The sequence below is a fragment of the Georhizobium sp. MAB10 genome, assembly GCF_045012825.1.
Lineage (GTDB): Bacteria > Pseudomonadota > Alphaproteobacteria > Rhizobiales > Rhizobiaceae > Georhizobium > Georhizobium profundi.
Genome location: NZ_CP118314.1, coordinates 2,427,112 through 2,536,844, shown reverse-complemented (window position 1 = coordinate 2,536,844; position 109,733 = coordinate 2,427,112). Strand labels below are relative to the sequence as shown.

General features: G+C 61.5%; 120 protein-coding genes, 3 tRNA genes and 1 pseudogene (2 of these 124 only partly in view). 40 read left to right on the top strand and 84 right to left on the bottom strand.

Features of this window, described 5'->3' with window-relative positions; all coding sequences use genetic code 11:
- The 7 genes from PU133_RS12010 to PU133_RS11980 all read right to left on the bottom strand — a co-directional run.
- Positions 1 to 222, bottom strand: the beginning of a protein-coding gene (locus PU133_RS12010) for a TatD family hydrolase (protein WP_404861896.1). The gene continues 573 nt to the left of window position 1, outside the view; the window shows 222 of its 795 coding nt (coding positions 1-222); it begins with the start codon at positions 220 to 222; its stop codon lies beyond the left edge, outside the window.
- A gap of 36 nt (positions 223 to 258) precedes the next feature.
- Entirely contained in the window at positions 259 to 1,809 is a 1,551-nt protein-coding gene (metG, locus tag PU133_RS12005) for a methionine--tRNA ligase (protein ID WP_404864519.1), read from the bottom strand.
- A gap of 56 nt (positions 1,810 to 1,865) precedes the next feature.
- Positions 1,866 to 2,912: a DNA polymerase III subunit delta' gene (locus PU133_RS12000; protein ID WP_404861895.1), complete on the bottom strand. Its 1,047-nt coding sequence runs from the start codon at positions 2,910 to 2,912 to the stop codon at positions 1,866 to 1,868.
- A complete protein-coding gene (gene tmk / locus PU133_RS11995) occupies positions 2,909 to 3,583 on the bottom strand; it encodes a dTMP kinase (protein ID WP_404861894.1) in 675 nt (224 codons plus the stop codon). Before tmk ends, PU133_RS12000 begins: the two co-directional genes overlap by 4 nt.
- A 123-nt stretch (positions 3,584 to 3,706) precedes the next feature.
- Positions 3,707 to 4,873 carry a D-alanyl-D-alanine carboxypeptidase family protein gene (locus PU133_RS11990; protein WP_404861893.1) on the bottom strand — a complete coding sequence of 389 codons (1,167 nt, stop codon included), beginning with the start codon at positions 4,871 to 4,873 and terminating at the stop codon, positions 3,707 to 3,709.
- 120 nt (positions 4,874 to 4,993) lie between these two features.
- Complete coding sequence (locus PU133_RS11985) at positions 4,994 to 6,118, bottom strand: septal ring lytic transglycosylase RlpA family protein (RefSeq protein WP_404861892.1); 1,125 nt, start codon at positions 6,116 to 6,118, stop codon at positions 4,994 to 4,996.
- Between the two features lie 254 nt (positions 6,119 to 6,372).
- Positions 6,373 to 6,867 (bottom strand): hypothetical protein, encoded by a 495-nt coding sequence (locus PU133_RS11980; RefSeq protein ID WP_404861891.1) that lies wholly within the window; start codon positions 6,865 to 6,867, stop codon positions 6,373 to 6,375.
- Positions 6,868 to 7,330: 463 nt separating this feature from the next.
- Here PU133_RS11980 and PU133_RS11975 point away from each other — a divergent pair, with 463 nt between their 5' ends.
- The 7 genes from PU133_RS11975 to PU133_RS11945 all read left to right on the top strand — a co-directional run bounded on the left by PU133_RS11975 (position 7,331) and on the right by PU133_RS11945 (position 10,891).
- Entirely contained in the window at positions 7,331 to 7,612 is a 282-nt protein-coding gene (locus PU133_RS11975) for a hypothetical protein (protein WP_404861890.1), read from the top strand.
- Positions 7,613 to 7,636: 24 nt separating this feature from the next.
- Positions 7,637 to 8,134 (top strand): helix-turn-helix transcriptional regulator, encoded by a 498-nt coding sequence (locus PU133_RS11970; RefSeq protein ID WP_404861889.1) that lies wholly within the window; start codon positions 7,637 to 7,639, stop codon positions 8,132 to 8,134.
- A 56-nt stretch (positions 8,135 to 8,190) separates the two neighbouring features.
- Positions 8,191 to 8,424, top strand: coding sequence for a DNA-binding protein (locus PU133_RS11965; RefSeq protein WP_404861888.1), 234 nt, complete (start codon positions 8,191 to 8,193; stop codon positions 8,422 to 8,424).
- Between the two features lie 157 nt (positions 8,425 to 8,581).
- Entirely contained in the window at positions 8,582 to 9,223 is a 642-nt protein-coding gene (locus tag PU133_RS11960) for a hypothetical protein (RefSeq protein WP_404861887.1), read from the top strand.
- The gene (locus PU133_RS11955; RefSeq protein WP_404861886.1) at positions 9,220 to 9,594 is read left to right on the top strand and encodes a hypothetical protein; all 375 of its coding nucleotides are present in this window, start codon (positions 9,220 to 9,222) and stop codon (positions 9,592 to 9,594) included. The genes PU133_RS11960 and PU133_RS11955 overlap by 4 nt, the downstream gene beginning before the upstream one ends.
- A 379-nt stretch (positions 9,595 to 9,973) precedes the next feature.
- Positions 9,974 to 10,267, top strand: coding sequence for a hypothetical protein (locus tag PU133_RS11950; protein WP_404861885.1), 294 nt, complete (start codon positions 9,974 to 9,976; stop codon positions 10,265 to 10,267).
- Between the two features lie 303 nt (positions 10,268 to 10,570).
- Entirely contained in the window at positions 10,571 to 10,891 is a 321-nt protein-coding gene (locus tag PU133_RS11945; RefSeq protein WP_404861884.1) for a hypothetical protein, read from the top strand.
- Positions 10,892 to 10,894: 3 nt separating this feature from the next.
- On the opposite strand, the gene ligD is transcribed toward PU133_RS11945, so the two are convergent.
- Positions 10,895 to 11,962 carry a non-homologous end-joining DNA ligase gene (gene ligD / locus PU133_RS11940; RefSeq protein ID WP_404861883.1) on the bottom strand — a complete coding sequence of 356 codons (1,068 nt, stop codon included), beginning with the start codon at positions 11,960 to 11,962 and terminating at the stop codon, positions 10,895 to 10,897.
- Positions 11,963 to 12,064: 102 nt separating this feature from the next.
- On the opposite strand from ligD, the gene PU133_RS11935 reads away from it, so the two are divergent.
- The 4 genes from PU133_RS11935 to PU133_RS11920 all read left to right on the top strand — a co-directional run bounded on the left by PU133_RS11935 (position 12,065) and on the right by PU133_RS11920 (position 14,611).
- Positions 12,065 to 12,523: an MgtC/SapB family protein gene (locus PU133_RS11935; RefSeq protein WP_404861882.1), complete on the top strand. Its 459-nt coding sequence runs from the start codon at positions 12,065 to 12,067 to the stop codon at positions 12,521 to 12,523.
- Positions 12,524 to 12,543: 20 nt separating this feature from the next.
- Entirely contained in the window at positions 12,544 to 13,215 is a 672-nt protein-coding gene (locus PU133_RS11930) for an SOS response-associated peptidase (RefSeq protein WP_404861881.1), read from the top strand.
- Between the two features lie 85 nt (positions 13,216 to 13,300).
- Positions 13,301 to 14,002, top strand: a complete 702-nt coding sequence (locus tag PU133_RS11925; protein WP_404861880.1) for an outer membrane protein — start codon at positions 13,301 to 13,303, stop codon at positions 14,000 to 14,002.
- 147 nt (positions 14,003 to 14,149) lie between these two features.
- Positions 14,150 to 14,611, top strand: a complete 462-nt coding sequence (locus tag PU133_RS11920; RefSeq protein ID WP_404861879.1) for a thermonuclease family protein — start codon at positions 14,150 to 14,152, stop codon at positions 14,609 to 14,611.
- A 69-nt stretch (positions 14,612 to 14,680) separates the two neighbouring features.
- On the opposite strand, the gene PU133_RS11915 is transcribed toward PU133_RS11920, so the two are convergent.
- The 3 genes from PU133_RS11915 to PU133_RS11905 form a co-directional block, all read right to left on the bottom strand.
- Complete coding sequence (locus PU133_RS11915; RefSeq protein ID WP_404861878.1) at positions 14,681 to 15,040, bottom strand: hypothetical protein; 360 nt, start codon at positions 15,038 to 15,040, stop codon at positions 14,681 to 14,683.
- 1 nt (position 15,041) lies between these two features.
- Positions 15,042 to 15,509, bottom strand: a complete 468-nt coding sequence (locus PU133_RS11910; protein ID WP_404861877.1) for a hypothetical protein — start codon at positions 15,507 to 15,509, stop codon at positions 15,042 to 15,044.
- 85 nt (positions 15,510 to 15,594) lie between these two features.
- Entirely contained in the window at positions 15,595 to 16,482 is an 888-nt protein-coding gene (locus PU133_RS11905) for a glycoside hydrolase family protein (RefSeq protein ID WP_404864518.1), read from the bottom strand.
- A 130-nt stretch (positions 16,483 to 16,612) separates the two neighbouring features.
- Here PU133_RS11905 and PU133_RS11900 point away from each other — a divergent pair, with 130 nt between their 5' ends.
- Positions 16,613 to 16,858: a DUF6894 family protein gene (locus PU133_RS11900; protein WP_404861876.1), complete on the top strand. Its 246-nt coding sequence runs from the start codon at positions 16,613 to 16,615 to the stop codon at positions 16,856 to 16,858.
- A 415-nt stretch (positions 16,859 to 17,273) separates the two neighbouring features.
- Complete coding sequence (locus PU133_RS11895) at positions 17,274 to 17,576, top strand: hypothetical protein (RefSeq protein ID WP_404861875.1); 303 nt, start codon at positions 17,274 to 17,276, stop codon at positions 17,574 to 17,576.
- A 229-nt stretch (positions 17,577 to 17,805) separates the two neighbouring features.
- Here the strand turns inward: PU133_RS11895 and PU133_RS11890 are convergent, their stop codons facing one another.
- The 23 genes from PU133_RS11890 to PU133_RS11780 all read right to left on the bottom strand — a co-directional run bounded on the left by PU133_RS11890 (position 17,806) and on the right by PU133_RS11780 (position 37,104).
- Positions 17,806 to 19,239 carry a ubiquitin-activating E1 FCCH domain-containing protein gene (locus tag PU133_RS11890; protein WP_404861874.1) on the bottom strand — a complete coding sequence of 478 codons (1,434 nt, stop codon included), beginning with the start codon at positions 19,237 to 19,239 and terminating at the stop codon, positions 17,806 to 17,808.
- 9 nt (positions 19,240 to 19,248) lie between these two features.
- A complete protein-coding gene (locus PU133_RS11885) occupies positions 19,249 to 22,047 on the bottom strand; it encodes a hypothetical protein (RefSeq protein ID WP_404861873.1) in 2,799 nt (932 codons plus the stop codon).
- 25 nt (positions 22,048 to 22,072) lie between these two features.
- Positions 22,073 to 22,330 carry a hypothetical protein gene (locus PU133_RS11880; protein WP_404861872.1) on the bottom strand — a complete coding sequence of 86 codons (258 nt, stop codon included), beginning with the start codon at positions 22,328 to 22,330 and terminating at the stop codon, positions 22,073 to 22,075.
- Positions 22,331 to 22,342: 12 nt separating this feature from the next.
- On the bottom strand, positions 22,343 to 22,483 hold the full coding sequence (locus tag PU133_RS11875) for a hypothetical protein (RefSeq protein WP_404861871.1): 141 nt from the start codon (positions 22,481 to 22,483) through the stop codon (positions 22,343 to 22,345).
- An 8-nt stretch (positions 22,484 to 22,491) separates the two neighbouring features.
- A complete protein-coding gene (locus tag PU133_RS11870) occupies positions 22,492 to 24,663 on the bottom strand; it encodes a hypothetical protein (protein ID WP_404861870.1) in 2,172 nt (723 codons plus the stop codon).
- Positions 24,654 to 25,055: a DUF6950 family protein gene (locus tag PU133_RS11865; RefSeq protein WP_404861869.1), complete on the bottom strand. Its 402-nt coding sequence runs from the start codon at positions 25,053 to 25,055 to the stop codon at positions 24,654 to 24,656. Before PU133_RS11865 ends, PU133_RS11870 begins: the two co-directional genes overlap by 10 nt.
- Positions 25,056 to 25,061: 6 nt before the next feature.
- Entirely contained in the window at positions 25,062 to 25,706 is a 645-nt protein-coding gene (locus PU133_RS11860; protein ID WP_404861868.1) for a hypothetical protein, read from the bottom strand.
- A complete protein-coding gene (locus PU133_RS11855; RefSeq protein ID WP_404861867.1) occupies positions 25,690 to 26,388 on the bottom strand; it encodes a hypothetical protein in 699 nt (232 codons plus the stop codon). The genes PU133_RS11860 and PU133_RS11855 overlap by 17 nt, the downstream gene beginning before the upstream one ends.
- Positions 26,388 to 28,463 carry a hypothetical protein gene (locus PU133_RS11850; RefSeq protein ID WP_404861866.1) on the bottom strand — a complete coding sequence of 692 codons (2,076 nt, stop codon included), beginning with the start codon at positions 28,461 to 28,463 and terminating at the stop codon, positions 26,388 to 26,390. Before PU133_RS11850 ends, PU133_RS11855 begins: the two co-directional genes overlap by 1 nt.
- A 19-nt stretch (positions 28,464 to 28,482) precedes the next feature.
- Complete coding sequence (locus PU133_RS11845) at positions 28,483 to 28,686, bottom strand: hypothetical protein (protein WP_404861865.1); 204 nt, start codon at positions 28,684 to 28,686, stop codon at positions 28,483 to 28,485.
- 101 nt (positions 28,687 to 28,787) lie between these two features.
- The gene (locus PU133_RS11840) at positions 28,788 to 29,129 is read right to left on the bottom strand and encodes a hypothetical protein (RefSeq protein WP_404861864.1); all 342 of its coding nucleotides are present in this window, start codon (positions 29,127 to 29,129) and stop codon (positions 28,788 to 28,790) included.
- Positions 29,129 to 29,578 carry a hypothetical protein gene (locus tag PU133_RS11835; RefSeq protein ID WP_404861863.1) on the bottom strand — a complete coding sequence of 150 codons (450 nt, stop codon included), beginning with the start codon at positions 29,576 to 29,578 and terminating at the stop codon, positions 29,129 to 29,131. Before PU133_RS11835 ends, PU133_RS11840 begins: the two co-directional genes overlap by 1 nt.
- Positions 29,571 to 29,969: a DUF3168 domain-containing protein gene (locus PU133_RS11830; RefSeq protein ID WP_404861862.1), complete on the bottom strand. Its 399-nt coding sequence runs from the start codon at positions 29,967 to 29,969 to the stop codon at positions 29,571 to 29,573. The genes PU133_RS11835 and PU133_RS11830 overlap by 8 nt, the downstream gene beginning before the upstream one ends.
- Before the next feature lie 3 nt (positions 29,970 to 29,972).
- On the bottom strand, positions 29,973 to 30,428 hold the full coding sequence (locus tag PU133_RS11825) for an HK97-gp10 family putative phage morphogenesis protein (protein ID WP_404861861.1): 456 nt from the start codon (positions 30,426 to 30,428) through the stop codon (positions 29,973 to 29,975).
- Entirely contained in the window at positions 30,428 to 30,769 is a 342-nt protein-coding gene (locus PU133_RS11820) for a phage head closure protein (RefSeq protein WP_404861860.1), read from the bottom strand. The genes PU133_RS11825 and PU133_RS11820 overlap by 1 nt, the downstream gene beginning before the upstream one ends.
- Positions 30,769 to 31,335, bottom strand: coding sequence for a hypothetical protein (locus PU133_RS11815; protein ID WP_404861859.1), 567 nt, complete (start codon positions 31,333 to 31,335; stop codon positions 30,769 to 30,771). Before PU133_RS11815 ends, PU133_RS11820 begins: the two co-directional genes overlap by 1 nt.
- 2 nt (positions 31,336 to 31,337) lie before the next feature.
- Positions 31,338 to 31,517, bottom strand: coding sequence for a hypothetical protein (locus PU133_RS11810; protein ID WP_404861858.1), 180 nt, complete (start codon positions 31,515 to 31,517; stop codon positions 31,338 to 31,340).
- Positions 31,518 to 31,580: 63 nt separating this feature from the next.
- Positions 31,581 to 32,804: a phage major capsid protein gene (locus PU133_RS11805; protein ID WP_404861857.1), complete on the bottom strand. Its 1,224-nt coding sequence runs from the start codon at positions 32,802 to 32,804 to the stop codon at positions 31,581 to 31,583.
- A 28-nt stretch (positions 32,805 to 32,832) separates the two neighbouring features.
- Positions 32,833 to 33,495 carry an HK97 family phage prohead protease gene (locus PU133_RS11800; protein WP_404861856.1) on the bottom strand — a complete coding sequence of 221 codons (663 nt, stop codon included), beginning with the start codon at positions 33,493 to 33,495 and terminating at the stop codon, positions 32,833 to 32,835.
- A gap of 5 nt (positions 33,496 to 33,500) precedes the next feature.
- Complete coding sequence (locus PU133_RS11795) at positions 33,501 to 34,739, bottom strand: phage portal protein (RefSeq protein WP_404861855.1); 1,239 nt, start codon at positions 34,737 to 34,739, stop codon at positions 33,501 to 33,503.
- Complete coding sequence (locus PU133_RS11790; protein ID WP_404861854.1) at positions 34,736 to 36,325, bottom strand: terminase large subunit; 1,590 nt, start codon at positions 36,323 to 36,325, stop codon at positions 34,736 to 34,738. The genes PU133_RS11795 and PU133_RS11790 overlap by 4 nt, the downstream gene beginning before the upstream one ends.
- Positions 36,279 to 36,689: a hypothetical protein gene (locus tag PU133_RS11785; RefSeq protein ID WP_404861853.1), complete on the bottom strand. Its 411-nt coding sequence runs from the start codon at positions 36,687 to 36,689 to the stop codon at positions 36,279 to 36,281. Before PU133_RS11785 ends, PU133_RS11790 begins: the two co-directional genes overlap by 47 nt.
- A gap of 109 nt (positions 36,690 to 36,798) precedes the next feature.
- Positions 36,799 to 37,104, bottom strand: a complete 306-nt coding sequence (locus PU133_RS11780) for an HNH endonuclease (RefSeq protein WP_404861852.1) — start codon at positions 37,102 to 37,104, stop codon at positions 36,799 to 36,801.
- A gap of 213 nt (positions 37,105 to 37,317) precedes the next feature.
- Between PU133_RS11780 and PU133_RS11775 the strand changes: the two genes are divergently transcribed.
- A complete protein-coding gene (locus PU133_RS11775; RefSeq protein WP_404861851.1) occupies positions 37,318 to 37,587 on the top strand; it encodes a hypothetical protein in 270 nt (89 codons plus the stop codon).
- A 202-nt stretch (positions 37,588 to 37,789) separates the two neighbouring features.
- Positions 37,790 to 38,305, top strand: coding sequence for a ferritin-like domain-containing protein (locus PU133_RS11770; RefSeq protein WP_404861850.1), 516 nt, complete (start codon positions 37,790 to 37,792; stop codon positions 38,303 to 38,305).
- Positions 38,306 to 38,477: 172 nt separating this feature from the next.
- Here PU133_RS11770 and PU133_RS11765 read toward each other — a convergent pair whose 3' ends face one another.
- The 13 genes from PU133_RS11765 to PU133_RS11705 form a co-directional block, all read right to left on the bottom strand.
- Positions 38,478 to 39,407, bottom strand: coding sequence for a hypothetical protein (locus tag PU133_RS11765; RefSeq protein WP_404861849.1), 930 nt, complete (start codon positions 39,405 to 39,407; stop codon positions 38,478 to 38,480).
- 146 nt (positions 39,408 to 39,553) lie between these two features.
- Entirely contained in the window at positions 39,554 to 39,811 is a 258-nt protein-coding gene (locus PU133_RS11760) for a helix-turn-helix domain-containing protein (RefSeq protein ID WP_404861848.1), read from the bottom strand.
- The gene (locus PU133_RS11755; protein ID WP_404861847.1) at positions 39,808 to 40,410 is read right to left on the bottom strand and encodes a hypothetical protein; all 603 of its coding nucleotides are present in this window, start codon (positions 40,408 to 40,410) and stop codon (positions 39,808 to 39,810) included. Before PU133_RS11755 ends, PU133_RS11760 begins: the two co-directional genes overlap by 4 nt.
- Positions 40,382 to 40,807, bottom strand: a complete 426-nt coding sequence (locus tag PU133_RS11750; RefSeq protein ID WP_404861846.1) for a hypothetical protein — start codon at positions 40,805 to 40,807, stop codon at positions 40,382 to 40,384. Before PU133_RS11750 ends, PU133_RS11755 begins: the two co-directional genes overlap by 29 nt.
- Before the next feature lie 2 nt (positions 40,808 to 40,809).
- Positions 40,810 to 41,628, bottom strand: a complete 819-nt coding sequence (locus tag PU133_RS11745; protein ID WP_404861845.1) for a ribonuclease H — start codon at positions 41,626 to 41,628, stop codon at positions 40,810 to 40,812.
- On the bottom strand, positions 41,625 to 42,062 hold the full coding sequence (locus tag PU133_RS11740) for a hypothetical protein (RefSeq protein WP_404861844.1): 438 nt from the start codon (positions 42,060 to 42,062) through the stop codon (positions 41,625 to 41,627). The genes PU133_RS11745 and PU133_RS11740 overlap by 4 nt, the downstream gene beginning before the upstream one ends.
- Positions 42,059 to 42,592: a hypothetical protein gene (locus PU133_RS11735; RefSeq protein ID WP_404861843.1), complete on the bottom strand. Its 534-nt coding sequence runs from the start codon at positions 42,590 to 42,592 to the stop codon at positions 42,059 to 42,061. The genes PU133_RS11740 and PU133_RS11735 overlap by 4 nt, the downstream gene beginning before the upstream one ends.
- A 79-nt stretch (positions 42,593 to 42,671) precedes the next feature.
- Positions 42,672 to 42,938, bottom strand: a complete 267-nt coding sequence (locus tag PU133_RS11730) for a DUF6074 family protein (protein ID WP_404861842.1) — start codon at positions 42,936 to 42,938, stop codon at positions 42,672 to 42,674.
- Positions 42,935 to 43,759, bottom strand: a complete 825-nt coding sequence (locus PU133_RS11725) for a hypothetical protein (protein ID WP_404861841.1) — start codon at positions 43,757 to 43,759, stop codon at positions 42,935 to 42,937. The genes PU133_RS11730 and PU133_RS11725 overlap by 4 nt, the downstream gene beginning before the upstream one ends.
- A complete protein-coding gene (locus tag PU133_RS11720; RefSeq protein WP_404861840.1) occupies positions 43,756 to 44,031 on the bottom strand; it encodes a hypothetical protein in 276 nt (91 codons plus the stop codon). The genes PU133_RS11725 and PU133_RS11720 overlap by 4 nt, the downstream gene beginning before the upstream one ends.
- Entirely contained in the window at positions 44,024 to 44,677 is a 654-nt protein-coding gene (locus PU133_RS11715; RefSeq protein WP_404861839.1) for a hypothetical protein, read from the bottom strand. The genes PU133_RS11720 and PU133_RS11715 overlap by 8 nt, the downstream gene beginning before the upstream one ends.
- An 83-nt stretch (positions 44,678 to 44,760) precedes the next feature.
- Positions 44,761 to 45,510, bottom strand: coding sequence for an antA/AntB antirepressor family protein (locus PU133_RS11710; protein WP_404861838.1), 750 nt, complete (start codon positions 45,508 to 45,510; stop codon positions 44,761 to 44,763).
- On the bottom strand, positions 45,507 to 45,716 hold the full coding sequence (locus tag PU133_RS11705) for a DNA-binding protein (RefSeq protein ID WP_404861837.1): 210 nt from the start codon (positions 45,714 to 45,716) through the stop codon (positions 45,507 to 45,509). The genes PU133_RS11710 and PU133_RS11705 overlap by 4 nt, the downstream gene beginning before the upstream one ends.
- A gap of 119 nt (positions 45,717 to 45,835) precedes the next feature.
- On the opposite strand from PU133_RS11705, the gene PU133_RS11700 reads away from it, so the two are divergent.
- The 6 genes from PU133_RS11700 (at position 45,836) to PU133_RS11675 (ending at position 49,938) form a co-directional block, all read left to right on the top strand.
- Positions 45,836 to 46,327 (top strand): hypothetical protein, encoded by a 492-nt coding sequence (locus PU133_RS11700; RefSeq protein ID WP_404861836.1) that lies wholly within the window; start codon positions 45,836 to 45,838, stop codon positions 46,325 to 46,327.
- On the top strand, positions 46,324 to 47,478 hold the full coding sequence (xerC, locus tag PU133_RS11695) for a tyrosine recombinase XerC (RefSeq protein WP_404861835.1): 1,155 nt from the start codon (positions 46,324 to 46,326) through the stop codon (positions 47,476 to 47,478). The genes PU133_RS11700 and xerC overlap by 4 nt, the downstream gene beginning before the upstream one ends.
- Before the next feature lie 79 nt (positions 47,479 to 47,557).
- Positions 47,558 to 47,647 (top strand) — tRNA-Ser (locus PU133_RS11690).
- 133 nt (positions 47,648 to 47,780) lie between these two features.
- Positions 47,781 to 48,245 carry a hypothetical protein gene (locus tag PU133_RS11685; RefSeq protein WP_126010368.1) on the top strand — a complete coding sequence of 155 codons (465 nt, stop codon included), beginning with the start codon at positions 47,781 to 47,783 and terminating at the stop codon, positions 48,243 to 48,245.
- A 47-nt stretch (positions 48,246 to 48,292) separates the two neighbouring features.
- A complete protein-coding gene (locus PU133_RS11680; RefSeq protein WP_126010367.1) occupies positions 48,293 to 48,658 on the top strand; it encodes a YciI family protein in 366 nt (121 codons plus the stop codon).
- Positions 48,658 to 49,938: an RNA polymerase sigma factor gene (locus PU133_RS11675; protein WP_404861834.1), complete on the top strand. Its 1,281-nt coding sequence runs from the start codon at positions 48,658 to 48,660 to the stop codon at positions 49,936 to 49,938. Before PU133_RS11680 ends, PU133_RS11675 begins: the two co-directional genes overlap by 1 nt.
- 1 nt (position 49,939) lies before the next feature.
- Here PU133_RS11675 and PU133_RS11670 read toward each other — a convergent pair whose 3' ends face one another.
- The 13 genes from PU133_RS11670 to dusB form a co-directional block, all read right to left on the bottom strand.
- On the bottom strand, positions 49,940 to 50,467 hold the full coding sequence (locus tag PU133_RS11670) for a hypothetical protein (protein WP_404861833.1): 528 nt from the start codon (positions 50,465 to 50,467) through the stop codon (positions 49,940 to 49,942).
- 13 nt (positions 50,468 to 50,480) lie between these two features.
- Positions 50,481 to 51,680, bottom strand: coding sequence for an agmatinase family protein (locus PU133_RS11665; RefSeq protein ID WP_205665584.1), 1,200 nt, complete (start codon positions 51,678 to 51,680; stop codon positions 50,481 to 50,483).
- A 37-nt stretch (positions 51,681 to 51,717) separates the two neighbouring features.
- Entirely contained in the window at positions 51,718 to 52,527 is an 810-nt protein-coding gene (locus PU133_RS11660; protein ID WP_404861832.1) for an ABC transporter ATP-binding protein, read from the bottom strand.
- Positions 52,524 to 53,345: an ABC transporter permease gene (locus PU133_RS11655; RefSeq protein WP_404861831.1), complete on the bottom strand. Its 822-nt coding sequence runs from the start codon at positions 53,343 to 53,345 to the stop codon at positions 52,524 to 52,526. Before PU133_RS11655 ends, PU133_RS11660 begins: the two co-directional genes overlap by 4 nt.
- Positions 53,336 to 54,028: a hypothetical protein gene (locus tag PU133_RS11650; protein ID WP_404861830.1), complete on the bottom strand. Its 693-nt coding sequence runs from the start codon at positions 54,026 to 54,028 to the stop codon at positions 53,336 to 53,338. Before PU133_RS11650 ends, PU133_RS11655 begins: the two co-directional genes overlap by 10 nt.
- Positions 54,021 to 55,085 (bottom strand): isopenicillin N synthase family dioxygenase, encoded by a 1,065-nt coding sequence (locus PU133_RS11645; RefSeq protein WP_404861829.1) that lies wholly within the window; start codon positions 55,083 to 55,085, stop codon positions 54,021 to 54,023. The genes PU133_RS11650 and PU133_RS11645 overlap by 8 nt, the downstream gene beginning before the upstream one ends.
- 12 nt (positions 55,086 to 55,097) lie before the next feature.
- Entirely contained in the window at positions 55,098 to 56,171 is a 1,074-nt protein-coding gene (locus PU133_RS11640; RefSeq protein WP_404864517.1) for a putative urea ABC transporter substrate-binding protein, read from the bottom strand.
- 364 nt (positions 56,172 to 56,535) lie between these two features.
- A complete protein-coding gene (locus PU133_RS11635; protein ID WP_404861828.1) occupies positions 56,536 to 56,871 on the bottom strand; it encodes a hypothetical protein in 336 nt (111 codons plus the stop codon).
- A 128-nt stretch (positions 56,872 to 56,999) separates the two neighbouring features.
- Complete coding sequence (locus PU133_RS11630) at positions 57,000 to 58,364, bottom strand: sigma-54-dependent transcriptional regulator (RefSeq protein ID WP_404861827.1); 1,365 nt, start codon at positions 58,362 to 58,364, stop codon at positions 57,000 to 57,002.
- Positions 58,354 to 60,636 (bottom strand): ATP-binding protein, encoded by a 2,283-nt coding sequence (locus PU133_RS11625; RefSeq protein ID WP_404861826.1) that lies wholly within the window; start codon positions 60,634 to 60,636, stop codon positions 58,354 to 58,356. Before PU133_RS11625 ends, PU133_RS11630 begins: the two co-directional genes overlap by 11 nt.
- 96 nt (positions 60,637 to 60,732) lie before the next feature.
- Positions 60,733 to 62,184: a nitrogen regulation protein NR(I) gene (ntrC, locus tag PU133_RS11620; protein ID WP_404861825.1), complete on the bottom strand. Its 1,452-nt coding sequence runs from the start codon at positions 62,182 to 62,184 to the stop codon at positions 60,733 to 60,735.
- Positions 62,181 to 63,338: a nitrogen regulation protein NR(II) gene (locus PU133_RS11615; protein ID WP_404861824.1), complete on the bottom strand. Its 1,158-nt coding sequence runs from the start codon at positions 63,336 to 63,338 to the stop codon at positions 62,181 to 62,183. The genes ntrC and PU133_RS11615 overlap by 4 nt, the downstream gene beginning before the upstream one ends.
- A gap of 14 nt (positions 63,339 to 63,352) precedes the next feature.
- A complete protein-coding gene (gene dusB / locus PU133_RS11610; RefSeq protein WP_404861823.1) occupies positions 63,353 to 64,378 on the bottom strand; it encodes a tRNA dihydrouridine synthase DusB in 1,026 nt (341 codons plus the stop codon).
- A gap of 180 nt (positions 64,379 to 64,558) precedes the next feature.
- Between dusB and PU133_RS11605 the strand changes: the two genes are divergently transcribed.
- Both PU133_RS11605 and PU133_RS11600 read left to right on the top strand, forming a co-directional pair.
- Positions 64,559 to 65,773, top strand: coding sequence for a bifunctional 2-C-methyl-D-erythritol 4-phosphate cytidylyltransferase/2-C-methyl-D-erythritol 2,4-cyclodiphosphate synthase (locus PU133_RS11605; RefSeq protein ID WP_404864516.1), 1,215 nt, complete (start codon positions 64,559 to 64,561; stop codon positions 65,771 to 65,773).
- Positions 65,754 to 66,224, top strand: a pseudogene (locus PU133_RS11600) (CinA family protein); the annotation flags it as partial. The gene PU133_RS11605 and the pseudogene PU133_RS11600, both read left to right, overlap by 20 nt.
- Positions 66,225 to 66,246: 22 nt before the next feature.
- Here PU133_RS11600 and PU133_RS11595 read toward each other — a convergent pair.
- The 5 genes from PU133_RS11595 to PU133_RS11575 form a co-directional block, all read right to left on the bottom strand.
- Positions 66,247 to 66,597 (bottom strand): AzlD domain-containing protein, encoded by a 351-nt coding sequence (locus PU133_RS11595; RefSeq protein ID WP_404861822.1) that lies wholly within the window; start codon positions 66,595 to 66,597, stop codon positions 66,247 to 66,249.
- The gene (locus PU133_RS11590; RefSeq protein ID WP_404861821.1) at positions 66,594 to 67,244 is read right to left on the bottom strand and encodes an AzlC family ABC transporter permease; all 651 of its coding nucleotides are present in this window, start codon (positions 67,242 to 67,244) and stop codon (positions 66,594 to 66,596) included. Before PU133_RS11590 ends, PU133_RS11595 begins: the two co-directional genes overlap by 4 nt.
- A gap of 257 nt (positions 67,245 to 67,501) precedes the next feature.
- Positions 67,502 to 70,036, bottom strand: coding sequence for an ATP-dependent Clp protease ATP-binding subunit ClpA (gene clpA, locus PU133_RS11585; protein WP_404861820.1), 2,535 nt, complete (start codon positions 70,034 to 70,036; stop codon positions 67,502 to 67,504).
- A gap of 12 nt (positions 70,037 to 70,048) precedes the next feature.
- Positions 70,049 to 70,402 carry an ATP-dependent Clp protease adapter ClpS gene (clpS, locus tag PU133_RS11580; RefSeq protein WP_126010351.1) on the bottom strand — a complete coding sequence of 118 codons (354 nt, stop codon included), beginning with the start codon at positions 70,400 to 70,402 and terminating at the stop codon, positions 70,049 to 70,051.
- 257 nt (positions 70,403 to 70,659) lie between these two features.
- Positions 70,660 to 70,989 carry a phasin family protein gene (locus PU133_RS11575; RefSeq protein WP_126010350.1) on the bottom strand — a complete coding sequence of 110 codons (330 nt, stop codon included), beginning with the start codon at positions 70,987 to 70,989 and terminating at the stop codon, positions 70,660 to 70,662.
- 297 nt (positions 70,990 to 71,286) lie between these two features.
- On the opposite strand from PU133_RS11575, the gene PU133_RS11570 reads away from it, so the two are divergent.
- On the top strand, positions 71,287 to 72,753 hold the full coding sequence (locus PU133_RS11570; RefSeq protein WP_404861819.1) for a D-alanyl-D-alanine carboxypeptidase: 1,467 nt from the start codon (positions 71,287 to 71,289) through the stop codon (positions 72,751 to 72,753).
- Positions 72,754 to 72,847: 94 nt separating this feature from the next.
- On the opposite strand, the gene PU133_RS11565 is transcribed toward PU133_RS11570, so the two are convergent.
- From PU133_RS11565 to PU133_RS11550, 4 genes are all read right to left on the bottom strand, one after another.
- Positions 72,848 to 73,543 carry a DnaJ domain-containing protein gene (locus PU133_RS11565; protein ID WP_404861818.1) on the bottom strand — a complete coding sequence of 232 codons (696 nt, stop codon included), beginning with the start codon at positions 73,541 to 73,543 and terminating at the stop codon, positions 72,848 to 72,850.
- Position 73,544: 1 nt separating this feature from the next.
- Positions 73,545 to 74,291, bottom strand: coding sequence for a VWA domain-containing protein (locus PU133_RS11560; protein ID WP_404861817.1), 747 nt, complete (start codon positions 74,289 to 74,291; stop codon positions 73,545 to 73,547).
- Between the two features lie 78 nt (positions 74,292 to 74,369).
- Complete coding sequence (locus PU133_RS11555) at positions 74,370 to 74,807, bottom strand: DUF1489 family protein (protein ID WP_404861816.1); 438 nt, start codon at positions 74,805 to 74,807, stop codon at positions 74,370 to 74,372.
- 74 nt (positions 74,808 to 74,881) lie between these two features.
- Positions 74,882 to 76,282 (bottom strand): L-serine ammonia-lyase, encoded by a 1,401-nt coding sequence (locus PU133_RS11550; protein ID WP_404861815.1) that lies wholly within the window; start codon positions 76,280 to 76,282, stop codon positions 74,882 to 74,884.
- Between the two features lie 624 nt (positions 76,283 to 76,906).
- Here PU133_RS11550 and PU133_RS11545 point away from each other — a divergent pair.
- Positions 76,907 to 77,626: a DUF599 domain-containing protein gene (locus PU133_RS11545; RefSeq protein ID WP_404861814.1), complete on the top strand. Its 720-nt coding sequence runs from the start codon at positions 76,907 to 76,909 to the stop codon at positions 77,624 to 77,626.
- Here PU133_RS11545 and PU133_RS11540 read toward each other — a convergent pair.
- Positions 77,587 to 78,423, bottom strand: a complete 837-nt coding sequence (locus PU133_RS11540; protein ID WP_404861813.1) for an aldo/keto reductase — start codon at positions 78,421 to 78,423, stop codon at positions 77,587 to 77,589. The genes PU133_RS11545 and PU133_RS11540 overlap by 40 nt on opposite strands.
- Positions 78,424 to 78,536: 113 nt before the next feature.
- On the opposite strand from PU133_RS11540, the gene PU133_RS11535 reads away from it, so the two are divergent.
- Positions 78,537 to 79,520, top strand: coding sequence for a DUF1624 domain-containing protein (locus tag PU133_RS11535; protein ID WP_404861812.1), 984 nt, complete (start codon positions 78,537 to 78,539; stop codon positions 79,518 to 79,520).
- A gap of 16 nt (positions 79,521 to 79,536) precedes the next feature.
- Here PU133_RS11535 and PU133_RS11530 read toward each other — a convergent pair whose 3' ends face one another.
- The 4 genes from PU133_RS11530 to PU133_RS11515 form a co-directional block, all read right to left on the bottom strand.
- A complete protein-coding gene (locus tag PU133_RS11530; protein ID WP_126010344.1) occupies positions 79,537 to 79,923 on the bottom strand; it encodes a MerR family DNA-binding transcriptional regulator in 387 nt (128 codons plus the stop codon).
- Positions 79,924 to 79,988: 65 nt separating this feature from the next.
- On the bottom strand, positions 79,989 to 81,416 hold the full coding sequence (gene mgtE, locus PU133_RS11525) for a magnesium transporter (protein ID WP_126010343.1): 1,428 nt from the start codon (positions 81,414 to 81,416) through the stop codon (positions 79,989 to 79,991).
- 183 nt (positions 81,417 to 81,599) lie between these two features.
- Entirely contained in the window at positions 81,600 to 82,397 is a 798-nt protein-coding gene (locus tag PU133_RS11520; protein ID WP_404861811.1) for a DUF1003 domain-containing protein, read from the bottom strand.
- A gap of 124 nt (positions 82,398 to 82,521) precedes the next feature.
- Positions 82,522 to 82,606 (bottom strand) — tRNA-Leu (locus tag PU133_RS11515).
- A 146-nt stretch (positions 82,607 to 82,752) separates the two neighbouring features.
- On the opposite strand from PU133_RS11515, the gene lipB reads away from it, so the two are divergent.
- Positions 82,753 to 83,502, top strand: a complete 750-nt coding sequence (gene lipB, locus PU133_RS11510) for a lipoyl(octanoyl) transferase LipB (protein ID WP_404861810.1) — start codon at positions 82,753 to 82,755, stop codon at positions 83,500 to 83,502.
- Between the two features lie 4 nt (positions 83,503 to 83,506).
- On the opposite strand, the gene PU133_RS11505 is transcribed toward lipB, so the two are convergent.
- Positions 83,507 to 85,519 carry an acetyl-CoA carboxylase biotin carboxylase subunit gene (locus tag PU133_RS11505; RefSeq protein ID WP_404861809.1) on the bottom strand — a complete coding sequence of 671 codons (2,013 nt, stop codon included), beginning with the start codon at positions 85,517 to 85,519 and terminating at the stop codon, positions 83,507 to 83,509.
- Positions 85,520 to 85,595: 76 nt separating this feature from the next.
- The gene (locus PU133_RS11500) at positions 85,596 to 86,534 is read right to left on the bottom strand and encodes a DMT family transporter (protein ID WP_404861808.1); all 939 of its coding nucleotides are present in this window, start codon (positions 86,532 to 86,534) and stop codon (positions 85,596 to 85,598) included.
- 71 nt (positions 86,535 to 86,605) lie between these two features.
- Here PU133_RS11500 and PU133_RS11495 point away from each other — a divergent pair, with 71 nt between their 5' ends.
- From PU133_RS11495 to gph, 3 genes are all read left to right on the top strand, one after another.
- Positions 86,606 to 87,001: a helix-turn-helix domain-containing protein gene (locus PU133_RS11495; protein WP_404861807.1), complete on the top strand. Its 396-nt coding sequence runs from the start codon at positions 86,606 to 86,608 to the stop codon at positions 86,999 to 87,001.
- Between the two features lie 105 nt (positions 87,002 to 87,106).
- Positions 87,107 to 88,234: an S-(hydroxymethyl)glutathione dehydrogenase/class III alcohol dehydrogenase gene (locus PU133_RS11490; RefSeq protein ID WP_404861806.1), complete on the top strand. Its 1,128-nt coding sequence runs from the start codon at positions 87,107 to 87,109 to the stop codon at positions 88,232 to 88,234.
- Positions 88,235 to 88,238: 4 nt separating this feature from the next.
- Positions 88,239 to 88,928 (top strand): phosphoglycolate phosphatase, encoded by a 690-nt coding sequence (gene gph, locus PU133_RS11485; protein ID WP_404861805.1) that lies wholly within the window; start codon positions 88,239 to 88,241, stop codon positions 88,926 to 88,928.
- 70 nt (positions 88,929 to 88,998) lie between these two features.
- Here the strand turns inward: gph and PU133_RS11480 are convergent, their stop codons facing one another.
- On the bottom strand, positions 88,999 to 91,008 hold the full coding sequence (locus PU133_RS11480) for a murein L,D-transpeptidase (protein ID WP_404861804.1): 2,010 nt from the start codon (positions 91,006 to 91,008) through the stop codon (positions 88,999 to 89,001).
- Positions 91,009 to 91,303: 295 nt separating this feature from the next.
- On the opposite strand from PU133_RS11480, the gene PU133_RS11475 reads away from it, so the two are divergent.
- Both PU133_RS11475 and PU133_RS11470 read left to right on the top strand, forming a co-directional pair.
- Positions 91,304 to 92,911, top strand: a complete 1,608-nt coding sequence (locus PU133_RS11475; protein WP_404861803.1) for a fumarate hydratase — start codon at positions 91,304 to 91,306, stop codon at positions 92,909 to 92,911.
- A 135-nt stretch (positions 92,912 to 93,046) separates the two neighbouring features.
- Complete coding sequence (locus tag PU133_RS11470; protein ID WP_404861802.1) at positions 93,047 to 94,123, top strand: GGDEF domain-containing protein; 1,077 nt, start codon at positions 93,047 to 93,049, stop codon at positions 94,121 to 94,123.
- A gap of 25 nt (positions 94,124 to 94,148) precedes the next feature.
- Here the strand turns inward: PU133_RS11470 and PU133_RS11465 are convergent, their stop codons facing one another.
- Complete coding sequence (locus PU133_RS11465; protein ID WP_404861801.1) at positions 94,149 to 94,544, bottom strand: gamma-butyrobetaine hydroxylase-like domain-containing protein; 396 nt, start codon at positions 94,542 to 94,544, stop codon at positions 94,149 to 94,151.
- A gap of 205 nt (positions 94,545 to 94,749) precedes the next feature.
- On the opposite strand from PU133_RS11465, the gene moaA reads away from it, so the two are divergent.
- A complete protein-coding gene (gene moaA, locus PU133_RS11460; protein ID WP_404864515.1) occupies positions 94,750 to 95,739 on the top strand; it encodes a GTP 3',8-cyclase MoaA in 990 nt (329 codons plus the stop codon).
- A gap of 47 nt (positions 95,740 to 95,786) precedes the next feature.
- Complete coding sequence (locus tag PU133_RS11455; RefSeq protein ID WP_404861800.1) at positions 95,787 to 96,794, top strand: alpha/beta hydrolase; 1,008 nt, start codon at positions 95,787 to 95,789, stop codon at positions 96,792 to 96,794.
- Here PU133_RS11455 and PU133_RS11450 read toward each other — a convergent pair.
- Together PU133_RS11450 and PU133_RS11445 are read right to left on the bottom strand one after the other, a co-directional pair.
- Positions 96,734 to 97,948 carry an MFS transporter gene (locus tag PU133_RS11450; RefSeq protein ID WP_404861799.1) on the bottom strand — a complete coding sequence of 405 codons (1,215 nt, stop codon included), beginning with the start codon at positions 97,946 to 97,948 and terminating at the stop codon, positions 96,734 to 96,736. The two genes, PU133_RS11455 and PU133_RS11450, sit on opposite strands and share 61 nt — an antisense overlap.
- Positions 97,949 to 98,095: 147 nt before the next feature.
- A tRNA-Leu gene (locus PU133_RS11445) sits at positions 98,096 to 98,180 on the bottom strand.
- Positions 98,181 to 98,335: 155 nt separating this feature from the next.
- Here PU133_RS11445 and PU133_RS11440 point away from each other — a divergent pair.
- A complete protein-coding gene (locus PU133_RS11440; protein ID WP_404861798.1) occupies positions 98,336 to 99,484 on the top strand; it encodes a vWA domain-containing protein in 1,149 nt (382 codons plus the stop codon).
- A 67-nt stretch (positions 99,485 to 99,551) separates the two neighbouring features.
- Here PU133_RS11440 and wrbA read toward each other — a convergent pair whose 3' ends face one another.
- Positions 99,552 to 100,148 (bottom strand): NAD(P)H:quinone oxidoreductase, encoded by a 597-nt coding sequence (gene wrbA / locus PU133_RS11435; RefSeq protein WP_151985880.1) that lies wholly within the window; start codon positions 100,146 to 100,148, stop codon positions 99,552 to 99,554.
- Between the two features lie 198 nt (positions 100,149 to 100,346).
- Between wrbA and PU133_RS11430 the strand changes: the two genes are divergently transcribed.
- Positions 100,347 to 101,114: a competence/damage-inducible protein A gene (locus tag PU133_RS11430; RefSeq protein WP_404861797.1), complete on the top strand. Its 768-nt coding sequence runs from the start codon at positions 100,347 to 100,349 to the stop codon at positions 101,112 to 101,114.
- Between the two features lie 73 nt (positions 101,115 to 101,187).
- The gene (gpt, locus tag PU133_RS11425) at positions 101,188 to 101,685 is read left to right on the top strand and encodes a xanthine phosphoribosyltransferase (protein WP_404861796.1); all 498 of its coding nucleotides are present in this window, start codon (positions 101,188 to 101,190) and stop codon (positions 101,683 to 101,685) included.
- A gap of 30 nt (positions 101,686 to 101,715) precedes the next feature.
- On the opposite strand, the gene PU133_RS11420 is transcribed toward gpt, so the two are convergent.
- On the bottom strand, positions 101,716 to 102,660 hold the full coding sequence (locus tag PU133_RS11420; protein ID WP_404861795.1) for an AraC family transcriptional regulator N-terminal domain-containing protein: 945 nt from the start codon (positions 102,658 to 102,660) through the stop codon (positions 101,716 to 101,718).
- A 101-nt stretch (positions 102,661 to 102,761) separates the two neighbouring features.
- Here PU133_RS11420 and PU133_RS11415 point away from each other — a divergent pair, with 101 nt between their 5' ends.
- Complete coding sequence (locus PU133_RS11415; RefSeq protein ID WP_404861794.1) at positions 102,762 to 103,526, top strand: SDR family NAD(P)-dependent oxidoreductase; 765 nt, start codon at positions 102,762 to 102,764, stop codon at positions 103,524 to 103,526.
- 75 nt (positions 103,527 to 103,601) lie between these two features.
- On the opposite strand, the gene PU133_RS11410 is transcribed toward PU133_RS11415, so the two are convergent.
- On the bottom strand, positions 103,602 to 105,803 hold the full coding sequence (locus PU133_RS11410) for an esterase-like activity of phytase family protein (protein WP_404861793.1): 2,202 nt from the start codon (positions 105,801 to 105,803) through the stop codon (positions 103,602 to 103,604).
- A 221-nt stretch (positions 105,804 to 106,024) separates the two neighbouring features.
- On the opposite strand from PU133_RS11410, the gene PU133_RS11405 reads away from it, so the two are divergent.
- Complete coding sequence (locus tag PU133_RS11405; protein ID WP_404861792.1) at positions 106,025 to 107,530, top strand: inorganic phosphate transporter; 1,506 nt, start codon at positions 106,025 to 106,027, stop codon at positions 107,528 to 107,530.
- 16 nt (positions 107,531 to 107,546) lie between these two features.
- On the opposite strand, the gene PU133_RS11400 is transcribed toward PU133_RS11405, so the two are convergent.
- A complete protein-coding gene (locus PU133_RS11400; protein WP_404861791.1) occupies positions 107,547 to 108,008 on the bottom strand; it encodes an NUDIX hydrolase in 462 nt (153 codons plus the stop codon).
- Positions 108,009 to 108,589: 581 nt separating this feature from the next.
- Between PU133_RS11400 and PU133_RS11395 the strand changes: the two genes are divergently transcribed.
- A protein-coding gene (locus PU133_RS11395) for a vitamin B12-dependent ribonucleotide reductase (RefSeq protein WP_404861790.1) crosses the window boundary here: on the top strand, positions 108,590 to 109,733 show its 5' portion. Its footprint extends 2,690 nt past the window's final position; only the first 1,144 of its 3,834 coding nucleotides appear in the window; its start codon is at positions 108,590 to 108,592; its stop codon lies beyond the right edge, outside the window.

Genomic DNA, 109,733 nt, shown 5'->3' with positions numbered 1-109,733 from the left:
CGTGACATCCTGTTCTTCGGCCGCATTGTGCGGGTGGGTGCCGACAGAACAAAACACGGTGTCATAGGCTTCCGCCAGCGCGAGGATGCCGTCGAAGCGCCGCACACGCGTCGAGATCGTGACGAGCCGACCGACGCCGGCCGCCCGTGCACGCTCCACGATCGCGTCGCGCTCCTCGGCGAAATCGGGAAAGTCGAGATGGCAATGGCTATCGATGAGCATTCCCACGCCTCATGCTGATTTCGAACGATCCGGCGCTCAGACGCCTTCGGGCGCGACGTAACGCGGGAAGACACCCGATGGCGCTGGCAAGGCCGTGCCGCTCACCAGACGTCCGGCATCGCCGAGCTGCGCGAAATCCCGCGAATCTTCGCCCACCGCCAGGAGATCCAGAAGCTTCGCGGCCGATTGCGGCATGAACGGCTGGCAGAGGATCGCCACCTGCCGGATGACTTCGATCGTCACATACAGCACCGTTTCCATGCGTGCCGGATCGGTCTTGCGCAGTGCCCAGGGTTCTTCACCTGCAAAATAGCGGTTGGCATCTGAAACGACCGTGAATACGCGGCCGAGCGCCTTGTGGATGGCCTGGGTGTTCATGTCCTCGCGCACCGGCTCCAGAAGCCCATCGGCAGCCGAAAGGATCTCGCGGTCGTTGGCCGAGAGTTCGCCGCATACCGGCACCCTGCCCTCGCAGTTCTTGGCGATCATCGACAGCGACCGCTGGGCCAGATTGCCGAGATCGTTGGCGAGATCGGCATTGGTGCGCGTCGCGATCGCCTCTTCGCTATAATTGCCGTCCTGCCCGAACGGCACCTCGCGCAGCAGGAAATATCGGACCTGATCCAACCCGAAATGCGTGACGAGATCGACCGGATCGACGACATTGCCGACCGATTTCGACATCTTCTCCCCGCGATTGAAGACGAAGCCGTGCGCATAGACGCGCTTCGGCAAAGGCAGACCTGCCGACATCAGGAAGGCCGGCCAATAGACGGCGTGGAAGCGGATGATGTCCTTGCCGATGATGTGGAGGTCGGCTGGCCAGAAGCCCGCTCTCTCACTGTTTTCATCCGGATAGCCGGTTGCAGTGAGGTAGTTTGTGAGGGCGTCGACCCACACATACATGACGTGCCGCTCGTCGCCGGGAACCTTGATCCCCCAGTCGAACGTCGTGCGCGACATGGAGAGGTCCTTGAGGCCTCCCTTCACGAAGGAGATCACTTCGTTGCGGCGCTCGGCCGGGCCGATGAAGTCTGGGTTCTGCTCATAGTGCTGCAGCAACGGTTCGGCGAAGGCCGAAAGCTTGAAGAAATAGCTCTCCTCCTCGACCCACTCGACGATCGTCCCCTGCGGTCCGTAGCGCTGGCCGTCGGCGCGCAACTCGGTTTCGCTTTCCTGGTAGTAGGCTTCGTCGCGGACGGAATACCAGCCGGAATAGACGTCCTTGTAGAGGTGGCCCGCAGCCTCCATCCGTTTCCAGATGTCCCTGCAAGCGGCGTGGTGACGCTCTTCGCTCGTGCGGATGAAGTCATCATTCGACGCATTGAGAAGTGCGCCCATCTTCTTGAATTCAGAAGAATTCCGGTCTGCGAGCTCCTGCACGTCCATGTCCAGCTTGCGCGCGGTCTGCAGCATCTTCTGGCCATGCTCATCCGTGCCGGTAAGGAACAGAACGTCCTTTCCGTCATGGCGCTGGAACCGCGCCAGCGCATCGGTTGCGATCAGCTCGTAGGCATGGCCGATATGCGGCTTCGCATTCGGATAGGAAATGGCGGTCGTGATGTAGAAGCGATTGTTCTTGTTCATGGCGTCGGGATCGAGCGGTTCCATTGCGTTTGTGGCGTCTTAGGGCAAAAGCCCCGTCATGGCCATGGCTGAGCGGCCTCGATCAGCACGCCCAGCAGTGAAAGCATCGTTTGCTTCCGGTCGAGATTGTAGGCCTGCGCCGTCTGCAAGTCGCGCGAGGCCCGCTCCGCCGCCTCTGCCTGCCTGGCCGCACGCGCCGTCATGCCCTGAACACCGGACTGGCGCGCCATGTCACCAAGACGTGCGAGTGCATAGTCGCAGAAGAAACCGTAGGCCTCCTCGCGCTCCTTTGCGGCCAGCGTGTCTGCAAGCACGTGCATCTCGCGACGTGATGCATCCTTGCCCGCTTGCAGAAGCTTCTCGAGGGCGTCGATCAGATCCAGCCCTCCATAGTTCAGCATCATGATCGCGCGGCGCAGACTGCCTTCGGACCGCAGGGCGACCTTTTCGAGCTTCCCAGGGTCGAGACTGGCGCCGACAGGTAGCCGACGCAGTCCTGCCACGACGTCCTCTGGAGACAGCTGTGTCAGGCGAAGCGTCAGGCATCGGGAACGGATGGTCGGCAGAAGTCTGCCGGGTGCATGAGACACAACGAGAAACATCGCCCGTGCCGGCGGCTCCTCCAGCATCTTCAAGATGGCGTTCGCCGCTGACCGATGCAGGTCGTCGGCCGGATCGACGATCACGATGCGCCATCCGCCGGTTCCGGATGTCTGCTGAAGAAAGCGCCCTGCCCGACGAACCTCGTTGACAGTGATCGCGCTTTTCACACGCCCTGTCTTTTCGTCCACCGGACGTGTGAGATGCATCAGATCGTGTGAGGCGCCCGCCGCCACCTGGCGAAAGACTGCAGATACGGGATCCGGCACGGCAAGCCGCTCGGGAGCTTTCGCCGCATCGGGATAGGTGAGCACATGCTGCGCGAAGTGAAAGGCAAGCGTTGCCTTGCCGATCCCCTCGGGACCTTCGATCAGCACCGCATGATGGATGCGGCCGCTGCGATAGGCCTGCGCAAGAAACGCCGCTGCATCATGATGCCCGACGAGATGGGTATTTTCACGCGGGCTGATCCCGCCATCAAGCTCGTCAGCGTCCGAACTCAAGATCGGGCGCTCCCCAGGAAGCGGTCCATCTGATCCAATCGCAGATCGACCAGCGCGAGGATGTCTGCCGTCACCTCGACAAGTGGCCGCGTTCCATCGACGATCTTGCAGCGGTCCGGTTCTGCGCGCGCGATATCGAGGAAAGCCTGACGCCGCATCTCATGCGTCGCGACCGTCTCCTTCTCAAAGCGGTCCGGTGCGGCCTCGCCCCCTGCTCTCAGCGCCGCACGTTCGAGGCCGGTCGCTGCGGGAACGTCTATGACGATGGTGAGGTCAGGGATCATGCCGTTGACCGCGATCCGCTCGAGCGCCTTGACGAACTGCGGCTCGAGATTGCCTGTCACGCCCTGGTAGACCCGCGTCGAATCCATGAAGCGATCGCAAAGGACGATCATCCCCTTTGTGACAGCCGGCCGGATGATCTCCTCGACATGGTCGCTGCGGGCCGCGGCGAAGAGTGTCGCCTCCATGCGTATGCCGAATTCCTCGGCGGCGCCGGACAGGAGCACATGCCGAACGGCTTCTGCCCCGGGAGACCCGCCCGGTTCCCGCGTTGCGAGCACGTCATAGCCGCGCTCAGTCAACGTTTCCTTCAAAGCTCGGACTTGTGTCGACTTGCCGGTGCCCTCGCCGCCTTCGAACGTGATGAATATGCCGCGGCGTTCGGACAAGATGGGCGTTACCTGCAGAAGTTCATGTGGCAAACCCGGAAGACCGAGCCGATGCCGGGTGTCTTAAAGGAATTCCACGCGTCGGTGAACCGCCTTTAGACACGCCTCGTCGCGTTGATGTTGCTACATCCAGCCGAGCAGCAATTCCTGCAGCGCGTCGAGAGCCTGCCGGTGAATGGGCCCCTTACCGACCGCAGCGGCCGCATAGAGCGGCGTTTCCTGGCTCAGTGTCCCGCCGATCCAGACGCGGAGGTGACCGACCTGCGCGCCCTCTTCCAGCGGCGCTTGAAGCGGCCAGTCATAGACGATCCGCGCAGAGAGCCGGTCAGCATTGGCCGCAGGCACGAAGATGTCGATCGGCCCCTTGGCTTTCAGCGGCACGGAACCGCCATCTCCACCATAGACACTCGCCCAGCCGACGACTTCGTCGGCTGCAAAGACCGGGCGGCGCTCAAAGGCCCGCATCCCCCATTCGAGGATCTTGCGCGCTTCTTCGGCCCGCTCGCGCTCGGTCGCCATGCCGCTCATCGCGAGAAACAGCCGCCGGCCATCGCGGTCGATGGAGGAGACGATCGCGTAACCCGATTCTTCCGTATACCCGGTCTTCAGGCCGTCGACGCCGATATTGGCGTTGAGCAGCGGATTGCGGTTCGACTGGCGAATGTTGTTCCAGGTGAAATCGGGCTGCGAATAGAAGCGGTAATATTCCGGATAAGCCGCCTGAATGTGGCGCGCCAGAATGACGAGCTCGCGCATCGTCACGCGTGCATCGGGATGGGGCAGACCGGTCGAGTTGCCGAAGACCGATGTTTCCATCCCCAATTGCCGGGCACGCTCGGTCATCAGCCCCGCAAAATTCGGCTCCGAACCCGCCATACCTTCGGCAATCACGATGCACGCATCGTTGCCGGACTGGACGATTACGCCCTGGATGAGGTCTTCCAGCCGGATGGAGGAGCCGAGTTCCGCAAACATCGTCGATGTGCCGGAAATGGCCCCACCCGTCCGCCAGGCGTTTTCGGAGACGACGAATTCGTCGTTCATCGTGAGCCGGCCTGACTTGATGGCGCTGAAGACCAGTTCCATGGTCATGAGCTTGGCGAGGGATGCGGGTGGAACGGCTTCGTTTTCGTTTTTGGCGTAGAGAACCGTGCCCGTTTCCGCCTCGACCAGATAGGCCTGCTTTGCGCGCGTTTCGAAAAGCTGCGCATGCGCAAAGCCCATGCATGCCACCAGCAAGATGACGCTGAAACCGATCAAACGTGCGAAATCATTGGTCGAACGAACCATGCCGCCACCCCAGTCCAAAGGCATCCCTACCGAGGAAGAGCGTAGCAAGCGCAACGACCCCGATCAATGAATCCTCGGGATACGTTTCCGATTTGTGGGTAACAACTGGACCAGCGAGCCTCAGCGGCCGCTGGTCACCCGGTTTTTCCAGGCGCCGATGATCGTTTCCACGGAAAGCACTGCGTCATCGTCCACCAGAACCGTCTCGAAGGCACCGGAAGCAGCCTGCAGGCGATTCTCCGCATAGGCCGATACCGAGACGCGCTCCGTCTTCGCAGTTTCGAAGGAAGGACGCTCGGGCAGAACCGGTCCGATCTCGGGCAACGACAGGACGACAGCTATCGCTTCGCTGCCGACGGGTGCCGCGGCAGGCGCAGCCGTTGCTTCGGGAGCTTGCGCCGGCGCGAGAGCCGCAGCGGCGACGACCGTCTCTTCGGCCTGCTGCGCGACAGGCGCTGCAGTCATGGCGTCAGATGCGGCAGGTACCGGGACGGGCTGAAGAAGCTGCTGCTGCGCCATCTGGGCGTCGCTCATGACGCCGGGCACGCCGCTCGCAGCGCCGCTGTTCATCGCCAGCATGACGCCAGAAGCGATCTGGCCTTCCGGAGCAACCGTCGGGCCACTCTCGCCTGGACGGCGATAGGAGGCCATCAGGAATGGCATGTCGTGACCATCGAGCTCCGCAGGCCCCACATACTCGACATTGACGTTGGCGACGCCGTCATTCTTGAAACCAAGAAGATCGGCAGCCTTGCTGGAGACGTCGATGATCCGGCCGCGCGTGAAAGGACCACGATCGTTGACACGAACCATGACGGAGTGGCCGTTTTTCTCGTTCGTCACGCGGGCGTAGCTCGGCAGAGGAAACGTCGGATGTGCAGCCGACAGGTGGTATTGATCGTAGATCTCGCCATTCGCCGTGCGGCGACCATGGAAATTCGGGCCGTACCAGGAAGCGAGGCCGGAGCGATTGTAATCGGGATCTTCGGCTGGCGTGTACCACTTACCGGCGATCTGGTAGGGCTTGCCGATCAACTCCCGACCGCCGCCTTTGGGAACAGCGAGCGCCGTGGTCACCCGCGTGCTGGCGGGCACACCATACTCAGCTTCGGTGAATGGCGGCGCCGTATCGATTTCGGCCTGCTGGACGACCGGCTGTGTTGTGGCTGTGGTGTCACCCGTGGTGGTGCACGCCGCCGTGGAAAGGCCGAGGAAGCAGAGGGTGACGACGCGGCTCGCGCCCAACGAACGAAACGGTGCTGCTTGCGCGCTACCGTTGCTGTCCCGATGCGCCCCCGCACCAGCTGGTCTTTTTGAATAGGTCAAGCCGCCTCTCGTCCCGCAATCTCTGCCGCCGCGCGCCGTAAGATACAGCCACGGCCAGACAACACAACGTCCCCACGTCCTCGGGCGCCTAAATCCTGGCAAATCATGGCAGAAATGAGAAAGGCGCGGCCACATTCGCGACCGCGCCCTTCGGGAAATCCACTGTGATATGTTCAGCCTTCTATGCGGGCACTACCGCTTTGTCCGTCATCGCGAACCCAGGTGATGGTCGTGTCGCCCGTCTTTTCGATGGTGAAACAGGAGACCTCCCCGCGATACCATGTCGGAAATTGCTGGCAGAGATTGGCGCCCTCCACCCACCATTTGCCGGTCTCGCGCGGAGCAAAGAACCGGGCGAGACCAAGCTCCGTTCCATCACCGGTTACAGTGCCATCCGCATTGTAAATCAACGGAAATTCGCCTCCGTACGGCGTCGACAGGTAGACCCGCTTGCCGGAAATTAATGCCTCGAGACCACTGCCTTCGACCGCTTCCTGGGCCGAAGCGCCGCTCATGAGCACGACGCTCGATAGGGCCGCAAAGGCGGCCAGCTTGTTCAACGTGTTCATCATCGTCTCCAGATCAGGTTGAGCTGTCTGATCTTCAAAACGCAGTCTCAAGGCAAACGGTTCAGTGTGAGCGACATCGTTGCAGGCCAGACGGGTCACTTTTTCTTGCCTTTTGACATAAAGGCGATTTTAGGGATCACAAACCGGCTTCAAGCGCAGCACAGCAGCCATTGACGCAGCCATTGGCCCCGCGCTAGAAGCGCCGATGCTCGGACTGCGCAGGCGATCGTTCCACGTTCGCTAGCGACGCAGATGCAACCATCGCATCCCTCGGAGGGGTGGCCGAGCGGTTTAAGGCACCGGTCTTGAAATTCGGTTAGAGGCGTATTGGCCTATACCGTATGATGCCACGAAAGCCCTAAAAATCAGGCAGTCCCCTGCCCCGTTGTCCGCTTCGTCCCTCTCTGTATCGGCCTGTGCTACCGAGTTCGGTAGCAAAATGGTAGCAGGCTGTTCTTTTGATGTTCCTCTACTGAGTGAACGTCAGCTTTGCCATCGGGTCTCCATATTGACCCCCACCCGGTTGTGCGTTCTCTTGCGCTTTACGAATGCTGGAGGATCCATGTCGCAGATCGGTACAATTCGTGGGTCTGGCACGTTCATCATTGATGGGCATGAGGGCGGCGCAGTTCGATACGAGATCACATCCCGCATGAGTGGCCACATGGTCGCCGCTGATGGGACTGTGACAGCGGAACCTGAAGCGCTTCTCGACGCGTTCGACGCTCGTAAAGTCGGGATCAAGCGTGATGACAATGCGTTCGAGATAAGGGTCATTATCGAGCGGTTGAGCCCAGGCGATAGCTCTGCAGACATCGTCGTGTCTGGTCCGGTCGAGCCGTAACCGTCTAGAACCGATGAACTAGAAATGCAGAAGTCCAAATTCCTCAGCGTTCAGCGCCTTGCCTTTAGTCGCAGCGAACTGGCCCTCTCAATCGGCGTCAGTGTTAGCAGCATTGATGCGATGGTGGCCGAGGGAGTGCTGCCGCAGCCGCGTCGCTGGCACACGCGAAAGCTATGGCTCGTTTCCGAAGTAGAGGCGTATCTGAACGAATGGCCGACGGAAGGTTCTACCGAGGTCAAGTCGATCGATTCATTAGCTTGGCTCAACGAAATTAATAAAGATCGATCGACGCTACCCCCTGATCCCAACCAGCGAGAGCGTAGAGCGCTATCAGAGCTGCTCGCTTACGAAGAGGGTGTTTGGGTCCATCATTCTAAGATCCATTGCGGGATCGATACCGAACAGCGACTTCAAGAACGCGGCTTCATTAAAATCAAAAATCAAGTCAAATTTCCCGATCGGGTCGACAGCTATATGTTGACCCTGGAGGGCCGAAAAGCAGCCCGCGAGCTGGGCGGGTGAGGCCACTTCTCACCCCTAAGGTAGCCGCGGAACTTCTGGCTATCTCCGATCGGCAATTGCGCGATCTGGCGAACCAGGGGCACATCTCCTTCGTCAATGTCGGCTGCGGCAACCGCCCCACCAGGCGTTACGATCCCACGGACATTGAAGCGTTCATGCTCGCAAGGAAGAGCGTTGCAAACTCGCGGATTGTGGCAGGCGGCCGGTCGACCACCCAGTCGCAGACGATCGATGCGAGCGATTTCCAGGCGCGGCTGGATGCTCGTGCGAAGGCGCGCTCACAAGTCTGATCCTCCATACTCATCTGGACATCCGTACAGGCGCCAAGCCTTCAAACCCGCTTGCGCGATCTCTGGCACTGCGCCACTCTGGCCAACGCAACCGGGGGTATAGGGGATGTGGAAGCAACGGGCATGCTCAATAGCAGCTATGGTGGGTTTGCCACTCATGCTCACGGGTTGCTTTGAATTCGAGCAGCATTTCGAATTCGAAGCGGACGGAAACGCAGCAGCAACCGGCAAAATTGTCATGGATGCAGCAGTCGTCGCGATGACCGAACGTGACGGAAAGCCGTTCTGTGATGAAGAGGTCGTCGCTACCGGTGAGGTTGAAAAGACGGTCACCAAGAGCACGGTCGAAGCGGACCTGGTCTGTACCATCGAGATGACTGGCGAGATGCAGCAGGTTATCCAAGCAGTCGCCGAGGCGGCGACAACGACGGCTGAAGACCCGCCAACTGCTATGCTCTCTGACGACAACGGTCGCTTTACCCTGACGATCCACCTGCCTTCGTTGAAAGAAGACGAACCTCCTTCCGAACAGGACGAGGAAATGGCCGAGATGATGCAGCAGATGTTTCTGGCCAGGTTGTCTGGGCGCGTCTTGCGCTTTTCAGTCACCGCTCCGGAGATTATCGAGACGAACGGCACGATCTCCGACGATGGCACCGTGGCGACTTTGACCCGTCCGATGGCCGACGCCTTTACAAGCGATGAACCAACCATCTTCCGGACAGTTTTTGAACTCGGAGATAGTGGTGCGCTAGAGCGAGTGCGCGGGCTTTTTAGGTCGGATGAGGAAGTCGAATGAATGATTCCGTACCATGGTTGAGCCTCAAGTGGCGCCGATCATATCCAGGCAGCGATCAATTCTTTCGCGCGCTGGACCCGGAGACCTTCGGCGAAGCGCCGGTCTTGAACATCATCCGGAACAATGACAGCACCGGAGTGCCGACTGACTGGCACTGGATCCTGTTGGCTCCGGGTGTGGTCGGACTCTATCCGGGGCTTTGCCAAGGTGACGCACCGACGACGCGCGAGGCGGCTGCGGCGGGTGAAGCGGCCTACCGGGCATTCCGGGCATGGATCACGCCGGAAGCGCTTGAGCGGGCAAACAGGCAGGCGCAAGCTGTTCTGGCCGGGCACCGGCAGTGGGCTCGGCTGAATGGGCGGGCCGCCTGAAGGGAAAACCCTAGGACGCTTTCCTTGTGCTCCGCGGCTAGTCCAACGTAGAGTTGCGGGCTCAACCTGAGGGGGATCGATCAATGACTGAGACCAGCAAAGCTGCGCTTGCCGAGTGGGAATCCAAACTTTCGTTCGATCTCTTGCTTGGTCTGTTGATCAAGAATGGCTCGATCTCTTCGTCTGACGCCGCGAAGCTTTGCAGCGAAATGGTGGGATACATCGAAGAGGCTGGGTCTCAGAAGCCAGAGTTCAGCGCAGCGGCTCAGCCGAGCTTGACGTTCTGGGAGCAACTCGCAACCCGCCATCGGGGCACCCCACACTCAAGAGGCATCCAACGAAGAACGAACGCCCTCTGCCGGACTGGGCACAGGGCCTCGTGCCGGTCGGGATGGATGATGCGGCGATCCTGCTCGGCGTGTCTCGACGGTTTCTCGTCGACACGCTGAAGCGGCACCCGCATTATGAGCGCCGCGGCACGAAGAAGGTGTTCTACCCGGAACACATCGCGCTGTTGCGGAAGGCGCTCACGAGCCAAAACCCGAGCCCGGCAGCCGCAACGGGATCCACCACACCCCTGGCGCGATCGGCAGACAGCGCATACGAAAGAGCCATGGCGCTGGCGACCGGCAAGTCGGCAAAATTTCCTGAAGCTGAGCGTTACGGCAAATGAAGGTGGCGGCGGCAGCAGTCGATAAGCGCACGCAGGATGGTGAGGAGAATTCCGTGGCGATCGTGATCCGACATCGGCGAAATGCTTGATGCCATGGTCATGCCAACAAGGGCGGCGGAAGTCACAGCAGCGACGCCCAACAGGGTCGCGCGGTACAATCCTCGAAAGGTCGTCCAGCTTATTGCTGTCATGTCGTAGGGCCGTCCTCTGGTCCCAGTTACGACCAGAACCAATGGTACACGGCACTGTTCCGATAAACGCGACACTTTCAACGGCAGGGTTAAGATTGTCTGTGACTTGTGAATGTTCCACGCGCAGTTGCCGAACCATGTGGCTATGGCGTCTGCGCCGGCATCGCCTTTAGCATATCAGGAGTTTGAACCGATCACTGGCGGCAACATGGCTAATCCGGAACGGCGATCCACTGCTCTGAAGGTCCGCACTGTACAGATGACCTATGATCCGGCCGCCCGGGAAGGCGACAGTCGCGATGAGATCACGTTCGCCGATCTGGAATATGTTGCCACCAACGACAACGGCGGCATATCGACGAAGAAAGCTGCAGTGGTTGCTTTTGCCTCGACCGCACTGGCCATTGCGGGCCTCTACTGGCTACTAAGCTGAACTTCAGGCTTTCTCGACGTCATCGATGCTGAACACCTCGATGTGATCCTCCGGATCGCGCATCCCTTTGAATGACGCGTGCCGCAACTTCCCGTCGCCGGTCCAGGCACGGAACTCGATCTCAGCAGCCAGCTTCGGCGGGACGAAGACCGCGCCCTTCCGCTTCAGTGAAATGCTCGGAGCGGCTACCCTCATCGAATCGAGAAGCTTCTTGAACGACACGGCCTGCTCGTAGGAGAAGCCAGTGCCGACTGAACCAACGTAAACCGGTTGCCCATCCTTGAGCGCGGCAAGCAGCAGATTAGCAATCGCGCCACGCACCTTTGTTGACGGCTCATAACCGACCACGAGGAAGGTCTCACGCTGGACGCATTTGATCTTAAGCCAATCGCCTTTACGACCTGACCGATAAGGTCGATCGCGCTGCTTGGCGATGATGCCCTCCAAGCCCATTTGACACGCGACCTGGAGAAAGGCGGCCCCATCAGCCTCAACCTCTTCAGAAAGCCGGATCGCGCCGCTCCCGTCACCCAAGATGCCTTTGAGTCGGTGGCGTCGCTCCTCCAGAGACAATTGGGTCATGTCGTGCCCATCGAAGTAGAGCAGGTCGAACGCGTAGAAGATCACCTCGCCACCCGCGACGCGCTTGCCGCCACGGCCGCCCAGCGAACGCTGGAGAGCGTTGAAGTCTGACCTTCCGTGCTCATCCAAAACCACCGCCTCTCCGTCGAGCACGATGGAATTGACGTCTATATCTCGCAGCGCCTGAACTAGCACAGGAAAGCGGTGGCTCCAGTCGTGGCCGCCGCGCGTCAAAATACTGACCTGGTCGCCGTTTCGATGCAGGGCTAGCCGATAGCCATCCCATTTCACCTCAAAAACCCAGCCAGGGCCGTCGGGAGGTGAGGCAGCGAGCAACGCGAGGCACGGCTCGATCCGCTCCGGAAATGGATCAAACGGCAGCTGCGGCTGCAATGGATCGCGTGGCCGCCGCGGCTTGCTGCGCGCAACAAGGCCCGGATCAGCGTCTAATCCGACAGAGCGTGGTGGTTTCGTGGTTCGGCGTGCCATCTGTCGATTAGGCGGCAACAAGATTAAGAATTAGCCTGCCACGATGAACCATGCGGTGCCTGCCGAGTTCTGCTCGCCACGCATAGGAGGAGATGACAAGGCATGGACGCGATCTGGTCTGAAATCGTAGCAAGAGGTGAAGAGTTCGACATACTCCCTCACCTGTTCGCGCTCGGCATAGCCTACATTCTGGCGCTGCCTATCGGCTGGGATCGCGAGAGGACTGAGCGCAGCGCTGGGCTTCGGACATTCCCGCTCGTTGCAATCGCTGCCTGTGGTTTCCTTCAGGCGGCTGAGACAGTCACACAAGGAAGTCCCGAGGCGACGGCGCGGGTTGTGGAAGGCATCATAACCGGCATCGGGTTTATCGGAGGCGGTGCAATCTTGGTCGTCAAAGCCTCAGTAAGGGGAACAGCAACAGCCGCGAGCCTTTGGGCGACCGGCGCTATTGGCGTTGCTGTTGGCCTCGGCACCTATGACATCGCACTTGTCATTTCGATCGTGACGTTCTTTACGCTTCGCGCGCTGACGTCGCTGAAGCCTACTCCTAAAACCGACTGAAGCAGGGCATCATCGCCTTCATGTGCAATCTCTACTCACTCACCAAGGGCCAAGCCGCGATCATCGAACTTGCCCGTGCAATGCGCGATCAGACGGGCAACCTCCCGCCCCTGCCCGGCATCTTTCCAGACTATCCGGCGCCGATCGTACGTAACGGAGCTGACGGCGCGCGTGAGCTTGTCATGGCGCGATGGGGCATGCCGTCGCCGCAATTTGTGCTGAAGGGCAAGAAGGTCGACAGCGGTGTGACGAACATCCGCAACGTGAAGAGCCCGCATTGGCGCCGCTGGCTCGGTCCTGCGAACCGCTGCCTTGTGCCATTCACCAGCTTCTCGGAATACGACACGATCGACGGCAAGAAGGTGCCCGTCTGGTTTGCAGCCGATGAGAGCCGGCCGCTGATGATGTTCGCTGGGATCTGGACGAACTGGACCAGCACCAGGAAGGTCAAGGAAGGCGAGATCAATGCCGACCTTTACGGCTTCCTGACCTGCGAACCGAACGCAGTCGTCGGTGCGGTCCACCCCAAAGCCATGCCGGTCATCTTGACGACTGCCGAAGAGGCGGACGTATGGCTGCGGGCGGAGTGGAGCGAGGCGGCGGGGCTTCAAAGGCCCCTGCCCGATGATGCGCTGCGTGTTGTCGCTCGGGGTGAGCGGAAGGACGGCTCGGACGTGCATGCTTCAAGTTAAAGCAACTCAGTGTTGCATGGAAGTTACAGCAGAATCGCGTTGAAAGTCTTAGCTGACCCCATCGACAATCCTTCGGGGGCTTACCATGAAGACTTTTATCGCTGCTGCGGCAGCATTTCTCGCACTTGGCACCAGCGCATTTGCCGCTGACGCAATCATGTCCGTTCCTTCTGCACCGGCAGCTGCACCAGTCGCTTCGGCCTACAATTGGTCCGGCTTCTATGTCGGCGCCTTCGGTGGCGTGACCACCGGCGACTACGATTTCAGCGGAACGGACGGCGTCGACACGCTCGATCTCTCCGTTTCGGGCAGCGGCTTCCTTGGCGGCGCCCAGATCGGCTACGATCAGCAGTTCGGCCAGTTCGTCTTCGGTGCAGTCGCTGACATTGCGGCAACCAACCACGAAGCTGAAATCTCAGCGTCCGTACCAGGTTTCGGTGCAGTTGAGGCCGAATCCACTCTGAAGTACCTTGGCACCGTCCGTGCACGCGCCGGCTTCGCAATGGACGATCTTCTGATCTACGCCCACGGCGGCTATGCCTATGGCGAAACTGAGCAGACGCTCTCTGCAGTCGGTATCGGTAGCGTTTCGACCGACAACGATGTCAAGCACGGCTTCGCAGTCGGCGCTGGCGTGGAATATGCCATCACGGACACCATTTCGTTCCAGACGGAGTATTCGTACACCGACCTCGGCGACGACGAGATTTTCAACGCCGGCGGCGTCTCGATTGCGGAAGACCTGAGCTTCCATGCCGTCAAGGTTGGCGTGAACTTCCGCTTCTGATCCTTGTTTCAGGGACCTCGACAAGCGAAAGCCCGGCCTCGTGCCGGGCTTTTTTTGTGCAGATGCAGAACTATCAAGCCCACCATCTCCGATGAGATAGAGGGCTCCAGATTTCTTCAGACTTACTCAATGCAACCGATGGCTCACATGGCTGACCTTCTCGATGATCCGATCGAGCTGACTGCGGTCTACCTGCCATCGGATCCAGCACAGGAAAACTCCATGTTCGAAGCCCTACTGATCACCATGGCGATGACGCTGCCCGACTGCACCGGGCCGAATCGTGCCGAGCGCGGGCTGACCTGCCTCGTCGACGGTGACACCGGGTGGGAGGGCGGCCGCAACTGGAGATACGAGGGCATCGACACACCGGAGATCAGCCGGCCGGAATGCGAGCAAGAGAGAGCGCTCGGCCACCTGGCCACTGATCGACTGCGGGAGTTGATGGCCGGGGGCTATGAGATCCAGTGGCTGGATCGATCCGGGCGCTATGGGCGCGAGCTCGCCACGATTCGCCTGGCTGATGGTCGGGATGCCGGCGAGGTGCTGATCGCCGATGGCCTTGCGCAGCGCTGGCCCAATGATGGCAACATCTGGTGTGGCCGGTAAACGCAAAAAGAGCCCGCCGCCTCCGGAGAGACAGCGGGCTCGTTGATTTTCTCGATTGATCTGTAGGCGCTACGGCGGCCGGCGTGTCAGGGAATCGCCGAGCCGCCTGATCTCGTCTTTCGCATCCTCGATCTCTTTCGTCATGGCCAGAAGGCCGCGCTCGATCGCTCTGGCATTGTCCTTTTCGGACGTGGCGATATCCTTCTGCTGCATGCGATGCGCTATCATCTCGAGCGTCTGAGCCTCGATCGCAGCGGCCACCTTGAGCAAGGCAGAGTTGTCGACGATGGCGCCGGCGATCTCTGCGGTCTGCTCCGGCCGGCCTTTACCCTTGCCGCGGTTCCATCCCAGCCACGACAGGATGCCGAGGATGATGATGAGCAGGCCGTTCGCTACATTTTCGACCTGCGTGATATTCGACCAATCCATCTCACGGCCTTTGCCTCTCGTGTTTGGACCATGTGGCGCCGATGTCGGTCCACGAGCGATAAAGGTTGGCCAGTTCAGCGAGGCAGAACGTGGTGTAGGCGATGACGGCTGAGAGCGCGGCCGTGCCGAGGAATGCGGCGATGATGAAGCCGAGGGCGAATTGCGACCAGAAAGCGATGCCGACCAGAGACGCGATCAAGCGCATGTGTGGCGAGTACGGGAAGCTCGCAAAGGTGCCGTTGACTGTGAGTGCCAAGAGGCGCGTGATCCCGCAGGCAAGCACCAGATAGGCCCATTCCATTTCGTTCGCCCATGAGGCCAGGACGTTGAATGATGGCGACACTTGGAACATGTTGGGCTGAAGCTGAAGCGCGATCCACATGCCAATGGCGGGGTAGATCATCAGCCATTCGGACAGTCGCATCGTGAAGTGGCTTTTGATGCCACCCGCGATTCTCAAGATGATCATTGGAATATCCTTTCCGGCAGCCCCCGCCCCGGTGACAGGCATTCCCTCGTGACGATGATGGTTCATGGCGCCCCCGCCCCTCTTGTCAGCTTGGCTCTGCATTCCTTGGCGCCCGGTAGGCACCGATCGCCGCAGCCACCGCAGCAATGAGCCCGTTGACGGCGGTCGTGAATTCCGCCGACGCGAAGGCATCAGGCAGGACATCGGCGCTCACGATCACCAGCCAGATTGCAGAGGCCACGCCCACCCATTTGGCGGCCCCTACAGCCTTGTTGACTTGTTCGACGGGCGATGGCGTAGGCGCGGGCATGGTGGGCTCCTGTGGCGCTGGAGATGGTGCTGGAGTGTGATCGGGTTCGGTGACGACGATATCGTCTGTGGCAGGCGTGAGGGTCGGTGCTGGAGGTACGGCATCGGGCTGCGGAGCCTGATCCACAACAACCTGCGGAGTGCTGGCAAAAGCGAGCCGAAGCTCGTCTTCGACATTGATGCGCTTGCCGCTCGACCAATCCGGCGTCATCTGCGACGTGACGCGAGTGAATTCGGTCATAGTCCCGTTGTTCGACCATCTTCCATCGAAGAAAAGGTCGCGCTCTTTGCCGCGTCGGGCTGCAATCGACGATGGCGTGACCCAGTTCATAAAGGCTTCACGCGCTCGCTCGACATCGCCTCGTAGCCAGTATTTGACCCACGTCGCCCGCTTGATTGCGCCGGTGTTCCAGTGGAAAGACAACGCCGCGGCGAACTGCGCCTGTGTCAGAGGCCGGTCCTTGAAGACCTCCCTCACCTGCTCCGCATAGTTCGTCAGCGCCCATGCATAGATGTTCATGCAGTGCTGCAGCGTCTGCGGCTTGCCGATATAGCGCTCGACCCGATGGCCGGTCGCATTGGTCATGCCGACACACCAGGTCAGCACGCCCTCGCTATCCTTGTAGGCTTGGCGCACGAGCGCCTCATGCGCAGCGACTTCCATCGCCACGGCGTAATCAACGCGCATGGGAGTTCTCCATGTTGGGAACATTCAAGCGAGGGTCGGATTGGGACTGTCGTTGGGAAAAATTGGATGAGAGCAACGGGAGCCCCGGTGCTTAAGGAGGTGCCGGATGGCCAGATACTTCTTCGACCTCGTCGACGGAGGAAAGACCGACAAAGATGACGTTGGACTCGAATTTGAGCACTTAGCGGATGCTCGCGCCGCAGCAGCGGACGCGCTTGGAGATGTCACTCGCGAAGTCTTGCCCAATGGCGCGCGAAGGCATCTCGTCATGAAGGTCCGCGACATAGCCGGAAACTACGTTCACGAGTGCAGCGTCGACTTCAACGCCAGTGATGCTCGCGGTCCTGAATGACCAAATCTGCATCTGTGCGCAGGACTGATTGACCCGCTCTCAGCTTTCGATAAATAGGGCGCGCTTCACCATCGGTGAGCCTGGGTCGCGGTCTCACACAGGCTCCCCAGCCCCGACACCGCGACCCTTTCTGCAGCTTTATAAAACGAACAGGTTCCGTGATAGACATGGCTGGTCGACCGATGCGGTGGACCGAGGCCGCGATCGCCGGGCAACCCGGTTTGATCGCGGCCTTAACATACTTTAGCGCCGATAACTGCGTTCGATGGGATGATCCTAATGTCCCAACCGCCTTGGGACGCGGGGTCGCGGCTCACCTTTCCAGCCCCTCAGCAACGACCGCGACCCCTTTTCATCCACACACCATCAGCAATGTCATGCAGTCCGTCTGCATCCCGAACGCAGGGCGCTAAGTATGAAAGTGTCGATCTATAGCCGTGACCATGAGCCTGGACTGGAAGTCGAATGGCCGGAACTCCCAAGGCTCGGCGACTTCCTGGTGTTTTCGGCTAACGGCACCGAAAAGGCCTATGAGGTGGAGGTTGTCCGATGGCTGCTCGATCCATCCGGCAAGCAGATCGGCATCGAGCTCCATCTCGGCCTCGGACGGGAAGCCGACGGAGATGATCAAGGCGAAAGCACACGCCCCATTGATGGCAACGGCAACGGTTCTCAGGCCTCCTCCGGGTCAATGGATGGCGTTTCCTCGACTGCCTGATCCGGACCAACAGCCACCGGCTGCGGCCACACCATCACCGGCAGTTCGGCCATAAGCTCCGCAAGCTCCGGCACCGGCCGCTCACCGGCCATCACCTTGTCCATCTCAGCATAGGCATCCGCCCAGATCTCATCGCGCCAAGCGACGAACGCCTGCGCCTCCGCCGCCCAAGCCTCAGTCGCGCTTGCGACAATATGCTCGAAAAACGAATGGACCTGATATCCGGAGTCTAAACGACCGTCTTGCCGATGGTGTGCGTCTCGCCGTCAAGCAACTCAGTGATCTCGCCATTGAATGACTGCATGTTGGAATAGCGGGTAAGCGCGAGTGTCGAATAAAGGATTTCGCCGCCATACATCGCGCACTGGTCGGGCTCCTGCACTAGGGCTGGGTCCCAAAGGTTATTCACGCTGTGGATGCGAGGGCGATAGAACGACAGTGAATCGGTCCCGATCCCAAGCAGCGCCTGTGTCGCGTTTGCGTTGTAGGTGAGCAGGTCAAAGCCGAGCATCTGCGCAGCCGGCACGCCGTCGGTGTCGAAATAGATGTTGTTGACGTTGCCGGAGCCTTCGAACAGCGCATTGGGAGCGTGCAGCATCTCGAGACGCGGGAAGGTCTCATCCGGAAAGCCGACTTTGATCTGAGGCTGTCCATAGGCGACCAGATAGATATCGGGAAGGCTGACCCCTTCGGCGCGGGCGATGTAGAGCGTGGGCTTAGTCTGCCGGCGGATGGCCACGCCACCCGAGACATAGGTCCCGAACCCAGTCGTGTTCGCATTGGTCGTGAAGGTGTTGGTGGTCTTGGCCGTCACAGTCGCGATGACCTTGGTCATCTCTTCCATGCCGTTGACGCCGGCGAAGACGCATTGATCGCCGATCTCGAATTCATGGCCTGGGCAACCGATCACCGCGTTGGCGCCGGTAGTCACGCTCGTGATGCCGAAGATGTCGCCCGCCGGCAGATAGCGGAGGTCGCAGTTGCCCGTCATCGAAATGTTGATGTTGCTCGTCGGCCCCGTGATCACCGTGCCGAACTCGGACATGAATGGGTGAGCATCGAAGCCTTCGATGATCGCGACATAGGCGTCGTGGTTGTTGTTGAAATAGGTGCAGTGGTGGTGGTTGGCTGTCTCCTGGCCATACGCGATCCAGGCGGCCTCGGAGAAATACCCGTTGGTCGACACATCTGCGAACTGGACGTTGTCGCAGAACTGGCTTTCTTCGAGTCGTGCGGCCTGCCAGGCGGAACGCGGCATACTGTCCTTGTCCCCGATGAAGCCCACGCCGTTCATTTCGTAGCCGCGCGATCCGGACAGGTCCATGATCGGCTTGCCGGCGCAATGGCCGTAGATCGAGCCGCCGGTCATCTTCCAATTCCAGCCGGTGATGAGCGTCCCGTTGATCGTATCGTTCACCCGCCATTTGCCGCCGGACATGTTGATCTCGACGGCCGACTTCTGCTCGATCCCGCCGCCGATCATCTCGCGAAAGCGATCGAACATGGCATTGATGGCGCCGCTGTCATCCTGCAGGCCGTCACCTTTGCCGCCGAACTGGAACGGCGAAAGGCACAGCTCGGAAGGCAAGAAGCGCGAAGAATTGCGAAAGGCCGCCGATCCAAGCCGGTTGACGCTAGGAGCGGATGCGAGGGGTGTGGGCATATGATGCTCCTAGAGGTAGCTTGTGATGAAGGGCGTGGAGCCGACCATCCGGGCGAAGCCGTTATCGAGCGCGACGACCTCAAGGGTGTAGTCCTTCCGCGCCGTCCCTTGGGACGTATAGGTCCCCTGAACGGCGCCGGTGTGGTCCAGAATGCGGATGGTCGAATTGGTGCTCTGGATGCTCAGATCGATCTTGATCGTGTCTTTCGACCGAGTGCCCGTGTTGCTGAACTGGATGTCGTGGATGTAAGCGCCGGTACCCGCCGTTGCCGATAGGCGCTGGATCGCAGTGGACACGCCGAACGTCAGTGTCGTGGTGCCGGCAGCCGATATCGTCGTGCGAGAACTTGGAGCGCGTTCAGACGCTTCGTTCAAATCCCGGACCAGCGAGCGGGTGCATGTTCCGGAGTACTTGATCCGAAGGCCGTTGATGATGGCCGGATCGTCAGGCACACCCATAAGCGTAAAGCCGACCGCGCTGCCAGAGCCAAGAGGCGTGCCGGCAAACTCGATCAGGTCCGTGATATCGCCATCGATGCCGAGGCCGTTGATCTCGCCCTTACCGGGATTTTCAATCAGCATGCCCGTGGTCATCTGGTTCGCGAAGTTGGCTCGCAGCAACTGACCACCGGCCAACAGGTTGCGGACGCTCTTCAGGCGATATCCGATCTTATTGCCAGTGTACTCGCCGTCGGTGCCGTTGCTGTAGGCGCGACCGCCCTTTAGGGTGACTTTGACGGCGGTATCAATATCCATGCCGACCCACTCTTCGCCATGGTTGAAACCGCCGGTCGCGCGGGTGATATCGACATCCCGGAACGTCATGCCGCCCGTATTTCCGATGACCTTGATGCCAGACTTCTGCACGTTGAAGTTAGACGAGGTCATTTCCAGCTCGTCGAGACCCCAATTTCCACCGCCCTGCGGGTTCAGGCTCTCAAGGCCTTTCCAGCAAAGATGAACGGAGAGCTTGTGCATCTGGCCACGAATGACGCGCCATCCGATGTCAATCGCCGTGCCGTAGTGCTGCAACCAGCAATGATCGAAGAGCGGCGTCAGAATGCCACCAGGCCCAGCTTCAGCCCCACCCAGGCGCATAAACTTGCTCCGGACGGCTTCAGTCGTCGGCTCTAGGCGGAAGTCATAGTTGCCGGCGCCATGGACATGCTTGAGCGCGTAATTGACGCCTTCGCCCAAGTCGAGAACGCATTCCCAGGCGGTCGTCGAAAGCTCGAAGTAAGCAGCGTCGCCCGCGCTGTCGCCTCGGAAATAGACGTTCTCAAGGTTCACGACCGGTTTGACGCGCGTCCAGACGTTCGTCTGAGCGCGGGGCGTCTTGATGAACGACGCTCCGTTCTCACCAGAAATCCAGACCGTGCAGTTGGATAGCTTGGAAGCTGAACCCAAGATCGCCTGCCCAATCGAGCCGGGCGTGGTGATCTGCACCTCGATCCCGTTCAGGCCCTCGTAGCCACCCATGTTCGTGAACTTGAGGAACGACTTGCCGGGCGCATCACCTTCGCAGACCCACGGGTGCGGAGCCGTGACCGTTGCGGCATCCACAAGCGTGACGCCGCTGCCGAGACGGACCTTGCGGCCAACCGAGTTTGCGTCGCTGAATGCCTGGCTGTCATCAGTCACACCGTCTTGGACGGCACCGGCCATGGAGAGCCAGATTTCAGGCTCGTCGATCTCCCACCACTGCGTTCCGTTCTGGAACTTGAGGGCGTGCGTGGGCTCAGACCCAACGCGCTTCCAGTGACAACCGCGATCCATGACACGGACCCGCGTCACATATTCCGGGATGGAGAACGTGTCGGCCTCGGCAAACGTCGCGATCTGGATCGGGTAGAGCTCGGCATCAAAGAAATAGGCCGTTTCAGGGATTGAGACTTCCCACAGCGCCGGGTCGCCGCCGGATGCTTCGCGCGTCTTGATCAGACGATGGCGCGAGCGCGGGCGGATATAGCCGATGTTGTCTTCGTCCGTGCCGTCGATCTTCTCGCCACCAAGGATCGTAACGTTCAGAAGGATCTCGTCTTCTTCGTTGTCCTGCGTCGGCGTGAGGTTCTCGAGGATGACTTCGCGGCCTACCGGCCAGTCGTCATCGATCGTGACCAGCACGCTTTCATCGGCATCGGACCGGAGCGAGACGCCGCGCTCGTATCGACCAAGGTTGTGGTCAGCCGTGATGACTGTGAGGCCCTCGACGAGAGCGTCCCTGATCTGCTCATAGGCGGCCTCTACAGCGGCTTCGACGTCGCCATAGGTCAGCAGTCGATATTCGGCGCCAGCGTCGCTGAGGAGCAGCGTCATGCCCGGCTGCAGGTATCCCGCGTCGATCGCGTCGCCATTGCTCAAGCGGAGCGGCTTGGCAGCGGCGCCATTGATGGACAGCGTGACGGCGCCGGTGTTGGCCTCCTGGATTTCCAGAAGCATCAGCACGCCGAAGGCAGCCGACGGCAGGCCGAACGCCGTGGTCACCTCGATCGCGTTCGCTGTGCCGCCATCGTCGTTCAGATAGACGATGTTGTAGGGCAGCGGGCCGCGCTTGACCCATGTCGAGCCAGAGCGCTGATAGACGCCATCCAGGTTCGGGTTAGGATCGCCGATGACCCATGCCATCGTGTTCGCGGCCGGGCTCAAGGCATCGAGCGCCGTCTTGCTCGGAACGATCAAGGCTCCAGCGTTGGCACCCGTCTGATTGCCGAGGACGGTCTCAAGCCACTCCAGAAACTCGCGCTTCTTGGGCTTGTACTCGTCGCGATACGGGTTACCGCCTAGGATTTGCCGAATAGGCAGAGCCATTGCATTACCTCAGATTTTCGAGAATTCAGCGGAGGGCGGTAATCGCCATCGAGACTTGGACCTGCGTTCCGAGCGCGAGCGTCGGGACAGCGATGCGGACTTCGAGTTGGCCGGCATTGCGGCACGTCACCTGCGGCAAGCCATAGCCATCCGGCAGATAGATCAGCGGGCGAGCCGAGAGCACATCGGTCGGCCGAACCCCGGCGAAGGGCACGACGAACCGCTTGGCGCCGGCAGTGGTGACCGACAGCGTCGAACCGACGGTGACCGTTGCCTCTCCCAATTCGACAGCCTGTCAGCGGGTAGCCAGTGCTTCCTGCGCTATGGCGAGAGCGGCAACAGCCTTCGTCAGGTCTGAGCGCACAGCCTCAATCGCCATTGTGGCCCGAGCTTCGCTCTCCGCCTGCATCCGCAGGAGCCGGCGGAAGTCACCCATGCCGCGGCTCATATCGTCACCACTTCAGGCCCCGTCGGCATCGACGCGATATTGCTCTGGTTGTAGGCGACGACCCAGTAATACCGCGTGCCAGAGCCAGGCGTGTCCGTGTAAGTCACGGTCTGGTTGGCAACCCCGAAGAACGGGCCGGCAATCTGGGTTGCGCTGCCGAAGGTCGACGTTGTGCCCCGGAAGACACGGGAAGCGCGATAGTTCGCATCGTTCGCGGCGCGCCATGTCAGCACCACATCTGAACCGTCGATCACGCTGTCCAGATCGACCACCGGAGACGGTGGTGTCGGGTTCGTGATGACGTTGATCGTGCGGGTCGCGGAATAGCCCGAAGACTTGCCGGACAGGCCGACCACCCTCCAGCGGACCTCTTGCGTGTCGCCTTCAGCCACGGCGCCGGATGCAGCCGTGCCGTCTTCAGTGTCGACGTCGAAATTCTCCCATCCAGAAGCGCCGACGCTGCGATGCTGGATCTCGACCGTCCAGTCGTCTCGCGTTGGAACCGGGAAGTCAGCAATCAAGCGCGCCGCCCCGCTACCGATCGACAGCAGCGTGATCACCATGTTGCCGTCGGCGATGTTCGGAATGTTCGGGTCGATCTCGATCGCCGTCGAGAAGTTGGGGCGCGATCCTTCCTCGCCATCCTCAAGGCTCCATGGGTCGCCTTCGATCTTCAGCAGGCCAAGCGGCACAGTGAGGCGATCGGCAGAGCGCTCAAAACTCAGCAGCTCGTAGACGCCCGACAGTGTCTCATCTTCCAGATCCAGTCGAATGAACCGTTCCACGCGCGCTCGCTTGGCCCTGAGACCCGCAAGCAGCTGGAGACGCAGCGGAGAACTGGAACGTTTGCCGGCAGCCTTCAGAAGCCGGACAGCGTGATTGTGATGCTGCGCGACGTAGACCTCGACTTCCTTGCTCGTGATCTTGTCGCCTTCGGACCAGATATCCGTGTTGATCCAGGGTGCCGAGGCGGTGGCCTTATAGTCGAACTCCGGCTCGGTGTATTTCGCATAGAGATGGGTGAAGACCGTTTCGCCGTCATCGCTCTCTGATGAGGCGATTTCGAAGATGTCTTCATCGTAGAGCGTCAGGGTCGGCTCGTAATAGCGCCCGACATGGATGCCGAAGCGTCCTTCCTCGTCTTCGAACCGTATGCCGTCGCAGGCCGCGAGCATCTTGTCTTCCGACGCGATGTTCGTTTCCTGCGCCTTGTTGATGACGACGCCGCCGTGATAGCGCCGGACGTCCGCGCCGTAGCGATCGACAACGAACTCGTCGCAGTAGGTGGCCTGCTGGGCGATGTTCTCCCAGTTGACGTCTTCCGGATCCATTGCGAAGCGCTCAGGGTCGATCCGGTGCGTCGCGATCATGAGGGCCAGGTTGCCCATCGCCGGACCCCATGTGGCTGGGTTCGTGACCCGTTGAGAGCCCGAGCCGCCCGGCCGCGTGCTGTCGAGCCGCGGATCGTAGACCCTGCCCCAGTAGGCCAAGCGCGTCAGGTCGGGCTCGCCGATGCCGATAATGCCGCGGTGGCGGTAGACCTGCGGCCGAAGCTCCTTCTTCATCGCTGCGATGGTCATCAGCGTGTCGGCAATGCCGGCGCCTTTATGGTCCGTCGTCCATTCGTCGAAGCGCGCGACCAGCGTGGCCATAGCCGGCTGGGTGACTGTCCCTGCCCTGCTCTCGATCGTGATGACCGGGAACGCGTCGTCCACCAGGTATTCGGTCGAGATGACCTGATTGCTGCCGTTCAACACCACCCGGATGTCGTTCAGATAATACCGGATGTTCGATGTGACCTCGCTGTCGCAGTGAGCAATTAGCTTCGAGAGCTGGCCGCCCTTCTGCTCGGCAAGCGCAAGGTTTCCGCCGATCCGGTTGGCGCCATAGGCCATGTACCTGTCCGGCACCTCGAGCGCGAAATTCGCCTGGACCTCTTGCGGCGGCGCCGATGGCCGATCTGCGAAAGCCGAGGCGACCAGTGACGAAAGCGCAGCGCCCGCAACAATCTTCGCCGCGCCGATTAGGAAGCTCGCGGCACCCACGCCGACTGTTGCCTGCAGCGATGCCGTGAGCGAGACGATCGCGAACGAAATCGGCTCCGCCATGGCTTCCGTCGGTACGAAGACCGTCGATGCCAGCAGATAGGCATAGAGCTTCAGACGCATCGCCACGCTTTCAGGATCGGGAACCGCTTGGTCCGAAGTGTCCGGCGGCCCTCCATGCGAAGAGCCACCCATGGATCGAGATAAAGGCCGGTGATCTGCATCGCTCCGGTGTCGACCACGACCACATCGCCCCGTAGCGGCTCGCTGACAGGCGCGAGGCCGATCGAGGCCATTCCGGTCGTCACAAGGTGGACGTTGCCACCAGCGCAGCCGATGAACGCTTTGGCGCCCATTTCATCCTGATACCGATCCCGCCATGCCGCCGCCGGGTCCTTGCCGGTCAGCATCTGGACATAGTCGGCCATCGACAGATCGCAGTCGGACGAACCCCACGCAAAAGGTTCCCGGCCCCACCGATCAAGCGTGGCCGCGATAGCTTCTTCGATTGTCATGCAGGATCAGGCGTCCAGGTTCAGTGTGTAGCCGCCGGCGTATTTCGGGATGAACTGCCCATAGGCGTCGTTGTCGATATCGTAGAGCTGTTTCGACCGTGCCCGCTGGCCCGTGTCGCTCATGGTCCCGAAGTGAGCCCGTGAGCGGCCGTCGTTGATATTCTTGGCGATGACAGAGACGACGTAGCGTTTGAAGTAGCCGCCCTCGCCGTCCTTCTCGATCTTCTCCACGAAGCGCGTGGACTTCATCCGCAGGCGCCATGCATCGCCCGGTGGCACATTGGCTCGCAGCGAGTTGCCCGACAGATAGATGCTGTAGACGATAAGGAGCCGGCCCTTGACCTTGTCCTTGTCGTCTCGGAGCCGGAGATAGGTCTCCTCGTCGATAAAGCCGACTGTGAACTCGTAGAGCGGCGACGAGCCGTCCCGAATATCGGTGATCCGCGGCGGGGTCAGCTTGGCCTCGCCATTGACCACCCAGCCGGACCAGCGCGCGCCATCCGGCGTGATCAGCGTCCCCTCGACACCCGCCATGCGCCATGGATCGGCGCCCTCGATGTCCATGTAGATCGCATCGACCACGCGGATCTGACGATCGCTATTGCGGGTCGCCTCGATCTCGGCCTCAAGCGCCTCATAAAAAGCGCTCATCGATCACCTCCGTCAGCACCAGCGAGCCGGGCTGGATCAGGTCGGCCGGTTCGAACATGCTCACGAAGCTGGAGGCATCACGCGCCTGGCAGATCAGCGAAGGCCGGAGCGAGACGAATTCGCCGGCAGCCACATCGCGGCGCAGCGGCGGTTCGATCTCGACCGTGACAGTGGAGCCGGAGCGATCGAGGTCCGCGATGTGGTAGGCGCCGAAGCCGATGCCGATCCATTTGCCGTAGCGGAGCAGGCCGGGCCATCTGGTCTCGTCGATCACGATGGACGTCGTGCCCTCCAGCGCCGTGCTGATCGTCTCCAGCGTGGGTTCGAACTCGAAGCCGATGCTCTCGTCGAAGAACACGTCGCCATCAAACGGGATGCCGGTTCGGTAAGCCCAATCACTAAGGCCGAGGTCGCGGTTGCGAGCAACCTGGGCAGTCAGCCCGATCGGCACCCGGAAGATATTTCCGCGCAGCTTCGACTTCAGCCAGGAGATGGCCTCGATGTCCGGCGTGTCCTGCCAATAGTTGAACTCCATCGACAGATGGACGCGACCGCCGGGAACCGACGTGTCGTTCTCGAAGGACCGGCGAGAGACGCGCCCCTCATCAACTGTCGACACAAACCGCACCGAGCTATTCAGCGGGATCAGCGAAGCCGGCCAATCGTAGAGTGTTCGGAGCATCAGGCGGGCCGCCCATAGGTCTGAATATCGAACTGCCATCCCGGAAGGCTTTCCTTCACGTAACGGACGCTTTCCTGCGAGCCGGTCTGAACCATGCGCTGGACGTCCTCACCCGTGATCGCACCCGTGATGTGATAGTGGTTCTCGATCCGAGCCACCTGAGTAGAGGCGGCGCCGCCGACCCGCGACATAGGGACGACGTTTGCCGGGCCTCGGATGATCTCCGGGCCGTTCTCGCCCGCGATGCCCCACTTACCGGCACCGAGATTGCCGCCGTTTGCGAAGAAGCCGCCGAAGGCCTTGGCGATACCGGAGAAGATGCCGCCACCACCGCCGCCGCCAAAGACGCCGCCGATCAGTGCTTTGAACCCTTGATTCAGAAGCATGCTCGAAAGCTGCCCGAGAAGATCCTTGATCACGTCGCTAGCCTTTTTCGATCCGTCGATCAGGCCTTGGAATGCGCTGGAGGCCTTCGATGCGAAGCTGTCGACGAAGCTCTCCATCTTGTTGAAGCCGTCTTTGACGTTGTCGGCTGCCTTCTGCGCCGCGCCGCCGCCGGCCGATCCAGAGCCGCCACCCCGGCCACCGCCGCCGCCTCCACCGCCGCCGCCGAGATTGGCGAGCTCGTCGTTCACATCGGCGATGGCATCGCCCATCTCCAGCACGGCGGGCGTGGAGCTTTCGAAGGCCTTCCCGATCGATCCGATGTAATCGCGGCTCAGCGCGGCCGACACAGCCGCATTGCGTTGCCGACCTGCACCTGTGAGTGCTGCGGCGAACTGGTTCTCCATTTGCGGGATAAGGCCGGACGATGTGTCGAGCGTGCCAATGTCTACATAAGGGATCGTGTTCAGAACCCCGATCAAATCGTTAATCGCCATCTTCGCGCCGTTGACGATCTGATTGACGCCGGCGATGACCGCATTCGTCGCGCCGACGACGGCAGCCCCGATCACGTTCGGGAAGTTGTTCCAGACGAACTTGATGTCCTCATAGGCTGCCACGAATGAGCCGATTACGAAGTTGGCGGCGTTCTTGACGATGCCGACCACATCGACACCGATCGCCTTCTGGATCTCATCTCGGAAATAATAAGCCGCAGTGATGGCGGCCGCGACGCCGACAGCAAAGGCGCCGAGCGGGTTGGCAAGCATGGCCGCCGTGAGCGCCCGGACAGCACCGACCATGCCGACGCCGATGGCCGTCGTCACGCTGCCGATGGAGGCGAGGATCGATGGAGCGAACGCAAGCGACAGAGCACCACCTGCGACCGCAGCCGCTTCGGCCACCTGGGGCAGATACGACAGCATCTCGACAAAGCCGCGCGCGGCGCTGACCATTACCTCCGAGATGACGACCATGGCCGGCGCAAGGGCGGCAGTCAGCGACAGGGTCACGCCTTCGGCGGCAAAGCCGATCCTCGACAGGTTGTCGTTGAACTGCTCGGCCGCCTTGCCAGTCTCAGAGCTGATCTTAAGACCGAAAGCTTCAGCCTCATCCAGAAGCTCGTGCAGCGCATGAGAGCCGCCATTGAGGAGCGGGATCATGTCCGCGCCAGATCGGCCCATCAGCCGCATGGCAAGGGCTGTCTTCTGCGCGCCATCGGGCATGGCCGCGAACATGTCGGACATCTCCGACAGGATGCGGGTCGACGACTTTACGGTGCCGTCGGTGTTCATCACCTCAATGCCAAGCTCTCGGAAAGCCTTCGCGCCGTCGCCCGTGCCCTTTGCGGCATCGGCCACATTGCGGGAAAGCCGCTGCACACCGGTCTGGAGTCCCTGCATCGACACGCCCGACAGATCAGCGGCATAGCGAAGCAGCGACAATTCCTCGATCGGGATGCCGATCTTGGACGATGTCTTGGCGAGATCGTCGATCATATTGATGTTCGATCGGACCGAAGCAGCCAGGCCGACGAGAGCGGCGCCCGCCGCAGCCGCAGCCGCGACAATGCCAGTCTTTAGAGCCTTGGCGAACTTGTCACTCTGAGACGACGCGTTCTTCAGCCCATTCGAAAACTGCGCGGAATCCAGACCGAGCTGGACCCGGAGCGCTCCGACCACAGAATTCATGTGCTGTTTCCTTGAGGGCTTAGTGCCGGACCGACCGCAGGTGCTCGGCCATGGAGATGCCGCGCAGCCCCTTGGTTGCGGATCGCAGACGCATTTCGAGGAAGACCGGCGGCTCGCGCTCCGGCTTCATGGCGATGAAGTCTGCCAACGACGGCGGCTTCTTCGAGTACGGCAGGAACGCTGCCTGCCAGGCAAGGGATCGCTCGCCTTTGATCCTCGCCATCGCTCCGTTCATTTCAGTGCCGTAGAGCCTCGGGGTGATGTCCCAGAAGCGATCCGCAGGAAGACCGGCGGCGATGTACCCTTCGCAGAGGCTAGGGATATTCAGCCCGCCGGCTTCTTCTTTCCCTTTGGGTTTTCCTTCGCCTCCTCGGGATCAGGAAAGGTCGCCGAGACAAGTTCTGCGAACGAATTCTGATTTTCAGTGATGATGTCATCGACCAGCCACCGATCAGCCTCTTCGGAGTGATACCGCTGCAAGGCGGCCATGAAGACCGTGATCGTGTTGCGGAGGTCGGGAAGCTTCCCTTCCGCCGGCAGGGCGAAGACCTTGTCCAGATCGTCGCCGAACTGCTCCTGCAAGTCGGCAAGCACACTCATGCCGAGATGGAGCCGATACTCCTTGCCGCGCGCCGTGACGCGCAGCTCGCCCTTCGGATTGGCCATTACGGGGTCACCTCTTCGAAGACGCGAGCCATGACCTTCCAGTTGGCCGTGACCATCTGCTTTTCACCGAGCGGCGAAGAAGGGATGTATTCGTTGAGATAGGCCTGGAAGGTCCAGGTCGCTCCGCCGTTGGGCGTGATCTCAAGCAAGACGATCTCGCGATTGCCCTGCACGGTCAGCTCGTCCAGCTCGGTCAGCAGCACGTCGGTATCGGAGCCGGGCCAATACTGCATCTCGAGCGCGTAATCGGCCACCGGCTTCATTCCGGGCTTCGTTTCGCGCGTTCGTCCAGGCGACTGCTGGTGCGTCACGTCGACGTCTTCGGGCGGCTGGCTGGGAACCGTGACGGTCTCCAGACCCATCAGCTGCGTCCATTCGGGCGTTGCGCCGCGACCGACGCGGATCACGCTGCCATAGCCGATATCGACCAGGCTGTTCTGTTCAGGCATTGGAGGTCTCCTTGTACCAAATCATGATGTCGATCTGCGTGCGGAACAGCTTCAAAACGCCGCCGGCGCTCTCGTCTGCATAGTCCCGCTCGTTGTCGATGAAGCCGCCGCGGATCGTCTCGTCGCGGTAGCCTGAAAGTGCCTGCGCAGCTGCATCCGCCGCGTTCTTCGCGTCGAGGTAGCGCGTGCCCCAAGCATCGATTTGAAGCCGGCCACCCACCAATCCGGCGGGGCCTTGCATGTGGTATTCGCGAACGCCGGAGATCTGCTGCAGGTTGATGTAGGGGAACCCCGACACCTCCTGCGGCAGGCGCATCCAGTGAATCCGATTGCCGACAAGCGCCGTCAGCCCGGCGTTGGCCAGGAGGATGGTCGTCACAGCGATGTGCATAGATCAGCCCCCTGAGGCCCTTCGGGCGAGCCGAGCAGTTTTCCGCGCCGCGCGCTTCGCAGCCTTGTCTATTTCAGTGCCGAGCTCGGTCTTGATGATCTCAAGCGTCTGCTTCTGCCTACTGTCCCACGCCGGTCGAAGGTGAGGCTGTGCCGCTTGATGGGCATTGCCAAATTCAGTCTGCACCGCTGCCGGATCGTTCGGTCCGACAAATACCTCGACCGGGCTTTCCTTCTTGTGCAGTTTCTGCTGCCGGCGCGTCAGCTTCGTGCCGATACCGTAGGACGCTTTCAAGTTGCCGGTCGGTCCCACCGGCGCTGCTGCCTGGGCGGATTCCAATATGGGCTCAGCGCCCTTCATGAGAGCTTTCCTGGCAACGTTCCGTGAGGTCGCGCGCGAAAGCTCCATCATCGCTTGTTCAAGCTCTCTCAGTCCGTCGACACGAACGCGCTCGGCCATCAGTCCGCATCCTTGGTCGCGGTGATCTCGATGAAGCGCCTGCGCCCGTCCTGCGTCTCCTTGACGCCTGAGATGTTCCAAGTCGCGCCCTCGTGGATCAGGCGATAGATCGGCGTGACAGCGCGTGTCGCCGTGCTGGATCGAACGACAAACCGGCTCTGAAGCGTGGCGCCCACCTGCCCGGCCGCTGCGCGCTCTCCATCGGAAACATCTCGCCGGCTGGCCCAGACCGTGAGGTTCACCGGATCGCCATAGATCGGCTCGTTGACCGCGTCCCGCCCGATCTCCACGCCGTCGGCTTGAAGTGTGATGCGACGGTCCAGTTCCTGCGCGGTCGTCATCAGATGTCGTTCCGCCGGTATTTCGAGATCAGCGCGCTCTCTGCACGCGTCAGATACTCATAGTTGGCCTTTGCGGCCTCATCGATGTGCATCTGCACGCGGAGCTTGATCGCGCTCTTGATGTCTTGGGGGATCGTCTCGAAGCCGGCCGTATAGGTCACCGATACCGGCTCATGCTCGTAGAGATCGCCGGGGAAGGAATAGCCCGCATCGAAGCAAACGAATGCCCGGCCGCCGCCATCATAGCGGACGGCATAGTCGGAGGTCGGAAGCGTGCTGATCTGGCCGGCCCCGTTGCGGTAGGTCACGGCCATGCCCTCGGCCTTCACGGGGCCGATCGGCAGATAGAGCATGCTTTCAAAGCCGACGAAATCCTGCCGCCACTCCTGCTCGCGGATCGAGATGCCGAGCACCCCGTTCCAGCCCTCATAGTGATCCACCGCCGCCTTGATCTGCGCTTCGATCTCAGTGTCCAGGTCGTCACCGTCCCATCGCAGCGACAGCTTCACCTCTTCCACCGAGACTGGCAGTTCGGTTGATGGCTCGACGAGGACGGGACGGATCATGATCAGGCGCTCTTGTTCTTCGGCGCGGCCTTCTCGGCCTTGTTCTGGGTCTTCGGCTCGGCCTTGCGCTTCAGGACGCCCGACTTGACCAGGTGCGCCACGTCGCGCTCATCGGCCTCGCGCTCGTCGCCTGCCTGATACTGCTTGTCGCCGTAGTGCTGACGAAGGACTTCGAATTTCATGGTGCTCTCCATCGGTTCATGAGAGGGGCGAGACAGCCCCGCCCCTCGTGATGAGCCGATTGATTAAGGCGTGACGACCGGGTTGATATCGCCAGTCACGAAGGCCTCGGGGCGATACACAGCCAGAGCAAGGCGCTCTTCAGCCAGGATCGTGACGAGGTTGCGCGTGAAGTCGTCATTGACGTAGCCGACTTCGACACGGGCATCCCAGCGATCGAACAGCTGGGCACCGAGGCGGAACGCACCAGTCAGGAACGTACCGGCCGCAATTGCCTGGGTCGCAACCACCGGCAGCCCCCACATGGTCGGCTGTGCCGTGCCCTGCGGATTGCCGATGATGTAGCGACCTTCGCCGTCCTTCAGCGTCTCAATGCCGGCCCAGTCGATCGGGTGCAGGACGTGGCCAGTCGCCGGATACTCAGCGAGAGCAGCCTGCAGCATTGCGATGCGAAGGATGTCGATCGAGGTCAGCGGCGTCGGAGCGGTGAAGCCAGCCGGCGCAGCGTACTCTTCCGCCTGCGGCAGGATGCCGAGGAGGTTCTGGCCGGTGCCGTCGCCGTTCAGCAACTGCGTTTCTTCGACATAGGCCAGGCCGTAGAGCAGGCGCTGGTCGATGATCGAGCGAAGCTGGCTGATGTCGTCGAGGATCTGCTTCGAGGCCTTCATCCAGTGGGCGATGACCTTCGCCGACGTGGTGATGAGCTCGAGCTGCATATCGGACGACGGCTTGGCCGCACCTTCCGCAACCGGGGCCGCGTTGTTCACGAAGCCCTTTTCGCGGACATACTCCAGCGTGTTGCCGTCCATCTGACCCGGAGTGATCAGGTCTCGGATGGTCATACGGCGCTGGGGGATGCCGACGATGCCCGGCAGGCGCGTTTCGTTGACGCCTGCGCCAACAGAGCCAGCCGCATCAGTGGTCGCCGAGGTGAGCGTGGCCTTGATCTTGATATCGGCGCCGCGCGCAGACTTGGCGAACTTGCTGTCCTGGAAGGACTTGAAGCCCTCGCTCTCGACGAACTGCTCGCCGATTGACTTCTGGCCCTCTTCGCCGCCGCCTTCACCACGAGCGATACGCTGCTCGATGGCTGCCAGCTGCTCGGAAAGGCCGTTCATCTTGAGCAGGGCTTCGTCGGCCTGCTCCTTCACGGAATGGGCGAGAGTCTCGCCAGCCTTGGCCTTGCCGACTGCATCCTCGGCGATTGCTTTGACGGCATCAATCGCGCGCTGATGGTCGGCCTTGATCTCAGCGGCAAGCTCGGCCGCCGACTTGTTTTCGGTGCTCATTGAATGTCTCCTTGAGCGATGTCGTGGATTAGCCGCGGAGTGCCTTCAGGCACTCGGCAGCATCGTTCGCCTGATCGCCCTCGGACTCGCTCCGAATGGCCTTGGCATAACCATGCGAGGCGATCGCAGTGGCCATGCTTTTCGGGACCCCTGCCTCGCGCAGAATGTCCTCGAATTCCTTGATCGGCATGGGATCGCCATCGCGCAGCCGGCGGGCGAATTCATCCATGCGTTCAGACTTCACGCTCTCGATCCGTGCCCGCCGATTGGCTGGGAACGTGACCGGAGAAATCTCGTAGAGGTCCAGTTTCTTGAGAAGACGGATCTGGCCATCCGGCTCGGTCTCGACTTCGCGATAACCGATAGACAGGCCGCCGATCGCCTTTGCCTTGGCGAGGCTGTGCACCTCGCGGGCGCGCTGGATGTCGAGCAGGAAGCGACCCTTGCCCCAAAGCCCCTTGGAATCCTCTGCCAGGTCTTCCCAGACGCCGATGGGCTCTCGACTGTCATGGTTCCAGAGCATGAGAACGCTGGAGCCTTCCCGCCGATGCTTTGCCAGGCTTTCGACGAAAGCCCCCGGCATGACCTTTTCGCCGTAGCTGTCGATGTTGCCGAAGACGCTGCCGTAGCCTTCAAAGGTCCCGTCTTCCGACAGGTCCTTGACCTGCAGGGCGAAGTCTTTGGTTTTCATGTCGCCTATTCCTCGGCTTGTGGCGCTGGGAGCGCTTCCTGGTCCGCTTGCGTGATCGGGACGTTCTGCATCTGCATGCGGGGGACATCACCACCCTCAACGGGCGGGAGGTTCTCCAGAGCGCGGACCTCGTTGATCGTCATCGCGCCAATGGCGGTCATCTGCTGGTAGAAACGGGCACGCCCTGCGCTGTCGGCGCGGAGAAGGCCTTCGAGGTTGAACTCGACCACGATCCCGGCTGCGCGCTCCTGCGGCGTGAGGAGTTGCTTCATCACCGCCTGCTCGATGCGCTTCAGGCGCCGGCGAAGGGTGAACTTCTGAAAACCGAGCGTTTGCTGCTCGAGCCCGGTGCCCCAGCTCGTAGACTTCTCAGTATGGCCGATCATGAAGGGCGGAACGCCGAAGAACCGGCAGATTTCCTCGACCGAGAAGCCGCGCGATTCCAGCATCTGCGCGTCTTCAGGGTTGATCGTCAGTTGCTCCCACTTGGTGCCGCCTTCGAGCACCAGCGGTTTGCCCGAGTTGATGGCGCCGACGAACTTCTCAGCAAGCTTCACCTCGGCAAGCTCGCGCTGTTCAGGAGTTAGCCATTTGTCAAAGGTGAGTACGCCTGAAGGGCGAAGGCCGTTCTTGAACATGCCACCGGCAGATCGGTCGATCGCGCGGGCCAGACTGAAGGTGTTGCGCCCGAAATGCAGCGTCGACATGCCGCCCAGCGGGTTGCCGCCGAAGCCGCGGACGTGAAAGACGTTTTGATCGGTCTCTATGTAGCTGCGGCCGTCTTCGGTCCACCGATATTCAATCGTGCCGCGCGGTAGGCGTCGCACAGACACAAGCGCGGGGTTGATTGGATGGAGGCCCCTCACCTGCCCGGCGCTGCGCTCGATGCGGGCGTAGGCGTTGCCCCAGAGCTCAAGCGATGCCGTAATGAACTCCCAGAAGTCCACCGACGTCTGGTCATAATTCGGGCTGTCGTGCAGCACGCGGTACAGCGGATGGCCCCGGTCCACCTGCCGCTCACCGTTGACTGTCCGATAGACCATCAGCGGAAGCGTGGCGATTGTGCCGGAAAGCAGGTTCACGCAAGCCCAGACGGCAGACAGACCGAGCGCCGACTGATCGTTCACAGCCTCGCCGGCATCGCCCATGGAGGCCGACGAGTACCAGCCATCAGGCTCGCGCACGTCGAGGCGCCGCACGACCGCGTTCGCAGCCTTGTACGCCATCCGCTTAAGAATGTTCACGCCGCACCTGCCAGGCTCTTGAAGAAGTCATCCATGCCGGCGTCCCCATTCTCTTCGTAGGTCGCAGCCATGGCCCGAGCCATTGCGAGCGCCACCATGCCGTCGATGCGGCCGGTCGCCTTGGCCTTGTCCAGTTTGCGGTTGCCGGCAGGATCCGATGTCACGACCGCGTTTGCGGCGCACATGGTGAGCACCGGGTGGTTACCGTGCGCCATCTCGCCGTTGATCATTGTCGATTCCAGATCGCGCAGCGCCGGCGACATGGACTGGAAGCCCTGTCCGACCGGCTCGAAGATCGCGTCGTCGCCTTCCAGTTGCTCTTCGGAGAACCCCGCCTCCAGCAGCCACGGTTTCAGATGCCGCCAGTTCCAGCGGTCGAAGCCGATTTTGCGAATGTCGAGCGCCTGGCAAAGCGACCAGAGGCGACCCGCTACGAACCGATATTCGATCGACCGGCTCTCAGTCGCTTCGAGATGGCCCTGCTTGCGCCAGACATCATAGGGCACGCGATCTGCGCGGCTCTTTGCCTCAAGCCCGATCTTCGGCAGCCAGAACGTCGGCTTGACGTGCCAGATCCCGTCGACCGGGGCGATGAGCACCAGCGCCGTCAAATCCTGAACGCTGGATAGGTCCAGGCCAGCATACACCGGCAGGCCCTTGAAGCTATCAACCACGGCGACGCCGCAGGCTTGCCAGACCGAGCGCGAAATGAATGGTGCCATCATCTCGACGCGCTGGTTCAAGATCAGGTTGCGATACTCCGGCTCACGGCTTGACATGCGCCGGGCGTCTTCCGCCATGGCCAGCACTTCCTCGGCATTCTGGAAGTCGCCGAATGCCGGGTTGGCCAGACGTATCGTCTCTTCAGTGAACGGGTCTGCGTCGTCGGGTGCGGTGTACAGGCTCAGTGTCACGCGCGGATCGGCGCCGGTCTGGGCGTCTTCGATCAGCACCGACAGCAGATCGGTAGGGTTCGGCGCCTGTGTCGAGATCACGATCGACAGAGGAGCATCTTGCGCACCAGTCGCCGTCTCCAGCGCCTCGTACAATTCCGAGCGAGGCCCACGCACCTGCCCAAGCTCGTCATGAACGATGAAGACCGGCGACAGCCCGTAGGCCGTCGAGGCTTCCGCTGACAGAGCGCGGTAGAGCGTGCCCAGTTCCTCGCAGAAGAGCTGCTTGGCCGTGTCCCTGATCGCCACCACCGCAGCAAGGTCAGGCGACATCCGCACTGTCTTGGCCGCGAGGGCGAAGAGGATGGCTGCCTGATCGCGAGACTGGGCTGCAGAGTAGAGCTGCGAGTTGGGTCGCGCTTCTGGTCCGCAGGTGTGGAGCAAGAGGAGGAAGGCCGCGAGCGCGGTCTTTCCGTTCTTTCGCCCGAAGCTGATGATGGCGCGGCGCGTGCCGGCTGGATTGTCGTAGATCTTGCGAAGCTCGTCGCACTGCCACTTGCGAAGCTTCACCGGCTTGCCGACGTCGCGCCCCTCGGGCACTCGGCAGTAATGCTGGATCCAGCGGATATTCCGCTCGGCGCGTGTTTCAGCCTTCCCAGGGCTTGCGCGCTTGGATGTTTTTCTGATTGCCACGGTGGTTGCTTGTCGCCTGTTGCGAGATGCGCATCTTTGTTGCCAGGGATGCGATGGTCCGGCTCTCACGCTCTTGGACCTTCAGAAGCCGATCGTAATCCTTGACGGAAAGTTCGGGGTCCGATGTCGCCTTCTCGATCAGTTCCGCGATGCGCCGGGCCTGGACGACATGCCGGCAATACTGCGTGAGGAGCGGCACGTTCGATGGCGAGAACCAATCGGCCGGCCAAGAGTCGACGACCGCCGCCCAGACTTCCGTTTCCTCATCGTTGAGCTCGTGCGGCGCCCGCTGCCGATTAACGATTTCAACCGGGCGAGCGGCGATCTCGAGCGAGGCCGATGAAGGCCGCCCGCGTTTCGTCATTGATCAATTTCCTTGATGAATAACCGCCGATTGTTACGGTTTATGTTTTTTGTGATAGCGCGCCGGTCTAGAAGGGGCAGACCGCTGAACTTTTGACCCACGCCCCGCCCTATACCGGCCACCCATCAGCGCCGATCGTGGGCCTCGTCCTGCCCTTGCCGCCCTTCTCCTCCGACTGCTTCCGCCCGTCATGGCAGGGCTTGCACAATGGCTGCCAGTTCTTCCGGTCCCAGAAGAGCTTGAGATCCTGCTTGTGCGGGATGATGTGGTCGACCACCGTCGCGACTGTCGTTAACCCGTCTGCCTGGCAGTATCGGCACAGCACGTTGTCGGGATGAGCGAGGAACGTCTCGCGCGCCTTCTGCCACTTGTAGCCGTAGCCGCGTTGAGTGCTGCTCTTGCGTTCGAATGGCATGCCCAGCATTTCCCAGATTGACGCGCCATGATGGAGGCCTTGCGAGCCCGTCGGTCCGCGCGTTGGTTCTCAGCCGTGATAAGGGACTTGGCCCATGCTGCTGGTGGGCACGGTCGGATTGTGGACCGACTACGAAAGGGATTGTCTTGCCCTTGGCGAGTGCCTGGGCGAACGTCTCTCTACAGGAAATCTCAAGATGGGCATGGGGACCAGATGGCGATTGATTGGGACAGAGTTCGTGGCGCTCGATACGCGGATGAAACGCCGCCACCGGATTGGCCATCGCAGGTCAAACCGATCTCCATAAATGGTCTTCAGCTATTCGGCGTCCACGCGGGCAACGGAACCGTCTATTGGGACGGCAAGCAGATAGAGGTCGTTCGGCGCCTTGCTTGGCCGGAGCGCACGTTGGCAGTGATCGCTACTGTGAGCGCCCTGCTGGCTGCTCTGCACCCGTTTGGCGAGACCTTCCATTGGTGGTGATCACCGCACCCTCGGATTGATCTTCGGCACCCTGGCCACCTTCGCCTGCGCGATGATGATAAGCCGGACTGCCTCGTCTCTCTTGATCCCTTGGCGGGTGAGGTATTTGAGGGAGTTCATGCCGGTTGATCCTGAAGCTGGGGAACACCGCAGTCCGGTCGATGTTGGTATGTCCCGACGCAACACTTGAAGGACCTACAACATGGCCGGTACAAACGACGTTCGTTCCATCTTCATCGTGGGCCTGCGCAATGCCCACGCGATGGAAAACCAAGCACTTTCCATCATGCAGCCGCAGGTGAAGCGGATCGAGCACTATCCGGAAGTCGGGCAGCGTTTGCAGGAGCACGTACGCGAGACCGAAGCACAGCAGCAGAGGCTGGAGACCGTCTTGGGCCAATTTGACGAAGGGCATTCGAGCCTGAAGGATATGGCACTCTCGATGGTCGGCAGCATGGCAGCGCTAGCTCACAGTGCAGCGGATGACGAAATCCTGAAGAATTCATTTGCAAACTTTGCATTCGAGAACTTCGAGATCGCTGCTTACAAGTCCCTTAGGACGCTCGCAGAGCTTGGCGGTTTTCAAAGTGCGATCGCGGTCATAGAGCAGAACCTCGCCGAGGAAGAGGCTATGGCGCGCTGGCTTGAAGAGCACCTGGATTCAACAACTCGGCGCTACGCCTCGCTATCCGCAAGCGGCGAAACAGCAAAAATCTAACGAACCTCTGTTCCAGCTCGATTCAGCGGGATGTGCGATGCGGCTCATCCCGCTGAACGATCTTTTGTTTAGCCGATAGATGCCAGTTTTAATCAGTTGTGAGGCGCATGCCGTAGCAGCGCGAACCTATGCCGTCTTCTTCAGCCGGGCGGCCCGTTGGGGCGTCGAAGACTTAGGCATCGCCTGGGGCGTTAGGGTCCTCCGGGTCAAAGAGACTAATCTGTCGAGGTGCTGAGCGGAACTCAATCACCTCCTTCACCCGATGCTCAGTCTTGAGGCCGTCGACGCCTTGCTTCTGTATCGTCTGAACCAGGCAGATCAGAACGTCGCTTTTTGCAAATCTTATCTCGTTGCTGTCGACCCGCGCGAGAAAAACAGGATCCTCGATGGTAGCTGTGATAACGTTCTGTCCGTCAAAGAGGCGCCACTTGTTACCCTCTTGAAAGGCGAGACTCCTGATCGAAAGGGCCATGCGGCGGGTTTCGTCTACGATAGTCTCATCGTCAGGTTCAGCTATTACAAAAGCATCCTTATCTGCCTTTGTTAGCGTTTCTTCTGGCGGCATCCCTGGAGCGCGACGAAACTCTATCTTTGTGACGCGATCATTTTCGAGCGTATCGAGGAGCTCAGTCAAAGCGCGGTTCACCGCCAATTCCCGGTAGAGGCGCAATACTTCAAGGGGCACGGTGAAGGATTCACCCCCAGCATAGATCGTCACCATCGAACCGGCCTGCACCGCTTTTTCAGGACGGCGACCATTGAGCCATCGGTAAAGCTGAACTAGGCCGGCGCTGCTGCCCAAGAAGCCTAGCCAATTTAACAGTTGAGCGGCGGCCTGGCCATCTTCCGAAAGAAGAAGACCTTTTATAGCCTCCCAACCATGGAGCACCAGGTTAAGGTCTACCTCAAAGCATCCGACGGAAGTGGCTTTCACCTGAATACGCGCCGGTATCCTATCTCCGTTGATGGATCTGTTTGCTGCATCAACTGCCTTGCTTAAGGACAGCAGGGCTGGGGCCAAATCTCGGACGTCGATGGTGCCTGCGTCCACGCCGGGACCATCGAATGCGATTACGAATCGTGAGGTGCTCATGCGACGCATGATAACCTAGCCATCTGTATAAGACTTCCTCATCGCACGTCGATTCATGGCACCTTTGCGTCCTCCGGTGAACGCGAGCCGCTATGCTCGTCTCAGTGCCGAGTATACAACTTTTCGCCTTCGCCTTTGGTCGCTCTGCCAGCGGGTTAGCGACCGCGGGTAGGCGGGCGCACAATCTTAGGAGCCGGGTGGTCAACTGGGGCTACGGGTGGCGTCACGCAGCGCTCAACCGCCAGAACCGCTTCCGCCGGTATTCTGATAAGGCGCCCCACCCGAAAGGCAGGCAGTTCGCCGCGCGCCACCAGATCGCGAATATGTGCAGCCGAGCAGTCCCACCGAGCAGCCAGCTTATCGGGCGAGAACGATTTCGGCTGAAACTCCACTTTGGCAGGCGGCGGCCTCATGGCTGCCCCAGCGGCATCTTGAGCGGGTAGTGCTCTTCGGCCCTCCAATATGGCGGCCGATCTGCTTCCGACGCACGATCCCTGATCCTATCCAAATCGATAGCCGATTTCGGAAGCATTGGCATGACCCTTGACCAGTCCGGATCGCGTAACAATTGAGCGTTTTTAATGAGTTGGCCGGCAACGCTCTGAAATGCCGCGAGCCGTCGTGCATCGGCCGTGCTACGATTTCGGCCACTTTCCTTGCAGAATTTCCTCCACGAGCCGGCGATACCGGGCGCCGCAAGGCACATCGCATATTTCGCGGCGAGGACCCGCTGCTCTTCATTCCTGATCAGACCGGGGAGCCAATCATGCATCACTTCCTCGTATCGGGAAATGGCTGCTCGTGAGGGGCGATAGGAGACCATGTTCTCCGGGTGCTCTTTCCAGTGCTCAGGCCAGATGGTCCGGGGCTGACCTGGGCGGACCAGGCGCACGTCCATATGCGCGACGGTATCGGCCGCCTCGACGAAGCGAGCGAGCACGATCATGCCAACGTCGGCGATCCTTGCCGCGTCTTCCATCGGTTCAACCCACAAGGCGCTGCTCTGGCTCATCAAGAAGGCTCTCCAGTCGTTCGTAAATCATCGCGCGGAGGGTAGCCCTCACCGGCCAAGGACGGCGCGCTACCGCCTTGCCACGCAATACACCGAGGGGAATGTCGTCGAAGGCAGTGAGCACATCGCCTGCCCTGTCTATGGCCCAGTCCGGGCGCTGGATCAGGATATCGGAAATCGCGCCGATCGTCTCGCTCCAGAGCTCGTCCCGATTGTTCCGGGTCTGCTTTATGCACCGCAAGGTGAAGACGAGATGCCCGTCGCCATACTGGTTGCGGATCTCGTGCATGGTGCCTCGGGCATGGCTCTGCGCAGCCGCACGGCGGCGGTAGACGGGCACCAGCTTGATGCCGAGCCCATCCAAGAGCGCGTCGAGTTTGCCCTTGGCTCTTGCCATGATCATGAGACCTCGCATCGAAGCTGCTGCGCAATGGGGTCGGACTGGAGCGCCGCCAGTGCATCCTCGCGGCCAATTGACGCCAGCTCGTCGGCCCGTTCGTTGCCAACTGTGCCGATGTGACCCCTCACCCATTCGAGCGTAATCGGCACCAGCGCCAGCGCCTCGTCGAGCTCCTTCCACAGACCGAGGTTTGCGACGACACCGGCCTCAGGCTTCGTCGAGTTCGGCCCGCGCCGGCTCCAACCGTTCTTCTTCCACTTGTGCCGCCACTCGTTGCAGCCGCGGACGACATACTGGCTGTCGCAGAGCACCCGGACTGGCTCGACGACGCCGCGATCGGCGAACCAGCGCAGCGCCATCAGCGCAGCCGTGATCTCCATCGTGTTGTTCGTCGCCTGGACGTCGCCGCCATAGGCGCTGTGGATTTCGACGCCGTCGCGATAGACCGCAAAGCCCCATCCACCGGCGCCGGGGTTCGGCTCGCAGCCGCCATCGCAGAAGATGACCAGGCCGACATTGAGATCGATGGCCGGCGACACAACAACCTTTGCCCGATCTGGTTTCTTGCCCTTTTGCTTCGGTCGAGCGACAACCTTGGGCGCCGGAGCAAGCGGCAAACTTTCCGCTTGATCGGCCAGAGCCTTCTCCAGCTTCAACAGCAGCGGGAAGCAGCTCTCGCCCTTCGGTGGGAACTTCAGGCGCGTCTGGGCGATCTGCTGGATCATGAACGCGGCTTGCCGCTCAGTCGAGAACTGCAGGCTGTGCTTGCGAACGAACTTCGTGAGCGCCGGCAGAGTGTCGGGAATGCGATAAGTCATGCAGCCGGCCCTCCTTCCGCAGCAGATGGAAAGAGATGAGGCAGAGCGGCCCGGATTTTGACCAGCGCTTTCGCGCGTTCCCGCTTCTCGATGGGTGCCAGCAGCCGCCGAGCTTCGTTCTCGACCCTCGCGCTTGCCTCTTCGCCGATCGCATGAAGCCTCCGAGCCAAAGCCAAGGCACTCGCCTCGTCAGGCAAAACGGCGATCACATAGCAGCGCCAGCGGCGCTCACCATCAACACCCCAGAAGGTTTTTGGCTTCACGACTTCAGCTGGCACGACGTACATCAGTTTGTGCGCCGGCGCCCAATCCCAGCCGCAGCCCCGCGTCTGAAAGCGCTCAACTGCCATCTCAATGCTGTCTTCGTGGTACATGAAGCTTTCATGGAAGCCGAGCACCCAATCTCCCGACTTGATGTCTATCGAGTTGGTCATCGCAGGTCCTTCCATGCCAAGAATGACAGTGCGAGCTTGTCACCCATCGCAGCCTTTCGGGTGGCCACCTCACCCAATGTCGCGTCTTCAGGCTGGCCAAAGAACAGCGGGTTGAAGCGGTCGATCGCAGACCAGTCTTTCAGTTCGTCCAGTGTGGCGTCGGCGAAGTCTTCCTTGAAGGTCGCCAAGCAATCGACCGTCCCCGATCCCGGATCCTCCACGATCCTGATGTTGTGCGAGTGCGCGATCTTGACGATCTCAGCATCGGTCGATGGCCACCCTCGCCCCTCTTTCCATATGGCCTCCGCGACTTTCTCGCCTAGCGCCCGCTTTACACAGTGAAAGACGCCGTCACGGACCATCTGTCGGTAGGCCTCCGGGCTGAGCGTTGGCTTCAAGTCATCTACGATGGCGATGAAGTCGCGACGGCCCATGTCACTGAGGTTCTTGGTCCTCGCTGCTTTCATGACAGCAGCACCAACTTTGGCCTCGATTTCGATATCGGTAATGGAGGTCGGCTTTGCGGTCATGATGAACCCTTTCGATTGATGAGGCACCAACGGGCGCCAGCCAGCGCGCACCGCAGGCGGATGATGTTGATGAGGAGGGTCATGCTGCCCCCTTTGGATCGTGAGCTTGTGCCGCCCAGGCTGCCCGCTGCATCTCGAGCTGTACGGCTTCGCTGAAAGACTTGATGGCTGTCTGGATTTCCGGATCATTCAGCCCCTGCACCTGGAGCCGGCCATAGAGACGGTTGCACTCTGTCCGCCAGAAGCGATCAGCGGCATCACCGGTTCGCCTCTCAAGCGATCGCGCCACTTGCCGGATGAAGACGACTTCAGCGTCGATCGGGAATGGAATGATCTCGGCGGTCATGCGGCGACCTCCGAGGATCCGTCGCAAGTCCCATGAGGCTCCGCCTCTTGGAGCTCCGCTGGGGGCTCAACCCCCAGACCCCATGCACGACCGGCTGCGCCGCTCGCGCTCTCGGAGTCAGGCGCAGGGAAAGGGTTCCCAATAGACTTTGACGCAAGTCCGTCGCCTTTCTTATGTATATCTATTCGCGACGCACTTGCGACACGACGTCTTTCCCATGTCCTGCGGGAGATGTTTTCTGCCTCCCATGGCTTCAGCCGCGAGAGAGACTGGGCCTCATGGGAAGCGCGATCCACCGATCCGGTCGCACGTCTTTTCAGCGCCTGGCGCTCGCGATCGCGCTGCCGCTTCCGCTCCTTCGCGAGACGCACCCGTTCAGCCTTGGAGACGTCGCAAGCGCCGATCGTCTTCAACTTGAGACGGGTGCGCTCCTCCATCGTCACCGTCAGAAGGCCGGCGACGCCATCGGCGTTCATCATGCGACGACGCTTGAACGCTTGGGCAACGATTGCGCCCACCTCGGCGGGAGTTACCCATGGCGCCCACTTTGAGCACCAGTTGGGCATGTCCGGCACCGCGAGCGAGAACGCCGCGGCCCTAATGTACGCAAGGCAGGTGTCCCGATCATCGGTATCGCCAGGATCTGGGATCATGCCGCCGTGCCTGGACCGGATGACCTTCTCCACCTCCGCCCGGCGCATATGCGGGCGCGACGGTTTCCAGTCAGCGCGGTACCGCTTCGGCTTCTCTGCGAGAATGCAATTGCCGATCTTCAGCGTGGCTTTCGACGTCGATGATGTCTGAGAGCGGAGGCCGGTCATTCGTTACCCCCGTAGCTCATGACGTGGGCCCGCCTGGCAGCTTGGTAAAGCTCCAAGGTGCCTTCGCGTTCATCGGAGTCGAGATAGCGCTTGATGGGCTCCAGAAGCACACCCGCTTCGTAGATCACGACATCCAGATCAGCTTCTGTGGCAATGGCCATCGGCTTGGTGGCGCTGGCGAGTTCAGCAGCAACTCGGATCAGAGCGATAGCGCGAGAGATGGTTTCCTCGGGCAGCTCGTTGGAGAACGGCAGCGGGAATGGCTTATGCATCGGACTTCCCCCACTGGACGGAGCGGGCGATGGACCTCACCAGCCGGCTGAAATCGAGTCCTTCGCAGGAGTGGAAAATCTCATCTTCGTGCAGTGCGAGAGCCCATGCAGCTTGTCTCGCCGCAGCCTTCAGCGAAGACGGGACGAAATCCATGACGTCGCCCTCAAGAGCCCTGGTGACATCTGATTGGGCCTTGGCAGCAGCAAGGGCGGCGGTATACCCGTGGTCGTCTTCGATCTTCTTCCGCTCGGCGGAGAGATCGGCGAGCTTCTGTTTCAGCCTCGCCTTCGACGCGGCGTAGCGCTCTCGGATATTTGCCTTCAGCTCTTCATTCCCACCGCACAGAGATAGCTGGGCATCCAGGTGATCATCGATGTGGGCGTCAATCTTCTTGTCGTCATAGGCATAGATCGGCCGATAAGCGTCGGAGCCATCGAGATTCTGGCCCAGAAGCACCCGTGCGATCTGCACTCGAACCATCGGCAATTCGTCGGGCAAGCTATCGTCTATTTCACCGACACGCACCCAAAGCTGCTCATCGATGAGCGCCGCCGCTTTGTGCTCGGCGATTAACCGTTCCAGATCATCCAGTGAGCCGGTAGTTGATGCGACGGCCTCTGCCGTGGTATTGCTGTGCGCGTTCATTTCCATTCCTTCTCGGGATTTGGTGGAACCATGGCTCGGAGAGGTTGCCGCCTCTGCCGGGCCTTTGCTTTTCTGATGGGTACTCATTCAGCGGCCTCCGCCGACGAGCCGGTGAGGCTGCCGAGCTTCGCGAGACCCTTGGCCGTGATCCGGACTTGCTCAGTGATCTTGCTGGAGCCGTCGGCGCGCGTGACTTCTTCAACTCGGTGATCGAGCAGCCCGGCCTGGACTTTGTCCTGATAGCCGACCCAGTGACCGTTGCCGGCGCGGCGATAAATCCAGCGTTTGGCCTGAAGAAACGCGAAGAGGTCTTTCGGCCTCATCCCGAGTGCCTTGGAGGCATCCGTGATGCACATGGTGCCGTCACGCCGCGTCAGGTGCTCGTAGGAGTCTGCAAGCGGGCGAAGCTCAGCGATGTCAGCCTCGAGCGCTAAGACCTTCTCGACGTTCTCAAGCAGCAAGTGCCTGAGCATCGCCGGGTTGTTCAGAGCCGTGGCCGGATCCTTGGCGCGACGCTCGCACTGGATAAAATACTGCCGAGCGCGCTTGCCCTGGTCGTTGCGCTCGACCATCGAAAGCTCTTTCGCCATGTCGAGCGAAAGGGCGTATTCCTTCGATGGGCGGCCGCCTTGAGGGTTATTTCCAATTTCGGAAAAAACCACAAAGTCGACGTTTTCGGCGAATTCGTACTGTTCGATCCGCTCGTTGATCCAGGCGCCGAACACCTTTCCGACTTTCAGGAAGGCATGAAGGTTTCGGGCGTTGACGGTCTGGATTGTGGCGCCGCCGATCTGGCTCTCGGCGACGATAGGGAAATTGTTCTTGTCGGTCATGCTGCGCGCTCCCCTGCCCGCGACCGCAGACCGAGCTTTTCGGCAAGCGGCACGACTGGCACCACAAGGCGCCCGCCGATCTTGATGGTGGGAATGTCGCCGGATTTGGCCGCGTCATAGGACGCCCCGCGGGCAAGCCCGAAGAAAACCTTTCCCGCGTCTGGTACTGAGATGGTGGCTCGCTTCAGAGCCTCATCGAGTGTCATTGATCAATCTCCTTTTCGGCGCAACTGGTGTCACTTGTGCCGTTTTTTAATTAAGATTGATCGAAAGAGGTTCGTCAAGCCCTCTTGTGCTTTTTGTGCCGTTTTTGTATGGCTGAGAAATGAAAGCAGACGAACCCCGCCAAAACCGCATTCCCTTCATGCTCTCCGATGCGGAGCTTGAAGCCATCGACACATGGCGGTTCGATAACCGCATCAATACGCGCGCAGAGGCGATCCGAAGGCTGGTTCAGATTGGCCTTGTCTTTGATGCGCGTTCGATGTCGATCCGAAAAGATCTCGATCTTCTTCAATCAACTGTCGATGAAGTTCGCTCGGAAAACGTCAGGCTGTTGGACACAGAGGAAGGCGAACTGCGAGACCTCAAATTCCGCAGTCATCTGATCTGCGCTGTCTTGCAAATATTTAATCAGTTAGAACCGCTTATGCGCGAGCTCTACGGTCAAACTTCACATGTGGCGATGATGCGCGGAGATGAAAAAACCAGTGATCTCATTGAGCGATCACGTGCCGTTTCCGCCGACTATTTCCGCTATATGGAAGAAAGCTTTAAGGATTGGGACCAGCCCTCGGATCATAAGGATACCGGATGAAAGGCTCCATCCGCGAGCGCAGCCCGGGCAAATGGGCGATAATCCTCGACGTGTTGGACGAGGCGGGGAAGCGCCGTCGCAAGTGGCATAGCTTCGCGGGAACGAAGCGCCAGGCGCAGGAAGAATGTGCGCGGCTCGTCACACTCATGAAGTCCGGTAACTACGTCGAGCCGACGCGGCAGACCCTCGCTGAATATCTGGACGAGTGGCTGGCCTTTGTGAAGCCGTCGGTGGCTCCGAAGACGCATGAGCGATATGCGGAGATCTGCACGAAGAGCATTGTCCCGCTGATTGGCGACGTCGTGCTGGCAAAGTTGAAGACAGACCGGATCGACCAGGCTCTATCGAAGGCGCTCACGCACGGCCGCAGAGACGGCAAGGGCGGACTCTCACCTCGCACCGTCCACCACATGCGCCGGGTGTTGATCAAGGCGCTTGGCCAGGCTGTGACGTGGGACAGGCTGGCTCGCAATCCTGCCCTCGCCACTACGCCGCCAAAGGTCGAGCGCGTGCAGATGCTGGCCTATGACGCCGCGCAGACGGCCGCGCTGCTGGAGGCCATGCGCCCTACCCGCATGTTCGTCCCGGTGCTTCTGGCTGTCATGTGCGGGCTGCGTCGAGGCGAGATCCTTGCCCTGCGGTGGCGCCACGTCGAGATGGGCGACAACCGGCGCATGATGGCGATCGTGGAGAGCGCAGAGCAGACGAAGGACGGAATCCGCTACAAGAGCCCGAAAAGCGGCAAGGCGCGCACCGTCTCGCTCTCGTCCACCGTTATCAATGAGCTGAAGGCGCACCGCGCTCGCCAGGCGGAAGAGCAACTGAAGCTCGGCATCCGTCCAGACGATGACAGCTTCGTGGTAGCGCAGTTTGATGGCAGCCCGCTACAGCCGCGATCGCTGACCCATGAATGGATGCGATTGATCCAGAAGACCGAGCTGCCCCGCATCCGTTTCCACGATCTCCGACACACCCATGCAAGCCAGATGTTGGCGGCCGGTGTCCATCCCAAGGTGGCGAGCGAGCGCTTGGGCCACTCGACGATCGGGATCACGCTAGATTTGTATTCGCATGTGATGCCGGGAATGCAGGCGGATGCTGCGGAACAGGTTGACGCGGCGATCCGGCAGGCTGTAAAGCCGAAGGCATAACCGCGTTCGGTAGCAAAATGGTAGCAGAGCCCCTCGACCGAGGGTGACGGAAGCCAGAAAAGCTAACGAAATCAAGCCCGGAGGGGTGGCCGAGCGGTTTAAGGCACCGGTCTTGAAAACCGGCGTGCGGGAGACCGTACCGTGGGTTCGAATCCCACCCCCTCCGCCACTTCTCAGCAATCGCTCTCAAAACATCTGGCTTGGGCCGAATTTTTTCCGGGCCGCTGTCGAAATCTCGCATTGTCGCGTGTCATCCCGTCGAGAGCGTCCATCCCGGAGGCTCCGCGAAAAGGGAGTGATCCATGCGTGATATACATCCGAATGGCGCGGCCACCTTTGCCGCTCCGCAAAGTCACCGGTTGCCGATCTGGACGACAGTTATTGCTGTGGGCGGCGTAGCTTGGAACCTGTTCGGCGCCGTCCAGTTCCAGGCAGCAGTGACCGCCACCACCGAAAGCCTCGTCGCATCCGGTCTGACGCCAGAACAAGCTTCTGTCATGACAGGCTATCCGGGCTGGATGACGCTGGCCTTCGGCATCGGCGTCCTTGGTGGGCTTGTCGGAAGTGTCCTCCTGCTGCTGCGCCACCGGCTTGCTTCCTGGTTCCTTTCGATCTCCCTCATGGCCTATGTCGCCCTCTGGATTGGCGATGCCGTCCACGGCGTCTTTGCAGCCATGGGGGCGCCACAAATCATCATCCTGAGCGCCGTCGTGGTAATTGCCGCCCTGCTTTTCGCCGTCAGTCGCCACGCGGCTGTTCGGTCCTGATCCCCAATCTCCATTTCATGCTACGCTGTTTCAGAAGGAGCTAAGCCATGCAGTTCATGCTCATCCTGCGCGAAACCCACGATGATTTCGCGCGCCGTGCGGACCCCGCTCAATCTGCCGACTACTGGGGCGGCTGGAACGCTTTCATCGAGGCCATGGCGCAGTCCGGCATCGTCGTCAAAGGCGATGGCCTTCAGGCGCCGCACACTTCGACCACCGTCCGGGTGCGCGATGGCAACCGCACAGTCGAAGACGGGCCCTTCGCCGACACCAAGGAGCAGTTGGGCGGCTATTTCATCGTTGATGTGCCGGATCTCGACACCGCGATCGACTGGGCGGCTAAGGCGCCGTCGGCCAGGACGGCATCTGTCGAAGTGCGTCCGGTGCTGCCGCCGATGCCTTCATCGCAATAATGACCACCCCGTCTACTATCGAAGGCGTGGATCGGGCGGCCGAGCGGGTCGCCCGATCGAGTTATGGCAAGCTGATCGCGATCCTGACCCGCCGAGACAAGGATATTGCGGCCGCCGAAGATGCGCTGTCCGAAGCGCTCGTGGCGGCGCTCCAGCGCTGGCCAGTCGATGGCGTGCCGAACAATCCCGAAGCATGGCTGATCACCGCCGCGCGCAACCGGCTGAAAAACCGCGCCCGGGCCCACGGTATCCAAAGGGCGGCCGAGCCCGAAATTCAGCGGCGTCTCGATGAATTGGCGCCGCATGGAGATCAATTCGACGAGCGGCTGTCCCTGATGTTCCTCTGTGCGCATCCGGCGATCGACATCGCTGTGCGTACCCCTTTGATCCTGCAGGTGGTGCTCGGCATCGATGCTGGCCGCATCGCCCGCGCATTTCTCGTCGAACCGACTGCCATGTCGCAACGACTTGTCCGTGCAAAAGCGCGCATCCGGGATGCGGGCCTGCGCTATGCGTTGCCTGAGGCCGGGGACATGCCCGAACGCCTCGGCGCCGTGCTCGACGCGATCTATGCAGCCTTCGGCCAAGGCTGGGACAGGCTCGATGGCCTCGACACGCCGGATGCTTTGACCGGGGAAGCGATCTGGCTTGCGCGTCTCATTGTCCAGCTGATGCCTGATCAACCGGAGCCGAAGGGGCTGTTGGCTTTGATGCTCTATTGCGCGGCCCGGCAAACCGCACGGCGAGACGGCAAAGGCCGCTTCGTTCCACTGGACCAGCAGGATCCGCGCCTTTGGGATCGCAATCTAATCATCGAAGCGGAAGGGTTGTTGATGACCGCAGCCCGCGCCGGGACGTTCGGGCGGTTCCAATGCGAGGCAGCAATTCAATCGGTGCATATCCAGCGTCCGATCACCGGTGCGCTCAATCTGGCTGCGCTGCGGACGATCTATGATCTGCTGATCGATCGGGCCGACAGCATCGCGGCACGGATCGGGCGTGCTGTCGTTATTGCCGAAGCGGGCGATCCGACGGCAGCACTCGCCGAACTCGACACCCTGCCCTTAGCGCGTGTGCGCGCCCACCAACCCTGGTGGGTCGCCCGCAGCCATGTTTCTGCCCTGGCCGGTTTGCGGGACGACGCCGTCGCTTCGATCCAGGAAGCAATCGCGCTCACCGAGGACGAAGCCGTGCGCGCCCATCTCATCGAACGGCACGAGCGTCTTGCCGGGGCGGCCGGCTCACTGGACGCCAACCACCGCACCGACCCCGCGATCTGACCTAGTGCTCCTGATCCCGGAATCGGTCCGCCAGCAGCGTGCAGAGATCGATGTCGCGGCGTTCCTTCATCGATACATAGGTGAACATCATCACCTCGCGCTCGGTCACCATCTTTCCAGGGAACGGCAGATAGGCGAGTTCGCTGGTGCCAAAGCCGGGCGTCGCGGTGCCGATCTGCCAATTGGTCTCGATGCGGGTGTCCACCAGATGCATGGCCTTGCCGCCGCTGTCCGGCATCTGGAAGGGAATTCCGGCGAGCCTCAGATAGCTGGTTTTGTCGCCAGCAGCCCGAAAGCCCTCGACGAAACTCGCGGCGAGCTCCTGCAGGTCCTGGCGCACGCGGGACGACCCGTGCGGGTGCGAATGCAGATGGTCGGCATGGCTGTGGTTGTGGCCGAGAGCCGGGCCGGTCGCCTCATGGTGATGGCCGTGGTCGTCATGGATTCTATGGCCATGATCGTCGTGGCCATGATGGTGGTGATGGTGATGGTGATGGCCGTGCAGATGATGCGGTCGGGAGCCGTGCATGGTCGCTGATCCTTCACTCGACGTCGGGGCCGGCCGGGATCGTCACCGGCTTGTCGATGATGCCGCGGTGCGAGCCGATCTTGCCATGCGAGACGAGCGTTCCGAGCACATCGACGATCACGCGGGTCGCAAGCAGGGCCGTGATGTCGGACGTGTCGTAAGGCGGTGAGACTTCCACGACCTCCAGCCCGCAGATCCCCTCCGCCGCCACACGTCCAACGAGTTCCAGTGCCTCGCGCGGCAGGAAGCCACCCGGCTCCGGCCAGCCCGTGCCGGGCACGAAGCCGCAATCGACGCTGTCGATGTCGAAGGAGATGTAGACTGCGTCGGCATCTTTCCACGCAAGCTCCAGAGCGCGCGTCGCCGTCTCGGCGAGCCCGAGTTCCTCGATATCGCGCATGGTGAATATGTTGGTGTTGCGCTCCCTGGCGATCTCGACGCCTTCGCGCGGCACCTGCCAGCCGCCGATGCCGACCTGAACGAGATTGACCGCGGGTACATTGGCAAGGTTGGTCGCGTGGAACCAGGGCGTCGTGTGCATGCGCTCGTCGAGGTCCCGTTCCTGAATGTCGATGTGCCGGTCAAAATGCACGATCCCGATGCGCTTCGAGGTGCATTCGGCGATGCCGCGCACGCATGGAAAGCCGATCGAATGGTCGCCACCGATCATGATCGGCAAGGCACCGGAGGAGAACACGTGGCTGACGGCACGCGTGATCTGGTCGAAGGTCTTTTCGATGTTGGCGGGAATGGTGAAGACGTCGCCGACATCGCAGAGCGTCATCTGCTCGCGAAGGTCGACGCCCATTTCATAATTGTAGGGCGTATAGAGCGCCGAGATCTTGCGAACGCCCTGCGGGCCGAAGCGCGTTCCGGGCCGGTAGGTCGTGCCGCCATCGAAGGGAATGCCGATCACGGCCGCATCGTAGGCGCCCACCTTGGTGACGTCTTCGATGTAAGGCGCCTTGAGGAACGTGTTGATGCCGGCGTAATGGGGCAGCTCGCCGCGCGCAAATGTCGGGATGTTTTTGTCCGTCAGGCTGTCGGAGCCCGTGAGCCCCATCCGCAGCGCCCATTGGCGCTCCTTGTTCCAGGCAGCCGAAGGCAGCAGCGCCTCCTTTTCCGCCGCCTTCCACCCCCGCAGGTTCAGCTTGTCGAAATCGGGATGATGCGAGCGGCTCGGCGCAGGCCGTGCCATTCGGCCGGCACCCATGGTGCGGCCCGCCCGGCCCGGCTCTGCAAAGAATGGATTACGCATGAACGTCAACTCCCTGATGCGACTGAGTTTTCAATAGATCTGGCGGCAAGGCCGCAGCCGCTTTCGCCTTGTGATCGAGCGGCAGATCGTAGGTGATGGTCGCTCCGAACCGTTCCGGTGCGTGTGGGTCATGGCGCACCTTGTCGAAGACGAGGATGCGCGTTCCGAGCTTGAAGGCTTCCTGGATGTCGTGCGTGACCATGAAGACGGTCATCCCGCAGGACCGCCACAACTCGGTGATGAGCACATGCATATCGGCGCGGATGCCCGGATCCAGCGCGCCGAAGGGTTCGTCGAGCAGAAGGATGCGCGGCTTCTTCAAGAGTGCCTGGCCGATTGCCAGGCGCTGCTGCATTCCGCCTGAAAGCTGTGCCGGATAGCGGTTGCGCGCATGGCTGAGCCCGATCTCGACCAGCATTGCCTCGGCCGCCTCCTCCGCGTGTCGCCGCGCCGCTCCGAAGAGCCGCGCGAGAAACGGCGAGCCGCCCATTTCGGCGGGCAGAAGCAGGTTCTGCCACACCGTCAAATGTGGAAAGACCGAGTATTTCTGAAAGACCACGCCACGGTCAGGATCGGGTTCCGCGGCAATCTGCTTGCCATCGACCAGGATCTCGCCCTTTTGCGGCGTCTCCTGCCCGAGCAGAAGGCGCAGAAACGTCGATTTCCCGCATCCAGAAGCGCCGACGATCGTGACGAAGGCACCGCGTTCTACCGACATGTGCACCCGTTCGAGGATCGGGTTGTCGTCATAGTTGACATGGATGCCGCGGGCTTCGACGAAGGCTTTGCCTGCTCCGCTCATAGCGCATCCCCCTGCAAATGCGCCCAGCGGAAAGCCCGTCGGGACAAAAGCGCCAGCAGCCGGTCGGTGAGATAGGCAATCAGCGTGATCCAGGCGACATAGGGCACGATCACGTCCATCGCGAGATAACGCCGAACGAGAAAGATCCGGTACCCGAGGCCTTCGGTGGACGCGATCGCTTCGGCGGAGATCAGAAAAATCCACGCTGGGATCAGACCCATGCGGATTGCCGTGATCAGCGCCGGCCAGATCTGCGGAAGCACGACGCGCAATAAGATCTGCCAGGAAGATGCGCCGAGCGTCTGCGCCTTCACCATCTCCTCGCGTGGGATCGACAGCACCGTCTGCGCAAGCGATCGGATCATCAAAGGTGCGGTGCCGACCACGATCAGCCCGATCTTCGACGCCTCCCCAAGCCCGAGCACGATGAAGAGGATCGGCAGCACGGTGATGGGCGGGATCAGCGAGAACGCCGAGATGAATGGCGCCAGAAAAGCGCGTCCATAGGGCAGGAACCCGATGAAGATGCCGATGAAGAGGCTGAGCGTCGCCGAAATGGCAAGCCCAAGCCCCAGGCGCCACAGGCTCGCCGCCGTATCGAGCCAAAGGAGCAGGTCACCGGAGCGCACGTCCTCCTCGAATGCCATGATGCGAAAGGCTTCGGCCATGGTCGACACGGACGGCAGAAGCTTGTCGGCCGGATTGTCGGCAAGCCGCGCCACGCTGGCGAGAACGTAGACGATCGCCAACAACGCGAACGGCAAGAGCCCGAGAAACAGCGCCGTGGTGCGCGAGGGCTTGCGGTTCATCAGGCGCATCGAGCCACCTGGTCGCTGACCGACGAGCCTGCTTCCTGTTCCAACCATGGGTGCGTGGCCAGAACCGCGCGGGTCTCCTCGAGAAGGGTGATTTCCAGCGACGCCCTCCACAACAGATGCGCCCGATCAAGCGTCGCCACCGATGCGTAGCTGTCGGCATGAGCCGGCGCAGGAGGTCGCGGTCGAACGCGCATCGAGAACCGCCCGGCCTGAAGCATCAGTTCGCCAGCCGCGCTCGTCACGCCACAGGCGCTGTCCGATCCGGGGACCTTCCGCCAGTGTTCAAGATAATCGCTGGAAATGCCGGTCTCGATGATGAAGTCTGACGCTGCAAAGGACATGCGACCGACATCGAGCGCCGTGCCGGGCCGCAGATCGTGGATGCGGAGCCAGGTACAAACGCTCCCCTCGACTTTGGTCAGCCCGCAGAAGCCTTCCTGCCGGGCGATAAAGCCGAGCTGTGCGTCACTGCACCCATCGAGTGCTTTTACTCCTGCGAATTTGGGACGATCGAGGGGAATGCGCAGGTCCGCATGCCAGTTCTCCGTCTGAAGCCAGAAGACGCGCTCGTCCTGCTCATTGCCGGCTCCAGCCACGCCATCGCGTTCGATCAGCGTCCTTTCCCAGAGGCCCCGATAAGCGTGCGGTACCGGCGGCAGGTGATGCTCGATCATTTCATCCATGGCCGGCCTTGCCCGTCGGCGCATCGTGACGTGCCGCCTGTCCGAACGACGACAGCGCCTTTGCATTTTCGGGCAGCACAATCTCGCCTCGGGCAAGCCGCTCACGCAGATAGGTGAAGCTCTGCACGGTCTGGGCAAAAAGGTGCTCGCCCGCACGGATCGGTTCGAAGCGCGGCGTGTCGCCAGGCGCAATCAGCTCGTCAAGCGGCGCGACGACCGTGTCGTAGTCGCAGGCGAAGAACAGCGGGAAGGAATAGCGTTCCTCCTGGACTTTGCGCACCCGGTGCGCGGTCGCCACGAACTGCCCGTTCGTCCAGACCTCCATCATGTCGCCGATATTGACGACGAACGCATCCGGTACGAGCGGCACGTCGATCCAGGCCCCCTCGCCGTTCATCACCTCGAGGCCAGGCGCTGTCGGCAAAAGCAGCGTGAAACACTCGTAATCGGTGTGCGCGCCGAAACCCTGAACATCCTCCGCCGCCGCATCGAACGGATAGTGCAGCAAGCGCAGCTGGCTTGGCGGGTGGGTGACGAAGCGCTGGAAGAAGTCTTCCTCCTTGCCAAGTGCCAACGCAAATCCGGTGAGCAACCTTCGACCCAGCTCGAAAGCCGCATCGTAATAGGCGGTGATGTCCTCGCGGAACCCATCGAGGTCCGGCCACTGGTTCGGCCCGATCATTGGCGTGCCGGCGAGAACATCCGGATGATCGGCCGGAAGATCCCGGCCGAGATCGAGCGCTTCCTTCTTGTCGCGCTTGCCGCCGACCAGCACCTCCTCACCCTCCGGCACATAGCCGCGATGGTTCGTCGAATTGCCGATATAGACGTCCATCTTCCGCTCGACCGGTTGAGCGAAGAAGCGTTTGGTCTGATCCAGCAGTCGCGCTCGCATCTCGCCATCGACGCGATGTCCGGTGACATAGAAGAACCCGACCTCGCGTGCTGCCTTGCCGAGCCTGTCGGCGACCGCGATGCGGTCGCTCGATTTGTCGCTGTAAAGCCCGCTCACGTCGATCAGTGGCAGACTGGTGAAAGCCGTGGATGCGCTGGCCATGCCGCCGGCCCCTCAGAGTGCGCCGTCGGCGGCCATCTGAACGACGCTTGTGTCGAACCTCAGCTTGAGATTGGCCTGGTCGCCATAAGTGGCGCCGCCGGGAAACGAGACGCCGACGAATTCCGCGCTCGGCGCACCCTGTCCGAGGATACCCTTCTCGAACAGGAATTCGGTCACGAACTGGGTCGTCTCCGCCAAATCCTCGTTATTGGCAAATGCGATAAGATCGGCCGGTGTGTAGAACAATTCGGTTGCGGCGAGCTGCTCCTGGTAGCCTTCGAGATCCGTGCCGGCAGCAGCCGCCATCGCCTCGAGTGCCGCGGTTCCCTCCGGCGTGTCCGATTGCATCAGCGCAAGCACTTCGAACCACGCGCCGACGAGCGCCTTGCCAAAATCCGGGTTGGCGGCAAGCACCTCGGTGTTCACCACCATCAAGTCGAGGATTTCGCCGGGAATCTCAGAGGAGTCGTAAACCAGTTCACCTTCACCGGAGGCCAGGATCTCCGAGAGCATCGGGTTCCAGGTCGCCACCGCGGTGACATCGGGCGTGCCGTAGATGGAGACCATGTCCGCATCGGACGTGTTGACCACGGTAATGTCGCGCTCGGACAAGCCGACGCTCTCAAGAGCGCGCGCCAGGAAGTAGTGGGAAACGGAAAGCTCGACGAGGTTGACGCTCTGCCCGGCGATGGAGGCCAGGTCCCCGCCATCCTTCAGCACGAGGCCGTCATTGCCGTTCGAATAATCCCCGATGATCAACGCGGTCGTATCGACGCCGCCTGCTGCCGGGATCGACAGCGCATCCATATTGGTCATGGTGCAGCCGTCATACTGGCCGGCCGTGTATTGGTTGATGGATTCGACATAGTCGTTGATCTGCGTGATCTCGACGGAAATGCCGTATTTCTCCGCCCATTTGTCCATGATCCCGCTGTCGGCGAGGTAACCCCATGGCATCCAGCCGGCATAAATCGACCAGCAGACGTTGAACTCCGTCTTCTCCTGCGCAAAGACCGGCAGAGGCGCGATGAGTGTGGACGAGATCAGGGCGGCAATGGCAAGCGACTTCATGTCAATCGTCTCCAGTCAGGCTGTCGTCGGAAGGCGCTCGGCCGGCCGATCCTGTTGATGGAGATTTCCCACGCGCATCCGGGAGAGGTTTGCGCGCGACAAACCTGCGTGGTGCCTCCCGGGATTTTGTCCCGCCGTGTCACCGGGCAAAGAACCCCGGCTTGCACCTCTCGGACCAGCTCCTACCCCGCATTGGCGGGATCGGACGGAACCCTAGATGCCGTCACCACACTGACCTTGTCGAAGCAAACTTCGTGCCAGGCTTCAAAGGCCCGCATCTACGTAGATGACGGCAGCATCTGGCGCCACAGTGCGCAACCGATCGGCACCCTGCCCCTTAAATAAGCGGTTCTCAGAAGCCTTTGGCGACCTTCAGAATTCAGACCCAGAAGGATGTGATTGTCGCGACGTCGTCGCGCAACCCGAAGATGACCGGCTCCTCGGCCGGATCGAACCGGTCGGCCAGCTGCTCGTAATACGTGCGGATCCCCAGTGACCCATCACCGTCGATGCTGCCCGCTCCGACTGCGCCATCCTGCTGCGTGAGGAGCGCAGATCCGATGGAGCCCGCAGCCTGAAGCGTCACCGGCGAGCGCGATACCGCCACCGTTGGATTGACCGCGTTCGTGACCGAGAGATCCTTTGTCTGCGCCGGAGCCGCGCTGGCCGACCAGACCGTGCTGGTTTGAACAATCGGCGTCATCATGCCAGCCATCGCTCGACTCCTCGTGCGTTCAATAAGGCCAGATTCTCAAAGGTCTGACAGCGCGGATGCGATCCTTTCGACGGGAATTTTCAATCGCCAGAGTTAAGGAAGGATGAAGCCCGGTCTGTGGCAGTCCACTAAACGCCCAGCGATTTCAGCTTCCTGTGCAACGCCGAGCGCTCCATGCCGACGAACTCCGATGTCCGCGAGATGTTGCCACCGAACCGGTTGATCTGCGCGATCAGGTAGTCGCGTTCGAACATCTCGCGGGCTTCGCGCAGCGGCAGCGTCATGATGTGGCTGTCGCCGCGGCTCGCCGTCTTCGGCAGCATGTCGCCGATTTCGCCGGGCAGCATGTCAGCCGTGATCGGTTTGTCCGTGCCGTCGTTGCGCGCAAGGATCATCAGTCGCTCGATATTGTTGCGCAACTGCCGGATGTTGCCCGGCCAGTCATGCGCCTGCAGAACCGCCATGGCGTCATCGGCGATTGGTCGCGGCCGGATGCCGGCCTGCTCCGCGATCTGACGCATGAAGACATCGACGAGGAACGGAATATCCTCGCGTCGTTCGGCCAGCGACGGCACCTTGATCGGCACGACCGCAAGGCGATGGAAAAGATCCTGTCGAAAAAGCCCCTCCGCAATCATCTGCTCGAGATTGAATGCAGTGGACGAGATGATGCGCACATCGACCTTCACGCGCTTGGAGCCGCCGACCCGCTCGAACTGCTGGTCGACGAGCACGCGCAGGATCTTGTTCTGCGTCTCGCGCGGCATGTCCGCCACTTCGTCGAGATAGAGAATGCCGCCATGGGCCTCCTCCAGAGCACCGACCTTGCGCTCATAGCCGTTGTTGTTTTCGGTGCCGAACAGAGCCATCTCCATGCGCTCCGGCGTGATCGCTGCGGCGTTCATGGCGACGAACGGACCATTCGCCCGGCTCGAATTGCGGTGGATCAGGCGCGCGACCAGTTCCTTGCCCGACCCCGACGGACCGAGGATCATCACGCGGCTGTTGGTGGGCGACACCTTGTCGATCGTGTTCTTCAGCTGCGATATGGCAATCGACGTCCCGATCAGCTCGACCGGATCGCCGCTCCGGCGCTTCAGTTCGCTGACTTCGCGCTTGAGCTTCGATGTCTCCAGCGCACGTTCGGCAATGAGGATCAGCCGGTCGCTCTTGAACGGCTTCTCGATGAAATCGTAGGCGCCCCGCTTGATGGCCGAAACGGCAGTCTCGATGTTGCCGTGACCCGAGATCATCACCACCGGGAGGTCGGGATAACGCGTCTTGATTTCGTCCAGCAAAGCCAGCCCGTCCAGCCGTGACCCCTGCAGCCAGATGTCGAGAAAGACCAGCCGTGGAACGCGGTCGGAAATCGCCTGGATTGCGCTGTCGCTGTCGAAAGCGGTGCGCGTTTCGTGTCCTTCATCGGAGAGGATACCTGCGACGAGTTCGCGAATGTCCTGCTCGTCGTCCACGACGAGAATGTCAGACGCCATGATTGGCCTCCTCAAGCATTGTGCTGTCCCTATCGGTTTCTTTCGCACCCGTGGAAAGGCACACCCGAACCATCGCGCCACGGCCGGAATCGAAGTCCGGCGGCGCGTCGTGCAGTTCGAGAGAGCCGTCATGGTCCTCGACGATCTTCTTGACGATCGCCAGACCCAGTCCGGTGCCCTTCTCACGCATGGTGATGTAGGGCTCCAGGATGCGGTTCCTGTTTTCCATCGGCAATCCGCGACCGTTGTCGATCACATCGACGACGATCTGATCCTCTTCGGTGCGCGCACGAACTTCGATGCGCCTGCCGTCACGCTCGGAATCCGCGGGCACGGCATCGATCGCTTCGCTGGCATTCTTGATCAGGTTGGAAAATGCCTGGCCAAGCATCCGCGCATCGAAAAGCCCTTGGATCGGCCCGCTGTCGGCAACGAGCTTGAAGAAAATGTCGTTCCGGCTGACCTCGCGCAAGAAAATCGCATCACGGAGGATGTTCTTGAGGTCCGCCGGCTCCTTGGTCGGCTTGGGCATGCGGGCGAATGCCGAGAACTCGTCGACCATCCGGCCGATATCTTCCACCTGCCGCACGATCGTGTCCGTGCACTGGTCGAACACGGTGCGGTCGTCCTGGTTGATCTGCTTTCCGTAGCGCCGCCGAATACGTTCGGCCGAAAGCTGGATCGGCGTCAGCGGGTTCTTGATCTCGTGCGCGATTCGGCGCGCAACGTCGGCCCAGGCGGTGGAACGCTGCGCAATGACGAGATCTGTGATGTCGTCCAGCGTCACCACATAGGAGTTCTCGTCGCTGAGTGATTCCTCGCGGGTCACCTGGACGTTCAAGGTGCGTTCCGTGCCGCTGCGGATGACCGTCACCTGCTCGCGCGCTTCCTGGCGCCTGCGCTGCACGGCCTGTGACAGCACGGCGTCGATCTCCGGCGCTATGTCCGCCAGCCGCCGTCCGACGAGGGCACCGGGCGGCGTATTCATCATGATTTCAGCGGACGAATTGGAGATCGCCACCCGACCGTCCCGGTCGATGCCCATCACCCCTGCCGAGACACCGGACAGCACCGCTTCGGTAAAGCGGCGGCGTTCGTCCATTTCGTCCTTCGCGGACAGGATCTGGTTGCGCTGCGTGCCGATCTGCACGATCATGTTGTTGAACGTGTCCGACAGATGCGCGACGTCGCCGTCCGATCCACGCACTGGCACCTGAACGGAAAGATCGCCCGCCGCCACCTGGTCGGCCGCGCCGATCAGCTGCCGGATCGGCCGCACGATACGGTCGGCAACGGCGATTGCAGTCCAGATCGCGGCGAGAAGCACGATCAGGGCGAAGCCGATATAGAGAATGCCGAAGGCAAGCTGCAGCGGCCCGCGATTGGCCTCCAGCGCCTGGTATTCGGCGATGTTGTCTTCCATCAGCCGCATGGACTGGATGACATCGGGATCGACGGCACGGATCGTGTAGAGAAACGTGTCCGGAATGTCCTGCAGGCGCATGATCGCACCGACGAGATTGGTGACACCCGGAGGAATGAGCGTCGGACGGCCCTCGCTCGCCGAGCGCAGCGCATCCGGTGGAATGGCCGGCAGCGGTCGCTCCGTTTCGATGTCCGCGCGCAAGATGACGGTGCCGTCGTTTCGAACGAGAAACGCACCCAGCAAGCCGCGCCCCGTCGCCTGCCGGGTGAGCAGCACCTGAAAGCCCGTCCGGTCCAGGGAATAGAGCTGTCGTGCATTGTCCAGATCGTTCGCCATCGAAACGGTCTGGCCCTGCAGGTAGCGCGCGTTCTCCATCACATAGGCTTCGGCAACATCCAGCGAGGAGCTGACGATCGATTGCGTGCGCATCGAGAACCAGCGGTCGAGCCCGATATCGAGCGTGATCGATGCGACGATCGCCACCAGGATGGCCGGCACGATGGCGACGATCGAGAAGAGCCCGATAATGCGCACATGAAGACGCGCGGCCGCCTTTCCGCGACGACGCGCCTGGAAAACGCGTCGGATCTCGTAGGCGATCAATCCGAGAAGCGCGAGGACGAAGACGAGGTTGACGATGACGGCCGTCATCACGACTTCATTGCGTGGCGCAATCGGTGTCAGGCCCATCAAGATCACGAACGAGCCGACGGCGCTGATCAGCGCAGTGACGACGACGATGAGACCCGGATTTGCCAAAATGCGGCGGCCTTCGCCCTGCTCGAGCGCCCCCGGTGGAGGAGCGCCGTGACTTTGGCTATCGACTGAAAAAGTGCTGATCGCCATGTCCGCCAGATGGTTGGATGTTCCCCCGCGGCGACTCGGCCGCCGTTGCCTTAGAGCAACGCTTTGTGGCGAAAATGCAACTATCCGGACGGCCGGTCAAGCGCTCCGCTGGCTGCGATAGACGCTGACACCGAGCTCGCGGATCTTCTTGCGCAGCGTGTTCCGGTTGAGGCCGAGAAGCTCTGCAGCGCGAATCTGGTTACCACGCGTGGCGGTGAGCGCAGCGAGGATGAGCGGAAATTCCATCTCGTGCAGCACGCGATGATAGAGGCCCGGCGGCGGCAGATCTTCGCCATATTGGGCGAAATAAGTGCGCATGTTCTCTTCGACGGCCTGGGCGATCGTGACCGGGCCGGACAACCCCTCAGTGCTGATCGCACTCGCCGGCGCATCGGTGCGCAACTCGTTGTCGATGATCTCGCGCGTGATCACTTCTTGTGGATAGAGCGCCGTCAGGCGCCGAACCACGTTCTCCAGTTCGCGCACATTGCCCGGCCAAGGATAGGATTTCATGAGCTCGAGCGCATCGCCGTCGAAGCGTTTGGCGTCCAGCCCCTCCTTCTGGCAGAGCTTGACGAAGTGGCGCACCAGATCGGGCACGTCCTCGGCCCGGTCTCGCAGTGCCGGCAGGCGCAGCGGCACGACGTTCAAGCGATAATAAAGGTCTTCTCTGAAGAGACCCTGGTTGATCGACGTCTTTAAATCCTTGTTGGTGGCGGCAACGATGCGCACGTCGGTCTTGATCGGCGTCCGGCCACCGACAGTCGTGTACTCGCCCTGCTGCAGCACGCGCAGAAGCCGCGTTTGCGCCTCCATCGGCATGTCGCCGATTTCATCGAGGAACAGAGTGCCGCCCTCGGCCTGCTCGAAGCGGCCCGTCGAGCGGTTATGCGCCCCGGTGAACGCGCCCTTCTCGTGGCCGAACAGTTCCGATTCGATGAGATCGCGCGGGATCGCCGCCATGTTGATGGCCACGAAGGGGCCATTGCGACGCTTGCCGTAATCGTGCAGCGCGCGGGCGACCAGTTCCTTGCCAGTTCCGGATTCGCCCGTGATCATCAGCGTCAGGTCGGTCTGCATCAACCGCGCCAATACGCGGTAGATTTCCTGCATGGCAGCGGAGCGACCGACCAGAGGGATCCCATCATTCTGGTCGGCATCGGCACGATCGACGCGCTTTTTGGGTTCGGATAGCGCCCGCCCGATGATGCCGATCATCTCGGTCAGATCGAACGGCTTCGGCAGATAATCGTAGGCGCCCTTCTCGGAAGCCTTGATCGCCGTCATGAAGGTATTCTGCGCGCTCATCACGAGCACCGGCAACTCCGGCCGTGCCTTCTTGATCCGTGGTAGAAGGTCGAAGGCGTTTTCATCGGGCATCACGACGTCCGTGATGACGAGATCGCCCTCGCCTGCTGAAATCCACCGCCAGAGTGTCGACGCGTTCGACGTGATGCGAACATCATATCCCGCCCGCGTCAGAGCCTGATTGAGCACCGTGCGGATCGCGGCGTCGTCGTCGGCTACCAGAATTGTCGCTGATTTCATGCCTTGGCCTCGGCGTTGTCGTCCGGCCAGAGTGCGGTGCCCTTCGACACCGGCATCAATATGCGGAACACGGTCTTCTTGTTTTGGCTGTCGCACTCGACGATCCCGCCATGGGCGCCCACGATCTTTGCGACCAGTGCAAGGCCGAGCCCCGAGCCGTTGGTTTTTGTAGTGATGAACGGGTCGAAGAGATGCGGCAGCAGATCGTCCGGCACGCCCGGTCCATTGTCGATGACGCAAAATTCCAGCGGCAGCGACACCTTTTCCCTGGAACCGGGAACAGACAGACGGATCCCCGGACGGTAGGCAGTGGTGAGCATGATTTCGCCATCGGCCGCATCGCCGATCGCTTCGCTCGCGTTCTTCACCAGATTGAGGAAGACCTGGATCAGCTGATCGCGATTGGCAAAAACGAAGGGAAGCGACGGGTCGTATTGCTCGCTGATGCGGATGTCGCGGGCAAAGCCGGCCATGGCGACAGCCTTCACGTGATCGAGCACGGAGTGAATGTTGACCGGCTGGCGATCGACCGGGCGCTCGTCGGAGAACACTTCCATCCGATCGACGAGCGAGACGATCCGGTCCGTCTCGTCGCGGATGAGCCTAGTGAGCGCGCGGTCTTCGTCATTGACCGAGCTTTCCAGAAGCTGCGCTGCCCCGCGAATGCCCGACAGCGGATTCTTGATCTCATGCGCAAGCATCGAGGCAAGCCCGGTGACGGAGCGTGCCGCGGCCCGGTGCGTCAGCTGTCGGTCGATCTTGTCTGCCATGGTGCGAACCTGCAGCACGATGACGACCGAATCTTCGTCATCAGCTTCACCCGAAACCGGCGCGACGTAGAGATCGACGAGCTTCTCCCCGCCGAGCTTGGGCGAACTCAGATCCACACGGTATTCGTTGATGGGTCCGCGACGCTCACGCACATGGTCGATCAGCGCAAGAAGCGGACTGCCGAACGGAATATACTGGTCGATCGTGTGGCGACGCAAAAGATCGGCGCTCACACCGAAAAAGTTCTCGGCCGCCCAATTGGCGTAGGAAATGTTGCCTGCGCCGTTCACCATGATGACCGGGTGCTGGATGGTGTTCAAAACATGGGCCGTCACGCCGATGTCAGTAGGAAGATCGGTGGGACCAGCCGAGCTTGCGCTCATCTTTGCGCTCCTCATCAGGCGGCCTCGCCGTAAGCCGATGGCTTTGCCAAATTTTCGCAATTCAGAAACAGCTGCGACAGGGCCGCGATGACGGCTTTCGGATCACGACTGCCCATGACGATGGCCCGCATCTCCGCAGGAACATCGGTACAATGCAGGCCGAGATACCAGCCGAGATGCTTGCGCGCGCAGCGCAGCCCAAGCTCGGTGCCGTAGTGAGCGAGCATCGCCTCATAATGCTCGATGACCACATCGACGATCTCCGCGGCGCAAGATGGGCCAAGCCCGCTTCCCGCAAGCGCCCCTGGCAGCCATGGCTGGCCCTGCGCCGCACGCCCCACCATCACGGCATCGGCGCCTGAAGCGACCCTGATCGCGTGGCAGTCGGCCTCCGTCGCCACATCGCCATTGGCAACCAGCGGTACCGAGATGGCATCCCGCACGGCCCGGATCGCATTCCAGTCGGCACGCCCTTCGTAGAATTGTTCGCGGGTGCGTCCGTGAACCGTGATCATCGCTGCGCCGGCATCTTCCGCCCGCGCTGCGATCTCTGGGGCGTTGATGGAGTTCTCGTCCCAACCGAGGCGCATCTTGACGGTCACCGGCAAGGACACGGCCGCGATCGTGGCGTCGACGAGCGACAGCGCATGATCTGGATCGCGCATCAGCGCCGAACCGGAATAGCCACCAATGACCTTCTTGGCAGGGCAACCCATGTTGATGTCGATGACATCCGCGCCCTCACCCTCCGCTATCCTGGCAGCCTCTGCCATCCAGGAGGCATCGCGGCCGGCCAGCTGGACGACATGCACGACGCCATCTTCCTGCGCCATGCGCCGGCGAGAGTCGCCGCTGTCGCCAACGAGTTCACGGCTAGCGATCATCTCGGTGACGACAAGCCCCGCACCGAAGCGATGCGCCAGCCGCCGAAACGGCAGGTCGGTCACGCCCGACATTGGCGCCAGCACGACGCGGTTGCGCACCGCGACGGAGCCGATCATCCAGGGATTAGAAAGATGGGAGTTCAGTTGAGGCTGCATGCGCAAAGGGCATCCTTTGTAATTGCCTTATTTTTAGACAGGTTTCCGCCCGCTGCCAAGGGGCATGGGAAGACTTCTTGGCTGATCGATGGCATTTCACATAGGCTCGCGATAGACCATTCGTATGACGCACACGGCTCGTGTGCATCGCACGCAGAGGTGATTGAGTTGACGACTGAAATGGATCGCGTGGCAGCCGTGATCGTGGCGGCTGGCCGAGGTGAACGGGCCGGCGACCCGTCCGAGGGGCCGAAACAGTATCGGCAGATCGGCGACGCCCCGGTGCTAGCCCACGCCCTTTTGCCATTCATTGCCCATGAAAAGATCGACGATATCGTCGTGGTCATCCATCCGGATGACGAAGATGTGTTCACGCAAACCGTTCAGCCGCATCTTGGCGGCGCCGACATCAAGATCCTCTTTGGTGACAGGACGCGGCAGATGTCGGTGCGCCGCGGGCTCGAATCGCTGTCGGACCGCCGCCCAAGCCATGTTATGATCCATGACGGCGCACGGCCCTTCATCGAGCGACCTGTCATTGACCGGGTGCTTGCCGGGCTGAAGGAGGTCGGCGACGCGATCCTGCCGGGGATCGCCGTTGCCGACACGTTGAAGTCGACGACGCTCAGCCAGCGCGTGCTCAAGACTGTCCCGCGCGACGGGCTCTATGCGGCGCAGACCCCTCAAGGCTTCGCCTATTCAGCGATCCTTGACGCGCATCGGCGCGCGGCGATTTCCGCCGACGATGGTTTCACCGACGACGCGTCCATCGCCGAATGGGCAGACATCCCAGTCAGGGTCGTGGAAGGCTCGACACAGAACATCAAATTGACCGTACGTGAGGATATTGCCATGGCCGACCAGAAGCTCAGCGCCAAGGCCGATTATCCCGACGTCCGCACTGGCAATGGGTACGATGTGCACCGGCTCGAGCCCGGCAATGGCGTCACGCTCTGCGGCGTCTTCATCGCCCACGACCAGCGCCTCACCGGCCATTCCGATGCCGATGTCGGCTATCACGCATTGACCGATGCGCTTCTGGCCACGTGCGGCGCAGGAGACATCGGCGACCATTTCCCGCCATCCGACCCGCAGTGGAAAGGCGCACGCTCGAGCATCTTCCTGCAGCACGCGGCCGAGATCGTGCGCAGCCGCGGGGGAACAATCACCAATGCCGATGTTTCTCTCATCTGCGAGGCGCCGAGGATCGGGCCGCATCGGGAAGCCATGCGCGCCGCCATGGCCCAGGATCTCGCCGTCGCGATCGAGCGTTGTTCGGTGAAGGCGACGACCAACGAGATGCTTGGCTTCATCGGCCGCGGTGAAGGCATTGCGGCCATAGCCACGGCGACGGTCATTTACGGAGGACTGAGAGATGGACGTCACAATCGTTGAACTCGCCGCTTCGCTCGTCGAAAAGGCACGCAACGCCAAGGTGATGATCGCAACAGCAGAATCCTGCACCGGTGGACTGATCGCAGGCGCCATCACCGAAGTGCCCGGCTCATCCGATATTTTCGACCGGGGCTTCGTCACCTATTCGAACGATGCCAAGATGAAGATGCTGGGCGTCAAAGCAGAAACCTTGTCGACATACGGGGCTGTCTCGGCAGAAACCGCCCGGGAAATGGCCTTCGGCGCGCTCGCGAATTCCAATGCCGACTTTGCCGTTGCAGTCACCGGCATCGCCGGACCTGCGGGCGGGACACCGGAGAAGCCGGTGGGGCTCGTTTACATCGGCGTCGCCGAACTCGACGGGAAGACACAGGTTGCCGAGCAGCGCTTCGGCGATGTCGGCCGAGGGGCCGTACGGCAGGCCACTCTGGAGGCGGCGCTGCGGGCTTTGACGCTCGAAATTCACTGACCGATCAGGCTGCAAAGAAAATTCCGAGCAGCAGAAGCGCCTCACCGACAAGGATCCCGACAAGGATCCGGTGGCCGGAAAGGAGATAAGCCACGAAGCCGGCTGCTGCAGCCCCAACACGCAAGATTGCCGGAACATCTGCAAGTGCACCGGACGGTGAGACGATGAGGTTGGCGATCACGGCCGCCACCAGCGCGGTCGCAATGCACCGGACCAGGACAAGGATGTCGGCATCATCGGAGAGTTGGCCCCCGAGATAGACGCCGAGGAAACGCCAGCTGTCCGTTGCAAGCCAGCCCGCCACGAGAATGAAGAGATAAGGCCACCACCAGGCATCAATCGCGCCGAAGCTCATGGGTTCACGCCCTTCTTCCGACGGCTGTAGCGGTGAAAACCATAGGCCGCAAAGCCGCCCACCAGCCCGGTGGCGAGAAGCGCGAAATCGGGCGTCACCATCGCCATTACCGGGCCGAGCAAAAGGCCAAGTACCATGGCGACATGCCCTGCCCGCTCGCGCGCCGATCCCCAGAGCGAGGTGAGGAAATAGAGCGGCGTCAGAAAGAACAGGGCGGCAGAGACGCTCGGCGGCAGCACGTCCGCCACCATGTAGACCGCAGCCACCACCATCATGTTCAGAAGAATGAGCGACGCGCCGAGGCCGCCATACCAGGCGGTGCGGAAGTCTCGCGGGATCGAGCGCACTTCCTGCATGGCGAGCACCCAGGACGTGACGGCGACGAAATGCGCGAGCATGTATAGCACCCACCGACGTGTGCGCGGCCCGCGAATTTCCGGCACCAGCGCAACGACCATGGGACCCAGCCGAATCGACGAGAGCGCTACGGCGAATGTCGCTGCAGCAATGCCATTACCAGCCGCGATGGCGCCGACGAGCACGACCTTGGCAGGCAGCGCCCAGACGACGGCCGTCATGAAAACAGCATGGGCCATCGACAGCCCCGACTCCACCGCGAGCGCGGCAAAGCCGATGAAGCTCGACATCAAAATCAATGCTGGGATAGAAAATGCCGCCCCGATCCCACGCAGCAACCACCGCAGATGGGTGTCATCGGGACCTGGAATGGGCTCTGCGGGGTCTTGTGAAGGATCATTCTGCAGCATCGAAGCCGGCGATAGCACAGCCGTCCACACGAAGAAATAAAAAGATCAGGCTGCCTTAGCGTTTGATCTCGCTGACCTGACGAGAAAGGCCCGGCTGGAGACCAGCCGGGCCTTCGATCATTGAGGCGAAGCGCCCTTTACTTGCGGCGCGGAACCTTCGGCACGGAGCTGCCTGACTTGCGGCTTGCCTGATCGGACCGCTCGGCGACCGCAACGTCGGCACCCGCGTCGGCTGCGGGATCGCCGTCTGGCATGGACCCGTCGTCCGGCCGTTCGGCAGATCGCTTTGGAGCCCGCGTCTTGGCTGCGGCAGGCTTCGGCTTCGCGGCCTTTTTCGCAGCCGGCTTACGCACTGGCTTGACCGGTACTTCGTCAGGGATCGCATCGAGCTTGAGGCCGGTCTTGCCGCCTTCCTTCGTCTCGACGGTCACCTTGACCGTGCCACCCTTCTTGAGCTTGCCGAAGAGAACCTCGTTGGCGAGTTCCTTCTTGATGTGCTCCTGGATGACGCGGCCGAGCGGACGGGCACCCATGTTCTCGTCATAGCCCTTCTCGGCGAGCCAGGCGATTGCATCCTTTGACAGGTCGAAGGTCACGCCACGTTCGGCCAGCTGGGCCTCGAGCTGCATGACGAACTTTTGCACCACCTGGTGGATCACCGGCGTCGGCAGCGAGCCGAACGGGATGATCGCGTCGAGACGGTTGCGGAATTCCGGCGTGAAGAGCCGGTTGATCGCTTCCGTGTCTTCGCCGGTCCGCTTGGCAGAGCCGAAGCCGATCGCAGCCTTCTGCATGTCCGAAGCGCCCGCATTGGTCGTCATGATCAAGATGACGTTGCGGAAGTCGATCTGCTTGCCGTTGTGATCGGTCAGCTTGCCGTGATCCATGACCTGCAACAGGATGTTGAACAGATCCGGATGGGCCTTCTCGATCTCGTCGAGCAGCAGCACGCAGTGCGGATGCTGGTCGATGCCGTCGGTCAGCAGACCACCCTGGTCGAAGCCGACATAGCCGGGAGGTGCACCGAGCAGACGCGAAACCGTGTGCCGCTCCATGTATTCCGACATGTCGAAGCGCAGAAGCTCGACGCCGAGCGACTTTGCCAGCTGCTTAGCCACTTCCGTCTTGCCGACGCCCGTCGGACCGGAGAACAAATAGCTGCCGATCGGCTTGTCCGGTTCCCGCAGGCCCGCACGTGCCAGCTTGATGGCCGATGACAGCGCGTCGATCGCTGTGTCTTGGCCGTAAACGACCGTGCGAAGCTCTTTTTCGAGGTTCGCGAGCACCTGCTCATCGTTTTGGGACACGTTCTTCGGAGGAATCCGGGCCATCGTTGCGATGGTGGCCTCGATCTCCTTCTCCGTCACGGTTTTCCGGCGCTTGTTTGCCGGCAGCAGCATCTGCGACGCACCGGTCTCGTCGATCACATCGATCGCCTTGTCCGGCAGTTTGCGGTCATTTATGTAGCGCGCCGACAGCTCAACGGCCGACTTGATCGCCTGATCGGTGAATTTGATCTTGTGATAGTCCTCGTAATAGGGCTTCAGGCCCTTGAGGATCTTCACCGCGTCTTCGACGGAAGGCTCCTTCACGTCGATCTTCTGGAAGCGCCGCACCAGAGCACGGTCCTTTTCGAAGAACTGACGATATTCCTTGTAGGTCGTCGAGCCGATGCACCGGATCAGTCCGGAAGACAGGGCCGGCTTCAGAAGGTTCGAAGCATCCATCGCGCCGCCGGAGGTCGCGCCGGCGCCGATCACCGTATGGATCTCGTCGATGAAGAGCACGGCTCCCGGCGTGTCCTCGAGCTCCTTGACGACCTGCTTCAGGCGCTCTTCGAAATCGCCACGGTACCGCGTGCCGGCAAGCAGCGTTCCCATATCGAGCGAGAAGATGGTCGCGTCCAGAAGCACTTCCGGCACTTCTTTCTCCACGATGCGCTTGGCAAGCCCCTCGGCGATGGCGGTCTTGCCGACGCCCGGATCACCGACGTAAAGCGGGTTGTTCTTGGACCGGCGGCAAAGCACCTGGATGGTGCGGTTGACCTCGTCCTGCCTGCCGATCAGCGGATCGACACGGCCCTTCTTGGCCTTCTCGTTCAGGTTGACGCAGTAGGCGGTCAGCGCGTCCTGCGCCTTCTTCTTGCCGCCCTCATCCTGGTCGGAACCGGCATTCGGACCGCCCTCCTCCTGCTCGTCCGCTCCGGAGACCGGACGTGCCTCGGAAGCGCCGGGACGCTTGGCGATACCATGCGAGATGAAGTTCACCGCATCGTAGCGCGTCATCTCCTGCTCCTGCAGGAAATAGGCGGCGTGGCTTTCGCGCTCGGCAAAGATCGCGACCAGCACGTTGGCGCCTGTCACTTCCTCGCGACCGGACGATTGCACGTGGATGACCGCGCGCTGGATGACGCGCTGGAAGCCGGATGTGGGTTTGGAATCCTCGTCATATCCGGTGACGAGGTTCTGCAGCTCGTTATCGACATATTGCGTCACGATCGAGCGCAGCTGGTCGAGATTGACGTTGCAGGCACCCATGACGGCGGCCGCATCGGCGTCGTCGATCAGGGCCAGCAACAGATGTTCGAGCGTCGCATATTCGTGGTGGCGCTCGTTTGCCAGTGTAAGTGCCTGGTGCAGTGCCTTTTCAAGGCTGGAAGAAAATGTCGGCACGCTATCGGTTCCTTATTTCTTTTCCATCACGCATTGCAGCGGGTGCTGGTTCTGACGTGCGAAATCCATGACCTGCGTCACCTTGGTCTCGGCCACCTCGTAGGTGAACACACCGCATTCGCCGACACCATGATTGTGAACATGCAGCATGATGATCGTGGCGGCTTCACGGTCTTTTTGAAAGAACCGCTCGAGCACGTGAATGACGAACTCCATGGGCGTGTAGTCGTCGTTGATCAGGAGGACCCGGTAGAGGCTCGGTTTTTTGACCTTGGGTTTGGTGCGCGTGATCACCGAAGTCCCGCGCCCGGGTCCATCGCCGTTCTTGTCGTTTCCGCCTTGCGAGCGAACAGGCCAAGCGTGCATCTTGAGAAGTCACCTCATTCATCGGATCGACGCACCCGCCGTGCGTCGCCCTCGATCATCCTAAGCGTAATCTAAGTCTTCGCCACTGCATTTTAAGCCCCCCGCACTGCCGTTTCATCACATTCGCTGCGATGGGCTCAGGATGTCGGGCACAAAAAAACCCGGCCGGGCCGCTGCGATCAGCGGTCTGGCCGGGTGCTTGTCGTCGACCCACCGCCCGTCAGACAGGGCAGCGTAGGTTTGTCAGCCTTTGGCGCTTAGTTGGCAGCCTTGCCCATGGAGCGTTCGAACGGCTTGTAAACGTCCTTGGCGAGATCGGCATAGATTTCACCCATCTTCGTTGCCTGCTGGACGAAGGCTTCGTAAGACGACTTGGCGTAGTCGGTCTGGATTTCGAAGACCTTTTCCATCGACTTGGCAGCCGACAGCTTCTCGACCATTGCGGCGCTGTGCTCGAAAGACTTCTTGGAGTAGTCGGCAGCTTCCGAAGCGATAGTCTGCATGCCCGTCGCCATGGTCGAATAGCTCTTCAGCATCGTGTCCATGGTGTCCTTACCGGCCTTGTTGGCATCATCGAAATTCAACATGTCGCACTCACCTTCTGGGTTGGTCGCGCAGGTGTGATCTCACGCATCTTGCATGGGGCCGCATTCATAAGTGCACTGCAGCACGAGGTCAAGTTTTCTGGTGCATTGCAGCATGGCCGTCTCCAAATGGTCGGATTTGCCCGCTTTGGGTCAAATGCGAACCGGGGGATTCAGACTTTGTCCATCATAAACCAGTTGGTAACGATGCCGCCATTATGGTCTTGGCAACGGTGGCTGTTGTGGGGGCTCGGCTGCCGGAAGCAATTCAATACTGCGTCGCGTATCAAGAGTTAGCCCGTGATCTATATCGCAGAAGGCATCGCCGGCCGTAAAACGGGCGAAATCCTCGCTATCGCCACGAGACTCCTCTTCACCGCAATGGTCGTCCTGATTGTTGCAGCCGCTTCACCGGCTGCCGCCAATCCCAAATATGCGGGCATCGTCATCGATGCGCGCACGGGCAAGACGCTCTATGCGGCCAATGCCGACGCGCCGCGGTATCCGGCGTCGCTCACCAAGATGATGACCATGTATCTCGCCTTCGAGGCGATCGATGCTGGCCGCGTCACCAAGGAGAGCCGCATCCCCGTTTCCCGGAAGGCCGCTGCCGAGCCGCCATCCAAGATCGGCATCCGTTCCGGCACGACGATTACCGTCGAGCAGGCGATGCGCGCCCTTGTCACCCGCTCTGCCAACGACGCGGCGACGGCGCTCGGCGAATTCCTTGGTGGCTCGGAATCGCGTTTTGCCGAACTGATGACCCAGAAGGCCCGCCAACTCGGCATGTCCAAGACGACTTTCCGCAATGCCCACGGCCTGCCGAACTCGCAGCAGGTGACGACGGCTCGCGACATGGCCCGTCTCGGCATCGCGCTGCGGGAACATTTCCCGCACCACTACCACTATTTCTCGACCCGCTCGTTCCAGTTCGGCGGCGCCACCTTCGGCAACCACAACCGTCTTCTTGGCAATGTTCGCGGCGTCGACGGCATCAAGACCGGCTTCATCAACGCTTCGGGCTTCAACCTCGTCTCTTCCGTCAACGACAATGACCGCCTCGTCGTCGCCGTCGTCATGGGTGGACGTACCGGCGCAAGTCGCGACGCACAGATGCGCAAGCTGATCGCCGAATATCTGCCGCAGGCAACACGTGGTGGCGGTGGCAACCTGATCGCCCGCTCCGGCGCATCGCCCGTTCTCGCGGCGAGTGCATGGGCTTTGCCCGAGCGCGGCCCGGTACCGGTCTTCCGCGACCCGATCGACATGCGCGTGGCAACGGCTTATGCGGCGCCTGCTCCGGCTTCGGCCCAGGCCGCCATCGCCGCAGCCTTCCCCGTACCGAACGAGCGTCCGGTGGTCGGTCGCGAGGCGCTGGCTCAGGTTCTTCGTGAACAACAGGCATCTGTGCCCACCCCGCCTGCCCCCATCGTCGGCCAGGAAATGGGCTCCTCCGAAATCGACGCCGTCACGACCGCGAGCACCGCTGCAGAAGTCGCAACAGCCTCTGCCGCCATGCCGAGCGGCTGGGTCGTCCAAGTCGCAGCCATGCCCGATGCGTCCGAAGCGATGGCCTATCTTCAGAATGCGCAGCGCAAGGCGGGTGGGCAGATCTCTTCGGCGACGCCGTTCACCGTTGCCTTCCAGGATGGCGGCTCCACGCTGCACCGCGCCCGCTTCGGTGGCTTTGCCGGCAAGAACGATGCCTGGGCCGCCTGCGAGAGCCTGAAGCGCTCCGGCTACGGTTGCTGGGCCACGCAGCAGTAAGGCTGCCAACAATCAAGCCGCGCGGACGCATGTGTTTCAGGCCGCGCGGTCGAGTTTTCGAGATCCACCCCTGTTTGTATTGAGTTGATGGGGATCAGCGATGACGACGCAAGAGAATATCCTTGGCTTCATTGATGCGCGCAGCAAGAAAGACCGAGCCGCCCGTGTCCGGATGAACTCGCTTCATGAGGCTGCGATGCGCCTGGCGGATTTCGGCTTCACTCGCACCCGGACGAAGACCAAGGACCTCGTAGGCCTCCTTCTCTGTCATGGCGCCCGTGCCTGGCGCAGCTCCCAGCCCGTCGTCCGCGTCCGCCTCAGCGTCCCCTCGCCAGCGGGGTATGCGGCGGTCAAGATACGCCTCTAGCAACTGCCGGCTTTCCTCGTCGCTGAGCAGAGCCTGGTGCAGGGTGAGCAATTCGGTTTCGTCGAGCGAAGCGAGATCGGCGCCTTCGAACGGGCCGGCAAGCACCAGGCCGTTCATGTCTCCGGTATCGAGATCGAGCTCCATCTCCAGCGCTGCGCTGCGCACCGTCGAATAGCGCCCGGCCTCCGACTGCACCGTGGTGGACCGGCCGAGCCTGCCGAACATGGCTGCCGACAAGCCGATCAGCGTCATCCCAACCCCTGCCCGACCAACCAGGGTCAGGACGAGACCGAAGAGCGCCAGAAGGCTGGGACCCGCGTATTTCAGTCCGAAAGCGAGATGTCTGGGGTTCGCTTTCGTGAAGGCGAAGCCGAGCGCCGACAGAACCAGCAGCGCCAGGACGATGTAGAAAAGCACCGCCATGCTACGTGCCCTGCCGCCCGCCGGGCAGCTGCGACAACAGAAGCTGCGAACCTCGGCTCTTCGATGCCTTGAGCGCCTTCAGTCCGCCGGATGCATAGGTGGCCACGGCTTTGAGCAATTCGGCCAGTTCGCCGGCAGCGTTTTCGTCGAAGCGGATATGTGCGCCACCCGACAATCGCGCCATTTCCTTGAAGGCCGTCTCGGCTACGCTGTTGCGTCCTTCCTGAAACAGGAACAGCGGCACCTTGCGTAGCCCCAGTTCGCCGGCCTTGTGGCACAGCGCATCGATATCTTCTTCCATCGCGTCGCCGATATAGACGGCGGCGCTGACGGGCTTCTTCACGGTCTCGTCGCGGATATGGCTGAGCACCTTACCGATCTGCGTCTGGCCGCCCCGGCAGTCGATCTTCGTCATCAGGTCGCGGAGGCTGCGCGTATCCGATACCCAGCGCGAAGCGCGGCATTCGTCGTAGCCGCGGAAATAAACCAGCTGCACCGCCAGATTGCCCGCGGCTCCCACGGCGCCGAACATCTCGCCCTGAAGCTGACACGCCGCATCCCAGGTCGGTTGCCGGCTCATGGTAGCGTCGAGGGCAAAGACGAGGCGTCCGCCGCCCGCCTGCGGCTTGATGGCGCGTGCCGCGGCCAGGAAGCCGCTGATGGCACTCTTGGCCGAAACGGCCGCACCTTCGTTGCCTTGCCGTGCCAACGGCCGGTTGGCCGTGCGATCCTTGTCCTTATCGGTCATGATGGGCGCAAATCCTTCTCATCAACCGAATCTGGCGTCTTGAGCCGCAAACACAAGAGCGCCGCAGGCGCGCAGAGCTTAGAGGAGACCGAGCGAAGCGAGTTCCTGCTGCATTTCCATCGGCATATCGGCGATCTCCGCGCCGGCGGATCCCAAGTCGGCAGGCGCATCGGCAGAAACGAGATATCGCCAGCCCTGAAATGGTCGGCGCGGTTGCCAGTTGGTGGCGATCAGCTCGGGATGCAGCACGAGATTGCAGCGCGAAATGCCTTCGCCGTCGATGAAGGGCCGGATGTCCTTCAGGCGCTGGCGCACCTGCACGTTGCCCTTGATCACCCAGTAAAGCGAACCGCCATCCAGCAGTTCGTCCATCCGCTTGGGCAGCATGCGCGTGGTGTGAAACTGCTCGGGCTCGAGCCCCTGAGCACGCATGATGGAGAAGCGCCACTCGATATGGGCTGCCAGATCCTCGATGCTTTCCGCACCGACGCACAGTTTCAGAAGATGGAGAGCCATTGCCCCCGGTTAGTTAAAAAGCATGGCCGATGGAAGGCCCACCGGTTTTTCCACAGCCGGCAGGCGTACCGCGATCAGCACTCCACGACATTGACCGCGAGACCGCCGGTGCTGGTTTCCTTGTAGCGCTCGTTCATGTCGAGACCGGTCTGGCGCATCGTTTCCACACACGCGTCGAGTGAGACGAAATGCGTACCGTCCCCCTTCATCGCGAGCGATGCGGCGGTCACGGCCTTCACGGCGCCGAGCGCATTGCGCTCGATGCAAGGCACCTGCACGAGTCCGCCGACCGGATCGCAGGTCATGCCGAGGTGATGTTCCAGCGCGATCTCGGCGGCGTTTTCCACCTGTGCCGGCGTTCCGCCCATGAGTGCTGCAAGGCCCGCCGCAGCCATCGCAGCAGCCGAACCGACTTCGCCCTGACAGCCGACTTCGGCCCCGGAGATGGAAGCGTTGTGCTTGATCAGCCCGCCGATCGCCGCTGCCGTCAGCAGGTAATCGCGAATGGAGCGAGGGTCGGCGTCATGGTGAAATTTGAGATAGTAGCGAATGGTCGCAGGAATGACTCCGGCCGCGCCGTTGGTCGGTGCCGTGACGACTCGGCCGCCCGACGCGTTCTCCTCGTTGACGGCCATGGCGAAGACGGACAGCCAGTCATTGGCGAGCAGCGGGTTGACCGTGTTGCGCTGCCAGTCGTCCTCGAGCTTCTGGTGAATTGCCCGCGCCCGGCGCTTCACCTTCAGTCCACCCGGCATGATGCCGTCCTGACCGAGCCCGCGCTCGATACAGCCATCCATGGCCATCCAGATGCGATCCAGGCCTCGATCGAGCTCGGCTGCATCGACGAATATCTCTTCGTTGGCCCGCTTCATCTCCGCGATGCTCAAGCCCGAGCGGGACGCCATCTCCAGCATCTCGTTCGCCGTCGCGAATGGAAACGGTACCGGTCGATTCGACGTAGAAGGCCTCGCGCGATCCTTCGCTGCAAGTTCCTCTTCCGAAAGCACGAAACCGCCGCCGATCGAATAATAAACGCGCCGCAGCAGCACCCGGTCGTCGCGGTCGAGCGCCAGGAACGCCATCCCGTTCGCGTGACCCGCCAGGGGCTGCTTGCGATCGAAGATCAGGTCCTGCGCGGGATCGAACGCATAGGTTGGATGCCCGGCCGGCTCGATTCTCATTTTCCGTTCGACACCGTCGATGATGGCGTCCATGCGGTCCGGATCGACCTGATCCGGTGTTTCACCGGTCAGACCAAGTATGACCGCCCGCCCTGTGCCGTGTCCGATACCCGTGAAGGCCAGCGATCCGTGCAGGCTTACTCTTATGCGCGCCACCTGCGCCGAACTGGGCCGCGGCCAATCGCCATGCAAGATTTCGTGGAGAAAGCGCACCGCTGCCGACATCGGTCCCATTGTGTGGGAACTCGATGGGCCGACGCCGATCTTGAAGACGTCGAAGACGGAGAGAAACATGGGCGCGCGGTCCTTGATGAGACGACCACCCTAACCCGATCGGGGTCGGGCGCAACATCCAGGAGCGGCATCGCAGTCGCGGGTTCGCGGCATCCGGTACAATCGGCGGCCCTATAACGCAAAAAAACGCGGGATCACCCGCGCTTTTAGAAATTTTGGTCTTTCCTGGTGGCTGTTAGATGCCGCCGAACAGATAGGCCAACACCAGAATTCCGGCAAAACCGACCACTGCACGGGCCGTGAAGGCCCAGCAGGACTTTTGAGCGGTCTCTTCCATCATGACTCCACTTGATGCCCCGATATCGTAGGGAACGGTTGTTGTTCTTGTCTCGCTCCTGAAGGCCGTCATCTACAGAACCCTTTCAGACTTCGCAACTGCGAAATATGGCTACTTCTGGGCACAATTTCGCATGGCACCTGTGAACAATCCGCACCCCACGCTGCCATTCAAGGGGTCGCTTGGTTAACAAACGGTTAAATAGACTGTTAAACTTGGCCCCATTTTCACCGCATGCATGAAGATTTGGTTGCCAGCTCCAACGCGGGCTGCCGCATTTGGTTGCGTCATGTGTCGAGCTCAAGGCATGGTGCCTCGACCTCTCCAACTCCATGGAATGCCTGCTGATGACCTACCTGGATGGCGCCGCCATCGTCCTGTTTCTCCTGTCCTGGGCGCTGTTTGCATGGCTGACGGACGGCGCGCGACGCTTTGGCCGGCAGAGTTTGACGCGATTGATGAACCGCAACCGGGCGCTGTGGATTCGCAACAGTCTGAAGCGGGATTTGCGGATGATCGACACGCAAATCATCGCTGGCCTGCAAAACGGCACGGCCTTTTTTGCCTCAACGGCAATAATCGCGATCGGTGGCTGCTTTGCCCTACTCGGCGCAACCGATCAGGTGCTGCGCGTCTATGCGGACCTGCCGATTTCGATTCCCGGTGGCAGAGCGGCGTTTGAACTGAAGGTCGTCGGCCTCATCACCATTTTCGGCCACGCCTTCTTCAAGTTCGGCTGGTCCTACCGCCTCTTCAACTACTCGTCGATTCTTTACGGCGCCTTGCCGATGCGCGACGAACTTGAACGCGCACCCGAGCGCTCGGAGAAGCTGGTCGAAAGCGCCATCATGATGAATGTGCTGGCAGGCCGGCATTTCAACGCCGGCCTGCGCTCCATCTTTCTGTCGATCGGCTATCTCGGCTGGTTCATCGGACCGGTAGTTTTCATGGCGAGCACGCTGCTCGTCCTGGCGGTCCTGGTGCACCGCCAGTTCTTCTCGGCGGCGCGCCAGGTTCTGGCCGACAATCAGGCTGCGACGGAATCCCAGTCAGGCGAGAAATCGTAGTCGCAGATCCGGTGGTTGGCGGATCGCAGAGCCGAGATTGCTGCCATTTCGGCGTCGGTGAGCTCGAAGTCGAAGATGTCCGCATTCTGAGGCAGCCGGCTCGGCTTGGACGTGCGCGGTATCGCCACCACGCCATCCTGCTGAACGTGCCAACGCAGCACGATTTGCGCCGGCGATTTGCCATGCGCCTCCGCGGCCGCCGCCACCGGGGCTGCTTCGAACACGTCGCCGCCACGCCCGAGCGGGCAATAGGAGGTCATGGCCATGCCGCGCGCCCGGCAGGCCGCGTGCACCTTCGATTGGTCGAGCATCGGATGGTATTCGACCTGGTTACAGACGAGCGGCTCGTCCGTCAGCGCCCACGCCTCGTCGAGCAACCGCGTGGTGAAATTCGATACACCGATGTGGCGCGTCAGCCCCTGCTTCTTGACCCGATTGAGGGCAGCGATCGAGTCGGCGAGCGGAATCTGCGGGTTCGGCCAGTGGATGAGGAGCAGGTCGAGATGATCCACGCCAAGCCGCTTCAGGCTCGCCTCTGCAGCACGCTCGAGCGCGCCGGCGCCGATATCGGTGTACCAGACCTTGCTGGTCAGGAAGATGTCGTCCCTTGCCACACCGCCTGCACTGATGCCCTCTCCGACTGCTTCCTCGTTGTCGTACATGATGGCGGTGTCGATATGGCGGTAACCTGCATCGAGCGCAGCACGCACCATCTCGACGCAATCATCGCCCTTCAAGGTCCAGGTGCCGAGCCCCAACACGGGAATGTTTGCGCCATGGGCGGATACGGTCTTCATCAAGGGTACTCCTTTGCTGTGTTCGGTTTCATTCGCATCTGTGTGTGAAACGATCTAGATCGGATCGAGTGCCGTCGTCGATTCGACGTAAGCGTCCGCCGCGGGGAGACAAGATGGTAGATCAGGCCGGTATGCCCCATCGAAGCCCCTCGACGCGTCTGATGCGCCTGGATGTGGCGCGTGGATTGGCCCTCGTGGCCATGGCCATCTATCATTTGACCTGGGACCTCGAGTTCTTTCGTTATGTCCCGCTCGGGCTGACGTCCGAAGGCGGCTGGAAGATATTTGCTCGCGGCATCGCCAGCACCTTCCTGTTCCTGGCGGGCTTCAGCCTTGTGCTCGGCCACTACCCGACGATCCGCTGGCGCCCGTTCCTGCGGCGGCTGGCCATGATCGTCACGGCCGCGTTGGTGATCACGGTCGCCACCTATATCGCCTTTTCGCAAGCGTTCATCTTCTTCGGCATTTTGCACGCCATCGCAGCCGCAAGTCTGATCGGCCTCGCGTTCCTGAGATTGCCGCCGGCAATCACGGCGATCATCGCGGTGCTCATCATCATCACGCCGAATGTTTTCAGCTCGACGGCATTCGATTGGCCCGGCCTGTGGTGGGTCGGCCTCTCGGAAAACCGGCCCGTCTCGAACGACTACGTGCCGCTCTTTCCATGGCTCGGTGCAACGCTGCTCGGCATTGCCGCGGCACGGATCATGAAGGCGAATGGTTGGCTCGGTCACCTCGCGACCCGCTCCGAGCCTGGCCGCTTGACCCGTGGGCTGGCGTTTGCGGGCCGCCACAGCCTTGCTGTCTACCTGATCCACCAGCCGATCCTGCTCGGCCTTGTCTATCTGGCGAGCATCGTCGCGCCACCGCCTGCGGCCGATCCCGGCGTCGCCTATATGAACAGCTGCGTCCCAAGCTGCTCGGCTACACAGGGCGAGACATTTTGTCAGTCATTTTGCGGATGCACGCTGGACGCGTTGAACGCTGCCGACCTGTTTGACGATCTGATCGCGGGAACGCTCGACCCCGCCGGCGATCCACGCGCGGTCGAGATAGCAAATCAATGCACGGCGGATATCTTCGGCGGCCAGCGCTAGAATCCGAAGCTTTGAATCAGGTGCTGACGCCGATTTCGGCCAGACGTGTCAGGCAGGCCTCCTCGACATTGTCGAGCTCGTTCAGCGTCTCTTCGATGTCCTTGCGCTTTTGCCGCAACTCGTTGCGCTTCTCGTCGACGCGCTTCATCAGAAGCTTGAGCTGCCCCTCTTCGCCCGGAGGATCCTTGTAGACCTGAATGATCTCGCGAATCTCGGCGATCGTGAAACCGATGCGACGGCCGCGCAGGATTTCCTGGATCAAACGGCGGTCAGCCTGGCGGAAGAGACGGGTGCGGCCGCGACGCTCCGGCTGCACGAGGCCTTCGTCTTCGTAGAAGCGAAGCGTCCGGGTCGACACGCCAAACTCGCGCGTCAATTCCGTAATGGTGTAATATTTGTTCAACGCAGTCTGATCCCCGACAAGGAAAAGACGGTAGCGACTTTTACGTAAAAGTCAATTTTCTCGGATCATGACACGCCGAACCACCATGTGGCGATCCCGAGAAACGCGAAGAAGCCGATGATGTCGGTCGTGGTCGTCACGAAGACGGCCGAGCCGACTGCGGGATCCGCCCCAAATCGATCGAGAATCAGCGGCACTACGATACCGGCAAGCGCTGCCACGAACATGTTGATGAGCATCGCGGCCGCGATGATTCCTGCGATCTCGGCGCTCTGGAACCAGAAGCCGGCGACGGTGGCAATCAGCAGTCCGAAGATCAGTCCGTTGATCAGTCCGACAAGGCATTCGCGGCGGATGATGCGGGGTGCGTTGCGAAAACTAAGATTGCGCGTTGCCAAGGCACGAACCGTCACGGTCATGGTCTGCGACCCGGCATTGCCGCCCATACCTGCAACGATGGGCATGAGCACCGCAAGCGCGACGATCTCTTGAATGGTCGCTTCGAACAGTGAAATCACGGAGGCCGCCATGAAGGCGGTGAAAAGGTTGGCGAGAAGCCACGGGACGCGCGAACGCGATGTCGCCCGAACGCTGTCGGAGAGTTCCTCGTCCCCGACGCCGCCCATGCGCATCAGGTCCTCCTCTGCCTCTTCCTGAATGACGTCCACCACATCATCGATGGTGAGCACGCCGACGAGCCGACCGTTCTTGTCGACGACGGCTGCCGAGAGAAGATCGTACTGCTCGAAAAGCTGCGCCGCCTCCTCTTGGTCCATCTCGGCGGCGATGGGATAGTTTGTATCCCGCATGATGTCTTCGATCTTGACCTTGCGCTTGGTGCGCAGGATGCGGTCCAGATCGATGACGCCCATCAGCTTGAACGTCGGATCCACGACGAAGATCTGCGAGAAGCTTTCCGGCAGGTCCTCGTCTTCGCGCATGTAGTCGATCGTCTGGCCGACCGTCCAGAAGGGTGGGACCGCGACGAACTCCGTCTGCATGCGGCGGCCGGCGGTATCTTCCGGATAGTCCAGCGCCCGACGAAGCCGGATCCGCTCCGTGAACGGCAGCTTTGCCAGAATGTCGTCCTGGTCTTCCTGGTCGAGGTCTTCGAGAATGTAGACCGCATCGTCGGAATCGAGATCGGCGAGCCCTTCCGCGATACGCTCGTTCGGCATCGCGTCGATGATTTCGAGGCGAACGGCCTCGTCGACTTCGGTCAGCGCCGAGAAATCGAAGTCCGAGCCAAGCATCGTGACGAGCTGTCCGCGCTCGTCCGAATCGAGCGATTCGAGAAGGTCGCCAAGTTCGGATTCGTGCAGTTCGCCGACCTCGTCGGTCAGCGAGTCGCGGTCACCCTGTTCAAGCGCCGTGGTGACGCGCTCGACGAAGTCGCTGCGCAGGTCACCGTCTTCCGTATAAACGTCATCGTCGCTCACGGGCTGGGCGTCAGCATTGCGTGCTTCGCTCGTCTTATCTGCGTTATCTTCCATGAAGATCCTTCACCTTCGGAAAGCGATAGCGTTAGCCCGCTGCGACGACACGCAAGCGACAATCCACGAACTTCTGATCTGACGGAAGACGATCGGAGCATGGCGAAGACCAATCACTCCGCATCCCTGTTATCCCACCGCATCGTAAACGGCTTGGACCACAATTGGTTTCGAAGCAATCGCTCAAGAAGGCTTTGGATCGGATGGAGGAAGCGCAGAGCGCTGAGGGCTGTCGCCTGCTGCTTTGGACGCCTTCTTCTTTTTGGCAGCGGAGCGAGCCGATGTCGGCAATGGCTGGCTGAGAAGCTCCATCTGCGTCTCCTGAATCTCGGTCAATCGTTCCCACTGACGCATCAGATGATGGTCGAACTTTTCGTGGAGATGCCGAATCTCGAGTTCCGCCTTGAGGTTCACGCGGTAATCGTTGAGCGAGCGCAGGCGGTCTTTCGCCTCCTGCCGCTTCTGGCTCATCATGATCAACGGCGCCTGAAATGCGGCGATCATCGCCAGCATCAGGTTGAGCAGGATGAAGGGATAGGGATCGAACGGCTGGCGCAGGAGCGGCACGAGATTGACGGCGACCCACAGCATGAGCACACCGACAAAGGTCAGGATGAAGGCCCAGGAACCTGCAAAGCCGGCGATACGATCGGCCGCGCGTTCGCCGAAGCTCAGCCGCTCGGCGTAATCCTCCTCGACGTTCTGGCTCAGCGTCTCGTCTCGCGACATGCTGGCAATGACCGACCGATCGAGCTCGGTCAGTTCGCCGCGCTCCCGCTCGATGGCACTTTCCAGCGCCTGCCACCTGGCCATCTGCAGATCGGTCGAACAGATGAAGCGGCTCTCACGCCACTTGGGATGCGCATCATCGAGATAGCGCGCAATGTTCGGGCGCACCCATTCCACGGAGAGAAGTGCTGCCTCTCTCTCGCCGCGCCCGCAGATGCCGCAATAACTGGCAGCGATCGCCTTGCGTGCCATCGCCTATCCTCTCGAACCGAGAACCACCCTACACGATCGCCAAGTGCGGCCCCAATGGCAAGATGACGTCCTGAAACGCAAAAAGCGCCGACATGCGGCGCTTTTGAAGTCTCCCGAAGGAGAATGGTGCGGTCGAGAAGACTCGAACTTCCACGGGTTGCCCCACAGCGACCTCAACGCTGCGCGTCTACCAATTCCGCCACGACCGCACGTGGTAGAAGCCGTTCTTGCCGGCGCCGGTCATCTAGCAAATCGATTTGGTGCGCACAAGCGCGAACGGTAAGAAAAACCGCTTGTCCCGAGACCAATCGCGAAAGCGTTGCGAACGGGCGCGTTCAGGCATAGATCAGGCGCCATGACCGTTCATCTGCAAGCAAAGCCGCGCATCAATGCCGATCGCTCGACGATGGCCGATCGATTCCTGCCGCAGTCGGAGAGCCCGCCGGTGCGCTGGCGCGTAACTCAAGGCCTCACCGACTACGAATCGGCTGTTGCGTTGATGGAAGCCGAAGCGGCTCGCATCCATGATGGGGCTGCCGACGAACTGGTCTGGCTTGTCGAACATCCGCCGCTCTATACGGCCGGAACCTCTGCCAGGATGGACGACCTGATTGCGCCGGATCGCTTCCCCGTCTTCCAGACGGGCCGCGGTGGCGAGTTCACCTATCACGGGCCCGGCCAGCGCGTTGCCTATGTGATGCTCGACCTCAAGCGCCGCCGGCAGGATGTGCGCGCCTTCGTGGCGGCGCTGGAGAGCTGGGTGATCGCGACGCTCGCGGATATGAACGTGCGCGGCGAACGCCGCGAGGACCGGGTCGGCGTCTGGGTCGTGCGGCCGGAGCGCCCTCGCCTCGCCATGGACCGCGCAGCCGAGGACAAGATCGCCGCGATCGGCATCCGGTTGCGCAAATGGGTCAGCTTCCACGGCATCGCGCTCAATGTCGAACCAGACCTCGACCACTTCAGCGGCATCGTGCCCTGTGGCGTGAAGGACTACGGCGTGACGAGCCTCGTCGATCTCGGCCTGCCGGTGACAATGGCCGACGCCGATCTTGCGCTCAGACAGTCTTTCGAGACGATCTTCGGTCCAACTGTAGACGGCTGAGCCGTCAATCGAATTCCATGATTACAGCATCGACCGCGAGGCTTTCGCCGGGTGCCGCATTGATCTTGGAAACGACGAGATCGCGCTCGGCACGCAGAACGTTTTCCATCTTCATGGCTTCGACGACGGCGAGCGTCTCACCGGCCTTCACGTCCTGACCTTCCGTAACCGCGATGGAAACGACAAGCCCCGGCATCGGGCAGAGCAGGAGCTTGGATGTATCCGGCGCCTGCTTGACCGGCATCAACCGGTCAAGTTCCGCAAGCCGCGGCGTCAGCACGCGGGCGGTAAGCGAATAGCCCTGCCAGTCCACGCGAATGCCGTTCAGAACAGGCCGTGTCTGCGCCGTGACGAGCCGGCCGTCGATCTTACCAGTCCAGATGGCGTCACCCGGCCGGAAATGCGTTGTGATGGTCACAGGATCGGCGCCGCCAATGCTGACATCGAGCTCGAGCGGCATCGAAGCCATGCCATCGACGACGGCGACGTCGAGATAGACATCGCCAAGCCGCACGACCCAGTCCCGTCTCAGCGCGCCGTTATGAGGTGCCACGCGGTCCGCAAACCGGTCGAGCCTGTCCTTGCGCAACAGTTCGGCAGACAACGCCACGGCCGCCAGCACGGCAAGCGCGTCCTCACTTGGGTCTTCGGGAACGAAGCCATCCGGGTATTCTTCCGCGATGAAGCCTGTCGAAAGGCGTCCTTCCCGCCAGCGCGGATGGCGCATCAGCGCCGACAGGAACGGGATGTTATGGGCGATCCCGTCGACCACGAAACCGTCGAGCGCCAGCCCCATTGCATCGACGGCCTTTTCGCGCGTCGGCGCCCAGGTGCAGAGCTTGGCGAGCATCGGGTCGTAGAACATCGAAATTTCGGCGCCTTCGAAAACGCCGGTGTCGTTGCGGATCACCGCGTCCGATCCCTTGATCTCCGCCGGCGGCCGATAGCGCGTCAGCCGTCCGATCGACGGCAGGAAATTGCGGTAAGGATCTTCGGCGTAAAGCCGGCTCTCGATCGCCCAGCCATTCAAGATCACGTCGTCCTGCGCTATCGACAAGCGCTCGCCGGCTGCGACCCGGATCATCTGTTCCACCAGATCGATGCCAGTGACGAGTTCCGTCACGGGATGCTCCACCTGCAGGCGCGTGTTCATCTCCAGGAAATAGAAGTTGCGGTCCCTGTCGACGATGAATTCGACGGTGCCGGCGCTCTGGTAGTCGACGGCCTGCGCAAGGGCCACTGCCTGCGCTCCCATCGCGGCCCGGGTCGCCTCGTCGAGAAACGGCGATGGCGCTTCCTCGACGACCTTCTGGTTGCGCCGCTGGATGGAACATTCCCGTTCGCCTAGATGGATGCAGTGACCGTGGGAATCGGCGAGCACCTGTATTTCGATGTGCCGTGGCTCGACGATGAACTTCTCGATGAAGACACGGTCGTCGCCAAACGAGTTCTTCGCTTCCGACCGCGCCCGATCGAAGCCGTCTCGCACCTCGTCGCGGGAATGCGCAATGCGCATGCCCTTGCCGCCGCCGCCGGCAGACGCCTTGATCATCACCGGATAGCCGATCTCGTCGGAAATTCGCTCCGCCTCGTCGACATTCTCGATCACCCCGATATGGCCGGGCACGGTCGAGACATTGGCATCTTTGGCAAATTTCTTCGATTCGATCTTGTCGCCCATGGCGCGAATGGCCTTGGGTTTCGGGCCGATGAAGACGATGCCCTCGGCCTCCAGCGCCTCGCAGAAGGAAGCGCGTTCAGACAGAAAGCCGTAGCCGGGATGCACAGCCTCGGCACCCGTCTCCTTGCAGGCCGCGATGATCTTTTCGGCGTTGAGATAGCTCTCCGACGCGGCTGCCGGACCGATATGGACCGCCTCGTCGGCCATCTCGAGATGGAGCGCGTCCCGGTCGGCGTCGGAATAGACGGCGACGGTCGCGATGCCCATGCGTTTGGCGGTCTTGATCACGCGGCAGGCGATTTCGCCGCGATTGGCGATCAGGATCTTAGAGAACATGCGGTTGGTACCCCTCCGGTGCCGGCCCAAGGCAGGCGAAAGTCCTCATGCGCTTGTAGCCCAAGGCAAATCGAGTTCAAGCCTGAGGCGCGCCGGCAACGATACGTTCACGCCTAAAGATGAAGAGCCCCGAGGCCACGATGATGCCGATGCCGACCCATTTGGAGGCGCTCGGCACATCGGAAAACACGAGATAGCCGATGAGCACGGCCGAAATGATTTCGAGATACTGAAACGGTGCAAGCAGAGATGCCGGCGCCTTCTGGAAGGCCAGCACCACCAGTCCGTGCCCCACGGCCGCCAGGAGGCCGAGCAAAAGAACGAGGCTGAAGCTCAGGCCGTTTGCCGGCCAGGATGGCGCGAGATCGGTGATCCCCACGACGCTGCCGATCCCCATCGCCAGGGCGATCACGACCGTGCCGCCGATGCCTGCCAGATACTGCATCACCATCGGTCCGTCATGCCCCCCCAGCGAGCGGTTCAACAGCATGTAGACGGCAAAGAGGCTCGCGGTACCGAGCGGCAGAAACGCGATGAAGCCGAAGCGCGCGAAGCTTGGCTGGATGACGATGAGTGCGCCGATGAAGCCGAGCCCGATGGCCGCCCAGCGCCGCCACCCCACTTTTTCGCCGAGGATCAGCGCCGACAAGGCCGTCAGGATGAACGGCTCGACAAAGAAGATCGCGAGCGCATCGGCGATCGGCATGTATTTCACGGCAGCGAAGAAGCAGAGGCTCGCGCCACCGATCAGGAAGCCCCGCAGGATGTTCAGCCAGAAACGGTTCGACTTGAACCCGGGCCGGCCGCTGACGAGAGCAATGGCCGCAACGGTCAGGATCAACTGCACGATGAAGCGGTAGAACGACACTTGGCCCGGCGACATCGCCTGCTCGGTCGCCAGATACTTGCCTATGCCATCCATGACCGGCAAGATGAGCATGCCGACCGACATGATCATCATCCCCTGGGCATGGCTGCTATTGGCAGCCTGAACGGCAGTCGCGGTCTCACTCATGAGACGTCGTTACGGCTTTTCAATCCGGGGAACAACGCCTTTACATCCGGCGATATGCAAGAGGAGCTCCGATGCAGCATCCGGCCACGATTCTCGACGACAAACCCGAAGCCGACACGCTTGGCGGCCGCATTTCCACCGCGCGCGACGCTTTGGACATGTCCGTGCCGCAGCTGGCGCGGCGTCTGGGCGTCAAGACCGAGACCATCGCCGCCTGGGAGGGAGACCGTTCCGAGCCGCGGGCAAACCGCCTCATCATGCTCGCCGGCATTCTCGGCGTCGCCCCCACATGGCTCCTCAGCGGCTTCGGCTCGGCACCCGCTTCCCAACCTGTGGACGCCACACTCGGTGTCATCACCCTGCAACTGGCGAAGCTCAAGGAGCAGCACCAGCACACCGCCGCGACAATCGATGCACTGGAGCGGGAAATCGCCTCGCTTAGCCGGCACTTGCAGAATGATGTCTGAACGGATGCGCCATGAGAGCGCAGGTGGGGCACCGTTACAAAGACCTCTTGAGGCAGAGGCCCCTCTCTGACATTTTCGCCGGCAATTCAGACAGGAGCACAGCCCATGGACGTTCGCGCCGCAGTCGCCTTTCAGGCGGGCAAGCCGCTTGAAGTGACCACCGTACAACTGGAAGGCCCCCGCGACGGCGAAGTTCTCATCGAGGTGAAGGCGACGGGCCTTTGCCACACCGATGATTTCACCCTGTCGGGCGCCGACCCCGAGGGTCTTTTCCCAGCCATTCTCGGCCATGAAGGTGCCGGCGTCGTCGTCGATGTCGGCAAGGGCGTCACCTCGGTGAAGAAGGGCGATCACGTCATCCCGCTCTATACGCCCGAGTGCCGCACCTGCCCTTCCTGCCTGTCGCAGAAGACAAATCTCTGCACGGCGATCCGCTCCACCCAGGGCCAGGGCGTGATGCCGGATGGCAGCTCACGCTTCTCCATCGGCAAGGACAAGATCCACCACTACATGGGCTGCTCGACCTTCGCGAACTACACGGTCCTGCCGGAAATCGCCGTCGCCAAGGTCAACCCGGACGCCCCGTTCGATAAGATCTGCTACATCGGCTGCGGCGTGACGACAGGCGTCGGCGCCGTAATCAACACGGCCAAGGTCGAGATCGGTGCGACCGCGATCGTTTTCGGTCTGGGCGGCATCGGCCTCAACGTCATCCAGGGCCTGCGGCTTGCCGGCGCCGACATGATCATCGGCGTCGATCTCAACAACGACAAGAAGGAATGGGGCGAACGCTTCGGCATGACCCATTTCGTCAATCCGAAGGAAGTCGGCGACGACCTCGTCCCCTATCTCGTCAACATGACGAAGCGCGGCGCAGACCAAATCGGCGGCGCCGACTACACCTTCGATTGCACCGGGAACGTCAAGGTCATGCGCCAGGCGCTGGAATCGGCCCATCGCGGCTGGGGCGAATCGATCGTCATCGGCGTTGCCGGCGCGGGCCAGGAAATCTCCACCCGACCCTTCCAGCTCGTCACCGGCCGCGTCTGGAAAGGCACGGCCTTCGGCGGCGCTCGCGGCCGCACCGACGTGCCGAAGATCGTCGACTGGTACATGGAGGGCAAGATCGAGATCGATCCGATGATCACCCACACGCTGAAGCTCGAAGAGATCAACAAGGGCTTCGAGATGATGCATGCGGGCGAATCGATCCGTTCGGTCGTGGTCTACTGATCCGATGGCGCCCGCCCCACTCGTCATCTTCGATCTCGACGGGACGCTCGTGGATACGGGTCCCGATCTCGTCGACAGCCTCAACCACACCATCGGGACGGCGGGGCTCGCCCCCGTCGCGCTCGAGGACCTGAACCACCTCGTCGGCCAGGGTGCCCGCGTGATGATCGCGCGCGCCTTCGCCATGCAGAAGGTCGAGACCACGCCGGAACAGGGCGACCACCTGCTTGCGGTCTTTCTTGAGCACTATTCCGCCAACATGCCCGGACGGTCTCGTCCGTTTCCGGGACTGGTGGTTGCAATGGATCGGCTGGAGGCAGAAGGGTTCGCGCTCGCGGTGTGCACCAACAAGAGCGAGACGATGTCGCTGCGCCTGCTGCAGACGCTCGGGCTATCGGAACGCTTCAAGGCGATCGTCGGCGGCGACAGCCTTCCGCACCGCAAGCCCGATCCGCGCCATATCCTCGGCACGATCGAGCGCGCTGGCGGGGATCCCCGCACCTCGGTGATGATAGGCGATTCCATCAACGACATCGCCGCCGCCCGCGATGCGGGTGTCGCCTCGATCGGCGTTCCCTTCGGCTATACCGACGTGCCGATTGCGGAGCTGAAGCCAGACCGTGTCATCGAGCATTTCGATGCGCTGACCCCTGCCCTTGTCCACGATCTCATTCGTGCGGCACGAGCGGCTTGAGAAAAATGCCGTCCTGATACGAAACGGCGGCCTCGCGGGCGCCGTTCTGCGTTCTGGGGACTCTGACGCTTTAACTGTCGGCGTTACGGGCCTGGTTCGTCGCAGTGATGGCGCGACCGAGATACATGTCCCGCTCATAGACATCGTCGAAATACTCGACCTTGCCCTCGGCATTCGGCCAGGCGGTGAAGTAGGCGATGTAGACCGGGATATTGGCCTCGACCTTCAGCACCTTGTTGCGGCCATCGGCAATCTGGCTGCCGATATCGGCCTTGTCGGTGCCGAGCACGGCCGCAGCCATCGCGCGAGGGTCCTCCAGCCGCACGCAGCCATGGCTGTATGCGCGGGTATCGCGACCGAACAGGTCCTTGGCCGGAGTGTCGTGCATGTAGATCGCATGCTCGTTCGGGAACATGATCTTCAACTCGCCGAGCGCATTGGTCGAGCCTGGGGGCTGGCGAACATTGTAGGGCACGTTGGCGCCGACGCCGTACCAGTTGATCGAGCTTGACGCGACCTGCGTTCCGCCCTGTGTGGTCACCTCATACCCGATGCGATCGAGATAGCCGGGATCCTGGCGCAGCTTTGGCAGCATCTCATTGACGATGATCGACCGCGGCACACCCCAGTAAGGGTTGAGCTCGACGGTCTGGATCTCGTCTTGGAAGAAATAGGTCTGGTTGGCCTTGGTGCCGACCACGGCGCGCATTTCCAGCGCTTCCTTGCCGTCTTCCACATAGCTGACCTTGAAGGCCGGCGCGTTGATCATGACGTGTCGCTCGCCGAGATCGCGGTTGATCCACCGCAGCCGCTCCATTGAGAGCTGGACCGCCTCGATCTTGCGCGCATTGCTGACGCCGGTGAGCTTCACGATCGTGTTGCGACCGATGATGCCGTCGTCCATCAGCCCGGATTCCTTCTGGAAATCCTTGACGAGCTCGACGAGTGCGGTGTCGTAGACGGGGCTGCCCTGGTAGTCCGCGAAGGTGAGTGAATGCGTGGTCTTCAGCGCGTCCGATCCCCGCTCGCGAATGGCGGCGATGATCTTCGTCAGCTCCGGATTACTGCTGCCGGGACGCACGAGCGTACCTTCGGCAATCTCGACGCGATCGACATCCGCATCCTCGGCGATCAGCCGATCATATTCGGCCTGCAAAGCCTGGAACTTCGCATGCGTCGGGCTGCGGCGCTCGAGGTAGGAGGTGATGTTGGCCGTGCGCGCCGCGACCTTCAGCCCAGCGATGAGGTCGACCTCCTTCCGGTCAAAATCGTGGTAGCCCGAAATCCGGTTCGGCGCGATCCGCCCGCGGGTGGCATCGAGCATGTAGGACGCGACCGCGGCCGCCATCTCCATCTCGAACTGGAGCCGGGCGCGATCCGGGTTTGGCGCAGCTGCCTGAGTTGCATTGGACTGGGATGCATTAGACGCCAATGCGACGGTCCGAGCCGCAGTGGCCTGATTCGTCACGGCAGAGCTCGCTGCGGGCGCAGGCCACTCGACCAGATAGTCGGCCGGTGAAAGCCCGACCCGGTCGGCCTTGGCGAATACGGACAAAGCTGCCTCGGCACGCGCGCTCGGACCATTGTCGTCGGTCCAGACGAAGCCAGCATTCTCGCCGTAGAACGCCGTCACGGCTTCACCGACCTCGGCCAGCGAACGCACCTGGATGTCGGACAGGTGCCGGCTTGCCTGAGCGAAGGCATTGATGGGCTGCTGATCGCCGCCTTCGGAGATCGAGCCCGTCACGACCGGATCGGCGAGCTTGGAAAAATCGACGCGGACGAGTTCGTCCGCCTTATAGGTATAGTATTTGGGCCCGACCACGACGGGCTCGGGCTCGGCCTGGCGCTGCGAGGCTTCCCAGGCACGCAACTGGTCGACGCTGGACGGCTGCTGCGTAACCTGCCCGCTGTCGAGCGGCGAACCGCGACGTTCGGCATTGCGCTGGACGGCGCCTGGACCGCCCATGATGAAGTCGAGCAATGTCTGAGCGGACGCAGGGCCCTGAGGCACCGCGATCGTTCCGGCTGCGAGAAGCCACGCCATCGCCGCGACCGTGCCTGTCCTTTTGGAAAGCATACCAGCTCCGTGTTTTCGATGTCCGTTTGCCGACCCGAACCGGGACGGCATGAACCCGGGACCCTAAGCCCCTCATGGCAAACAAATGGTAACCAACACATTGGATGACGGGTAGAAGCGATGGCTAATGTTGGCCGCTGGCCGGCTTCTTTTCCGCCAACAGTGGCCGTTTTGCATAAGGGGCGGCGCTTGCGCGGCTCGCCCGCCGGCCGATTGCATTGCTTATGGACGCGGGCTAAACGGGCTCCGGGCGCTCTCCTGCCCATCCTCCGTCAATATCTCTGGATGACGAATCATGGCCGACGATCTCTTTCCGCTGGGCGCCGATGAAACGCCCTATCGCAAGCTTAGCGACCAGCACGTCTCCGTGGATACATTTCGCGGCCAGGAAGTTTTGCTGGTCGAACCGGAAGGATTGCGGCTGCTCTCCGAACAGGCCTTCGCCGACATCAATCATCTCCTTCGCCCGGGACACCTCGCGCAGCTCGCCAAGATCTTGAACGACCCGGAGGCAACGGACAACGACCGTTTCGTCGCCTATGATCTCATGAAGAACGCCAACATTGCCGCAGGCGGCGTCCTGCCGATGTGCCAGGACACGGGCACGGCGATCGTCATGGCGAAAAAGGGTCGGCGCGTCTGGACCGAGGGCGGCGATTATTCCGCGATCGCACGCGGGGTTCTCGACGCCTATGAGAAGAAGAACCTGCGCTATTCGCAGCTCGCACCACTCGGCATGTTCGAGGAAAAGAACACCAAGACCAACCTGCCCGCGCAGATCGACATCTATGAGGAAGGCGACGACGGATACGAATTCCTGTTCGTCGCCAAGGGTGGTGGCTCGGCCAACAAGACCTTTCTCTACCAGGGCACGCCCGCGCTTTTGACGCGTGAGCGGATGATCGAATTCTTCAAGGAAAAGATCCTGACGCTCGGCACGGCCGCCTGCCCGCCTTATCACCTTGCGATCGTCATCGGCGGCACCTCGGCCGAGATGACGCTGAAGACGGTGAAGCTTGCGTCGACGCGCTATCTCGATGCGCTCCCCACCTCAGGCTCGGAAAGCGGCCATGCCTTCCGCGACATCGAGATGGAGCAGGAAATCCACAAACTTACGCAGAGCCTCGGGGTCGGTGCGCAGTTCGGCGGCAAGTATTTCTGCCACGATGTGCGCGTGATCCGCCTGCCCCGCCACGGCGCCTCTCTCCCGATTGGTCTCGGCGTCTCCTGCTCGGCCGATCGCCAAGCCAAGGGCAAGATCACGAAGGACGGCATCTTCCTCGAAGCGCTTGAAGCCAATCCGGCGCGCTTCATGCCGGATATTGATGAAGAGCGCCTGTCGGGCGACGTCGTGAGGATCGATCTGCATCAGCCGATGAGCGAAATTCTGGCCCAGCTCTCGGCCCATCCCGTCAAGACGCGTCTTTCGCTGAACGGCACGATCATCGTCGCCCGCGATCTTGCCCATTCGAAGATCCGCGAGCGCCTGGAAGCCGGTGAACCCATGCCGGACTACATGAAGAATCACCCGATCTACTATGCCGGTCCGGCAAAGACACCGGAAGGTTACGCATCCGGTTCGTTCGGCCCAACGACGGCCGGCCGCATGGACGCCTATGTCGACCAGTTCCAGTCGTTCGGCGGATCGATGGTGATGCTGGCCAAGGGCAACCGCTCGCGCGCTGTCCGCGACGCCTGCGAGCGCCATGGCGGCTTCTATCTGGGTTCAATCGGTGGCCCGGCAGCCCGGCTGGCCCAGGACTGCATCAAAAGCGTCGAGGTCGTCGAATATCCAGAACTCGGCATGGAAGCTGTCTGGAAAATCGAAGTCGAGGACTTCCCAGCCTTCATCGTCGTCGACGACAAGGGCAATGATTTCTTCAAGGAGCTCAACCTCGGTTGAGGCGCTGCCGCCTGCGACGCCGGACATTCCGGCGTCCAAGCATATGCTGAAGCGCTAAAGTGTTAATCAATTTAGAACCTTTCGTGCATAGATTTTGCAGGACGGACAGCAAAAACTAAACTTGGAAAAACGGGCATGAACCAGACAGCTAGACGCCCAGCGCCCGGAGACATTGCGACCCGCATCGCCATATCCATGCGCCGGCTCAATATCCCTGGTCTGCCCCGCAATTACGAACTCGTCTACGAAGCTTTTGCTGGCTCCGATCCGGCGCTGACCCGGGCCTTCGTGGCGCTCGGCACCAGCCCGACCCAGGCCGATCTCGATGCGCTCGGACGGCAGTTCCTCGTTCACCATCACGGCCAGGGCATCGTTGCCGATGCGCAGGAGACGATTTCTCGCAACATCGAGGAATGCCTGCAACTGCTTCGACGCGAACAGTCCAAGCTTGAAAACTATGGTCGCACGCTTGGCCGTGCGAATGCCGAGATGGTCGACCCGGAATCCCTGCGGGTCGACATCATCCGCAACTTCATCACCATTCTCACCACGGCGACCGACAGCACGATCAGCGACTCACGTGCGGTGATCAACGGCATGGTCGGCCACGCCAGCGAAATCACCCGCGTCCGCAGCGAGTTGGACGAGTACAAGCGCATGGCCCATACCGATGTCATGACGCAGTTGTCCAATCGCCGGGCATTCGACGACATGATGGCGCAGATCTACAGCGATCAGAAATCGGCGATGTATCTTGCCCTCGTGATTGCCGACATCGACAAGTTCAAGCGCATCAACGATACGTTCGGCCACCCGGTCGGCGACAAGGTCATCAAGCTTATCGGCAGCCTCTTTCGGGCGGCATTGCGCAAGGATGTCTTCATCGCACGCACCGGCGGCGAGGAGTTCGGCTTCATCCTGGCCGGTACGACTGTGGACGAGACGATGAGCATCGCCAACCGCATCCGCACGACGGTGGAACAGACGCCCTTCGTCAACCAGCGCACCGGCACCGACTACGGCCCGGTCACCCTCTCCATGGGCGTCTGCATGGCCGCGGATGCCGAGAACGAGAGCGACCTCTACCGCAAGGCCGACGCCGCGCTTTACGCGTCGAAAAATGCCGGACGCAATCGCGTCACTATGCACATGCCGGGCGCTGACGGCGAATTGTCCGAAGCACGCGCCATGTACCGGAAGATTTCCGCCTGATCACCGGATCAGCAGAACACCCTACCTAGTTTCGCCTGACCGGGCGCACCGGATCGTGCGATAAGCCTCTGGCGTCGAGGTCGGCCAGATAATCGGCCCATCGTGTTTCCCGCTCGCGCCCCAGTTCCCGCAGGAACGGCCAGGAGAATATCCCGGAATTGTGCATGTCGTCGAAGGTGATCCGGATCGCATAATGCCCGACCGAGTCGATCGTCATGATGGCGACGTCGCGCTTGCCATACACCGTGATGGCCTGTCCGGGACCATGGCCCTGCACTTCCGCAGACGGCGAGCAGACCCGAAGCAGTTCCGCCTCTAGCGCATAGGCCTCGGCATCACCGAAGCGCACGGTCAGAAGCTTCCGATCCTTGGATACGCGCAACTCCTGTGGAGCGTCCTGGCTTTGCTCGGTCGCGCTCATCAATCTCGTCCTTTCGTCGATACCGGCTTTTCCTTAGTCGCCTTTAGCGTCTAAAGCCAAGTTTCCGTGACCGGCAAGGCAGAACCTCGATCGCGCCTTGACGCGGCGCCTCATCGTCGCAACATAGGGCGCAGGGAGAAATGCATTGAACCAGTTCAACAATTCCACGGCAGGCGCACGCCCGCTAGCCGTCACCGAGCCACCGATGATCGATCCTTTCGGTCGCGCAATCAGCTATCTACGCGTGTCGGTGACGGATCGTTGCGACTTCCGCTGCACCTATTGCATGGCGGAGAACATGACGTTTCTCCCGAAGAAGGACCTGCTGTCGCTCGAGGAACTCGACCGCCTCTGCACGGTGTTCATCGAAAAGGGCGTCCGCAGGCTGCGTCTCACCGGCGGCGAGCCGCTGGTGCGTAAGAACATCATGCATCTCATCCGCGATCTCTCGCGGCACCTGAAATCCGGTGCTCTCGAGGAATTGACGCTGACCACAAACGGCTCGCAGCTCTCGCGTTTTGCCGCTGAGCTCGCCGAATGTGGTGTGCGCCGCATCAACGTATCTCTCGATACGCTTGACCCCGACAAGTTTCGCCAGATCACCCGCTGGGGCGAGCTTTCGCGCGTTCTGGAAGGCATCGAAGCGGCCCAGGCGGCTGGCATTCACGTCAAGATCAATGCCGTGGCGCTCAAGGGTTTCAACAACGCCGAAATACCCGAGATGATCCACTGGGCCCATGGCAAGGGCATGGACATGACGGTCATCGAAACGATGCCAATGGGCGAGATCGACGAGGATCGGACCGACCACTATCTGCCGCTCTCGCTGCTGCGCGCCGACCTTGCCCGGCAGTTCACGATGATCGACATTCCCTACAAGACCGGCGGCCCGGCGCGATACGTCGAAATTGCCGAAACCGGCGGCCGCTTGGGCTTCATCACGCCGATGACCCACAATTTCTGCGAAAGCTGCAACCGGGTGCGCCTCACCTGCACGGGAACGCTGTTCATGTGCCTCGGCCAGGAAGATGCCGCAGATCTTCGTGCCGCATTGCGCGCCTCCGAAGGCAACGGTCTCGTCTCCGATGCGATCGACGAAGCGATCGGCCGCAAGCCGAAGGGTCATGACTTCGTCATCGACCGGCGCAACAATCGCCCGGCCGTTTCCCGCCACATGAGCGTCACGGGCGGCTGACGAAACCATCTCTATCTGGAGCGATGATCGTGCGAGTGGGAAAGGCGATGCGACGGCTGCTTCTCCTGCTCGCTGCAGTCATCTTCGTCCTCTTCGTGCTGTGGACGCTCGGCCCGCGTCCTGACGTCGATACCACCGTAAGCTTCGAGGCGGCGTCGATCGACGCCGATCTGGATGCTTATCTGGAGCGCACGGAGGCCGCCTTAGGTGACATCCGGCCGAACCAGAGCAAGCAGATCGTGTGGGCCGACCCCGCAGCGAAACTGCCGACACCCATTTCCCTCGTCTACGTCCATGGCTTCTCGGCTTCGCCGACGGAGGTGCGCCCGCTGCCGGATCTGGTTGCGCAGTCGCTTGGCGCCAATCTGTTCTTCACGCGATTGTCCGGCCATGGCCGCACCGGCGATGCGATGGCCGAGGCCACGGTGAATCAATGGGTGAACGATCTCGCGGAAGCCATTGAGATCGGACGCCGTTTGGGCGATCGCGTCGTCCTGATGGGCACATCGACGGGCGCAACGCTCGTCACCTGGGCGATGACCCAGCCGAACCTCGCCGACGATGTCGCGGCTACCGTGATGATCTCGCCGAACTTCGGTCTCGCCGCATCCGGCTCCGGCATCCTCACAATGCCGTGGGGTGGCCCGCTGGCGGACCTGCTGATCGGGAGCTCCCGCAGCTTCGCGCCGAGAAATGCGGCGCACGCGGCGAATTGGACAACGACGTACCCGACGGCAGCGCTCTTGCCGATGGCCGCGCTCGTGCATCTGGCAGGCCAAGCCCCGGTGGAAACGATCGAAGTCCCCACGCTCTTCGTCTATTCCGAGGGTGACGCCATCGTGCGTCCGGACAGGACGGCCGCGATGGCGACCCGATGGGGTGCACCGACGGAGACCTTGCTGGTGACGAAGAGCGACGATCCGCAAAATCATCTGGTCGCCGGCGACATCATCTCACCGTCGACCACCGCGTCGCTTGCAGCCGCGATCGTCGACTATCTGGCGACGCTGGAACTTACCCGCTCGCCGGGCTTCGCATCGCGCGAGAACATGTAGATCGCAAGTCCGACGGCGAGCAGCAGCGCGTAGAAGCCGAAGAGCGTCGAATAGGCCGATGCAGGGTCGGCGCCATCATAGGCGGATCCGAACACCGGCCCCGTGGCGAACTGGATGAGCCCTGCGCCGCCGATCGAGAAGAAGTTCATCAGCGTCACGCCACGCCCGGTCAAATGCGCCGGGAAAAACGCCCGCGCATGCGCCATCAGCACGCCATAGCTCGTGCCGAACAGCCCGATCGCGACCAGCGCGGCAGCGGCGAACGCGAAGGGTGGCATCGGCACCAGGACCAGCGCAACGAGAATGGAGAAACTCGCCGCATTGCCGCCGAAGGCGACCCATTTGCGGGTGCGGAGCAGCGTATCGAGCGGGCCGTAGGCGAAGCTACCAATGACCATGGCGATTGCCATGGCGAGTGCGACGTTTCCGATTAGCAGCGACCCGGCACCATAGACCTGGTCCAGATAAGGCCCCGCCCACAAGCCACGGATCGTCGCCGCCGGCGCGTAGTTGACGGCGGTAAGCGGGATGATCGCCCAGAGAACCGGCATCTTCAAAAGGTCGATATATCCCCTCAGTCCGCTCGACTGGCCATCGGATTCGAGCTTGTCCGGATCGCGCACCAGCACGAAGATCGCAACAGCCACCATGAGGCTGATCGCGCCCAGCGCCGCCATGGATGTTCTCCACCCGAAGAACTCCACCGAAGCGGCAAGCGGTGCAGCGCCGAGCACGTTGCCGGCATTGCCGACCGCGATGAACCAGGAGGCAAAAACGGCAAAGCGCAGCGGTGAATACAGTCGCGCGAAGATGAAAAGCGATGCCATCAGAAGCGGCGAGCAGCCGATGCCGATCAGCGCCATGGCCAGGATGATCATGCCGGGCGTTTCGGCCGTTGCGAAGATCATCGCCCCACCCGCACCGCCAAGAGCCAAGAGCAAGGACGCCGTCCGCCGCGGGCCATAGCGATCGAGCCAGGTGCCCACTGCAAACTGCATGAGCGCGAAGGTGACGAACCAGATCCCCGAGGCCAGCGACAATTGCGCATTGGTCATCCCGAGATCGGTCGAGAGCGTCGGCGTCAGTACCGCCAGAAACGACCGGAAGAACTGGGACAGGATATAAGACAGCGAGAGCGCAATCAGTCCGGCCATGGATTAGGCATCCGTTGCAAGCGAAAGTGGCACGTCGACCACGATTCACCAGTGCTCGCGGCTTAAACTGTCTGTGTCACCATTTGGCCATAATGGCAACGATGCGTGCACTTGCCCAAAAGTTGTTCAACAAAGTCGATGATGCCGTGGTGCGGGCGGCGGGACTCGAACCCGCACGACCCAGGGTCTCGGGATTTTAAGTCCCGTGTGTCTACCATTCCACCACGCCCGCACGCGGGGCAAATCAATAGCTTGGCGTAGACCAGGGCGAAAGTCCCCCAGCGATATTTCGAGTTGATGGACGATGAAGATGCCCAGGCTTTCTGAAACGCAATTTTAAGATGTATCGGCGCAATTGGCGGGTGCAATAGAAGGTATACCCCGTCCATGAGCATGATGCTGAGACGGGTCGTGCGCATGATGCGCGACCAAAAAGGCTCGTTCGCCATTCAATTGGCGTTGTTGCTGCCCCTGCTTTTGGGGGTGGCATCGTTGGCTATCGACTACACGCGAGCACTCTCCTTCCGCAGCCACGCCGCCAACGCGGCCGATGCGGCAACGCTTGCTGCGGCGTCGAAGCTCGCGCTTGGCGACTTCAGCGAAGACGACGCCAGGGAGCTCGCCGAAGTCTTCTTCTTCGCGCAGTTAAGCCAGAGCAGCTCTGTAAAGGCGACAGAACTCGCCTCGCTCAACCCGCAGATCGTGGCCCAATTGGATGAAGCCCGCGGCGGGCGCACGGCAGAAGTCCGTCTCTCCGTCGATGGCGCCGTTCAGATGATGTTTCCGAGCTGGCTGATACCCGGCGACAGCCTCTCGTTTCACACCGAAAGCGTGTCGGTCAGTTCGAGTGAGACCCACAGCGCCTTCTCGATGATGCTCGTGCTCGATCAGTCAGGATCGATGATCGAGTGCGTCGTATCGCTGGGTTTTTTCAACATCCGCATTCAGGATCAGCAGCGGTGCGACGCCATGGGACAAACGACCCGCCTCACCTCCCTCCAACGCGCCGTTGCTAATCTCAGCCAAAAGCTCACAATCGCGGATCCGAAAACGAATTACGTCCGCATGGGCGCCACGACCTACGCGGAGAAAATAAAAGCCGAGCGTCTTCCCGTTTGGGGCACGGCCAGCACGTCGCAATTCGTGCAGACGATCCGGGCAGGTGGCAACACCGACTCCTCGGACGCTTTCAATGCCGCGTATAAGGCGGTGATACGTGATCAAGAACGTACGGAACATAAGAACCGGAATGGCCAAGAGCAGCCTGCGCGCATCATTCTGTTCATGACCGACGGCGAGAACAACAATGCCCCGGATACGCGCTACACACTCAACCGTTGCGCCGATGCAAAACAGGCAGACGTCATCATCTATTCCGTGGCATTCGAAGCCACCCGCGGCGGTCAAGCCATGCTGAGGGAATGTGCGTCGAGCGCCGATCACTATTTCGAAGCGGCCAATGCCGATCAACTCATGGCGGCTTTCGAGCGCATCGGGGCCGAAGCTGCGAATCTTCTCGTCCGGGTCGCGCGCTGACGTCCATAAACGACATGGGGCCGCCCCTTTCGGGACGACCCCATCATCATAGTCGCAGAGCTGCGTCTTAAGCGAGCTTGGCCGCGATCTTGGCGACGTGCTCGCCCTGGTAGCGGGCACCCTCAAGTTCGATAGCGGAAGGCTGACGTGAACCGTCGCCCGCTGCGATCGTCGTGGCGCCATAGGGCGAGCCGCCCTTGACTTCTTCCACGCCCATCTGGCCCTGGAAGGCATAGGGCAAGCCGACGATGACCATGCCGTGGTGCAACAGCACCGAGTGGAAGCTGGTCAGCGTCGTTTCCTGTCCGCCATGCTGTGTGGCCGACGAGGTGAACGCCGAGCCGACCTTGCCGACGAGCTTGCCTTCAGCCCAGAGCGCACCGGTCTGGTCGATGAAGTTCTTCATCTGCGAGGCCATGTTGCCGTAACGCGTGGGCGTTCCGAAAATGATCGCGTCGTAATCGGCAAGCTCGTTCGGAGAAGCGATCGGCGCTTCCTGTTCCAGCTTGTAGTGCGAAGCCTTGGCGACATCTTCCGGCACAAGTTCCGGCACGCGCTTGACGGTTACCTCGGCGCCGCCCTTGCGTGCGCCTTCTGCGACGGCATGCGCCATCTGCTCGATGTGTCCCCAGGTCGAGTAATAAAGTACGAGCACCTTGGCCATTGCGTCAGCTCCTTGTAGTGAGATTGAAAAGCCCGGCGATGGCCGGTTCAGAATGGTGGCGGCACCATAGCCAAACGATCGTTCAGCGAAAGCCATCAGGTCATCAACGGATTGTTCACAGTTAGGTTCAATCAGCCAAGTGATCCGATGCGTATCGAGCTTTCTATCCGAGCCGTCAGCGAGAATGAGCAGGAGACAATGAGCGAAAAGCCGAACGACGCAGCCGCAACGGACACGATCACCGCAGCCATGCTGGCGATCGGCGATGAGCTTTTGTCCGGCCGCACGAAAGACCGCAACATCGGCCATCTCGCCGACATGATGACGGCCGCCGGGATCGACCTCAAGGAAGTGCGCATCGTCTCCGACGATCACGACGCGATCGTCGAGGCCGTGCGGGCCCTGTCCAAGCGCTACACCTATCTCTTCACATCCGGTGGAATCGGCCCCACCCATGACGACATCACCGCCGATGCCATCGCGGATGCCGTCGGGCGGGAATGCACCCATGATCCCGCGGCAATGGCACTTCTGGCTGACCATTATGCCGGCCGCGGGCTGGAATTCACCGAGGCGCGACAGCGCATGGCGCGCATGCCGGTCGGCGCCCCCCATATCGAAAATCCGGTCTCGAAGGCCCCGGGCTTCATCGTGGATAACATTCACGTCATGGCCGGCGTGCCGTCCGTCTTCCAGGCGATGCTCGACAACGTCATGCCCACATTGAAGACCGGAGCGAAGATCCACTCGCTGTCGGTCGCCTGCCCCTATGGCGAAGGCGATATCGGTGGCCCGTTGGCGGCGATCCAGAAGGCACATTCGAACGTCGTCATCGGCTCCTACCCACGGTACGACGGCAAGCGCTTCTCCACCGAGATCGTCGCACGCTCCCGTGATCTTCAAGCCGCGCAGGCCGCACAGGATGCCATCGCGGCCATGATCGACGCGCTTGTCCCTAACGACTGACAGGCCACGCGCTTGCGCCACCCAGGCGTTCCCGCTATTGGCCTCGCAACCTCAAACGCCGGAGCCTTCCTTCATGTCGCTGCCAGACAAGGCCTTTCCCGTCTCCTGGGACCAGTTCCACCGCGACGCGCGCGCGCTCGCCTGGCGCCTGTCGGGCAATGGAACGCAGTGGAAGGCGATCGTCTGCATCACGCGTGGCGGCCTCGTGCCGGCCGCAATCATCGCGCGCGAGCTTGGCATTCGCATGATCGAGACGGTCTGCGTCGCCTCCTACCACGACTATGCGAATCAGGGTGAAATGCAGGTCCTGAAGCGCATCAATGACGATCTTCTGGAAAACGACGGCGAAGACATCCTCATCGTTGACGACCTGACCGACACGGGCAAAACCGCTGCCATCGTGCGCGCCATGCTGCCCAAGGCCCATTTTGCAACCGTCTACGCCAAGCCAAAGGGTCGTCCACTGGTCGATAGCTTCGTCACCGAAGTCAGCCAGGACACCTGGATCTATTTCCCGTGGGATCTCGGCTTTTCCTATGTCGAGCCCATCGCCAAGGATCACAAAGGCTAAGCAGGCGGCCGATCGTCGGCAGATACTGTCTTAAGCGAAAGCACGGTCGTCGCTGGGCGCAACCCCGAAATGGCGGCTGTATTCGCGACTGAACTGCGAAGCACTTTCGTAGCCAACCTCAAACGCGGCCCGCGTAACGGAATGCGAGCCTGCGAACATCAGGCGTCTCGCCTCGATCAGCCTGAGCCTCTTCTGGAACTGCAGTGGCGTCGTTCGCGTCACGGCCTTGAAGTGCTCGTGAAAGGCCGACATGCTCATGCCTGCCGTATGCGCGAGGTCCTCGATCTTCAGCGGTTCGTCGAAGCGATCCTTGATCGTTGCGATGACGCTCGCAATGCGGCTGATGTGGCTATCGGCGCGTGCCAGCATCCGAAGCACGCCCGCATGGCCAGCGCTCAGCACCCGGTAATGAATTTCCCGGATGACCAGCGGCGCCAGGATCGGTGCCTCAGGCTGGTCCACCAGTGCAAAGAGCCGGGCCATGGCATCGACGAGAGCCGCATCCGGCACCCCCACCTGGAGCGTTTCGCAGTTCGCCTGTACCGACCCGTTTGTCGTGGTCCTCAGGCCGGACTGCACCGCGAGTTCGCGCATCATCGCAACGTCCAGCGCGACGGCGATCGCGAGATAGGGCTTATCCTCGCTCGCCAGAACAACCCTGCTTTCAGCCGGCAGGTCGAGACCGACGATGAGCGACTGGCCTTCGGCGAACCGCACGCGCATGTCGCCGACGACGGACTCCTTCGCGCCCTGCAGCACGAAGCAGAAGAGCGGCTGGTAGACCATCGGCTCGATGTCGGTCGCCTTCCGGCTTCGCACGATGCTCAAGCCGGGTATCGATGTCATCAACGGCTGCTCGCCTGCGCCGTTGGCATCCGCATAGGCGATCACACCTGGCCGGAGTTTTTCGATGACGTTTTCGCTCTTCATAGGGCGAATATAGACCTGCAGCAGGACGTTTGAAAATATTGGCACCAACACTTCTGGAGGAATAGGCAAGACATCCCGATTATCCGTCAAGCCATTGAAGCAACCAGCGGCTAAGACAGGCCATGTCCATTCGGAAGGAGTTCTCCATGACCAGTACGACCAAGATCGCTCTGATTACCGGCGGCAGCCGTGGCCTTGGCCGCAACACCGCAGAGCATCTCGCCAAGAAGGGCGTCGACCTCGTCGTCACCTATAACAACAACCGCGAGGATGCCGACGCCGTCGTTGCCGAAGCACGGCAGGCGGGCGTGCGCGCAACAGCACTCAAGCTTGATACGACGCGCACGGACACATTCGCAGCCTTCAGCGACGAGTTGCGCCAGACGCTACTGCAGACATTCGATCGGGAGACGATCGATTTTCTCGTCAACAATGCCGGCACCGGCATCCACAAACCGTTCGTCGAGACCACCGAAGAGGACTTCGATCACCTCGTCGCCATCCACCTCAAGGGCGTCTTCTTCCTGACCCAGCGTCTTCTGCCGATGATCGAGGATGGCGGTCGGATCGTGAACGTGTCGAGCGGATTGGCGCGGTTCACCCTGCCCGGCTATTCCGCCTACGCCACGATGAAGGGGGGCATAGAGGTGCTGACACGCTATCTCGCAAAGGAACTGGGAGAGCGCCGCATCTCAGTCAACACCATCGCTCCAGGCGCCATCGAGACGGATTTTGGCGGCGGCGTCGTGCGCGACAATGCCCACGTCAACGAGATGGTCGCAGCGACCACCGCAATGGGCAGAGCCGGTTTGCCCGATGATATCGGCGGCGCGCTGTCGAGCCTGCTCGTCGGGGAGTTCGGCTGGATGACGGGCCAGCGGATCGAAGTGTCGGGCGGCCAGAACATCTAGGGTGTGGTCGAACCTGCCGTAAACGAAAAAGGCCGGGCGAAAGCCCGGCCTTTTCATGATTGTCCGCAGAAACACTCAAAGCTCGGAAACGGCGCCGATCGACCAGAAGAAGGTCTCGCCGGAAGAGTCGTCCACGCCGTCATTGTCGGTGACGACGAAGGCTTCCCCGCTCGCGTCGACAGCAAAGCCTTCGACCTTGTCGACGATGTAGCCGTTGTAAGCAGCAAGATCCGGAATGAAGTCGTGGACTTCTCCCTTGGTGACGACAGGCAGTTCGCCGCCGAGTGCGGCGCCTGCGAGCTCGGCCACCGGTACGCGATAGAGCTTCTTCAGCGCGGCCGCCGCGCCGATCTGGTTGTCGCGCTCGACGATATAAACATGGTCGCCGTGAAGCGTGATTTCGGAAAGGCCGACCCAGCCTTCGCCCTTCGCCTCGAGCGGATAATGAACGGCAGCCCATTCGCCGGAAGCCGGGCTATAGGAAACCAGCTTCACCATGCCATCGGGATCGTTGCCCCACTCGCGCTGGATGGCGATCCAAAGCGTCCCGTCGATCATCGTGATGCCTTCGGCGCCGGACCGCGTGGCACCCTCGAGCAGTGCCTCAGGGAAGAGGACTTCCTCCTGGATCGCACCCTCGGCGTTCACGCGATAGATCGCATGCGGAATGCCCTCATCGGCATCACCCTCATTGGCGAGCCAGAAGCCGCCCTCGCCGTCTGCAACGATGCCTTCCAGATCCATGTTCTGCGCGGTTTCGCCATCGCGGGTGATCGTGATGGCATCGGTGATCTGAGCAGGCATCACGCTGGCATCGATCACATACATGCGCGGCTGGGCAGCGAACACGGAATCGCTGACGGCATAGAGGCGCCCGGCTTCGGACGGATCGGCAGCCAGGCCAGACAGTGCACCGAAAGCGATCGGCAGTCCGTTCTCGTCGCGCGTGGAGGCGATCGTCGGGTACTGGGCGTCACCCTCGGTGCGCTCGAAGATCATGACATGCGCACGCACGCCACCGTCTTCGATGAGGTCGACTTCGTTGGCGACGGCGAAGAGATTGCGCTCGGGGATCGCAACGATGCCTTCCGGCGAGATGCCCGAGGGCAGGATCTGCAAAAGCTCAGGCGCAGCATCCGCACCGTTGTCGCGATAGACGCCAACGACCGAACCACGCTCGGACAAAGGCAGGATCAGCGTTTCGTCGCCGAAGCGGGCGACTTCCATGCCCTCCGGTTCGATGCCCTTGGCGTCCGAACGACCGTCGGGATAGTGGCCGAGGAGCGCCACTTCGTGCTCGAAGCTGTTGCCGCTCTCATAGAGCACTTCGCCCATCTTGTTCATGATGGTGAAGCCGCGCGACCCCCCTTCGTAGTCACCCTCGTTGGCGACGGCGAAGCGGTCATCGTCCAGCCACTGGATCGCATCGGGCTCGCGCTTCACGGCCGTCGCCGAGCCGGAGAAATCGAACGCACCATCGTCTTCCGTGTCGATGCCTGTCAGGTCCACCGCACCAGCGGAGAAATGCGCAGTCACAGTGCCATCGGCCGCGTTGATGATCGCAATATGGTTGTTTTCCTGAAGCGTCACGGCAAGTTCGTTGGCTTCATTGAAGTCGACGAATTCTGGCTCCGGGTCTTCCGGCGCAATTTCGGCGAGGCCCGTCAGGTCCACCGTGATCATCGCATCGCAATCCGGCACGCCATCGGTCAGCGGGAAGATCTTCACGTCCCCGGCAGGCATCTGCGGGATGACGCCGTCGTTCAGGTCCTCGTCACGCTGGTTCTCGATGGCGACCGCAGCGAACGTACCGTCCGGTGATACTGCGGTGGAATCAGGCTGACCGCCAAGATCGCACTGCGCTTCCATCGTCTGCGTCGCAATATCGACGACAGCCAGGAAGCCCGAAGGCTGCGTCAGGTCTTCGGTCGTGTTGACGCCGACCAGCACCTTGGAGCCAGCAACGGAAACGGCGGTAGGCTCACCGCCGTCCATGGCAAGGAAGCCGCCGGCAACGGGCGCAGCGGCGTCGGTGATGTCGATGAAGCCGATGCCACCTGCCGGGCTATCGGAATAGATCAGCATCATGCCATCTTCGGTGGCCGTGATGATCTCGGCGGAAGACGGCGCGTTGACGTCGGCGCCTTCCGGCTTGTTGTCGACGACCGGGAAGGACGCGATCCGGTTGAAGTTCATGGCTTCCTGCGCCCATGCACCGGTGGTGGTCAGCAGGGTGCCTGCAAGCAAGGTCATTGCAAAATGTTTGGTGGTCGTCATGAGCCCCTCCAATCGGACATCGCGCGTCGATCGCGCCGTGCCTGCTCATGCAATGTGTCGATGACAGTGGGATGACAGAGAGGGGTCAGGTGACCAGCAAGCGCGCGGCGGCAGAGGCGCCCCTCAAATAATGTGGTTGATCGGACCGTCGGGGGTGCCCGCCCCGGCCTTCAGATGCTATGCGCCCCCCACTGTCACAAAACTGTCATGAACGGGCAAGCATGGCCAAGAGCGCACTCGACAAGGACCTGAACAAGGTCGTCAACCTGGAAACGGCGACTGGAGACCTCTCCAGAAGCCTGGCCTTTCCGGGGATCGCGCTCGTCTTCCTGCTCGGCGCCATGGTGGTTGCGGCATTCTATGCCGTCGAAGGTCCGCTCAGCTACCTCGTCATCATCGCGTCCGTCATCGCCGGTTACATGGCGCTCAACATTGGCGCGAACGACGTTGCCAACAATATGGGACCGGCCGTCGGCAGCCGGGCACTCACCATGGCCGGCGCGATCGCAATTGCGGTCGTGTGCGAAAGTGCCGGCGCGTTGCTCGCGGGCGGCGATGTCGTCAAGACCATCTCCAGCGAGTTGCTGCTGCCAGCCGTTCATCTCGAAACGGTGGACTTCATCGTCGTGATGACGGCCGCCCTGCTCTCCTCCGCCCTGTGGATCAATCTCGCCACCTATCTCGGAGCACCCGTTTCCACGACCCACTCCGTCGTCGGCGGCGTCATCGGAGCTGGCGTCGCGGCGGCCGGCTTCAGCGTTGTCGCATGGCCCGTGCTGGCGACCATCGTCGCGAGTTGGGTCATCTCGCCGGTGCTCGGCGGCGTCATGGCCGCCGGTGTGCTGGCTGTCGCCAACGCGACCATCTTGGAACGGGAAGACAAGATCGCGGCAGCCCGCATCTGGGTGCCGGTGCTCATCTCCGGCATGGCCGCAGTCTTCGCGATGTATCTCACGATCAAGGGATTGAGCCGGATCTGGAGTGCCAGCCCGCTCCAGGTTCTGATGCTTGGCGCCGTCTTCGCGGTCATCGGCTGGATGCTGGCGCGTCCGTGGGTGATGCGCCGGTCGATCGGGCTGGAGAACCGGTCCAAGAGCATCAACGGTCTCTTCCGCCTGCCCTTGATCTTCGCGGCGGCGCTTTTGTCCTTCGCCCACGGCGCCAATGATGTCGCCAATGCCGTCGGGCCGCTCGCCGCGATCGTTGCGGCAGCCGGCAGCGGATCGACCGATGTCGCCGCTGTCGCCCTTCCGCTCTGGGTGCTGGCAATCGGCGCGGTCGGCATCGCGCTCGGCCTTGCTTTGTTCGGTCCGCGGCTGATCAGGCTCGTCGGTGAAAAGATCACCAAGATGAACGAGATCCGCGCCTATTGCGTCGCCTTCGCCGCAGCAACCACCGTTCTCATCGCTTCCTGGCTTGGACTGCCCGTGTCCTCGACGCACATTGCCATCGGTGCCGTCTTCGGCGTCGGCTTCCTGCGCGAGGCGACGTCGAACCGCGGCGTGCGCAATCCGGCCGTCCAGCCCTATTCACTCTTCCTGAACACCGACCGCCTCAACAAGACTCCGGAAGAGGCACTCGCCAATTTCCAGAAGCGCGAACGCCGTCGGCTTGTGCGCCGTCAGCACGGCCTGCAGATTGCAGCCGCCTGGGTGATCACCGTTCCGGCGGCCGGTCTCCTGTCCGCCCTGCTCTACTGGCTGATCGGCCTCCTGATCGTGGCCTGACCGCCCGGAGCAGGCTTCAGGCAGTCACCAGCTTGTCCACAGCCTCCGCCATCGCCACGGCGCCTCGGTCGGACAGCAGGCGTTTGGCTTCTTTCAGCATCACCCAGTGGCGGTAGCGCTGCCCGATCTCTGGCCACTCGTCGAGTTGGCGCTCCACGCGCAGCGGGAACACTTCCACATTGATGATCGTGCGGCGAAGCAACTGCTTCACAGTCCGGTAGCTGCCGACCGGTTCCGGATGGACATGCCCCTCGACGCCCGCCTCTTCGAAAGCCTCCTGCGCTGCCGTCTCCTGCGGCGTCAGGCCTTCGATCAGCGAGCCTTTCGGGAAAATCCAGCGCCCGGTGCGCCGCGAGGTGATCAGGAGGAAGGCGCAACGCCCCTCGATCATCTGATAGGGCACTGCCCCATACTGCTTCTTTGACGCGCGCCGGGAGGAGCCGGAAGCGATGCGATCCATGAGCGTCAACGAAGTCATTGCAGTGATCCCACTTATCAACAGGGCGGAGACGGAGCAGAGGTCGTTCGGACACTGGCCCACCCCCAATTTTCTATGTCATTTTTTGTACTTGAAGCGTTTGGCAAGTCCAGAGTTCCAACGGGTTCGACTTTCCCCAGTTTCCACCCTCCCAGCGCACAACATCTGGTATTCACATCCAAGCGCTCGCCCAGCCCTTGACCCATGATCCGAGTCGCAGTCTATTGGTTATCACGCTGTGAACAACGGCCCGCCGGCATGAAGAAGCCGGTCACAAATCAAGACAGTAAGCGTTGGTGAGCCCAGTCGGATGATCCGTTGCGGATCCTTCCTCGGGTTGCCTTGGCATGGCGTAACGGGGGTTGCCGCAGGCGGCGGCAGGGGTAGCGGAAACGGTGGATTTACACTATATTTAGTGTTGCCAGCCACCATCAACACAACATACGGTCTGGATCATTCGATTCCATCACGAGACCGGATTTCGAGGGCTGGCCGCGCCATGAAGAGCGCCGCCGGAAGATGACAAATTGCGCCCGCCACGAAGACCGTCGGCAGGCACACCACGACAAGGACGAGGGACAATGCGCATCGAGCGGCGGTTTACTGAAGCGGGGCAATCGGCCTATGCGGCCATCGAATTCCGCAAGGCCATCAGCGAGATCAAGAATCCGGATGGCTCCGTCGTCTTCCGGCTCGCCGACATCGACGTTCCGGCGCAGTTCAGCCAGGTTGCGGCCGACATCCTCGCCCAGAAATATTTCCGCAAGGCTGGCGTTCCTGCCCGCCTGAAGCGCGTCGAGGAAAACGACGTGCCGTCGTTCCTGTGGCGTTCGGTCGCCGACGAGGCCGCCCTCGCCGAGCTGCCCGAGGACGAGCGCTACGGTTCCGAAACTGATGCGCGCCAGGTCTTCACGCGCCTTGCCGGCACCTGGACCTACTGGGGCTGGAAGGGCGGCTACTTCAATTCGGAAGAAGACGCCTCCGCCTTCATGGACGAGCTTGCCTACATGCTCGCCACGCAGCGCGTCGCGCCGAATTCGCCGCAATGGTTCAACACCGGCCTGCACTGGGCCTATGGCATCGATGGCCCCGGCCAGGGCCATTACTATGTCGACCCCTTCACCAAGAAGCTCGTCCAGTCGCAGTCGGCCTATGAGCACCCGCAGCCGCATGCCTGCTTCATCCAGTCGGTCGAAGACGATCTGGTCAATGAAAGCGGCATCATGGACCTCTGGGTCCGCGAAGCGCGCCTCTTCAAGTACGGTTCGGGCACCGGCTCCAACTTCTCCTATCTGCGCGGCGAAGGCGAAAAGCTGTCGGGCGGTGGCAAGTCGTCGGGCCTGATGTCCTTCCTCAAGATCGGTGATCGGGCAGCCGGCGCCATCAAGTCGGGCGGCACCACGCGCCGCGCCGCCAAGATGGTCGTCGTCGACATCGATCACCCGGATATCGAAGCCTACATCGACTGGAAGGTGAAGGAAGAGCAAAAGGTCGCCGCCCTCGTCACCGGCTCCAAGATCGTCGCCAAGCACCTCAAGACCATCATGAAGGCCTGCCTCAACTGCGAGGCCGACAATGGCGAGTGCTTCGACCCCAAGCTGAACTCGGCGCTGAAGCGCGCCATCAAGGATGCCAAGCGTGACGCCGTTCCGGAAAACTACGTCAAGCGCGTCATCCAGTTCGCCAAGCAGGGCTATACCGACCTCGACTTCAAGACCTACGACA

Excerpts from the sequence above, each read along its gene's own strand:
- PU133_RS11760 (WP_404861848.1), bottom strand. The coding sequence starts at position 39,811 with ATGAGGCCGCCGCCTGCCAAAGTGGAGTTTCAGCCGAAATCGTTCTCG.
- PU133_RS11590 (WP_404861821.1), bottom strand. The coding sequence starts at position 67,244 with ATGTCGAGCTTCATCGGCTTTGCCGCGCTCGCGGTGGAGTCGGGGCTG.
- PU133_RS11465 (WP_404861801.1), bottom strand. The coding sequence starts at position 94,544 with ATGAGCGCGACCGAGCAAAGCCAGGACGCTCCACAGGAGTTGCGCGTA.
- PU133_RS11825 (WP_404861861.1), bottom strand. The coding sequence starts at position 30,428 with ATGGCCGAGCGCGTTCGTGTCGACGGACTGAGAGAGCTTGAACAAGCG.
- PU133_RS11715 (WP_404861839.1), bottom strand. The coding sequence starts at position 44,677 with ATGAACGCGCACAGCAATACCACGGCAGAGGCCGTCGCATCAACTACC.
- PU133_RS11505 (WP_404861809.1), bottom strand. The coding sequence starts at position 85,519 with ATGTTCTCTAAGATCCTGATCGCCAATCGCGGCGAAATCGCCTGCCGC.
- clpS (WP_126010351.1), bottom strand. The coding sequence starts at position 70,402 with ATGCACGCTTGGCCTGTTCGCTCGCAAGGCGGAAACGACAAGAACGGC.
- PU133_RS11450 (WP_404861799.1), bottom strand. The coding sequence starts at position 97,948 with ATGGCCGGACTGATTGCGCTCTCGCTGTCTTATATCCTGTCCCAGTTC.
- PU133_RS11850 (WP_404861866.1), bottom strand. The coding sequence starts at position 28,463 with ATGAATTCTGTGGTCGGAGCGCTCCGGGTCCAGCTCGGTCTGGATTCC.
- ntrC (WP_404861825.1), bottom strand. The coding sequence starts at position 62,184 with ATGAAATCAGCGACAATTCTGGTAGCCGACGACGACGCCGCGATCCGC.
- PU133_RS11970 (WP_404861889.1), top strand. The coding sequence starts at position 7,637 with ATGCAGAAGTCCAAATTCCTCAGCGTTCAGCGCCTTGCCTTTAGTCGC.
- PU133_RS11835 (WP_404861863.1), bottom strand. The coding sequence starts at position 29,578 with ATGCCTGAACAGAACAGCCTGGTCGATATCGGCTATGGCAGCGTGATC.
- PU133_RS11955 (WP_404861886.1), top strand. The coding sequence starts at position 9,220 with ATGAATGATTCCGTACCATGGTTGAGCCTCAAGTGGCGCCGATCATAT.
- PU133_RS11480 (WP_404861804.1), bottom strand. The coding sequence starts at position 91,008 with ATGCTTTCCAAAAGGACAGGCACGGTCGCGGCGATGGCGTGGCTTCTC.
- PU133_RS11865 (WP_404861869.1), bottom strand. The coding sequence starts at position 25,055 with ATGACAATCGAAGAAGCTATCGCGGCCACGCTTGATCGGTGGGGCCGG.
- PU133_RS11885 (WP_404861873.1), bottom strand. The coding sequence starts at position 22,047 with ATGGCTCTGCCTATTCGGCAAATCCTAGGCGGTAACCCGTATCGCGAC.
- PU133_RS11470 (WP_404861802.1), top strand. The coding sequence starts at position 93,047 with ATGAACCAGACAGCTAGACGCCCAGCGCCCGGAGACATTGCGACCCGC.
- PU133_RS11415 (WP_404861794.1), top strand. The coding sequence starts at position 102,762 with ATGACCAGTACGACCAAGATCGCTCTGATTACCGGCGGCAGCCGTGGC.
- PU133_RS11495 (WP_404861807.1), top strand. The coding sequence starts at position 86,606 with ATGCAGCATCCGGCCACGATTCTCGACGACAAACCCGAAGCCGACACG.
- dusB (WP_404861823.1), bottom strand. The coding sequence starts at position 64,378 with ATGCAGCCTCAACTGAACTCCCATCTTTCTAATCCCTGGATGATCGGC.
- PU133_RS11710 (WP_404861838.1), bottom strand. The coding sequence starts at position 45,510 with ATGACCGACAAGAACAATTTCCCTATCGTCGCCGAGAGCCAGATCGGC.
- PU133_RS11455 (WP_404861800.1), top strand. The coding sequence starts at position 95,787 with ATGCGACGGCTGCTTCTCCTGCTCGCTGCAGTCATCTTCGTCCTCTTC.
- PU133_RS11705 (WP_404861837.1), bottom strand. The coding sequence starts at position 45,716 with ATGACACTCGATGAGGCTCTGAAGCGAGCCACCATCTCAGTACCAGAC.
- PU133_RS11410 (WP_404861793.1), bottom strand. The coding sequence starts at position 105,803 with ATGACGACCACCAAACATTTTGCAATGACCTTGCTTGCAGGCACCCTG.
- PU133_RS11935 (WP_404861882.1), top strand. The coding sequence starts at position 12,065 with ATGGACGCGATCTGGTCTGAAATCGTAGCAAGAGGTGAAGAGTTCGAC.
- PU133_RS11670 (WP_404861833.1), bottom strand. The coding sequence starts at position 50,467 with ATGCACGGCTCCCGACCGCATCATCTGCACGGCCATCACCATCACCAT.
- PU133_RS11535 (WP_404861812.1), top strand. The coding sequence starts at position 78,537 with ATGGTAGATCAGGCCGGTATGCCCCATCGAAGCCCCTCGACGCGTCTG.
- PU133_RS11685 (WP_126010368.1), top strand. The coding sequence starts at position 47,781 with ATGCGTGATATACATCCGAATGGCGCGGCCACCTTTGCCGCTCCGCAA.
- PU133_RS11650 (WP_404861830.1), bottom strand. The coding sequence starts at position 54,028 with ATGGATGAAATGATCGAGCATCACCTGCCGCCGGTACCGCACGCTTAT.
- PU133_RS11550 (WP_404861815.1), bottom strand. The coding sequence starts at position 76,282 with ATGTTTCTCTCCGTCTTCGACGTCTTCAAGATCGGCGTCGGCCCATCG.
- PU133_RS11840 (WP_404861864.1), bottom strand. The coding sequence starts at position 29,129 with ATGGCCAATCCGAAGGGCGAGCTGCGCGTCACGGCGCGCGGCAAGGAG.
- PU133_RS11475 (WP_404861803.1), top strand. The coding sequence starts at position 91,304 with ATGGCCGACGATCTCTTTCCGCTGGGCGCCGATGAAACGCCCTATCGC.
- PU133_RS11975 (WP_404861890.1), top strand. The coding sequence starts at position 7,331 with ATGTCGCAGATCGGTACAATTCGTGGGTCTGGCACGTTCATCATTGAT.
- PU133_RS11490 (WP_404861806.1), top strand. The coding sequence starts at position 87,107 with ATGGACGTTCGCGCCGCAGTCGCCTTTCAGGCGGGCAAGCCGCTTGAA.
- PU133_RS11930 (WP_404861881.1), top strand. The coding sequence starts at position 12,544 with ATGTGCAATCTCTACTCACTCACCAAGGGCCAAGCCGCGATCATCGAA.
- PU133_RS11830 (WP_404861862.1), bottom strand. The coding sequence starts at position 29,969 with ATGCACATCGCTGTGACGACCATCCTCCTGGCCAACGCCGGGCTGACG.
- PU133_RS11680 (WP_126010367.1), top strand. The coding sequence starts at position 48,293 with ATGCAGTTCATGCTCATCCTGCGCGAAACCCACGATGATTTCGCGCGC.
- ligD (WP_404861883.1), bottom strand. The coding sequence starts at position 11,962 with ATGGCACGCCGAACCACGAAACCACCACGCTCTGTCGGATTAGACGCT.
- mgtE (WP_126010343.1), bottom strand. The coding sequence starts at position 81,416 with ATGGAAGATAACGCAGATAAGACGAGCGAAGCACGCAATGCTGACGCC.
- PU133_RS11560 (WP_404861817.1), bottom strand. The coding sequence starts at position 74,291 with ATGACCGATAAGGACAAGGATCGCACGGCCAACCGGCCGTTGGCACGG.
- PU133_RS11725 (WP_404861841.1), bottom strand. The coding sequence starts at position 43,759 with ATGACCGGCCTCCGCTCTCAGACATCATCGACGTCGAAAGCCACGCTG.
- PU133_RS11605 (WP_404864516.1), top strand. The coding sequence starts at position 64,559 with ATGGATCGCGTGGCAGCCGTGATCGTGGCGGCTGGCCGAGGTGAACGG.
- PU133_RS11900 (WP_404861876.1), top strand. The coding sequence starts at position 16,613 with ATGGCCAGATACTTCTTCGACCTCGTCGACGGAGGAAAGACCGACAAA.
- PU133_RS11740 (WP_404861844.1), bottom strand. The coding sequence starts at position 42,062 with ATGACCAACTCGATAGACATCAAGTCGGGAGATTGGGTGCTCGGCTTC.
- PU133_RS11440 (WP_404861798.1), top strand. The coding sequence starts at position 98,336 with ATGAGCATGATGCTGAGACGGGTCGTGCGCATGATGCGCGACCAAAAA.
- PU133_RS11400 (WP_404861791.1), bottom strand. The coding sequence starts at position 108,008 with ATGACTTCGTTGACGCTCATGGATCGCATCGCTTCCGGCTCCTCCCGG.
- PU133_RS11855 (WP_404861867.1), bottom strand. The coding sequence starts at position 26,388 with ATGCTCCGAACACTCTACGATTGGCCGGCTTCGCTGATCCCGCTGAAT.
- PU133_RS11750 (WP_404861846.1), bottom strand. The coding sequence starts at position 40,807 with ATGGCAAGAGCCAAGGGCAAACTCGACGCGCTCTTGGATGGGCTCGGC.
- gph (WP_404861805.1), top strand. The coding sequence starts at position 88,239 with ATGGCGCCCGCCCCACTCGTCATCTTCGATCTCGACGGGACGCTCGTG.
- PU133_RS11925 (WP_404861880.1), top strand. The coding sequence starts at position 13,301 with ATGAAGACTTTTATCGCTGCTGCGGCAGCATTTCTCGCACTTGGCACC.
- PU133_RS11910 (WP_404861877.1), bottom strand. The coding sequence starts at position 15,509 with ATGATCATCTTGAGAATCGCGGGTGGCATCAAAAGCCACTTCACGATG.
- PU133_RS11845 (WP_404861865.1), bottom strand. The coding sequence starts at position 28,686 with ATGGCGAGGATCAAAGGCGAGCGATCCCTTGCCTGGCAGGCAGCGTTC.
- PU133_RS11645 (WP_404861829.1), bottom strand. The coding sequence starts at position 55,085 with ATGGCCAGCGCATCCACGGCTTTCACCAGTCTGCCACTGATCGACGTG.
- PU133_RS11775 (WP_404861851.1), top strand. The coding sequence starts at position 37,318 with ATGGCGATTGATTGGGACAGAGTTCGTGGCGCTCGATACGCGGATGAA.
- PU133_RS11615 (WP_404861824.1), bottom strand. The coding sequence starts at position 63,338 with ATGAGCGCAAGCTCGGCTGGTCCCACCGATCTTCCTACTGACATCGGC.
- PU133_RS11630 (WP_404861827.1), bottom strand. The coding sequence starts at position 58,364 with ATGGCGTCTGACATTCTCGTCGTGGACGACGAGCAGGACATTCGCGAA.
- PU133_RS11815 (WP_404861859.1), bottom strand. The coding sequence starts at position 31,335 with ATGATCCGTCCCGTCCTCGTCGAGCCATCAACCGAACTGCCAGTCTCG.
- PU133_RS11735 (WP_404861843.1), bottom strand. The coding sequence starts at position 42,592 with ATGACCGCAAAGCCGACCTCCATTACCGATATCGAAATCGAGGCCAAA.
- PU133_RS11780 (WP_404861852.1), bottom strand. The coding sequence starts at position 37,104 with ATGCCATTCGAACGCAAGAGCAGCACTCAACGCGGCTACGGCTACAAG.
- PU133_RS11660 (WP_404861832.1), bottom strand. The coding sequence starts at position 52,527 with ATGAGCGGAGCAGGCAAAGCCTTCGTCGAAGCCCGCGGCATCCATGTC.
- PU133_RS11890 (WP_404861874.1), bottom strand. The coding sequence starts at position 19,239 with ATGCCCACACCCCTCGCATCCGCTCCTAGCGTCAACCGGCTTGGATCG.
- PU133_RS11820 (WP_404861860.1), bottom strand. The coding sequence starts at position 30,769 with ATGACGACCGCGCAGGAACTGGACCGTCGCATCACACTTCAAGCCGAC.
- PU133_RS11625 (WP_404861826.1), bottom strand. The coding sequence starts at position 60,636 with ATGGCGATCAGCACTTTTTCAGTCGATAGCCAAAGTCACGGCGCTCCT.
- PU133_RS11870 (WP_404861870.1), bottom strand. The coding sequence starts at position 24,663 with ATGCGTCTGAAGCTCTATGCCTATCTGCTGGCATCGACGGTCTTCGTA.
- PU133_RS11665 (WP_205665584.1), bottom strand. The coding sequence starts at position 51,680 with ATGGGTGCCGGCCGAATGGCACGGCCTGCGCCGAGCCGCTCGCATCAT.
- PU133_RS11810 (WP_404861858.1), bottom strand. The coding sequence starts at position 31,517 with ATGAAATTCGAAGTCCTTCGTCAGCACTACGGCGACAAGCAGTATCAG.
- PU133_RS11520 (WP_404861811.1), bottom strand. The coding sequence starts at position 82,397 with ATGGCACGCAAGGCGATCGCTGCCAGTTATTGCGGCATCTGCGGGCGC.
- PU133_RS11905 (WP_404864518.1), bottom strand. The coding sequence starts at position 16,482 with ATGGAAGTCGCTGCGCATGAGGCGCTCGTGCGCCAAGCCTACAAGGAT.
- PU133_RS11960 (WP_404861887.1), top strand. The coding sequence starts at position 8,582 with ATGCTCACGGGTTGCTTTGAATTCGAGCAGCATTTCGAATTCGAAGCG.
- PU133_RS11720 (WP_404861840.1), bottom strand. The coding sequence starts at position 44,031 with ATGCATAAGCCATTCCCGCTGCCGTTCTCCAACGAGCTGCCCGAGGAA.
- PU133_RS11805 (WP_404861857.1), bottom strand. The coding sequence starts at position 32,804 with ATGAGCACCGAAAACAAGTCGGCGGCCGAGCTTGCCGCTGAGATCAAG.
- xerC (WP_404861835.1), top strand. The coding sequence starts at position 46,324 with ATGAAAGGCTCCATCCGCGAGCGCAGCCCGGGCAAATGGGCGATAATC.
- PU133_RS11565 (WP_404861818.1), bottom strand. The coding sequence starts at position 73,543 with ATGGCGGTGCTTTTCTACATCGTCCTGGCGCTGCTGGTTCTGTCGGCG.
- PU133_RS11765 (WP_404861849.1), bottom strand. The coding sequence starts at position 39,407 with ATGCGTCGCATGAGCACCTCACGATTCGTAATCGCATTCGATGGTCCC.
- PU133_RS11860 (WP_404861868.1), bottom strand. The coding sequence starts at position 25,706 with ATGAGCGCTTTTTATGAGGCGCTTGAGGCCGAGATCGAGGCGACCCGC.
- PU133_RS11755 (WP_404861847.1), bottom strand. The coding sequence starts at position 40,410 with ATGAGCCAGAGCAGCGCCTTGTGGGTTGAACCGATGGAAGACGCGGCA.
- gpt (WP_404861796.1), top strand. The coding sequence starts at position 101,188 with ATGTCGCTGCCAGACAAGGCCTTTCCCGTCTCCTGGGACCAGTTCCAC.
- PU133_RS11895 (WP_404861875.1), top strand. The coding sequence starts at position 17,274 with ATGAAAGTGTCGATCTATAGCCGTGACCATGAGCCTGGACTGGAAGTC.
- PU133_RS11800 (WP_404861856.1), bottom strand. The coding sequence starts at position 33,495 with ATGAAAACCAAAGACTTCGCCCTGCAGGTCAAGGACCTGTCGGAAGAC.
- PU133_RS11945 (WP_404861884.1), top strand. The coding sequence starts at position 10,571 with ATGTTCCACGCGCAGTTGCCGAACCATGTGGCTATGGCGTCTGCGCCG.
- PU133_RS11575 (WP_126010350.1), bottom strand. The coding sequence starts at position 70,989 with ATGTTGAATTTCGATGATGCCAACAAGGCCGGTAAGGACACCATGGAC.
- PU133_RS11540 (WP_404861813.1), bottom strand. The coding sequence starts at position 78,423 with ATGAAGACCGTATCCGCCCATGGCGCAAACATTCCCGTGTTGGGGCTC.
- PU133_RS11770 (WP_404861850.1), top strand. The coding sequence starts at position 37,790 with ATGGCCGGTACAAACGACGTTCGTTCCATCTTCATCGTGGGCCTGCGC.
- PU133_RS11730 (WP_404861842.1), bottom strand. The coding sequence starts at position 42,938 with ATGACCGCCGAGATCATTCCATTCCCGATCGACGCTGAAGTCGTCTTC.
- PU133_RS11675 (WP_404861834.1), top strand. The coding sequence starts at position 48,658 with ATGACCACCCCGTCTACTATCGAAGGCGTGGATCGGGCGGCCGAGCGG.
- PU133_RS11430 (WP_404861797.1), top strand. The coding sequence starts at position 100,347 with ATGAGCGAAAAGCCGAACGACGCAGCCGCAACGGACACGATCACCGCA.
- lipB (WP_404861810.1), top strand. The coding sequence starts at position 82,753 with ATGACCGTTCATCTGCAAGCAAAGCCGCGCATCAATGCCGATCGCTCG.
- PU133_RS11405 (WP_404861792.1), top strand. The coding sequence starts at position 106,025 with ATGGCCAAGAGCGCACTCGACAAGGACCTGAACAAGGTCGTCAACCTG.
- PU133_RS11545 (WP_404861814.1), top strand. The coding sequence starts at position 76,907 with ATGACCTACCTGGATGGCGCCGCCATCGTCCTGTTTCTCCTGTCCTGG.
- metG (WP_404864519.1), bottom strand. The coding sequence starts at position 1,809 with ATGAACAAGAACAATCGCTTCTACATCACGACCGCCATTTCCTATCCG.
- PU133_RS11635 (WP_404861828.1), bottom strand. The coding sequence starts at position 56,871 with ATGGCTGGCATGATGACGCCGATTGTTCAAACCAGCACGGTCTGGTCG.
- PU133_RS11655 (WP_404861831.1), bottom strand. The coding sequence starts at position 53,345 with ATGCGCCTGATGAACCGCAAGCCCTCGCGCACCACGGCGCTGTTTCTC.
- moaA (WP_404864515.1), top strand. The coding sequence starts at position 94,750 with ATGATCGATCCTTTCGGTCGCGCAATCAGCTATCTACGCGTGTCGGTG.
- PU133_RS11990 (WP_404861893.1), bottom strand. The coding sequence starts at position 4,873 with ATGGTTCGTTCGACCAATGATTTCGCACGTTTGATCGGTTTCAGCGTC.
- PU133_RS11875 (WP_404861871.1), bottom strand. The coding sequence starts at position 22,483 with ATGGGTGACTTCCGCCGGCTCCTGCGGATGCAGGCGGAGAGCGAAGCT.
- PU133_RS11555 (WP_404861816.1), bottom strand. The coding sequence starts at position 74,807 with ATGGCTCTCCATCTTCTGAAACTGTGCGTCGGTGCGGAAAGCATCGAG.
- wrbA (WP_151985880.1), bottom strand. The coding sequence starts at position 100,148 with ATGGCCAAGGTGCTCGTACTTTATTACTCGACCTGGGGACACATCGAG.
- PU133_RS11745 (WP_404861845.1), bottom strand. The coding sequence starts at position 41,628 with ATGACTTATCGCATTCCCGACACTCTGCCGGCGCTCACGAAGTTCGTT.
- PU133_RS11595 (WP_404861822.1), bottom strand. The coding sequence starts at position 66,597 with ATGAGCTTCGGCGCGATTGATGCCTGGTGGTGGCCTTATCTCTTCATT.
- PU133_RS11915 (WP_404861878.1), bottom strand. The coding sequence starts at position 15,040 with ATGGATTGGTCGAATATCACGCAGGTCGAAAATGTAGCGAACGGCCTG.
- PU133_RS11920 (WP_404861879.1), top strand. The coding sequence starts at position 14,150 with ATGGCTGACCTTCTCGATGATCCGATCGAGCTGACTGCGGTCTACCTG.
- PU133_RS11785 (WP_404861853.1), bottom strand. The coding sequence starts at position 36,689 with ATGACGAAACGCGGGCGGCCTTCATCGGCCTCGCTCGAGATCGCCGCT.
- PU133_RS11500 (WP_404861808.1), bottom strand. The coding sequence starts at position 86,534 with ATGAGTGAGACCGCGACTGCCGTTCAGGCTGCCAATAGCAGCCATGCC.
- PU133_RS11700 (WP_404861836.1), top strand. The coding sequence starts at position 45,836 with ATGAAAGCAGACGAACCCCGCCAAAACCGCATTCCCTTCATGCTCTCC.